At 60.1% G+C, this 114,564-nt stretch carries 105 protein-coding genes, 1 tRNA gene and 2 pseudogenes (1 of these 108 running past the window's edge); 56 read left to right on the top strand and 52 right to left on the bottom strand.

All coding sequences use genetic code 11. The annotated features are described in order from the left end of the window. Positions 1 to 114 precede the first annotated feature (114 nt). On the top strand, positions 115 to 468 hold the full coding sequence (locus ACTU46_RS09400) for a RidA family protein (protein WP_443381221.1): 354 nt from the start codon (positions 115 to 117) through the stop codon (positions 466 to 468). Positions 469 to 590: 122 nt separating this feature from the next. Here ACTU46_RS09400 and ACTU46_RS09395 read toward each other — a convergent pair whose 3' ends face one another. Genes ACTU46_RS09395 through ACTU46_RS09380 form a run of 4 tightly spaced genes read right to left on the bottom strand, consistent with a single transcriptional unit; the run spans position 591 to position 4,803 of the window. Continuing rightward, complete coding sequence (locus ACTU46_RS09395; RefSeq protein ID WP_443381218.1) at positions 591 to 2,003, bottom strand: MFS transporter; 1,413 nt, start codon at positions 2,001 to 2,003, stop codon at positions 591 to 593. A 15-nt stretch (positions 2,004 to 2,018) separates the two neighbouring features. Further along, positions 2,019 to 2,828 carry a citryl-CoA lyase gene (locus ACTU46_RS09390; RefSeq protein ID WP_443381215.1) on the bottom strand — a complete coding sequence of 270 codons (810 nt, stop codon included), beginning with the start codon at positions 2,826 to 2,828 and terminating at the stop codon, positions 2,019 to 2,021. Continuing rightward, positions 2,828 to 4,054 carry a CaiB/BaiF CoA transferase family protein gene (locus ACTU46_RS09385; protein WP_443381290.1) on the bottom strand — a complete coding sequence of 409 codons (1,227 nt, stop codon included), beginning with the start codon at positions 4,052 to 4,054 and terminating at the stop codon, positions 2,828 to 2,830. Before ACTU46_RS09385 ends, ACTU46_RS09390 begins: the two co-directional genes overlap by 1 nt. Positions 4,055 to 4,056: 2 nt before the next feature. After that, positions 4,057 to 4,803, bottom strand: coding sequence for an IclR family transcriptional regulator (locus ACTU46_RS09380; RefSeq protein ID WP_443381213.1), 747 nt, complete (start codon positions 4,801 to 4,803; stop codon positions 4,057 to 4,059). 498 nt (positions 4,804 to 5,301) lie between these two features. On the opposite strand from ACTU46_RS09380, the gene ACTU46_RS09375 reads away from it, so the two are divergent. The 10 genes from ACTU46_RS09375 (at position 5,302) to ACTU46_RS09330 (ending at position 15,419) form a co-directional block, all read left to right on the top strand. Then, complete coding sequence (locus tag ACTU46_RS09375; RefSeq protein WP_443381210.1) at positions 5,302 to 6,126, top strand: dioxygenase family protein; 825 nt, start codon at positions 5,302 to 5,304, stop codon at positions 6,124 to 6,126. Further along, a complete protein-coding gene (locus ACTU46_RS09370; protein ID WP_443381207.1) occupies positions 6,123 to 6,626 on the top strand; it encodes a hypothetical protein in 504 nt (167 codons plus the stop codon). The genes ACTU46_RS09375 and ACTU46_RS09370 overlap by 4 nt, the downstream gene beginning before the upstream one ends. Positions 6,627 to 6,671: 45 nt before the next feature. Next, positions 6,672 to 7,448 carry an enoyl-CoA hydratase/isomerase family protein gene (locus ACTU46_RS09365; RefSeq protein ID WP_443381205.1) on the top strand — a complete coding sequence of 259 codons (777 nt, stop codon included), beginning with the start codon at positions 6,672 to 6,674 and terminating at the stop codon, positions 7,446 to 7,448. After that, complete coding sequence (locus ACTU46_RS09360; RefSeq protein ID WP_443381202.1) at positions 7,445 to 7,849, top strand: acyl-CoA thioesterase; 405 nt, start codon at positions 7,445 to 7,447, stop codon at positions 7,847 to 7,849. Before ACTU46_RS09365 ends, ACTU46_RS09360 begins: the two co-directional genes overlap by 4 nt. 91 nt (positions 7,850 to 7,940) lie before the next feature. Next, a complete protein-coding gene (locus ACTU46_RS09355; protein ID WP_443381200.1) occupies positions 7,941 to 9,137 on the top strand; it encodes a CaiB/BaiF CoA transferase family protein in 1,197 nt (398 codons plus the stop codon). After that, positions 9,134 to 9,916 (top strand): citryl-CoA lyase, encoded by a 783-nt coding sequence (locus ACTU46_RS09350; protein ID WP_443381198.1) that lies wholly within the window; start codon positions 9,134 to 9,136, stop codon positions 9,914 to 9,916. The genes ACTU46_RS09355 and ACTU46_RS09350 overlap by 4 nt, the downstream gene beginning before the upstream one ends. Further along, on the top strand, positions 9,916 to 11,493 hold the full coding sequence (locus tag ACTU46_RS09345; protein WP_443381195.1) for a class I adenylate-forming enzyme family protein: 1,578 nt from the start codon (positions 9,916 to 9,918) through the stop codon (positions 11,491 to 11,493). The genes ACTU46_RS09350 and ACTU46_RS09345 overlap by 1 nt, the downstream gene beginning before the upstream one ends. A 68-nt stretch (positions 11,494 to 11,561) precedes the next feature. Further along, positions 11,562 to 12,812, top strand: a complete 1,251-nt coding sequence (locus ACTU46_RS09340; RefSeq protein WP_443381193.1) for an acyl-CoA dehydrogenase family protein — start codon at positions 11,562 to 11,564, stop codon at positions 12,810 to 12,812. A gap of 7 nt (positions 12,813 to 12,819) precedes the next feature. Further along, positions 12,820 to 14,007, top strand: a complete 1,188-nt coding sequence (locus ACTU46_RS09335) for a flavin reductase family protein (protein ID WP_443381190.1) — start codon at positions 12,820 to 12,822, stop codon at positions 14,005 to 14,007. Beyond that, entirely contained in the window at positions 14,004 to 15,419 is a 1,416-nt protein-coding gene (locus ACTU46_RS09330; protein ID WP_443381187.1) for an MmgE/PrpD family protein, read from the top strand. The genes ACTU46_RS09335 and ACTU46_RS09330 overlap by 4 nt, the downstream gene beginning before the upstream one ends. 251 nt (positions 15,420 to 15,670) lie before the next feature. Here ACTU46_RS09330 and ACTU46_RS09325 read toward each other — a convergent pair whose 3' ends face one another. Then, positions 15,671 to 17,578, bottom strand: a complete 1,908-nt coding sequence (locus ACTU46_RS09325; protein ID WP_443381185.1) for an FAD-dependent monooxygenase — start codon at positions 17,576 to 17,578, stop codon at positions 15,671 to 15,673. A gap of 693 nt (positions 17,579 to 18,271) precedes the next feature. On the opposite strand from ACTU46_RS09325, the gene ACTU46_RS09320 reads away from it, so the two are divergent. The 4 genes from ACTU46_RS09320 to ACTU46_RS09305 all read left to right on the top strand — a co-directional run bounded on the left by ACTU46_RS09320 (position 18,272) and on the right by ACTU46_RS09305 (position 22,163). Next, the gene (locus ACTU46_RS09320; protein WP_443381183.1) at positions 18,272 to 19,672 is read left to right on the top strand and encodes an MFS transporter; all 1,401 of its coding nucleotides are present in this window, start codon (positions 18,272 to 18,274) and stop codon (positions 19,670 to 19,672) included. Positions 19,673 to 20,088: 416 nt separating this feature from the next. Further along, on the top strand, positions 20,089 to 20,535 hold the full coding sequence (locus ACTU46_RS09315) for an RDD family protein (RefSeq protein ID WP_443381181.1): 447 nt from the start codon (positions 20,089 to 20,091) through the stop codon (positions 20,533 to 20,535). Between the two features lie 221 nt (positions 20,536 to 20,756). Continuing rightward, entirely contained in the window at positions 20,757 to 21,221 is a 465-nt protein-coding gene (locus tag ACTU46_RS09310; RefSeq protein WP_443381179.1) for a hypothetical protein, read from the top strand. A gap of 141 nt (positions 21,222 to 21,362) precedes the next feature. Beyond that, positions 21,363 to 22,163: a metal-dependent hydrolase gene (locus tag ACTU46_RS09305; protein ID WP_443381176.1), complete on the top strand. Its 801-nt coding sequence runs from the start codon at positions 21,363 to 21,365 to the stop codon at positions 22,161 to 22,163. 146 nt (positions 22,164 to 22,309) lie between these two features. On the opposite strand, the gene ACTU46_RS09300 is transcribed toward ACTU46_RS09305, so the two are convergent. Then, positions 22,310 to 24,259 carry a heavy metal translocating P-type ATPase gene (locus tag ACTU46_RS09300; RefSeq protein ID WP_443381173.1) on the bottom strand — a complete coding sequence of 650 codons (1,950 nt, stop codon included), beginning with the start codon at positions 24,257 to 24,259 and terminating at the stop codon, positions 22,310 to 22,312. Between the two features lie 6 nt (positions 24,260 to 24,265). Here ACTU46_RS09300 and ACTU46_RS09295 point away from each other — a divergent pair, with 6 nt between their 5' ends. Next, positions 24,266 to 24,553, top strand: coding sequence for a hypothetical protein (locus tag ACTU46_RS09295; protein ID WP_443381170.1), 288 nt, complete (start codon positions 24,266 to 24,268; stop codon positions 24,551 to 24,553). Positions 24,554 to 24,782: 229 nt separating this feature from the next. Continuing rightward, positions 24,783 to 26,111, top strand: coding sequence for a M20/M25/M40 family metallo-hydrolase (locus ACTU46_RS09290; protein WP_443381167.1), 1,329 nt, complete (start codon positions 24,783 to 24,785; stop codon positions 26,109 to 26,111). Between the two features lie 39 nt (positions 26,112 to 26,150). On the opposite strand, the gene ACTU46_RS09285 is transcribed toward ACTU46_RS09290, so the two are convergent. From ACTU46_RS09285 to ACTU46_RS09275, 3 genes are all read right to left on the bottom strand, one after another. Continuing rightward, positions 26,151 to 27,014, bottom strand: coding sequence for a sigma factor-like helix-turn-helix DNA-binding protein (locus ACTU46_RS09285; RefSeq protein WP_443381165.1), 864 nt, complete (start codon positions 27,012 to 27,014; stop codon positions 26,151 to 26,153). 7 nt (positions 27,015 to 27,021) lie between these two features. Next, entirely contained in the window at positions 27,022 to 27,441 is a 420-nt protein-coding gene (locus tag ACTU46_RS09280; protein ID WP_443381162.1) for a carboxymuconolactone decarboxylase family protein, read from the bottom strand. A gap of 105 nt (positions 27,442 to 27,546) precedes the next feature. Continuing rightward, complete coding sequence (locus ACTU46_RS09275) at positions 27,547 to 28,557, bottom strand: NADP-dependent oxidoreductase (protein WP_443381159.1); 1,011 nt, start codon at positions 28,555 to 28,557, stop codon at positions 27,547 to 27,549. A 342-nt stretch (positions 28,558 to 28,899) separates the two neighbouring features. On the opposite strand from ACTU46_RS09275, the gene ACTU46_RS09270 reads away from it, so the two are divergent. The 4 genes from ACTU46_RS09270 to ACTU46_RS09255 are packed head-to-tail and all read left to right on the top strand — an operon-like array spanning position 28,900 to position 33,821. After that, complete coding sequence (locus ACTU46_RS09270; RefSeq protein ID WP_443381156.1) at positions 28,900 to 29,961, top strand: ABC transporter substrate-binding protein; 1,062 nt, start codon at positions 28,900 to 28,902, stop codon at positions 29,959 to 29,961. Positions 29,962 to 29,964: 3 nt separating this feature from the next. Continuing rightward, positions 29,965 to 31,626, top strand: coding sequence for an ABC transporter permease (locus ACTU46_RS09265; RefSeq protein WP_443381154.1), 1,662 nt, complete (start codon positions 29,965 to 29,967; stop codon positions 31,624 to 31,626). A 3-nt stretch (positions 31,627 to 31,629) separates the two neighbouring features. Then, positions 31,630 to 32,694 (top strand): ABC transporter ATP-binding protein, encoded by a 1,065-nt coding sequence (locus ACTU46_RS09260; RefSeq protein ID WP_443381152.1) that lies wholly within the window; start codon positions 31,630 to 31,632, stop codon positions 32,692 to 32,694. A 44-nt stretch (positions 32,695 to 32,738) separates the two neighbouring features. Beyond that, positions 32,739 to 33,821: an App1 family protein gene (locus ACTU46_RS09255; protein ID WP_443381149.1), complete on the top strand. Its 1,083-nt coding sequence runs from the start codon at positions 32,739 to 32,741 to the stop codon at positions 33,819 to 33,821. Between the two features lie 232 nt (positions 33,822 to 34,053). Here ACTU46_RS09255 and ACTU46_RS09250 read toward each other — a convergent pair whose 3' ends face one another. Together ACTU46_RS09250 and ACTU46_RS09245 are read right to left on the bottom strand one after the other, a co-directional pair. Continuing rightward, positions 34,054 to 34,212: a DUF3322 domain-containing protein gene (locus tag ACTU46_RS09250; RefSeq protein WP_443381148.1), complete on the bottom strand. Its 159-nt coding sequence runs from the start codon at positions 34,210 to 34,212 to the stop codon at positions 34,054 to 34,056. Beyond that, a complete protein-coding gene (locus tag ACTU46_RS09245) occupies positions 34,196 to 34,975 on the bottom strand; it encodes a TetR/AcrR family transcriptional regulator (RefSeq protein ID WP_443381146.1) in 780 nt (259 codons plus the stop codon). The genes ACTU46_RS09250 and ACTU46_RS09245 overlap by 17 nt, the downstream gene beginning before the upstream one ends. A 74-nt stretch (positions 34,976 to 35,049) precedes the next feature. Between ACTU46_RS09245 and ACTU46_RS09240 the strand changes: the two genes are divergently transcribed. Then, positions 35,050 to 36,009, top strand: coding sequence for an ATP-binding cassette domain-containing protein (locus ACTU46_RS09240; RefSeq protein WP_443381144.1), 960 nt, complete (start codon positions 35,050 to 35,052; stop codon positions 36,007 to 36,009). Next, positions 36,006 to 36,788: an ABC transporter permease gene (locus ACTU46_RS09235; RefSeq protein WP_443381142.1), complete on the top strand. Its 783-nt coding sequence runs from the start codon at positions 36,006 to 36,008 to the stop codon at positions 36,786 to 36,788. Before ACTU46_RS09240 ends, ACTU46_RS09235 begins: the two co-directional genes overlap by 4 nt. Positions 36,789 to 37,110: 322 nt before the next feature. Here ACTU46_RS09235 and ACTU46_RS09230 read toward each other — a convergent pair whose 3' ends face one another. Continuing rightward, positions 37,111 to 37,524 carry a hypothetical protein gene (locus ACTU46_RS09230; protein WP_443381140.1) on the bottom strand — a complete coding sequence of 138 codons (414 nt, stop codon included), beginning with the start codon at positions 37,522 to 37,524 and terminating at the stop codon, positions 37,111 to 37,113. A 295-nt stretch (positions 37,525 to 37,819) separates the two neighbouring features. Between ACTU46_RS09230 and ACTU46_RS09225 the strand changes: the two genes are divergently transcribed. Next, complete coding sequence (locus tag ACTU46_RS09225) at positions 37,820 to 38,395, top strand: hypothetical protein (RefSeq protein WP_443381138.1); 576 nt, start codon at positions 37,820 to 37,822, stop codon at positions 38,393 to 38,395. A 10-nt stretch (positions 38,396 to 38,405) separates the two neighbouring features. On the opposite strand, the gene ACTU46_RS09220 is transcribed toward ACTU46_RS09225, so the two are convergent. Next, complete coding sequence (locus ACTU46_RS09220) at positions 38,406 to 38,729, bottom strand: CHY zinc finger protein (protein WP_443381135.1); 324 nt, start codon at positions 38,727 to 38,729, stop codon at positions 38,406 to 38,408. A 7-nt stretch (positions 38,730 to 38,736) separates the two neighbouring features. Further along, a complete protein-coding gene (locus tag ACTU46_RS09215) occupies positions 38,737 to 39,720 on the bottom strand; it encodes an MDR family oxidoreductase (RefSeq protein ID WP_443381134.1) in 984 nt (327 codons plus the stop codon). Positions 39,721 to 39,909: 189 nt separating this feature from the next. On the opposite strand from ACTU46_RS09215, the gene ACTU46_RS09210 reads away from it, so the two are divergent. Further along, on the top strand, positions 39,910 to 41,001 hold the full coding sequence (locus ACTU46_RS09210; protein ID WP_443381132.1) for a type I restriction enzyme HsdR N-terminal domain-containing protein: 1,092 nt from the start codon (positions 39,910 to 39,912) through the stop codon (positions 40,999 to 41,001). Positions 41,002 to 41,238: 237 nt separating this feature from the next. On the opposite strand, the gene ACTU46_RS09205 is transcribed toward ACTU46_RS09210, so the two are convergent. Next, entirely contained in the window at positions 41,239 to 41,931 is a 693-nt protein-coding gene (locus ACTU46_RS09205) for a glycosyltransferase family 2 protein (RefSeq protein ID WP_443381129.1), read from the bottom strand. A gap of 238 nt (positions 41,932 to 42,169) precedes the next feature. On the opposite strand from ACTU46_RS09205, the gene ACTU46_RS09200 reads away from it, so the two are divergent. Both ACTU46_RS09200 and ACTU46_RS09195 read left to right on the top strand, forming a co-directional pair. Further along, positions 42,170 to 42,706, top strand: coding sequence for a GyrI-like domain-containing protein (locus tag ACTU46_RS09200; RefSeq protein WP_443381127.1), 537 nt, complete (start codon positions 42,170 to 42,172; stop codon positions 42,704 to 42,706). 100 nt (positions 42,707 to 42,806) lie between these two features. Further along, complete coding sequence (locus ACTU46_RS09195; RefSeq protein ID WP_443381125.1) at positions 42,807 to 43,340, top strand: GyrI-like domain-containing protein; 534 nt, start codon at positions 42,807 to 42,809, stop codon at positions 43,338 to 43,340. Positions 43,341 to 43,421: 81 nt separating this feature from the next. On the opposite strand, the gene ACTU46_RS09190 is transcribed toward ACTU46_RS09195, so the two are convergent. After that, positions 43,422 to 44,630: a CynX/NimT family MFS transporter gene (locus tag ACTU46_RS09190; protein WP_443381122.1), complete on the bottom strand. Its 1,209-nt coding sequence runs from the start codon at positions 44,628 to 44,630 to the stop codon at positions 43,422 to 43,424. Between the two features lie 161 nt (positions 44,631 to 44,791). Between ACTU46_RS09190 and ACTU46_RS09185 the strand changes: the two genes are divergently transcribed. Together ACTU46_RS09185 and ACTU46_RS09180 are read left to right on the top strand one after the other, a co-directional pair. Further along, positions 44,792 to 44,974, top strand: a complete 183-nt coding sequence (locus ACTU46_RS09185) for a tautomerase family protein (protein WP_443381120.1) — start codon at positions 44,792 to 44,794, stop codon at positions 44,972 to 44,974. A 136-nt stretch (positions 44,975 to 45,110) separates the two neighbouring features. Further along, complete coding sequence (locus ACTU46_RS09180; protein ID WP_443381117.1) at positions 45,111 to 46,880, top strand: penicillin-binding transpeptidase domain-containing protein; 1,770 nt, start codon at positions 45,111 to 45,113, stop codon at positions 46,878 to 46,880. 70 nt (positions 46,881 to 46,950) lie between these two features. Here ACTU46_RS09180 and ACTU46_RS09175 read toward each other — a convergent pair whose 3' ends face one another. From ACTU46_RS09175 to ACTU46_RS09165, 3 genes are read right to left on the bottom strand one after another with little or no spacing between them, the layout of a single operon-like run. Beyond that, entirely contained in the window at positions 46,951 to 47,637 is a 687-nt protein-coding gene (locus tag ACTU46_RS09175) for an NAD(P)H-binding protein (protein WP_443381115.1), read from the bottom strand. Positions 47,638 to 47,697: 60 nt separating this feature from the next. Beyond that, complete coding sequence (locus tag ACTU46_RS09170; RefSeq protein WP_443381112.1) at positions 47,698 to 48,351, bottom strand: response regulator; 654 nt, start codon at positions 48,349 to 48,351, stop codon at positions 47,698 to 47,700. Further along, positions 48,351 to 50,015: an ATP-binding protein gene (locus tag ACTU46_RS09165; protein WP_443381109.1), complete on the bottom strand. Its 1,665-nt coding sequence runs from the start codon at positions 50,013 to 50,015 to the stop codon at positions 48,351 to 48,353. Before ACTU46_RS09165 ends, ACTU46_RS09170 begins: the two co-directional genes overlap by 1 nt. 369 nt (positions 50,016 to 50,384) lie before the next feature. Here ACTU46_RS09165 and ACTU46_RS09160 point away from each other — a divergent pair, with 369 nt between their 5' ends. Together ACTU46_RS09160 and ACTU46_RS09155 are read left to right on the top strand one after the other, a co-directional pair. Next, a complete protein-coding gene (locus ACTU46_RS09160; RefSeq protein ID WP_443381107.1) occupies positions 50,385 to 51,929 on the top strand; it encodes a CitMHS family transporter in 1,545 nt (514 codons plus the stop codon). Positions 51,930 to 52,131: 202 nt separating this feature from the next. Continuing rightward, positions 52,132 to 53,136: an NADP-dependent oxidoreductase gene (locus tag ACTU46_RS09155; RefSeq protein WP_443381104.1), complete on the top strand. Its 1,005-nt coding sequence runs from the start codon at positions 52,132 to 52,134 to the stop codon at positions 53,134 to 53,136. Here ACTU46_RS09155 and ACTU46_RS09150 read toward each other — a convergent pair. The 5 genes from ACTU46_RS09150 to ACTU46_RS09130 form a co-directional block, all read right to left on the bottom strand. Beyond that, positions 53,133 to 55,025 carry a heavy metal translocating P-type ATPase gene (locus tag ACTU46_RS09150; protein ID WP_443381101.1) on the bottom strand — a complete coding sequence of 631 codons (1,893 nt, stop codon included), beginning with the start codon at positions 55,023 to 55,025 and terminating at the stop codon, positions 53,133 to 53,135. The two genes, ACTU46_RS09155 and ACTU46_RS09150, sit on opposite strands and share 4 nt — an antisense overlap. A 212-nt stretch (positions 55,026 to 55,237) precedes the next feature. Next, a complete protein-coding gene (locus ACTU46_RS09145) occupies positions 55,238 to 55,474 on the bottom strand; it encodes a heavy-metal-associated domain-containing protein (protein ID WP_443381098.1) in 237 nt (78 codons plus the stop codon). Positions 55,475 to 55,582: 108 nt separating this feature from the next. Further along, positions 55,583 to 56,251, bottom strand: coding sequence for a Crp/Fnr family transcriptional regulator (locus ACTU46_RS09140; RefSeq protein ID WP_443381288.1), 669 nt, complete (start codon positions 56,249 to 56,251; stop codon positions 55,583 to 55,585). 136 nt (positions 56,252 to 56,387) lie between these two features. Then, on the bottom strand, positions 56,388 to 59,213 hold the full coding sequence (locus tag ACTU46_RS09135) for an FAD/NAD(P)-binding protein (RefSeq protein ID WP_443381096.1): 2,826 nt from the start codon (positions 59,211 to 59,213) through the stop codon (positions 56,388 to 56,390). Beyond that, positions 59,210 to 60,220, bottom strand: a complete 1,011-nt coding sequence (locus ACTU46_RS09130) for a pyridoxal-phosphate dependent enzyme (protein WP_443381094.1) — start codon at positions 60,218 to 60,220, stop codon at positions 59,210 to 59,212. Before ACTU46_RS09130 ends, ACTU46_RS09135 begins: the two co-directional genes overlap by 4 nt. A 244-nt stretch (positions 60,221 to 60,464) precedes the next feature. Here ACTU46_RS09130 and ACTU46_RS09125 point away from each other — a divergent pair, with 244 nt between their 5' ends. The 3 genes from ACTU46_RS09125 to ACTU46_RS09115 all read left to right on the top strand — a co-directional run bounded on the left by ACTU46_RS09125 (position 60,465) and on the right by ACTU46_RS09115 (position 63,611). Beyond that, a complete protein-coding gene (locus ACTU46_RS09125) occupies positions 60,465 to 61,601 on the top strand; it encodes an FUSC family protein (RefSeq protein ID WP_443381091.1) in 1,137 nt (378 codons plus the stop codon). Between the two features lie 532 nt (positions 61,602 to 62,133). Beyond that, on the top strand, positions 62,134 to 62,622 hold the full coding sequence (locus ACTU46_RS09120) for a transporter substrate-binding domain-containing protein (protein WP_443381089.1): 489 nt from the start codon (positions 62,134 to 62,136) through the stop codon (positions 62,620 to 62,622). Then, positions 62,619 to 63,611, top strand: a complete 993-nt coding sequence (locus ACTU46_RS09115; RefSeq protein WP_443381286.1) for a cation diffusion facilitator family transporter — start codon at positions 62,619 to 62,621, stop codon at positions 63,609 to 63,611. Before ACTU46_RS09120 ends, ACTU46_RS09115 begins: the two co-directional genes overlap by 4 nt. A 32-nt stretch (positions 63,612 to 63,643) precedes the next feature. Here the strand turns inward: ACTU46_RS09115 and ACTU46_RS09110 are convergent. Then, positions 63,644 to 64,538: pseudogene (locus ACTU46_RS09110) on the bottom strand (SDR family oxidoreductase). 836 nt (positions 64,539 to 65,374) lie between these two features. Here ACTU46_RS09110 and ACTU46_RS09105 point away from each other — a divergent pair. Continuing rightward, positions 65,375 to 66,571, top strand: coding sequence for a N(5)-(carboxyethyl)ornithine synthase (locus ACTU46_RS09105; protein WP_443381086.1), 1,197 nt, complete (start codon positions 65,375 to 65,377; stop codon positions 66,569 to 66,571). Positions 66,572 to 67,030: 459 nt separating this feature from the next. Here ACTU46_RS09105 and ACTU46_RS09100 read toward each other — a convergent pair whose 3' ends face one another. The 3 genes from ACTU46_RS09100 to ACTU46_RS09090 all read right to left on the bottom strand — a co-directional run bounded on the left by ACTU46_RS09100 (position 67,031) and on the right by ACTU46_RS09090 (position 70,406). Further along, entirely contained in the window at positions 67,031 to 68,794 is a 1,764-nt protein-coding gene (locus ACTU46_RS09100; RefSeq protein ID WP_443381083.1) for a hypothetical protein, read from the bottom strand. Then, complete coding sequence (locus ACTU46_RS09095; protein ID WP_443381284.1) at positions 68,791 to 69,858, bottom strand: hypothetical protein; 1,068 nt, start codon at positions 69,856 to 69,858, stop codon at positions 68,791 to 68,793. The genes ACTU46_RS09100 and ACTU46_RS09095 overlap by 4 nt, the downstream gene beginning before the upstream one ends. Positions 69,859 to 70,169: 311 nt before the next feature. Then, complete coding sequence (locus ACTU46_RS09090) at positions 70,170 to 70,406, bottom strand: hypothetical protein (protein WP_443381080.1); 237 nt, start codon at positions 70,404 to 70,406, stop codon at positions 70,170 to 70,172. A 694-nt stretch (positions 70,407 to 71,100) separates the two neighbouring features. Here ACTU46_RS09090 and ACTU46_RS09085 point away from each other — a divergent pair. The 4 genes from ACTU46_RS09085 (at position 71,101) to ACTU46_RS09070 (ending at position 73,387) form a co-directional block, all read left to right on the top strand. Further along, positions 71,101 to 71,508 carry a hypothetical protein gene (locus ACTU46_RS09085; RefSeq protein WP_443381078.1) on the top strand — a complete coding sequence of 136 codons (408 nt, stop codon included), beginning with the start codon at positions 71,101 to 71,103 and terminating at the stop codon, positions 71,506 to 71,508. Between the two features lie 40 nt (positions 71,509 to 71,548). Continuing rightward, the gene (locus tag ACTU46_RS09080) at positions 71,549 to 71,722 is read left to right on the top strand and encodes a hypothetical protein (protein ID WP_443381075.1); all 174 of its coding nucleotides are present in this window, start codon (positions 71,549 to 71,551) and stop codon (positions 71,720 to 71,722) included. A 96-nt stretch (positions 71,723 to 71,818) separates the two neighbouring features. Then, entirely contained in the window at positions 71,819 to 72,475 is a 657-nt protein-coding gene (locus ACTU46_RS09075; protein ID WP_443381073.1) for a hypothetical protein, read from the top strand. A gap of 189 nt (positions 72,476 to 72,664) precedes the next feature. Beyond that, on the top strand, positions 72,665 to 73,387 hold the full coding sequence (locus ACTU46_RS09070; RefSeq protein WP_443381071.1) for a heme peroxidase: 723 nt from the start codon (positions 72,665 to 72,667) through the stop codon (positions 73,385 to 73,387). Positions 73,388 to 73,503: 116 nt separating this feature from the next. Here ACTU46_RS09070 and ACTU46_RS09065 read toward each other — a convergent pair whose 3' ends face one another. Both ACTU46_RS09065 and ACTU46_RS09060 read right to left on the bottom strand, forming a co-directional pair. Beyond that, on the bottom strand, positions 73,504 to 74,997 hold the full coding sequence (locus ACTU46_RS09065; RefSeq protein ID WP_443381069.1) for a hypothetical protein: 1,494 nt from the start codon (positions 74,995 to 74,997) through the stop codon (positions 73,504 to 73,506). Between the two features lie 668 nt (positions 74,998 to 75,665). Beyond that, complete coding sequence (locus ACTU46_RS09060; protein ID WP_443381066.1) at positions 75,666 to 75,842, bottom strand: hypothetical protein; 177 nt, start codon at positions 75,840 to 75,842, stop codon at positions 75,666 to 75,668. Positions 75,843 to 76,469: 627 nt separating this feature from the next. Here ACTU46_RS09060 and ACTU46_RS09055 point away from each other — a divergent pair. Next, positions 76,470 to 76,643: a hypothetical protein gene (locus ACTU46_RS09055; RefSeq protein WP_443381064.1), complete on the top strand. Its 174-nt coding sequence runs from the start codon at positions 76,470 to 76,472 to the stop codon at positions 76,641 to 76,643. 454 nt (positions 76,644 to 77,097) lie between these two features. Here the strand turns inward: ACTU46_RS09055 and ACTU46_RS09050 are convergent, their stop codons facing one another. Then, the gene (locus tag ACTU46_RS09050; RefSeq protein WP_443381063.1) at positions 77,098 to 77,595 is read right to left on the bottom strand and encodes a hypothetical protein; all 498 of its coding nucleotides are present in this window, start codon (positions 77,593 to 77,595) and stop codon (positions 77,098 to 77,100) included. Between the two features lie 221 nt (positions 77,596 to 77,816). Here ACTU46_RS09050 and ACTU46_RS09045 point away from each other — a divergent pair, with 221 nt between their 5' ends. Continuing rightward, entirely contained in the window at positions 77,817 to 78,176 is a 360-nt protein-coding gene (locus ACTU46_RS09045; protein WP_443381062.1) for a WhiB family transcriptional regulator, read from the top strand. Between the two features lie 13 nt (positions 78,177 to 78,189). Here ACTU46_RS09045 and ACTU46_RS09040 read toward each other — a convergent pair whose 3' ends face one another. The 4 genes from ACTU46_RS09040 to ACTU46_RS09025 form a co-directional block, all read right to left on the bottom strand. Further along, positions 78,190 to 78,855 carry a hypothetical protein gene (locus ACTU46_RS09040; protein WP_443381060.1) on the bottom strand — a complete coding sequence of 222 codons (666 nt, stop codon included), beginning with the start codon at positions 78,853 to 78,855 and terminating at the stop codon, positions 78,190 to 78,192. A gap of 419 nt (positions 78,856 to 79,274) precedes the next feature. Then, a complete protein-coding gene (locus tag ACTU46_RS09035) occupies positions 79,275 to 79,763 on the bottom strand; it encodes a hypothetical protein (protein WP_443381058.1) in 489 nt (162 codons plus the stop codon). Positions 79,764 to 79,832: 69 nt separating this feature from the next. Then, complete coding sequence (locus tag ACTU46_RS09030) at positions 79,833 to 80,948, bottom strand: recombinase family protein (protein WP_443381056.1); 1,116 nt, start codon at positions 80,946 to 80,948, stop codon at positions 79,833 to 79,835. 219 nt (positions 80,949 to 81,167) lie between these two features. Continuing rightward, a complete protein-coding gene (locus tag ACTU46_RS09025; protein ID WP_443381054.1) occupies positions 81,168 to 82,355 on the bottom strand; it encodes a hypothetical protein in 1,188 nt (395 codons plus the stop codon). A 28-nt stretch (positions 82,356 to 82,383) separates the two neighbouring features. On the opposite strand from ACTU46_RS09025, the gene ACTU46_RS09020 reads away from it, so the two are divergent. Continuing rightward, positions 82,384 to 82,683: a hypothetical protein gene (locus tag ACTU46_RS09020; RefSeq protein ID WP_443381053.1), complete on the top strand. Its 300-nt coding sequence runs from the start codon at positions 82,384 to 82,386 to the stop codon at positions 82,681 to 82,683. A gap of 2 nt (positions 82,684 to 82,685) precedes the next feature. Further along, a complete protein-coding gene (locus tag ACTU46_RS09015) occupies positions 82,686 to 83,141 on the top strand; it encodes a hypothetical protein (RefSeq protein WP_443381052.1) in 456 nt (151 codons plus the stop codon). Positions 83,142 to 83,310: 169 nt separating this feature from the next. Here the strand turns inward: ACTU46_RS09015 and ACTU46_RS09010 are convergent, their stop codons facing one another. The 3 genes from ACTU46_RS09010 to ACTU46_RS09000 form a co-directional block, all read right to left on the bottom strand. Further along, complete coding sequence (locus tag ACTU46_RS09010; RefSeq protein ID WP_443381282.1) at positions 83,311 to 83,487, bottom strand: type II toxin-antitoxin system RelE family toxin; 177 nt, start codon at positions 83,485 to 83,487, stop codon at positions 83,311 to 83,313. Between the two features lie 107 nt (positions 83,488 to 83,594). Continuing rightward, complete coding sequence (locus ACTU46_RS09005; protein WP_443381050.1) at positions 83,595 to 83,846, bottom strand: type II toxin-antitoxin system Phd/YefM family antitoxin; 252 nt, start codon at positions 83,844 to 83,846, stop codon at positions 83,595 to 83,597. Between the two features lie 354 nt (positions 83,847 to 84,200). Further along, positions 84,201 to 84,800: a hypothetical protein gene (locus ACTU46_RS09000; protein WP_443381049.1), complete on the bottom strand. Its 600-nt coding sequence runs from the start codon at positions 84,798 to 84,800 to the stop codon at positions 84,201 to 84,203. A 581-nt stretch (positions 84,801 to 85,381) separates the two neighbouring features. On the opposite strand from ACTU46_RS09000, the gene ACTU46_RS08995 reads away from it, so the two are divergent. Beyond that, a complete protein-coding gene (locus tag ACTU46_RS08995) occupies positions 85,382 to 86,167 on the top strand; it encodes a hypothetical protein (protein WP_443381047.1) in 786 nt (261 codons plus the stop codon). A 112-nt stretch (positions 86,168 to 86,279) separates the two neighbouring features. On the opposite strand, the gene ACTU46_RS08990 is transcribed toward ACTU46_RS08995, so the two are convergent. Continuing rightward, a complete protein-coding gene (locus ACTU46_RS08990) occupies positions 86,280 to 86,519 on the bottom strand; it encodes an SUMF1/EgtB/PvdO family nonheme iron enzyme (RefSeq protein ID WP_443381045.1) in 240 nt (79 codons plus the stop codon). A gap of 226 nt (positions 86,520 to 86,745) precedes the next feature. On the opposite strand from ACTU46_RS08990, the gene istA reads away from it, so the two are divergent. The 3 genes from istA to ACTU46_RS08975 are packed head-to-tail and all read left to right on the top strand — an operon-like array spanning position 86,746 to position 89,262. Further along, the gene (gene istA, locus ACTU46_RS08985; protein ID WP_443381043.1) at positions 86,746 to 88,236 is read left to right on the top strand and encodes an IS21 family transposase; all 1,491 of its coding nucleotides are present in this window, start codon (positions 86,746 to 86,748) and stop codon (positions 88,234 to 88,236) included. After that, on the top strand, positions 88,233 to 88,967 hold the full coding sequence (gene istB, locus ACTU46_RS08980) for an IS21-like element helper ATPase IstB (protein ID WP_443381041.1): 735 nt from the start codon (positions 88,233 to 88,235) through the stop codon (positions 88,965 to 88,967). The genes istA and istB overlap by 4 nt, the downstream gene beginning before the upstream one ends. Positions 88,968 to 88,980: 13 nt before the next feature. Continuing rightward, a complete protein-coding gene (locus tag ACTU46_RS08975) occupies positions 88,981 to 89,262 on the top strand; it encodes a hypothetical protein (protein WP_443381039.1) in 282 nt (93 codons plus the stop codon). Here the strand turns inward: ACTU46_RS08975 and ACTU46_RS08970 are convergent. The 4 genes from ACTU46_RS08970 to ACTU46_RS08955 all read right to left on the bottom strand — a co-directional run bounded on the left by ACTU46_RS08970 (position 89,235) and on the right by ACTU46_RS08955 (position 94,081). Further along, positions 89,235 to 90,050 carry a formylglycine-generating enzyme family protein gene (locus ACTU46_RS08970; protein WP_443381038.1) on the bottom strand — a complete coding sequence of 272 codons (816 nt, stop codon included), beginning with the start codon at positions 90,048 to 90,050 and terminating at the stop codon, positions 89,235 to 89,237. The two genes, ACTU46_RS08975 and ACTU46_RS08970, sit on opposite strands and share 28 nt — an antisense overlap. A 127-nt stretch (positions 90,051 to 90,177) precedes the next feature. Further along, on the bottom strand, positions 90,178 to 91,833 hold the full coding sequence (locus ACTU46_RS08965) for a sulfatase-like hydrolase/transferase (RefSeq protein WP_443381280.1): 1,656 nt from the start codon (positions 91,831 to 91,833) through the stop codon (positions 90,178 to 90,180). 325 nt (positions 91,834 to 92,158) lie between these two features. Continuing rightward, complete coding sequence (locus ACTU46_RS08960; RefSeq protein ID WP_443381037.1) at positions 92,159 to 92,527, bottom strand: hypothetical protein; 369 nt, start codon at positions 92,525 to 92,527, stop codon at positions 92,159 to 92,161. Positions 92,528 to 92,641: 114 nt separating this feature from the next. After that, a complete protein-coding gene (locus ACTU46_RS08955) occupies positions 92,642 to 94,081 on the bottom strand; it encodes an aldehyde dehydrogenase (RefSeq protein ID WP_443381036.1) in 1,440 nt (479 codons plus the stop codon). Positions 94,082 to 94,218: 137 nt separating this feature from the next. On the opposite strand from ACTU46_RS08955, the gene ACTU46_RS08950 reads away from it, so the two are divergent. After that, entirely contained in the window at positions 94,219 to 95,127 is a 909-nt protein-coding gene (locus ACTU46_RS08950; protein WP_443381035.1) for a helix-turn-helix domain-containing protein, read from the top strand. Positions 95,128 to 95,635: 508 nt separating this feature from the next. Here the strand turns inward: ACTU46_RS08950 and ACTU46_RS08945 are convergent. Further along, positions 95,636 to 95,974: a thiamine pyrophosphate-dependent enzyme gene (locus ACTU46_RS08945; protein ID WP_443381278.1), complete on the bottom strand. Its 339-nt coding sequence runs from the start codon at positions 95,972 to 95,974 to the stop codon at positions 95,636 to 95,638. A gap of 294 nt (positions 95,975 to 96,268) precedes the next feature. Between ACTU46_RS08945 and ACTU46_RS08940 the strand changes: the two genes are divergently transcribed. Beyond that, positions 96,269 to 97,201, top strand: a complete 933-nt coding sequence (locus ACTU46_RS08940; protein ID WP_443381033.1) for a recombinase family protein — start codon at positions 96,269 to 96,271, stop codon at positions 97,199 to 97,201. Positions 97,202 to 97,322: 121 nt separating this feature from the next. On the opposite strand, the gene ACTU46_RS08935 is transcribed toward ACTU46_RS08940, so the two are convergent. Further along, entirely contained in the window at positions 97,323 to 98,708 is a 1,386-nt protein-coding gene (locus ACTU46_RS08935) for an ApeA N-terminal domain 1-containing protein (protein WP_443381030.1), read from the bottom strand. 212 nt (positions 98,709 to 98,920) lie between these two features. On the opposite strand from ACTU46_RS08935, the gene ACTU46_RS08930 reads away from it, so the two are divergent. Continuing rightward, positions 98,921 to 99,088: a hypothetical protein gene (locus ACTU46_RS08930; protein ID WP_443381028.1), complete on the top strand. Its 168-nt coding sequence runs from the start codon at positions 98,921 to 98,923 to the stop codon at positions 99,086 to 99,088. Here the strand turns inward: ACTU46_RS08930 and ACTU46_RS08925 are convergent. The 5 genes and pseudogenes from ACTU46_RS08925 to ACTU46_RS08905 all read right to left on the bottom strand — a co-directional run bounded on the left by ACTU46_RS08925 (position 99,085) and on the right by ACTU46_RS08905 (position 108,319). Continuing rightward, positions 99,085 to 100,530: pseudogene (locus ACTU46_RS08925) on the bottom strand (IS1634 family transposase). The gene ACTU46_RS08930 and the pseudogene ACTU46_RS08925 sit on opposite strands and share 4 nt — an antisense overlap. 328 nt (positions 100,531 to 100,858) lie before the next feature. Then, complete coding sequence (locus tag ACTU46_RS08920; protein ID WP_443381026.1) at positions 100,859 to 101,428, bottom strand: recombinase family protein; 570 nt, start codon at positions 101,426 to 101,428, stop codon at positions 100,859 to 100,861. Next, positions 101,428 to 104,580 carry a type I restriction endonuclease subunit R, EcoR124 family gene (locus ACTU46_RS08915; protein WP_443381024.1) on the bottom strand — a complete coding sequence of 1,051 codons (3,153 nt, stop codon included), beginning with the start codon at positions 104,578 to 104,580 and terminating at the stop codon, positions 101,428 to 101,430. Before ACTU46_RS08915 ends, ACTU46_RS08920 begins: the two co-directional genes overlap by 1 nt. A gap of 12 nt (positions 104,581 to 104,592) precedes the next feature. Then, positions 104,593 to 105,756 (bottom strand): restriction endonuclease subunit S, encoded by a 1,164-nt coding sequence (locus ACTU46_RS08910; protein ID WP_443381021.1) that lies wholly within the window; start codon positions 105,754 to 105,756, stop codon positions 104,593 to 104,595. Then, positions 105,749 to 108,319, bottom strand: a complete 2,571-nt coding sequence (locus ACTU46_RS08905) for a type I restriction-modification system subunit M (RefSeq protein WP_443381018.1) — start codon at positions 108,317 to 108,319, stop codon at positions 105,749 to 105,751. The genes ACTU46_RS08910 and ACTU46_RS08905 overlap by 8 nt, the downstream gene beginning before the upstream one ends. Before the next feature lie 272 nt (positions 108,320 to 108,591). Here ACTU46_RS08905 and ACTU46_RS08900 point away from each other — a divergent pair, with 272 nt between their 5' ends. Continuing rightward, positions 108,592 to 108,696 (top strand): nucleotide-binding protein, encoded by a 105-nt coding sequence (locus ACTU46_RS08900; protein WP_443381016.1) that lies wholly within the window; start codon positions 108,592 to 108,594, stop codon positions 108,694 to 108,696. 227 nt (positions 108,697 to 108,923) lie between these two features. Further along, complete coding sequence (locus tag ACTU46_RS08895; protein WP_443381015.1) at positions 108,924 to 109,262, top strand: hypothetical protein; 339 nt, start codon at positions 108,924 to 108,926, stop codon at positions 109,260 to 109,262. Positions 109,263 to 109,356: 94 nt separating this feature from the next. Here the strand turns inward: ACTU46_RS08895 and ACTU46_RS08890 are convergent, their stop codons facing one another. Next, the gene (locus tag ACTU46_RS08890; protein WP_443381013.1) at positions 109,357 to 109,599 is read right to left on the bottom strand and encodes a hypothetical protein; all 243 of its coding nucleotides are present in this window, start codon (positions 109,597 to 109,599) and stop codon (positions 109,357 to 109,359) included. A gap of 490 nt (positions 109,600 to 110,089) precedes the next feature. Beyond that, positions 110,090 to 110,172: transfer RNA gene (locus ACTU46_RS08885), tRNA-Leu, on the bottom strand. Between the two features lie 456 nt (positions 110,173 to 110,628). Here ACTU46_RS08885 and ACTU46_RS08880 point away from each other — a divergent pair. The 4 genes in view from ACTU46_RS08880 to ACTU46_RS08865 are tightly spaced (at most 39 nt apart) and all read left to right on the top strand, a layout consistent with a single transcriptional unit that may run on beyond the window. Continuing rightward, positions 110,629 to 111,675, top strand: a complete 1,047-nt coding sequence (locus ACTU46_RS08880; protein WP_443381012.1) for an FhaA domain-containing protein — start codon at positions 110,629 to 110,631, stop codon at positions 111,673 to 111,675. Between the two features lie 39 nt (positions 111,676 to 111,714). Beyond that, positions 111,715 to 112,218 carry an FHA domain-containing protein FhaB/FipA gene (locus ACTU46_RS08875; RefSeq protein WP_443381009.1) on the top strand — a complete coding sequence of 168 codons (504 nt, stop codon included), beginning with the start codon at positions 111,715 to 111,717 and terminating at the stop codon, positions 112,216 to 112,218. Continuing rightward, positions 112,215 to 113,675 (top strand): PP2C family protein-serine/threonine phosphatase, encoded by a 1,461-nt coding sequence (locus ACTU46_RS08870; protein ID WP_443381007.1) that lies wholly within the window; start codon positions 112,215 to 112,217, stop codon positions 113,673 to 113,675. Before ACTU46_RS08875 ends, ACTU46_RS08870 begins: the two co-directional genes overlap by 4 nt. Beyond that, a protein-coding gene (locus ACTU46_RS08865) for an FtsW/RodA/SpoVE family cell cycle protein (protein ID WP_443381005.1) crosses the window boundary here: on the top strand, positions 113,676 to 114,564 show its 5' portion. 542 nt of this gene lie beyond the right edge of the window; only the first 889 of its 1,431 coding nucleotides appear in the window; its start codon is at positions 113,676 to 113,678; the stop codon falls past the right edge of the window.

The raw sequence follows: 114,564 nt of genomic DNA, 5'->3' as shown, positions 1-114,564 counted from the left end.
CCACAGGTGGGCAAAAGGTGACCGTGGTTGAGGACCCGGGGGAATATGCCTAACTTGGGGTTTGGTCGGTGGAACTCCCCTGATCAACGAACCTGCCTTGAAAGCGAGCCCGCCATGTCTGAGAACACCGCGCACCCTTACTCCCCGGCCAAGCGCGTGGGAAACCACATCTATGTTTCCGGCGCCCTTTCCGTTGACCGGGACTATCAGCCTGTCGACGGACGCCGCGAAGCCCTCGATGCCGCTCTGGAGCGGATGACTGAACGTCTGGCCACCGCCGGTGGTGAGCTCAAGGACCTGGTGAAGCTGACCTATTTCGTCACCGATCTCTCCCTGCGGGAGGAAGCCAACCAGCAGTTCCTTGATCATTTCCTGGACGCCCGTCCGGCACGTACCTTCCTGGAGGCCTCGGCGCTGCCCTATGGCGCGAGTGTGGAGATTGACGCCATTGCGGTGGTTCAGGAGTAGCACGGGCGTGCCAGTAGGGAAGGCTGAATCCGCCCGGCAGCACAGACGGCTGTGCTACCGGGCGGAGCTCTTGAAGAGACCTAACTCAGCCTGCTCAACCAGACTTTTTAGGGACAGCTATCTTAACCGACGCTGACAAGCTCCTCCTTGGTGGTGGGCAGCGGAACGTTGTCGCGACGCTTGATCGTGGCCACCGAGATGATGCCGATCACCGACACCAGGATCACCCAGCCCGCCGGAGCCACGGAGCTGCCGGTGGACTCGACCAGGTAGGTGGCCACCAGCGGAGCGGTACCACCGGCAACGATAGTGCCGATGTTGTAGCCCAGGGCGATGCCGGTGTATCGGACCTTCACCGGGAACAACTCCGCAGCCAGGGCCCAGGTGGGCACCTGGGAAGCACCACTGAACACCATGAAAAGACAATAGAAAATGCCCACCACCAGGAAACTGGAGGTCGTGGACATGATGTAGAAGGTGGGGATGGCCAACAACGCAAATCCGATGTAGCCACCCAGCAACACCGCACGGCGACCGAACCTGTCCGAGAGCGAGCCGATGAACGGGTAGAACAGTGTTGCCGCGGCAATAGCGGCGGCGGCCACCCAGGACACACCGGTGGCGTTGAAGCCCTCCTTCTGCAGGTAGATGACGAAATAGGTCAAGCCGATGTAGACGGTGCCGTTCAGCGCGATAGAGAGACCGGCCAAGCGCAGCAGCTGCCGCGGGTGCGACTTGATCACTGCGATGATCGGGCTCTTCTCAACTTCACCGGACTTTTCTTCGAGCTTCTTGAAGTCAGTGGACTCCTCGATACGCATCCGGCCCCAGATAGCGATCAGGGAGAGGACGACCGAAAGCAGGAAGGGGATGCGCCAGCCAAAGGCGATCATCTGTTCATCAGTCAGCGCCAGCTGAGTGACACCGACGGCAGCTGAGGCAACCGCAAATCCCAGGGTGGCACCGATGGCGGTAGCGGAACCGTACTTGCCGCGTTTGCCGGGAGGGGCAGTCTCAGCGATATAGGTGGCCGAACCACCGATCTCACCGCCGGCCGCAAAGCCCTGTGCCAGGCGCAGGGCAATGATCGCGAAGGTCGCGAAGACACCGATCTGGGCGAAGGTGGGCAGGAGACCCATCAGGGCACAGGCCAGACACATCAGACCAACTGAACCCAGCAGGGCTGCCTTGCGTCCGTATTTGTCGCCGATATGCCCGAAGAACCAGCCGCCGATGGGCCGCATCAGATAGGAGGAGGCGAAGACCCCGAGCGCGGCGATGGTGCTCACCGCAGGATTTTCAGAGGGGAAGAACAGGGGGCCGATAATCAGCGCCAGGAAAGCGTAGACACTGAGCTCGTAATACTCGATCAAGGTGCCCACACCACCGGCGATGGTGGCTTTTCGGGCGAGAGATTTATCGTGGGATCCACCGCTACCTGCTGATAGAGTGGGCGTTGCACCGTACTTCTGAGAGTCCAGGACAGCCGTTGCAGCGGCATCGTCATGGTGAACCTCTCGGGAATTATCGTGCATTGCGATTCCTTTCGGTTAAGGGACGTCCCTCGGGGTCGCCCCTTGATAGTTGGGAAGGACTGTGCGGTTCTCGGGGCCCTTGTTACGCATCTGGGACTGGAATTCTTCATTTGCGTGGGCAAGGGCACCGATGGACCGGGAAAGTACGAACAGGCCGCGCCCGAGCATCGGGCTGAAACCCAGTTCTGCATAGATGACGGCTGTTGCACCGTCAATGTTCATCGGAATGGGACGAGTACGTCCCGCATTGATCTGCCGTTCGATTTCCAGGGTTGCCTCGAGGGCACTGCCTTCGATCTCGCCCGCCTCCTGCGCTTGTTCGAGCAGCCGGATCAGCGGGTCACGGCGGGGATCTTGGGGATGGAATCGATGGCCGAAGCCTGGGATGTGTTCCTTCTGTTCGCGGAATTCCTGTAGCTTCTCCGCCACCACCTCCGTCACGGGTCGGTCATCGGCGGTGATCTCCAGTAGCAGCTCCATGAGCTGCTGACCGGCACCACCATGGACGTCGCCAAGCACATTGATCGCCGAGGCCATCGCATTGTTGATGTCGACCCCGCAGGTCATGGCCATGCGGGCAATGGCGATCGAGGGGGCCTGTGGACCGTGGTCGACGGCCGCGATCATGGCACGTTCCAGCAGGTCCGCTTGCCGCCGGGAGGGTAACTCGCCGCGGGTCATCAACCAGATCATGGATCCGATGCTCAGGCCCGGCGCAGCGATCAGCTGTTCCACGGGGTAACCGTGATAACGGATCACACCCGGCGAAATATCTGAGATCTCGGTGTTCCACCAATCTGATTTCTGCCATTCCGATTTCTGCATCAGACGATGTCCTTTCGCTGTAGTTCCGTAATTTCTTCCCCGGTGAACCCGAGCTGTTCCAGGACCTCTTCAGTGTGTTCCCCGAGCAGGGGTGGCCGGACCCTGGGCACCACCGCGGTTCCATTGATATGCACCGGGGAACCCAGCAGATTAATGGTTCCCGCCGCACCGAGCCGGGCATCCGGCACTGGGGTCACGTCATCGAGCTCGATGGTGGCCACCAGCTTCCGGAAGGCCACCTGCTCGGACTCCAGGGCTTCCGCCATATCCATCACCGGGGCAGCTGGCACCCCGGCTGAGGGAAGCGTGGCGCTCCAATGGTGTTTTGACTGCTTTCTCAGTTCCGCATCCAGTTCCACCTTTAGCTCGGCCCGGTTCAGTTTCCGGGTCTCGCGCTCCGCGAAGCGGGGATCAACGATCAGATCCGATCGGTCGATCGCCTGGCACAGGGACTCGAACTGTTCCTGCTTATTTGCCGCGATGTTCAACCCACCATCAGAGGTCTCGAAGGTGCCGGAAGGTGCTGCCGTGCGATTTTCATTGCCCATCGGGACCGGAAGTCGGCCACCGACCAGGTAATCAGAGGCCACCCACCCCATGGCGACCAAGGTCGCATCCAACATGGAGACATCAAGGTGGACTCCTTCCCCGGTGCGTGCCTGATTCACCAGGGCGGCGGAGATGGCGAAAGCGGCGGCGAAACCACCGATGGTGTCACTGATGGGGGCTCCGACCCGCAAAGGTGAGGTCTGCTGATCACCGGTGATTGCCATCAGACCGGACATCCCCTGGATGATCTGATCATAAGCCGGGTTCTGCCGCAGTGGCCCTTCCTGACCAAATCCGGAGACCGAGCAGTAGACGATACCGCGGTTGATCTTCCGGAGCTCCTCCCAATTGAACCCGAGGCGCTCCATCACCCCGGGCCGGAAGTTCTCCAGGATAACGTCATGGGACGCGACCAGCCTGGTGAACACCTGCTTCCCCTCCTCGGATTTCAGGTTCAGCGTCATCGAACGCTTCTCACTGTTCTGCGCGAGGAAGGAAATGCCCATCAGCTGCTCGCTCAGACCGGCGGAGGCACCGAGTTTGCGGGCCAGGTCGCCGTGGGGCAGGGCCTCAATCTTGAGGACTTCCGCGCCCATCAGAGCCAGCTGATAGCCCGCGAACGGGCCCGAGAGCACGTTGGTGAGGTCCAGAACCTTGACACCGTCCAAGAGTTTCATATTCACAAAAGTCCTCCTACTGGACCAATTCCGTTGGTGCTGAGTATTTTGCTGGCGTCGGTCATCCGCGCCAGCGCCTTTTCCCGGACCCCGCTGCCGAAGCGGCTGATCGGCCCGGAGATCGACAGCGCGGCGATCACCCGACCGTCCTGGTTTCGGACCGGGACGGCGATGGAGGCCGCATCTGCCTCGCGTTCGCCCTGGGATTCGCAGTAGCCGAGTTCCGCGACCTGCTCGGCCCTCCGCCGTAGCTGCTCCTCATCGAAGTCCTCCCCGTCTCCCTGTCGTGCCGAAGCCTTGAGGGAATCGATCAGGTTGAGGTTGCCGGAGAGCAGTGCCATGGCGGAAGCACCACGAGTCAGCGGGAGCAGTTCACCTAGCTTGACCACATTGCGGATGGCGTGGGTGCCGTCCACTGAGGCAATGGCTGTTCGTGATCCCCCCTGGCGGACATAGAGGGTGGCGGTTTCACCGAGATCCCGAACCAGACTCTCGAGGATCTCCATGGTTTCCTCATCCACATGCCACATGTCCTGGGCCAGTTGGGTCCACCGGAGAAAGGCTGGCCCGATGGAATAGAACCCCTTGCTGTTCAGGGAGAGCATTCCCCGGTTCACCAGGTCCGTGGCCAGCCGCAACACGGTGGACTTGGGCAGCCCAGAGGCCTCGATCAGTTCCCGCAGATCCCGGGAAGGGTTGAGGTGGTCAAACTGCTCGATGAGGTCAGCGACTCGGCTTACGGTTCGCATCGGAGCTTGGGTCATTGCTCCTCCTTCTTCTGTGTCTCTACTCGGCTTCGACAATGTTGAGGGCAACAATGCCTGCGTTGAAAATATCCGCCTCAAGAATGCGCCCTGGGGCGTCCTGGTTGGGGCTACCAAGTTTAATGATGCCAATCCGAGTCCAATCATTTCACTGAATGGTCTGGCAGGTCCATCTAGTGATTTTATGTTGTGTGGATCACTATAGGTCTCGCAATGTGAGTTGGCCAGTCCTTTTCAAAACTTTCCCCGAAAAAAGATTCTCGCCCACCAGGCGGGCGAACATATTTGCAGATCAGCGATGTGCAGCCAGTGATGTCCCCGAATAATCTACCCAGTGGACCTTGCAGACCACGGGGTGGTTCGCTAGTGTTGCCTCCATCACACCAATCAGCACTTGTGACATGGGTGGAAAATCGGAAGCTTGCTGGGCCACCCAGGTGGACCACACCCACAACTGCAGCACCACCACGGGGAAGGAAGAAAATGACGATCACACAGACATCCCGAAGAACCGAGATCATGGACCCGCCGCTCGCCGACTCCAACTCGGCAATGAGCGCGCTCCGGGTTCCGGTCAAGGCACCGCTCCACCTGCCCCAAGGTTGGTTCCACACCCTTGAAGGCCCGGTATTCGGTATCGACCACACTAAGCCCCTGGATCAAGACCTCACCTCCCACGGCATCTCAGATCCGATCGGAACCCGCATCAAGGTCTTCGGCACAGTCACCGACAGCACCGGCAAGCCGGTGCGCAATGCTCTGGTGGAGGTCTGGCAGGCCAACGCCGCCGGCGGCTACCGCGACTCCCAGGATCACTCCGGTTTCGCCCTGGACCCCAACTTCTGGGGTTCTGGCCGCTGCCTCACCGATGACCACGGCAACTACAACTTCATCACGATCCAACCCGGCGCGTATCCGGCACAGTTCAAGGACGGCAACCGGGTCTGGCGGGCAGCACATATCCACCTCTCGGTCTACGGCCGCGAGATCGGCCACCGCCTGGTCACCCAGCTCTATTTCGAGGGGGATCCGCTGATCGCCTATGACCGAATGATCAACGCCATTCCGGATCCTCGTGGCCAGGACAGGTTGATCGCCAAGCTCGACATGGACGAATCCGTCTCGGAAACGCTGGGCCCACCCCGTCATTTCTCCACCCTGGATGGTTCCGGGAAGATGGTGCCGCCGCCGGTGCGCACTGATCCCAATGCACTGCTCCCCCGCAACCCTTCCCTGCTGGCCTATCGGTTCAACATCGTGCTCCGCGGTGCCAGCGCCACTCCCTTCGAAGCGAGGAGCCGAACATGATCATCACCCCGGCCCAGACCTGCGGCCCGCTCTTCGGGTTCGCCATGACACCCAGCGAGGTGGTCAGCAGCGCCCGGGTAGCTGACCCCGATGCCGTGATCATCGAAGGCACGGTCTTCGACGGTGCCGGCCAGGATCTCGGCTACGGTGCCTTCATCGAGCTCTGGTCCGCAGAGCAGTCGGTGCGGGTCCGGGTTCTTGAGGGCACCTTCCGGACCGTGATGCGCCGCCCCCGGGCGGTGGCGGTCAACTATGGCGAACAGCTGGCCCCCCACCTGGATATCCGCATTGTCATGCGCGGTCTGACGATGCCGCTGATCACCAAGATGTACTTCCCCGATGAGAGCGCCGCCAATGATCAGGACCCGGCGCTGAGCCTGGTCCCCGAGGAACTCCGAGACCGGCTCATTGCCCGAGCGAGTGGTGCTGACAGGCACTTCCGCTTTGACATTCACCTGCAGGGGCCGCAGGAATCCATCTTCCTCGCCGCTGAATTCTAGAACTCCCCTACCTTTCACCACCCCTCAAGAGATAGAAGGAAAGACATGACCCCGAAACTCCTCGTCGAAAACTTCGACCAGGTCACCGTCCTCACCCTGAACCGCCCCGAGAAGCTCAATGCGATGGACAGCGAAACCTATGAGCTGATGATCGCCGCACTGCAGGAAGCCGCCGACAGTCCGGAGACCGAGGTGATCGTGGTCCGCGGTAACGGCCGGGCCTTCTGCACCGGTGCCGATGTCGGGGAGTTCGAGGAGCTCACCCCGGATCAGACGGAGCGCGTGGAGGCCCGGGCCGGCCTGACCTACCAGCTGCACAAAACCATCTCCGAACTGCATAAACCGATCATCGCCGCGGTCCACGGCTACGCGGTGGGTGGCGGCTGTGGCCTGGCCACCGCCTGCGACATCACCATCGCCGCTCCGGATGCCAAGATGGGGTACCCCGAGATCAAGCACGGTCTGGTCGCTGCGGTGGTCATGGCCAACTTGAGCAAGCAGATCGGCCGTAAGGCCGGGCTGGAGCTGGTCCTGACCGGTCGGCTTCTCGACGCCGTGGGGGCCGCCGACATCGGTCTGGTCACCCGGGTAGCCGAGGGTGAAGATGCCTTCGCCGAAGCCTTGGAGCTGGCACAGCAGCTCACCCAGCGTTCCGCCCAGGCTATCCAGGCCACCAAGAGCCTCTACATGGAGGTCGCCGATCAGCCGCTCGCCGAGGGGTTGATCGCCGGACGCCGGGCCAATGAGCGGATGCGGGCCTACCGTTCCGAAGCCCTGGGTTCCTACCGTTCCTCGGTCAAGGGCCTGGAGGTATCGGCATGACCGCCTCCACCAAGCTCGAGGCAACCATCTCCACTGACATTCGGGTCACCGATCTGGACTTCCAGAAGCATGTCGGCAACACCGCCTTCTATGAGATCTTCGCCGATGCCCGCTTCAAGTATCTCTCCGATGTCATCCGTCCGATCGTCGGTCAGGATGCGCTGATCGCCCTGGTCCATGTCGAGGTTGATTTCACCCGTCAGGTTCACTTCCCCGCCGCCCTGGACACCGTCACCAGGGTGACCAAGGTGGGGCGCACCTCCATCGGTCTGACCCAGGAGATGTTCAACGGTGAGCACCTCAGCGCGAAGTCCAGTGCTGTGCTGGTACTGACCGACCGGGAGAGCGGCACGGCCATTCCCTGGCCCGAAGACGTGGCACAGACCCTCAACCAGGGATAACCGACCCAGGGGAACCGGGGGCGACCCCGCACCTCCCCGCTATCTCAATCCGGGACATCACAGCCTTAGAACCACCACAAAGGACTTGATCATGAACTTCAACAACCACGACGGCCACCAGCTCGCCGCTCTCGGACAACTGACCGGCATTACCGTCATTGAAATGGGTCAGAACCTTGCGGCCCCCTATGCCTCGAGCATCCTCGCCGATCTCGGTGCCGAGGTGATCAAGGTGGAAAAACCCGGTGGTGATGACGCCCGCACCTGGGGCCCGCCCTTCATCAACGACATCGGAGTGAGCTTCCACCTGGTCAACCGCAACAAGAAGTCAGTGGAACTGGCACTGGATCAGCAAGCGGACTACGAGGCCTTCCTCCAGCTGATTCGTTCCGCCGATATCTTCATCCACAACCTGCGCCCAGGTGTCGAAGACAAACTCCGGGTCGATTCCGAGACCCTGCGCGAGGTGAACCCCGCCCTGATCTACTCCGGAATGTCCGCCTTCGGCCACGTTGGGCCGATGAAGCACCGCCCCGGCTACGAGCCGCTGCTCCAGGCCTTCTGTGGCATGGTCGCGACCAACGGTGACCCAGCTGGTCCCCCCTCCAGGGTCGGGCCCTCGGTGGTGGACCTGGGTACCGGGATGTGGGCGGTGATCGGGGTACTGACCGCCCTATTCAACCGCCAGCTGACTGGCCAGGGGTCCACGGTCAACACCTCGCTGCTGGAAACCGCAGTGAACTGGTCCGCCCGCCACTCCGCAGACTACGGTGCCTCGGGCAAGACTCCACCGCGGGTGGGAACCGGCCACAACTCGCTGACCCCCTACGGCGCCTATAACGCCAGCGATGGACCGATCGTGATCACCGCCGGAAACAACCGGCTCTTCGCCAAACTGGCGAATGCCATCGGTTGCCCGGAATGGCTCGAGGATCCCCGCTTTTCCACCAACAATGACCGCACCACCCACCGTGAGGTGCTCAATCCACTGCTTTCCTCGGTCATCGCCACCAAGACCATGCACGAATGGGATGAGCTTCTGCAGGCTGCCGGGGTGCCCTGTGCCCCGATCCACTCCGTGGCGGAAGTAGCGGAAAACCCTCAGGTCAAAGCAATGAACATGTTCCTCGACAGTGATCGACCCGAGATGAAGATGGTACGACTGCCCCTGTCGATCAACGGTGATGTCTGCCAGACCAGCGAAGAAGCCCCCGCCCTCGGTGCCCACCAGTACCTTGCCGAAGCCGCACTAGCTGCCGGCGCCCAGCCAGAAGAGGTTCTTTCATGACCACCACATTGACCGGGACCACCGGGCCCGTCACCCGCATCGCTAAGTCGGACGCCACCTCCATCACCATCGCCGGGCATGATCTCTGCGAGGAGCTGATGGGCAAGCGCACCTTCACCGAGATGACCTACTTCTTCGCCACCGGTAGATTCCCCGACCCGGCGGAACAGATCATGCTCGACGCCTGCCTGGTGTCTCTGATGGAACACGGCTGGACCCTGACCTCCATCATCACCCGACTCACCGCAGCCTCGGTGCCTGGCGAAACCCAGGCCGCGCTGGCAGCCGGTCTCCTCTCGGTCGGACCAAAGTACGCCGGCACCATGGAAGGCTGCGCGGCATTATTGCTCGCAGGGGAAGCCAGCGGCCAGCCGCTGGTGGAATGGGCCACCGCCACCGCCACCGATTACCTGGACAACCAGAAGCCACTGCCGGGGTTCGGCCACCGGGTGCACAAGCCGGTGGATCCCCGGGCACAGCGGCTGCTGGAGATCGCCCAGGAGCAGCACATCACCGGCCCCTACTTGCAGCGCCTGCTCGCCTTGGAAGCGGCCGTCGAGAAGCACCGTGGCAAGCCGCTGCCGGTCAACGCCACCGGTGTCATCGGTGCCCTCTTCCTGGAGATCGGCATCCCGCTGAGCGCCAGCCGGGCCTTGGCAACGGTCTCCCGGGCCGGCGGACTGGTCTCCCACCTGGTGGAGGAGGAGCGTGACCCGGCAGCACAGACCATCTGGAAGCTGGTACGCGAGCACATTCCCTACTCCGATGAGGAACTGTGATGAGCACCCAACCCACCCTGGAGCAACTCAGCCCGGAAGCGGTGCTGGCCGCCTTCCCCACACACGCCCGGACTCTCAACGGACTGGTCAGCAGTCGTGCCACGAGAGATCCCGCCCGCACCATGTTCATCGACTCCCAACGGCAGTGGACCTGGGCGGAATGTCTGGCGGAATCCGCCCAGCTCGCCGGCTTCCTGCGGGAGTCCGGCATCCGACGAGGTGACCGCGTCGGACTGATCGCGCCGAACAACGGCTGGCATGTGCTCACCCTGCTGGCAGCCGCCCGGCTCGAGGCCATCTTCGTGCCGATGAACCCGGAGCTGACCGCCCCGGAGCTCAACTACATGATCCAGCTGGCAAACCCGCGGGTGCTGCTCCACTCCGCAGACCGCGCCGAGCTCGCCACCGCCGCCAGTCCGAAAGCTGACATCCTCCACGTACTCGGCGAGCAGCTGCTCAACGCCACCCCGATCACCGAAGATGAAAGCTACCCTGATGACGCCTGCATCATGATCTTCACCTCCGGCACCACCGGCTACCCCAAGGCCGTACTCCACAACCAGCAGACCCTGTTACTCGGTGGCGAAGGATTCATCAGCCGGGTCCAGCTCCAACCAGCTGACCGCTGCTTGGTCATGCTTCCGCTCTTCCACATCAATGCAGTCTTCTACTCCCTGGCCGGGGCTCTCAGCGCGGGTGCCACCCTCATCATCGAAGAAAAATTCTCCGCCTCCAGGTTCTGGTCGATCATCGATGACCATCAAATCACCCAGACCAACATGATCGAGGCCATCGGGTCCATCCTGCTCAAACGCCCCGCAGAGGAATACCGGGCAAACCACAGCTTGCGCAAGATCTACGGCATTCGGGAATCACTCGCCCACGACTTCCGGGCCCGCTTCGCGGTTCCGCACCTGGTCGGCGGTTATGGCATGACCGAGATCCCCGCAGTCCTAGCCACCGACTTTGACTCAGTCCCGCCGAAGGGCAGCATGGGACGACTACAGCCGCACCCCGGATCAGAGTCCGCCCTGGCGGAGTGCCGCATCGTCCAGGACGGCGAAGATGTCGCCCCCGGTAAAGTCGGCGAACTCTGGGTCCGCACCCCCACCGTGATGCTCAACTACTACCGGGATCATGAACACACCAACGCCGCCTTCTCCGGACAGTGGCTACGCACCGGCGACCTCGTCCGACAAGATGCCAAAGGCTGGTTCTACTTCGTCGCCCGCAAAAAGGACATCATCCGTCGTCGCGGGGAGAATATCTCCGGCGCGGAGCTGGATCGGGAGTTCAGCGCTCATCCGGACATCATCCTGGCAGCAGCCATCGGCGTCCCCTCAGACATGGGAGATGAAGAGATCCTGCTGGTCGTCGTCCCAAAGCCACAGGCACAACTTAGTGCAGCGGACATCAAAGTCTTTGCGGCGTCGACCCTGAGCCCGATGAAAGCACCCCGTTTCCTGGTGTTCCGGGATCAGCTCCCACTGACCGCCACCGGAAAAGTAGCCAAGCAACTCCTCAAACAGGACAAGAACCTGAGCGGTGAAAGCATCGACCTGGCGGGGCTGGCCTAGCTGCGAACAGGACGCAAAAAGCTCACACACCCCGACACGATCCAGCAGCTCGCTGAAAGGACACCACCATGAGCACCACAACCATCTTCCCCACCACCGTGAACGAGTCCCAGCTCCGGGAGTTCATCACCGGTGACTTCTCCTCCTCAGACATCGTCTGCCGCGCCCGGCAACTGGTCCCGAGACTCAAAGCCCGGGCCCCGGAACAGTCAAAGCATTCCAAGCTCCTGCCCGAGACGGTCGAGGATCTGAAGGCCGCCGGGCTCTTCCAAATGCTGCAGCCCAGTCGCCATGGTGGCCTGGAGACCACCCCGATCGAGTCCTTCGAGGCCACGACGATCCTGGCGGAAGGCGATGCCTCGGTAGGTTGGGTACACGGTGTAACCAGCATCCACCACTTCCATCTGGGGCTTTTCGACGACCGCGCTCAGCGGGAGGTATGGGGAACAGACACCCAGACGCTGGTGAGCTCGCCGTACATGCCGCAAATCGCGCGCCGGGTGGAGGGCGGTTATCTGATCTCCGGTACCTGGAAGTTCGCCTCCGGCACCGATTACTGCGATTGGGCGCTGCTGGGCGCCAATATCGCCGGTGAGCCGACTCCGCCACCGGGTCCCGCCGGTAGCCATGTTTTTCTCGTTCCGCGCAGTTCCTATGAGGTCATCGACAACTGGGATGTCTCCGGGCTGCGTGCCACCGGCAGCAATGACATCCTCCTCGAGGAGGTGTTTGTCCCGGAATACCGGACCCTGACCTGGAACCAGGTGCACCAGGGTGTTGCCCCGGGCTTGGATATCAATAGTGGACTGCTTTACCGACTGCCTTTCTTCCAGGTATTCTCCCGTGCCACCCAGGCCCCGACCTCACTCGGCGCACTCCAGGGTTTCACCGATGATCTGATCGAGTTCATGGTTCGGAAGCGGAAGAACCCGAAGGATCCGGCGGCGACCCTCGCCCTCGCGGAGGCACGTTCCTTCATCACCGAGGCCAAGACCACTCTCTACTCGAACTATGCGGCACTGATCACCGAGGCAGAGGGCGGCCCGAAGGTCTCCCCGGAACGGCTCAATGAGTTTCGCTTCCAGTCCGCGATCATCCCGGCCCGCGCCGCCCGTTACGGCACCGAGCTGTACCGGATCGCCGGTGCCGCCGGGGTCTACAACACTGAATCCTTCGGTCGCTACATGACCGATCTGCTCGCCTGCCAGACCCACGCCACCAATAACTTCCAGGCCCGTGCCGTTGACTGGATCGGCCCCGAGCTTGGCCTGGATGAAATCCCGCCACCGATGGGCGTTGTGCCCGCCAACCTGAAGTGAGGCCGCCATGACCAGCGTTCAGCATCTCGATCCCAGCCTCTTCCGTGAGGCACTCGGGCATCACCCCACCGGTGTCGCCGTCATCTCCAGCATTGATGCTGCGGGCCAGCCCATTGGACTGGTGGTGGGTACCTTCAATTCCATCTCCCTCGACCCCCCACTTGTCGGCTTCTTTCCGATGAAGGAATCCCGTAGTTGGGCCGCGGTTCAGGAAGCGGGCTTTTTCACCGTGAATATCCTCGCCCATGACCAGGAGGATCTCTGCCGGGCGCTGACCCGGCGCCAGCCCAACAAGTTCGAGGGACTAAACTGGTCCCCCTCCGCTAATGGTTCACCCGTCCTGGACAATGTTGTCCTCACCATCGACTGCACCCTGGACAAGGTGGCTCCGGCCGGAGACCACTTCTTCGTCACCGGACTGGTCGAGGATCTCAGTATCTGCCGACCGGTACCGCCACTGCTGTTCTTCCAGGGCGGCTACGGCGGGTTCGTACCCCGTTCCTTCGTGGCCCCCAGCGACGCCATCATCGCCGAGGCGGTGCAGCTGGTTCAGAGCATCCGCACCGACATGGAGGATCTGGCCAATGACACTGAGGGAGAGGTCGCCGCCTATGCCTTGGTTGAAGATCATGCCGTCGCCGTGGCGGTCGCCAAGGCGGCGGATCTGTCCGCCGCCACGGTCATCGGCTCAAAGATCCCGCTGAGCCCACCCTTCGGCGAGGTGTTCCTGAGCAATGCCCCGCAATCAGCCATCGACGCCTGGTTCGTGAAGGCCGACCGCTTGGGAGCGGAGATCACCCGTATCTCCCGCCAGCGCCTGGAACATCTGCAGGCTAACGGCTGGACGGGCTCCCACACCGGTCATTTCCGCGACAGTCGGCTCTTCCCTGCCCTGCTCAATTACGGCATCGAGGAAATCACCCCGGCGCGTGACCGGGAACTGAAGAACCTGCTGACAGAGGCTGCCGTTGATCTGCTGCCACCAGATGCCCGGAACACCGAAAGCCATCCGGGAGCCAGCCTGGTTGCCCCGATCCTCAGCGCTGATGGTCGTTGCAAACTCATGCTCCGCCTCTCGCACCTGCCGAGTCTGACGGTTCCAGAGGTCGAGGAGCGCGGTCGTCGTCTCCGCGAGATCGCCTCACGCGCACATACCAACCAGACTGGCATCAACGAAGCAGGGAGCCTCCGATGACAACAACACTCACCACAAATACCGGGATCATGACTCCGGAATACCAACTGGCGCAGTTCATCACGAACTTCGATGGTCAGGACACTCCCCCCAAGGTCCGTCAGGTGGTCCGCAATGTGGTCCGGACGATCGCCGGCACGATGATCGCCGGGGCATCCCAAGACGGCATCGCGGAGATCCGTGAGCATCTGTGCAGGCAGGGTGGGACCCCGGAAGCCCGCACCATCATCTTCGGTGACCGCCTGCCAGCAGTGAACGCGGCTCTCTTCAACGGGACCATGGCCCGGGCACTGGACTACTGCGATCTCATGGTGCCGGGTCTGCACCTGGGTTCCTCGGTGATCCCGGCGGCGCTGGCCGCGGCAGAGCTCAAGGGGCAGTGCACCGGCACCGAGTTTGAGACGGCCATACTGGTCGGGCTTGAGGCCGGTGCCAGCCTGAATCTCACCGAGGAACAATTCGACGGCTTCGACCCGACCGGGGTGGTCGGAGTCTTCGCCGCCGCCGCCGCCGCGGCCCGGCTGCTGGAGTGCAGCGTGGAACAAACGGTCAATGCCCTGGGCCTGGCTTTCAACCGGGCCGCCGGGAGCTTTCAATCCAACACCGACGCCAGCCTCGCGGTGCGGCTGATCCAGGGTTTCACGGCCGCCAATGCGATCCAGTGCGTCCAACTCGCACAGCTCGGTCTGACCGGTCCGGAGAACTTCCTCGCTGGCCGCTTCGGATACACCCACCTCTGGGGACGTGATGAGATCAAGGGCTCAGATCTGGTGGGCGAGCTCGGCACCGAGTGGAAGATCATCGACGATTTCTTCAAGAAGTACCCGTGCTGTGGCCTCACTCAGGGGCCGACCGACCTCGCCTTCCAGAGCGTCCGGGAACTCGGCATCACCGAATCAGAGATCGAATCCATCGACCTCTATCTTCCGGAGTTTGCCTTCAATCTCATCGGCAAGAAGTTCGAGGCAGGTTCCAACCCCCGGGTCAACGCCCAGTTCAGCGGCCAGTACTGCATTGTCAACGCCATCGTGCGGGGAGAGTCCAAGTTGGCGCACTTTGAGCCGACTGCCGTGACGGCGCTGCTGGACCACCCGCTACATGAACGGGTCCAGTTGCATCACGATCCAGCGATCACCGGGCATTCCGCGACCCGATTCCGCCTGCGCACCACCACCGGGCAGGTCTGGGAAAAGTTCCTCAGCATCGGTCCCGGCTACCCCGGCAACCCGCTCACCGAGCAGGAGCACGCAGGTGGCTTCCGGGACTGCCTGGACTACGCACCCTATGCTCTTGAGGTGGATCAGCAGATGGCGCTGGATGCCGCGATCTCAGACCTGCGAGAGGTCGCCGACATCAATGAGTTCATCGCAGCTTTGATCAGCAGGAACGCACCCCAACACGACCTCCCCTGAGGGGCCGAGAGATTCTTCCTTTTCTGGTCCACCTGCGGTGTTTCCTGCCGCAGCAGCCGCCCGCCGGGTGTTCTCACAACCTGGCGGGTGGCTGCTGTCTGCTGCGGTCGGTTTTCGCCCTCGGGATCCCTGGTGGATGAATATCTGTCCCACGGCACCGGTTGCCCCGTAATGACGCTTATCGACGACCGCGTGGGCCCCAGGTAGCCTGGCACCCACCGCAGCAATCGCGGCGTCGATAAGCAGAGGAACTACACCTTGAGGGTGTCGCGGGCTTGTGCCGGGAGCAGGTGTCGGGCGAAGAACTCCGCCAGTTCGGCGGTCGCGTGCAGCGGCAGCACATGAGCGACGTACTGATCGGGGCGGACCACCACAATCGCACCATGCCGGTCGATCTGACGGGCCTGAAAAATATCCTCCTCCGGCAGCACGCCATAGGCGCGCTCTAGGTCATGCACCTGATAGGGGCCGACCTCGGGTCGGAAGGCGCTGGGGACATCGGGAATGTTGATCTCGCTGTGCGGCTGCTGGAAGATCACATTCAGCTCGAAGAGCTCATTGAGATCCGCACCGGCCGGAGTGTAGCGCTGGAGCGGGGAATCCGGGGACCCGGCGAGCCAAGCCGCCAGATCATTGAACTCGGAGGGTTCCCCGACACTCGGCTGATCCGCGAAGACGTAGAGCCGCCACTTACCGTCGGCCTTGGCCTGATGGCCGAGGTGCAACGGGTTGCCATCGCAGACGCGGGCGGCCCGGGCGGACTTGAATCGCTTGCCCACGGGGAAACCGGCAGCCAGCTGCTGGTGGGTATCTTCCCCGGTGATCATTGAGGGCGTGTACTCGGTCATGAATCCGGCCGGGAATTCTGCGTTCTTGTAGACAAACTGCTCAAGCTCAGTGGAGTCCTCGAAGTCCTCCGGGCGCTTGGCCAGCAAGGTGGACCACTCACGGTCGAAGTTGATGAGGTTTTCAGCGACGACCTTGCGCTCAGCTGAGTAGGTCTGCAACAGGGACTCCGGGCTGCGGCCCGAGAGCACGTGCCCCAGCTTCCACCCGAGGTTGAAGCCATCGGCCATGGAGACGTTCATGCCCTGGGCAGCTTTGGCGCTGTGGGTGTGGCAGGCATCGCCGGCGATGAATACCCGAGGGTTCTCACCGTTGTCCTGACCGGCATCATCGAAGCTGTCAGTGATGCGGTGCCCCACCTCATAGACGCTGTTCCACACCACATTCCGGACCTCCACGGTGTACGGGTGGAGAATATCATTGGCTTTGGCGATGATGTCCGCAAGTGGGGTCATGCGGACTGCGCGGGACTGATCCGGACCGACCTCACCGAGATCCACATAGAGGCGGACCAGGTGCCCACCCTCACGAGGGATGACCAGGATACTGCCACCGGTGTTGGACTGGATGACCGAACGCAGTCGGATATCCGGGAAATCGGTGCGGACCAGCACATCCATGACCCCCCAGGCGTGGTTGGCCTGCCTGCCCTCGAGCTTGCGGCCGATGGCGGCACGGACGTTGCTGCGTGCCCCATCGGTACCGAGCACGTACTTGGCACGGATGGTGCGTTCCTCGCCTTCCCTGGGCCCTGCGGTATGACGGACCCGAACCTCCACTGGGTACTCACCCTGACCGGTGTTGTCGAGGCCGAGGAATTCCACACCGTAATTAGGCTGCATCCGGGTCGGTGAAAACGCCATGGATTCCGCGAAGAAGTCCAAGATCCGGGACTGGCTGATGGTCAGATGGGGAAACTCACTGATCGCCATCGGATCATCCGGGGTCAGCGCAGTGCGGATGATGTTCTCCGGCTGCTCTGGGTCCGGCTTCCAGACCGACATCTCAGTGATGTGATAAGCCTCATCGCTGAGCTGATTGGCGAATCCAAAGGCCTGGAAGGTCTCCATGCTGCGTGCCTGGACACCATCGGCATGGCCGAATTCCAGACGCTCCGCGCGGCGCTCGATCAACCGGGTATGCACCTGGCCATACTGCGCCAGCTGTGCTGCCGTGATCATGCCGGTGGGGCCGGCGCCGACAATCAGGACATCCATGTCATCAGGAAGGTCCGCCGACCAGCTCTCCCCGATCGCCGAGGCCGGCAGGCGGCGCGGATCAGTCGATACATAGCCGTTGTGATGGAACTGCATGATATTTCCTCCGTGAGATCGGGATGGCGGTGCACTTGGTGCCAGGGTGGAATCAGGGACGGTATCAGTGGTTGATTCTGGACACTCAGGATCAGGGATGCCGGTGGTTATTCCCGGTCACATTCATAGCCTGATCCACAGATCATGAAAGTTGGGTCCTTCCGGTCGGACCAAGGACGCTCTTGAGTGTTCTAAATCTCTCAGTGACATCTTTTGTGATCCCCACCACTGAAAGAATACCACCTGATGGGCGAATTGGTCCACAGGTCGAACTATTGACAGTGGAAAACGTGATGTGGTTCACTGTACGGGCCAAGACAACCACTCATCGGTAAATTTGCTCGGGATCATTCGAAAGATTCCAGCAATTGGGGAGGGGCAACCACCCACCATGCATTCCCCTACATCCCCCCCGACCGGAGCGAAAGTCAGGCTCAGTGAACACTGCGGCACCCAAGTTCCCACCCCCTATGGAGCGACAACCGCATTCCAACAAACCTCCCGGGACCACGAATGCGAGGCCATCCCTCACCGCCACCACCCCAGGCCGCGCTCCCCGCAACTCCCAATTCTCCGAATAAACGACTGGCCACATTCCGATCATCGGTGAGGGCAGCGTTGACAAATCCCGACCCTTCCGAAACGATCCGCTACCATCCCGGCACCTCAAGCCCTTCACCATTTGGAGGAAAGATGACCACCACCACTCTGCGCGAGAAAATCGACCAGCGCCCCATGAAAGCCAGCCAATGGATAATCATCGCTGTTGCAGTGCTTCTCATGATGACTGAAGGCTATGACGTCCAAGCCATGGCGTTCACCTCAAACGCCGTCACCGAGGACCTCGGCCTCACCGGCTCCCAACTCGGCTTACTGTTGAGCGCCGGCCTGATCGGCATGGCCATCGGCACCGCCGGCGTCGGGCCCTTCGCCGACCGCTACGGCCGACGCCCCGTTCTACTGGTCTCCATCGCCGTGAACCTGCTGGGGCTTTTCCTCACCGCCACGGCTGGCTCCATGGGAGAGATCCTCTCCTGGCGACTCCTCACCGGCCTCGGCATCGGTGGCATCATGACCTCCGGTATCGTTCTCGTCTCTGAATACGCCAACGCGAAATACCGGCCCCTGGCGCTGAGCGTCTACTCCGCAGGCTTCCCCATCGGCGCTACCTTCGGAGGCCTCGCCGCAGTCCCGGTAATCGAGAACTTCGGCTGGCAAGGCGTGTTCTACCTGGGCGGATTCATCACTCTGGCGATTCTTGCCACAGTGGCGGTATTCATTCCAGAATCTATCGACCATCTTGCGGCACGTCATCGGGCCGGCAGCGAGAAAGCTCAGGGCCATGCCCTAAAAATCGCCCAACGACTGGACATCGACGGCCCGGTCGAGCTCGGCACTGCTGCGACAAAGAGCACGCCACGCAGCGGCTACGGAGCCCTGCTCTCCCGCGAGAACATCCGCGGCACAGTACTGCTCTGGGTCATGTACTTCCTGGTCATGTCTTCCTTCTACTTTGCCAGCTCCTGGACTCCCCGCCTGCTGGTCGAGATCGGACTCACCGCAGAGCAGGGCATCTGGGGTGGCCTGGTGATCATGGCCGGCGGCCTGGTCGGAAATATCCTCTACGGTTTCTGTGCCGCCCGCTGGGATCCCCGCAAGGTGATGACAGCCTTCGCCCTTATCAGTGCCACCCTGATGGTCATCTTCGCCACCACCACCTCCACCTTGGTGCTAGCACTCGGAATTGGCCTGCTACTCGGCGTATTCATCAATGGCTGCATGGCTGCCCTGTACACCATCGCCCCAATGTCCTACACCTCTGACCTGCGCTCCACCGGCGTCGGCATGGCAATGGGAATCGGTCGGGTCGGATCCATCCTCGCCCCCATTCTGGTCGGTGGCCTGCTGGACATCGGCTGGGCCCCCATCGCCATGTACGTGATGTTCGCCGTCGTACTGGTCGTCGTCTCCGGTATCGCTCCCGCCCTGCCACGCCGCCAAGGTGTCAAAGAAAAACTCGCCCAGAAAACAGAGTTGAACTCTTCAACGGAAACTGTCGCACTGCAGAAGACCCCCTCATTGGCCACTGACTAAAAACCTGAAACTCTCCATTGGTGGCCCGAGCTCAAGCTCGGGCCACTTTTTGTTATTCCCGGCCGGAATTCCGGGGGCAGCCACAATCTCTCCGAAACAACCGCCGACTCCCGAATGATGATGCCACGGTCAAGGACGCAGCTTCTCCGGCAGAATCCTTCGGACACCCGGCAGGAAATTCATCCTGCCGGGTACTGCATCAGACGAGCCTGGGCAACGCTTATCGATGCCCACTTGCCCTTTCCCGCCACTACCCTCGCTGTCCGCGGCTAAGGTCAGGCGCATCTGATCAGGCTGCAGCGAAGGGAACGCCCATCCCCACCTCACAGAACCCCGATGTCCCCCGACTGGACAGCGACCTTCAATCCCACCCGGCTTCCCAGGCCGGGGATGGCAAAGGAGCCCACGCCAACACCTTGGCCCGAGGCTTCGCCTTCTGGGTCGACAAAATTCTGCTCGGCCTAATCCTCCTGCCACTCACCGGGACATTCCCGATGAATGAGCACCTGCACAATGAGCTGCTCACCACGGCAGCTTTCGGGGTGTACCGGGTGCTCTGCGAATTCTGCTGGGGCCGCAGCCCCGGCAAGGCCCTCATGAGTCTCCGGGTGTACTACTCCGATGCGCACGGGCAGGAACGCAGCGGCTGGAACCGCCTTCTTTTTGTTCTTCTGCGCAACAGTTGGCTCCTGGCCGCTGGCATCGTGTGGTTCTGGTCCTCGGAGGCAGAAGTCGGGGGAATTGCGTTCCTTCTTTTCCTGAGCATGTTCTTCACCCGTGATCGGGCCACTCTCATGGATATTTTGGCCAAGGCACGGGTGTGCGACACCAAGATCTCAAACACCAGGCGCAACGCGTTTTAGTCCCGCTTTAACCCTCTCTCGTCCTGCTACCCTCGCTCCCAACCAGCATTCATCTCAACGCTGAAGGGAACAGAAAGATCAGCAGGAATATCTCAGCACACCAGCCGGCCCGGAACATCCGGGGCCGGGACTTCCCGGTGAGGGGTGGAAGGTCGGCGGCTCCCGCTCCTCGGTGGCAGCGGGGCGGCACCCCGGTTTCCGGGAACCCGGAGCCCAGGTTTGTGCTCGAGCCCGCCCGGTTCCTGCACCGCGGCTACGCCTTCGGTTTAGATGCTCTGCTGCTGAGCCTTCTCTTCGCCCTCACCACCCTGGCGACTCCGCTGGAGCCCCTGGAAGATAACTTCATCTACCTCTTCCTTCTCGGCAGCTACCGGGTGGTCCTCGAGTTTTTCCTGGGCAGCACCATCGGCAAGGCTATGCTGCGCCTCCGGGTGTACTACTTCGACCGGCAAAAGCAACCACATAGGGCCGGAAAGAAGCTGGTCCTGGCGCTTCTCCGCAATTCTTGGCTACTCGTTATGGGGCTTTCCTGGTTCTGGTCCCCTGACTCAAATTTCCGCAGCCTTCTTGTCATTCTCGCGGTGGTCGTAGCCTTCCTCAGCTATCGTCTCCGGGTGGTCGCACGCAATCTCAATGCCGAGGTGCTCCATATCAAGCCCCTGAGCATCTGGGAAGACCTGGACTAGCATCCGGGGGCTGGGCATTTCCGGAAAGCCGGCGGCGGAAATCAGCGGTTTTCCACGGGCAACTCACTACACCCACTGGAACATTAGTTCGACGTAGTGACGTATCCTCAAACTCGATTAGTTACGAGTGTGAAGGAAGTGATGTCTGTGGTCATGGGCCCCACCCATGCGATGAGTGGCGCCGCCGTCGGACTGGCGGTCGCGCAACTCCTGCCCGAGCACTGGGGCGGGGTAAATACCGTGCAGGAGGCTTTCCTCTATGCCGGACTCACCGCAGGTGCCGCACTACTGCCGGACCTCGATTCGCCTTCCGCCACGGTCTCGCGCTCCTTTGGCCCCTTCACCCAGATGCTCTCCCATTCAGTGGAGAACACCGCCCAGGGATTCGTTAACCTGACCAGGGCGAAGAAGGATCCCAAATGCAATAATGGCCACCGGACGCTGACGCATACGATCTGGTTTGCCCTGGGCGCCGGCGCCGGTGCCACCGCACTGATCGGCGCCTTCGGGAAACCCGCAGTGATCGGCCTACTGTTCGTCTTCCTCGGCCTGGGCATCCGCGGTCTCTTCCCGGAATGGTCCAAGAAAACCGACTGGCTGCTGGTCACCGCGATCGCGGCGGCGCTGGCCTACGGTGCCTGGCACTTCATGCCGGACAGTTCTTTCGGGCTGGTGATGGGGTCTGCGATCACCGTCGGCTGCCTGGCCCATATGCTCGGCGACCTGGCCACCAAGCAGGGAATCCCGGTCTTCGCCCCGGTCCTGCAATTCGGCCGGAAGCGCTGGTGGAAGCTGAAACTCCCGGGATTCCTGAGCATCACCGCCAGCGGCCCCGGCGACAAGGTGCTACTGACCCTGTTCACCGCCTCAGTCCTGGTGCAGACCTACCTCGTGGCCACCGGAAACTACTCCACCCTGATGATGGCACTGCTCAACAAGTAACACGACTGTGCCAATAGAACACCGCTTATCGACGCCGCGATCCCCGCCCGGATCGCGGCGTTCGGCGTTTGCCGCAGACTCGGGACGAAGAGGCCACCTCGGAAAGATCTCCGAGGTGGCCACATCTCAGCGGTGACACACCCGTATCAGACGCTCGCTGCGAGCACCTCCGGACGCAGGTCCAGGCGTCGGAGGAGCTGGGCATTCAGTGCCACGATCACCGTGGACAGCGACATGAGGATCGCGCCGACCGACATCGGCATGACGAACCCGATTGAGGCGAGCACACCCGCTGCCAACGGCACCGAGATCAGGTTGTAGCCCGCCGCCCACCAGAGGTTCTGCACCATCTTGCGGTAGGCCGCGCCCGAAAGTTCCACCACCGAGAGAACTGCCCGGGGATCATCGGCAGCCAGCACCACACCGGCAGAGGCGATCGCCACATCGGTTCCGGCGCCAATCGCAATGCCCACATCAGCCTGCGCCAGCGCCGGGGCATCGTTGACACCGTCACCGACCATGGCCACCTTCTTGCCACGCTCCTGCAGCTGACGCACCTTCGAGGCCTTATCCTCAGGGCGAACCCCGGCGAAGTGATCATCAATCCCCAGATCCCGGGCCACGGAGGCCGCGACTGCCTCAGCATCACCGGTGATCATCACGACCTCGATCCCGCGCCGGTGCAGGGCCGCCACTGCACTCCGGGATTCGGGGCGTACCTCATCGTCCAGGCGCAGGGCACCGGCGACGCGGCCGTCGACAAGCACATGGAGGATGATCGCACCGTGTTCACGCCACTGATCCGCGATCGGCAGCTCCTCTGCCTCCTCCTGCGCAAGCAGGTGGGGCCCGCCGACCTGGATCACACGGTCGTCGACAAGCGCACGAACTCCAACAGCGGGGGCAGAGGAGAAGTCACGTGAACGGGGAATCTCCAGCTCGCGGCGGCGGGCGGCATCCACAATCGCCCGGGCCAGCGGATGTTCGGAGTCAGATTCGGCGGCTGCGGCCAAGGCCAGCAGTTCTTCTTCGGGAAGCTCCACCGACTCGATGCCGTCCACTGTGGGCATGCCCTTGGTCAGGGTGCCGGTCTTATCGAAAATGACGGTGTCCACGGTACGCATCGCCTCCAGGGCCAGGCGATCCTTGATCAGGACACCGGCCTTCGCGGCCCGCTCCGTCGAGGTGGAGACCACCAGCGGAATCGCCAGTCCCAGAGCGTGCGGACAGGCGATGACCAGCACCGTGATCACCCGGGCGACCGCCTGCTCCGGCGAACCGATCAGCGACCAGACGAGCGCAGTGAGTACACCGGCCCCCAGGGCGTACCAGAACAGCCAGCCAGAAGCCCGGTCGGCGATGCGCTGCGCCCGGGAGGTTGAGTTCTGCGCCTGATCAACCAGCTTGCGGATGCCCGCCAGCGCGGTATCCTCACCCATCGCAGTGATCCTGACCCGCACGCCGGAATCGGTGGACACTGTTCCAGCGACCACATGATCACCCTCGGCACGCCGGACGGTGCGGGATTCACCGGTGATCATGGATTCATCCATGCTGGCCGAACCCTCCACCACTTCCCCGTCCGCGGGCAAACTGCCACCGGGCCGGACGATCACGATGTCACCGACCTGCAGTTGATCCGGAGAAAGCTTCTCGACGCCGCCGTCCGCGGCAACGCGCTCCGCCTCATCCGGGAGCAGCGCAGCCAAGGAATCCAGGGCCGAACTGGTCTGCGCCAGCGAGCGCATCTCTACCCAGTGGCCCAGCAGCATGATCACCACCAGCAGCGCCAGCTCCCACCAGAACTCCAGCTCGGCACTGATGATCCCCAGCGTGGCGGCCAAAGAGGCGAAGTAGGCGACGCTGATACCGAGCGCAATCAGCAGCATCATGCCCGGTTGCCGCTGCTTAACCTCACTCCAACCACCACTCAGGAAGGGCCGACCACCCCAGAAGTACATGAGGGTGCCCAGCACCGGCGAGATCCAACGTGCCAGGCCGGAGACCTCATAGCCGAGGAGATGGCCGAACATCGGTGAGAAGGCCACGGTCGGGATGCCGAGGATGAGCATGATCCAGAACAGGCGGCGGAACATGGCGACATGATCGCCATGGCCGGCATGATCATGCCCTCCCGGAGGCTCGCTGTGCACGTCCCCCGCAGGGTGCATTTCCCCAGCCGTCTGTGTTACTTGTGCGGCCTGAACGCCGTGTTCATGATGGTGGTGTTCCTGGCCGTGATGTTCCTGCCCCTGATGTTGATGCTCAGCAGGGTCATGATTGTGCGATCGCGTCATAGTTCCCTTTCCTTCTCAAGTGACGTTTCCTTCGAAGCTGCCAAATGGGCCCTCGCGATGATGCTGGGAGATCAGAAAACTGCTGCGCGCTGAACAATCCGAACAGTTCTGCTGCCTGACTTTTCTGGCACCCACTCCCCCTCTCACCATACCCCTTAGGGGTATTGACTCAAGGGCTAAATCTGACTGCCGGGCACAATCCCGGAAAGTCACTCAGACATCAGGTCCAGAACCTTGTTTATCCGTGCGTCCTGGCACCTCACCCCACACACCCCTGACCTACAGTGGAGCCACTGACCGAACTAAAAGGCGAGGACCGCACATGACTCTCTACGATGACACTCTCGAACTACTCCAGACCATGGTGCGCAACGCCTGCGTCAACGATCTGACCGCCGATTCCGGCGAGGAGTACCGCAACGCGCTCACCCTCGAGGAATTCTTCGCCGGCACCGAGAACATCGAGGTCCAGAGCTTCGAACCGCACCCCGGCCGGGTCTCGGTCGCTTTCACCGTCCGCGGCACCGATGCGACCGCCGAGCCGCTGACCCTGCTCGGCCATACCGATGTCGTCCCCGTGGACCTCGACCGCTGGACCACAGATCCGCACGGGGCAGAGATTATCGACGGCCGCGTCTACGGCCGCGGCACCATGGACATGCTGTTCATCACCGCAACCATGGCCGCGGTGACCCGCGAGGTCGCCCGCAACGGCCGCCCCAAAGGCACGCTGACCTTTGTCGGTCTGGCCGATGAGGAAGCCCGCGGTGGCCTCGGGGCGAAGTGGATCTCCGAGAACAAGCCTGAAGCCTTCAGCTGGCGCAACTGCCTCTCGGAGACCGGTGGCTCCCACCTGCCCATCACCGATGGTTCTGATGCCCTCGTGGTCGTCGTCGGGGAAAAGGGTGCCGCCCAGCGCCGCCTGCACGTCACCGGCGATGCCGGCCACGCCTCCACCCCCTTCGGCCGGGAGTCCGCGGTGGTCAAGATTGCCGAAGTCGCCCGTCGCATCGCCGAGATCAAACCCCCGGTCAGTTCCGATGAACTCTGGCAGGGCTATGTCAAGGCCTTCCGTTTCGATGAGGCCACCGAAACCGCCCTGCTTGAGGGCACTGACCCGGCCGCCTATGAGAAGTTCGGCCGCCTGGCCGCCTACTCAGATGCCATGAGCCATCTGACCATCGCCGAGACCGTACTGCGTGCCGGCGGCGCCATCAATGTGCTGCCTTCAAAAGCCCACCTGGAGATGGACATCCGCCCCCTGCCCGGCACCACCGATGATGATGTGGATGCCATCCTCTTGGACGGCCTGGGTGACCTGGCCGATCAGGTCCGCATTGAGCGGCTGATCTCGGAACCGGCCACCGTCTCGCGTACCGACGGCCCCCTCTACGAGGCCATCGTGGATACCTTCGGCGAATTCTTCCCCGAGGTCCCCGTGGTACCGACGATCTCCGCCGGTGGCTCCGACCTGCGTTTCGCCCGGCACCTGGGCGGCGTGGGCTACGGCTTCGCGTTGCACTCCCGGGAGCGCACCCTGGCTGATGTTTTCGCCCAGCTGCACACCCACGATGAGCACCTCGACCTCGAGGACCTGGACCTGACGGTCAAGGCGTATCAGTCACTGGTGGCCACGTTCGTGGGGGCGTAACGGAACTGGGGTGAGGGGTCCCGTCGGGGTCTATTTTTGTCATGGGCCCACCATCCGCATCTTCCCCGGATGCTGCTGGATCTGCACCCCGGTGATGTGTCCTTCCTGTAATTCCAGGACGACCCACCGCACCATATCCGGGGAAACGGCCTTGAGCACCGCCCCGCCGACCGCCGATTCAACTGAGATCTCCGGCATCCCGTGCTTCACGATGATCCCGGTGAGGAAGCGGGAAACCTTGTCCGCCCCATAGATCGGGCGACGCGCAGCAGTGCTGAGACCGCCACTGTCGGTCCAGAGCACGCATCCATCGGAGAGTAGCTCGGTGAGCACGGCAAGATTCCCCTCCCTCAAAGCTGAGGTCAGTGCCTTTAATTCTGCGGCACTCGCAGCCGCGCCTGCGGCCCCTTCGCTCTCCGCCAGCGCTTTCCTCGCCCGTGAGGCCTTTTGGCGGCAGGCAGCCGGGGTATGGCCGACAACTCGGGATATCTCCTTGAAGCTCAGGGCGAAAACCTCTGCAAGCACCAGAATTACCCGGTCCACCGGCGAGAGGTTCTGATACAGCCGTACCAGGGCCAGATCCACTGATTCTTGTAGTTCCACCTGTGCGGCCGGGGCGGGGAAGCCGGATTCCAGGGCAGCCTCCCGGCGAAACACCGCAATCTCCGGCAACCAGGGACCCACGTAATCGGTTCGACTTCGTGCCGCAGCGGTGGCCATATCGAGGGCGATCCGGGAGGTGACCACGCTGAGCCAGGCGCGGGCGTCGTCCAGCGGGTCTGGCTCAGCGCGCCACCGCAACCAGGCCTCAGAGGCGGCATCCTCCGCATCGGCCCAGGTGCCGAGGATGTTGTAGGCGATGGCCAGCAACCGTGGCCGCTCGGAAACCCAGAGATCTGTCATCGGTTGGTCATTTCTGACAGAGCACTCCGATCCGGTTCCACATGTTGATGGTGGCGATCGCGCCGATCAGGTCCCCGGTGAACTTCTCACCGAACTCCGAGATCACGCGTTCCTGTAATTCAACCTCGAATCCCTCGATGAGTCGAGTGCCGGCGGTGGTGAACTCGAGAATGAGGTTCTCACGTCCATCAAATTCCCCCCGAGAAGTGGGCCACTGCGCAATGGCATCCACCCAGGCTTGGCTGAAGTCCAGCTTCAGGGCCTCCTTCGAATGCATGTTGATGCAGAAGTGGCAGTTGTTTTCGAAGGAAGCCCGCAGTTTGACCAGCAGCTTCTCCTTCTTCGGCAACCCTGCTCCCGCCAGCTCGAGGGCCCCGGCGGCGGCATAAAGTCGTTTGTGGGTCTTCAGCAGATTCAGCTCGGTCATGATCTCGCTCCTGCTAGGTAGGACAGTCGGCGGTTTCTCCGCCGGCTGGTACCCATGGGACGATTCAACCCCTGAATCTGTGACAAACCCCAGGTCAACGAGGCTTTATACCTTGACCACCATTTTGCCGATATTTCCGCCCTGCAACATATCGATGAAAGCCTGCGGGGCATGTTCCAGCCCCTCGACCACGGTCTCGTCATAGACGAGCTCGGCCGCCGTGAACCAAGCTTTCAGCGCCTCCTGTCCCGTTGCCGCCACCGCCGGATGATCACCGACGATGAAGCCCTGGAGCTTGAGCTTCTTCTTCACGATCTGCCCCAGGTTGTCCGGTCCAGGCTGCGGGGACTCGTCGTTGTATCCGCTGATCGCCCCACAGACAGCGACTCGGCCATGTGGTTTCATCACATCCAGCGCAGCTTCCAGGTGATCACCGCCGACATTGTCAAAGTAAAGATCCACGCCCTCAGATGCCACATGGGAAAGCTGCTGTCGGATCGGGCCCTTCTTATAATTCACCACCGCATCAAAGCCATACTTCTCTTTGAGCAGCGCGGCCTTCTCATCACTGCCGACGGAACCGATCACCCGCGTTGCGCCGAGCATCCGGGCGATCTGCCCCACTGCGCTACCCACGGCACCGGCAGCCCCGGACACGAAGACCGTGTCACCGGCCTTGATCCCGCCGATCTCCGTCAATCCCACATAGGCGGTCATTCCCGGCATGCCGAGCAGGCCCAGGTAGAGCGAATGCGGAATGTTCGCGTTATCTTCCCGGACTTGGAAGTCCGCAGCTGGCCCCTGCGCAATGTCACGCCAGCCCTGTGCGCTGATCACCAGGGTGCCCACCGGAAGTTCCTCGGCACGAGATTCAATCACCGTGCCCACCGCCCCGCCGGACATGGTTTCCCCCAGCTCGAAGGGGGCGACATAGCTCTTGGCCCCCGACATCCGACCCCGCATATAGGGATCGACGGTGATGAATTCATTAAGGACCCGGACTTCGCCGAGACCGAGCTCGGGAAGTTCCACCTGCACGGTTCGGAAATTCTCCGGGGAGGGCAGGCCCGAAGGCCTGGTTGCCAATTCAATCTGATTGCTGATCTGAGTGGACATGTGAGAACGCCTCCAATTTTGTTGTTCTCGTGGTGTGGGTGCAACGAACGAGACGACCAGATAATTCCCGGCCCCCTCTTCCCGGACCCTAACCTCGCTTATCGACGTCGCGCCCGCCCCAGTGCTGCCCATCCTCCTGCTCCTCCCCCCTCCGGGGGAGGATCACCCCAATACCGTGGCACAACGATTTTCCCTGGTTTAGCTGGTCTATTTCACCTGTGCCAGACGCCAGTCCCTCCCGCAGCACCGGAAGAAACTTTCCTTGCGCTGCGAATTCACCCGTTTCATGCCACCATACGGTTTCCACGTTAAGAACTTTCCTTATCGAAAGGGTTCAGCACCATGACCTCCCCTTCCCGCCACCTGTCCAAGCGAGCACTCTGCTCGATGGCAGCCCTCGGCACCTCGGCCGCACTTCTCACCGCCTGCGCCGAGCCCTCCGAGTCCGAGGACGCTACCACCACCAGCGCCGCCGACTCCGTGGAAACCACCACCCTGACCGTCTACACCTCCGAGCCGGAGGGCAAGGTCGACGAGATCAACGCAGCCTTCATGGAGGCCAACCCCGATATCGAGGTTGAGGTCTACCGCGCTGGTACCGGCGACCTGAATGCCCGGATCGCCGCCGAGAAGGAGTCCGGCGACATTGAGGCGGACATCCTCTGGGCCGCCGACGCCCCGACCTTCGAGACCTATGCCGCCGAGGGCGACCTGGCCGAGCTGCAGGACGTCGACACCGCCGATATCCTCGCCGAGGCAGTGGATGAGGAGGGTTTCTACGTGGGAACCCGCATCATCCCGACCGTGGTCGCCTATAACTCCGAGGTGGTCGAGGAGGCTGACCTGCCGCAGTCCTGGGCAGATCTGACTGACCCGAAGTTCGCCGGCCAGCTGGTCATGCCGGATCCGGCAGTCTCCGGTGCCGCTGCCTTCAACGCCTCCGTGTGGAAGAACAACGAGGAGCTGGGTGAAGACTGGATCAACGCCCTCGGCGCCAATGAACCGATGATCGCCCAGTCCAATGGTCCGACCTCCCAGGAGATCGCCGGAGGCGGCCACCCGATCGGCATTGTCGTGGACTACCTGGTCCGTGACCTCGCCGCCGAGGGATCCCCGATCGATCTGCTCTACCCGAGCGACGGGGTCCCCTACATCACCGAGCCGGCAGGTGTCTTCGAGGCTTCCGAGAACAAGGAGGCGGCTGAGCGTTACCTCAACTTCCTGCTCTCCGAGGAGGGCCAGAAGATCGCCGTCGAGCAGAACTACCTGCCGGTGCGCGAGGACGTCGGAACTCCGGCCGGCGCCCCGGACCTCGGCGATATCGCTCTGATGACCCCGGACCTGCAGGTTGTCACCGAGGACAAGGACAACGCCGTCGAGGTCTTCCAGAACGCAATGAACTGACACATGCGTTTTATTTCTTCACTGGCCACACTCCGGATCGGGGTGTGGCTCATTGTCATTGGTCTGTTCCTGGCACCGTTGTCTCTGGTGATCGGGCTGGCGCTGGGTGCCAACCAGATTCCCGTCCTCCTGGATGAGGAACTGGGCACCGTGGTGTGGAACTCGGTCTACACCACCTCCCTCTCTGCGGTGGGTGCGGTGGTCATCGGCACGCTCATTGCGCTGCTGCTCGATCGCACTGATGCCCGTGGCACGGGTGTACTAAGACTTTTTCTGCTGTCCCCGCTGCTGATTCCCCCCTTTGTGGGTGCGATCGCCTGGCTGCAGCTCTTCGGTCCGAACCAGGGACTGAACCGTTTCTTCGGTACCGAAATCTGGAACGTCTACGGCGCGGACGGGGTGACGGTGCTGATGACCCTGCATTCCTATCCGATCGTCTACGTCATCGTCGCTGCCGCACTACGCTCGATTCCGGCCGATCTGGAACAAGCAGCCCGGGTGGCCGGCGCCAACACCTTCACGGTGCTGCGCACGGTCACACTGCCGCTGCTGCGTCCGGCTCTGCTCAGTTCCTTCACCCTGACCGCGGTGTCCAATCTCGCGGACTTTGGGATTCCCGCGCTGCTGGGGTCCCCGGCGCGCTTTGAGACCCTGGCGACGATGATCTACCGTTTCATGAACTCCGGTACGATCGCCAACCCGTTGCAGGTGACCTCGACCATCGGTGTTCTGCTGCTCTTCCTGGGCATCGCCGCTGTGGTGGCGGATCACCTGGTCTCGCTCTATGCCGGGTCCAAGCTCCAGCACACCGGAAATGCGCTGCGCTTCCGCCTCGGTGCGGCCCGACTGCCCATCACCATCATCGCCTGGCTGGCGGGCCTGGCCATCACCCTGCTCCCCATCATGGGCTTGGCCTATCGTGCGCTGCTCCCAGCTCCTGGGGTGCCTTTTACCTGGGAGAACATCAGTCTGGGTAACTTCCAGGATGCGCTGGGTAATCCACGCACCATCGATGGCCTGAGCAATTCGCTCTTCCTGGCACTCGGTGCCGCCCTGATCTGTGGGGTGCTCGGCTGGCTGGTAGGCCTGCTGGTCACCCGCACCCGCTCTTGGAGTAACACGCCGCTGACACTGGTGGTGTTGCTGCCCACCGCGCTGCCGGGTCTGATCATCGGTGTGGGCTGGCTGATCTTCGGTCGCTACACCGGCAGCTACAACACCATCTGGGTGATCCTCGGTGCCTATGTCTGTGCCTTCACCGCTATGGTGCTCCAGGCGGTGCGCGCACCACTGCGCCAGACCCCACTCGCGGTGGAGGAGGCCGCCCGGATCAGCGGTGCCGGCCGGGTGCGCTCCCTGCTCGACACCACTGGCGCGATGGCGATTCCCGCCGCGATCTCCGGTGCCGTGCTGGTGGCGGTGACCGCGGTGCGCGAGCTCACCGTCTCGGTGCTGCTGATCGCCCCGGGTACCACCACGCTCGGGGTGCAGGTGTTCAACCTGCAGCAGGCCGGTGACTATAACCAGGCTTCGGCGCTGTCCCTGATGTTTGCCGCGGTGGGCGTGCTCGCCCTGGGATTGACGGTGCGCGGGGTCGCGGCGCCGGTCCCGCGGGCGTCGAAAAGCACCCGGCGACACATCCGTACTACTGCAGGAAAGATGTAATTCATGTCTGCCATCACTATCTCCGATCTGAGCGTGACCTTTCCCGACGGCACCACCGGGATTTCCGCGGTGAACCTCGATGTCGCGGAGCAGGAATTCCTCGCACTGATCGGCCCTTCGGGTTCCGGCAAGACCACGCTGCTGCGGACCATCGCAGGTTTCCTGCAGCCCAGCTCCGGCACGCTGCAGATCCAGGGCCGGGACATCACTGCAGTACCACCGGAGAAGCGACACATCGGCATGGTTTTCCAGCAGCACGCGGTGTGGCCGCACATGTCCGTCGAAGCCAATGTCGCCTATCCGCTCAAGCAGGCACCCAAGCAGAGGAAGGTCGCCCGATCGGAACGGAATCAGCGGGTCAAGGAAGCCCTGGAGCTGGTCGGCCTCGGTGGGTACGAGTCCCGCAAGCCCGCCAGTCTCTCCGGTGGTCAGCAGCAGCGGGTGGCGCTGGCCCGCGCGATCGTCGCAGATCCGCAGGTGCTGCTGTTGGATGAGGCGCTGTCTGCGCTGGATGAACCGCTGCGTGACAGCCTGCGCCGCGAACTGGTCTCCCTGACCAAGCGGCGGGGGCTGACCACCGTGCATGTCACCCATGATCGCACCGAGGCCCTGTCCATCGCGGACCGCGTGGTGGTGCTCATGGAGGGCGAGATCCAACAGATCGCCGATCCCGCCGAGCTGATTGCCCGACCCGCCACCGCCAAGGTCGCCGCCTTCATCGCCGATGCCACCGTGCTGGAAGCCACGCTTAATGACGCCCGCCTCACCTGCCCCGCGCTGGGGCAGAGCTGGGCCCGGGAAGAGGTGGAGTTCATCGGTGCCGCAGCGGCAACCCCGGGAGTAGTACAACTGGCGGCACTTCCGGCGGCCGTCGAGATGTTCCCACCCAGCACCCCAGGCGCGGTGCCCGCCCGGATCACCTCGGTGCTCTTCGCCGGCGAACACTTCAGTCTGACCCTGGAAACCAGCTCCGGTCACCGCTTCCGGGCCAGTGTCTCCGGCCCACGCCCCGCCGTGGATGATGCGGTTTCGATTCGACTGAACAAACCCTTGGTCTACCAGAATTAGCCGGCGCCGCGCGGCGGTGCCACAGGCTCGCTACTGTCTATGGCATGGCGATCTCAGACATTGTGCGCAAGCTCGAAAACGGCATCAACCGAGCTGGCATGAAGCGGAAAACCGAAGCCGGGTGGCAGCCCACCATCACTGGTTTCTCCGGATACGGCTCGCAGCGTCGGGTGCGGGTGCTGGCACGTGTTCTGATGGCCGATCAAGCGGTGGAACCGGCACCCACAGCCGCGCTGCCACACACGGCGCACCCGGTCCGTGACCTGCGGGACCTCAGCGATCAGGCGCAACGCGGATGGCGACAGTTCTTCACCATCCAGGTGGGTGCACTCCCCGTCACCGTCACCGTGGGCGATTCCACCGTGGAATCTACAACCGACGCCAACGGCTATATCGATGTCCTGGTCGAAGATCATGGCCTGGCACCCGGCTGGCACGGGGTGCGCATCACCGCGGAAGGTGGCCAGCCCGCCGAGGCACGGGTGCTCATCGTCGATTCCACCGCCCGGATCGGCCTGATCTCCGATATCGATGACACCGTCATGGTGACCTGGCTTCCCCGCGCCCTACTGGCGGCCTGGAACTCCTGGGTCCGGCACACCAATTCCCGCAAACCCGTGCCCGGCATGTCCACCTTCTACGCGGAGCTGCTGCGGGAGCATCCAGAAGCCCCGGTCTTCTACCTCTCCACCGGCGCGTGGAACACCTACGAGACCCTCGAGATCTTTCTGGCCAGACACCGACTACCTGCCGGCCCCCTGCTGCTGACCGACTGGGGACCCACACCCACCGGAATGTTCCGTTCCGGGCAGGAACACAAGAAAGTACAGCTTCGGAACCTCATCATCGAATACCCCGACATCCAGTGGATCCTGGTCGGCGATGATGGCCAGCATGATCCGCTGATCTACGGCGAGGCTGTCGCCGAGCACCCGGACCGCATCGCCGGCGTGGCGATCCGCCAGCTCACCCCCAGCGAGCACGTGCTCTCCCACGGCACCACTGCCGCGCTGGCCGAACCCGCTGACAGTAGCTGGCATGGGGTGCCCACCATCCTCGGCAAAGACGGGCATGAATTGCTCCAGCGATACCGGGAAAAGCCGTTTCCGCGGGTTGTTTCGGAGTGAAGGTTCCACCTCGCATCCCCTGGTGATGCCGCTGCTGACACCAGGCATCACACCGGGTAATTCAGTAGTTGTTTCAAACAACTCCCAAATTACTCAGCCCGCATAAGCACCCGAAGAATTGGTTAAATACCAGGTCAGCATAGTTGTTTGGAGTAAATTACCCAGGTAGATTACTAGCTCCTGCGGGCAAGCCCGCCAACAAACTCTCCACCAAGGCCCGGTGGTTCTCCAGTCACTTGGTGTGCACGCCTTCCACGGCCACGGCACGCGGCAGCACCCCGGATGCCGGGTGGGCCTCGAACCAGTCGAGTACCTCACCCCTCAGCCGCAGCTCCGCCATCGCCAACCCCCGGGGCGCGGCGCCGATCAGCGCCTCAGGAATCTGCCGCAAGCTGCTTTTCGACGCCCGCGAGAATGACGCCGAGCCCAAACTCGAAGATGGCGCGGTGACTGGTGATCGCCTGGTACTCCATGCCCACCGTCGAGCCCACCCGGCTTGAGATCGGGAAAGCGTGGGTCGGGGTGACCTGCTCCAATAGTGGGCCGTGAATATTCCACCAGTCCACATCCGAGATCCCCGACTCCGCCGCCAGATCTACCGCCTGAATATCATGCGCGGCATTGGCGGCGGTGTGGGTCTCGATGAGTGAAATCAGATGGTCCATGGCAATATCACCGAGCCCGGAACCTTCGACGGCCGCCAACTCCCACTCATAGCGGGCCGAGATCCCCGGCCCGATCCAGGGCCGATGTCGCTGCCCCTCGAGCAGCCAGGGATGCCGGTGGTATTCCTCCCAGAGCAGCTCCGCGATGGCACGGAGGCGGTCATTGAGGTCCCCCTCATGTGCCGGGACGCCGGCGCGGTCGACGACCTCATCGATCATCAGGCCGATCAGTTCTGAGCGACCGGGCACGTAGGTGTAGATCGAGGTCGCGGAGATGCCGAGTTGTTCGGCAACCCGGCGCATGGAGAAATTCCCCAGCCCTTCCCGGTCCGCCAGCATGATGCCGGCGTCAATGACCTGGTCGAGGCTGAACTTCTTACGCGGTCCGCGGGCGCCCTCCTCCTCCCCCAGTTGTCTGCGCCAGAGCAGGCGCAGCATGCGTGCGGGGTCAGGGGTTTCGCGTGCTTTATCTGAGGTACCGGAAGCCATATTGACAGCTTACTCCGATGGGCGTACGGTGTTTTCCACAAACTCCGAACACCGTTAATAGTTAGGTGTCAGACATGCACACCCCCATCCGGGAACCAGCCATCAAAGCCACCGATGTGGTGAAGAAGTACGGGGACACGTTCGCGCTCAACGGCTTCAACCTCGAAGTACCCCAAGGCAGTATCCATGGCCTGCTCGGCCCCAATGGTGCCGGCAAGTCCACCGCCGTCGCCATCCTGTCCACCCTGGTCCGACTCGATTCCGGACATGCCGAGGTGACCGGCATCGACGTCCGCCAGGGCGCGGAGGTCCGCCGCCGGATCGGCCTGGTCGGACAGAACGCGGCCGTCGATGAGATTTTGGGCGGCCGCCAGAATCTGATCATGTTCGGCCGACTCCTCGGCCTGAAAACCACCGCCGCCCGCACCCGAGCCGATGAACTACTCGAGATTTTCAATCTCACCGAAGCCGCCGACAAACCAGTGAGCAGCTACTCCGGCGGCATGCGTCGCCGCATCGACATCGCCGCCAGCCTCATCCTTGACCCAGCCGTCCTCTTCCTCGATGAACCCACCACCGGGCTCGATCCCCGCGGCCGCATCGACGTGTGGCAGCTGGTCTCCGAGATCGCCGCACGTGGCACGACCGTACTACTGACCACCCAGTACCTGGACGAAGCCGACCAGCTGGCCGACCGGATCTCCATCCTCAAGGAGGGGGCCGTCATCGCCGAGGGCACTCCCACCGCACTGAAGAAGCAACGCGGCGGAGAACGGGTGGAAATCACCGCACCAGCCAATGTCCCGGCCCCACAGCTCCTCGCAACACTGGGTGAATCCGCGACCCTCGCCGATGCGGAAGCCGGCATCCTCACCTACCCCGCCCCGCGCGGCACCGCCGATCTCATTGAGGTGATCCGCACCCTCGACGCCGCCGGCATCACCCCGGAAGACATCTCCCTGCGCCGCCCCACCCTGGATGAGGTCTTTCTGGCGGTCACCGATGAACCAACCAACACCCAGGAGAAGTCATGAACACCATCCGCAACGGGTGGATCCTCACCCAACGGGACCTCGCCCACTGGGTGCGCCAGCCCTGGACCCCGGTCTTCAACATGGCCTTCACCATCATGCTGCTGCTGATGTTCGCCTTCATCTTCGGCGGCTCCATCCAGCTGCCCGGCGGCGGCGACTACATCGACTACCTGTTACCCGGCATGATGGCCCTGGCCATGATGTTCGGCGTGGAGGGCACGATGACCACGATGGCCAATGACACGAAGAAGGGCATCACTGATCGTTTCCGCTCGATGCCCATCGGCGATACCGCCCCAGCACTGGGACGCATCGGCGCCGACATGATCACCTCCGCTGTTGAGCTGGCGGTGCTCTTCATCGGTGGCCTACTCCTCGGATGGCGCATGTCCGGATCCCTGGCGGGCGGACTGCTGGCCATCATCCTGCTGCTCTGGTTGCGCTTCGCCGTGCTGAGCATCGGCATCTTCCTGGCACTGACCATCGGCCGCAACGAAGGGGCCACCATGGCGGTCCAGGTGTTGGTCTGGCCCATCGGCTTCCTCTCCAATGCCTTTGTCTCCGCCGAGTTCATGCCCTCCTGGCTCGGGACTGTCGCCGCCTGGAACCCCATCTCCGCTACCGCCACCGCCGCCCGCGAGCTCTTCGGAAACCCCACCGGCCTCACGGATGGACTACTCGCAGATCATGCCGTGGCACTGGCCCTGATCTGGCCGGCCATACTAGTGGCGATTTTCCTGCCGCTCTCGGCCCGGGCCTACCGAAACCTGCGGAAGTAGGGGCTCAGAGACAGATCAGGGCTGCGCGGAAATCCAGTTCATCCAGGCCGTACCGGCCGGGGTGAAGGGTAGGTCTCGAGGATCAGGGGAATGACCCCGGAATACAGGTAATTCACTCGATTCTCGAGACCTACCCTTCACCCTTCCAAGTCGGCGACCAGTCCGACGCCGCCACTACCAGAACTACCAGAACACAAAAGTGCTGCCGCTGAGTTCACCATTGAACTCAGCGGCAGCACTTTTTGTCATTCAGGTCCCAGGCCCATTCAGACCCCAGGCCTCATTCAGACCGGCAAAGGGAGTCTTCCTCAGAACCGGAGAACTACTTGTTCTTCTTCTCCGAGGGGGCGGCGATCAGGGCTGCGGAGATAGCGGCCATGAACAGGTCCTTGGACAGCCCGGTGCCAGCCTCGGAAGGACGGATACCGTCAGCCTGGGTCATAGCTTCGTTGCGGAAGTAGATGGCCAGCAGGCCAGCGGTGAACGCACCCATGGCGGCACCGGCGATCTTGGTGGGGACGAAGGGGGTCAGCAGGGCAGCACCGATACCGACCTCGGAGTAGCTGAGGAATTTGCCGAAGGTGGCCGGGGACATCTTCTTCACGGCCGGGATACCGGTGGCGGCGAATTCCTGGACACCGGCGGCAGCCTCAGTCGGCATGCCCAGCTTGCCCACTCCGGACTGGAGGATATAAGCGCCAGAGATGCCACGGAGGATGGTGTTCGGAATGTTCATCTGTTTTCAATTCCCATTTCTTCTTGAGTTACTGAGAGATATTAGAGCTTCCCCGTTATATGCGTGGGGAAGAGCGCGGGCGTCCGACACTGGGGTCACAGGATCAGCCATTTCCCCGATCGGATCGCTACATTACCTACAATAGTGACACGTCAACCTATTTCCGACAAGGTTAGGTTCCTCACCACCCATTCGAATGGGAAATAGCGCCGGAGTCTGAGAATCAGGGAAACTCGAGCTCAATTTTCCGTGTCCTAGCTTTCAACCGCGTGATATCTATGGTTAATTAGGGGCCATGACCATCTTCTCTCGTAGCTCCTTCAAGACCGGTCTGGCTACCGCCGCCGTCGCCGCGTCTTTCGCTATTGTCGCCCCCGCCGCCGCCAACGCCGATGTCATCGATGATGCCCTGAACGCTCTGCCCTCCGGTGAGATCACCTGCGCGCAGGCAGAGGGCTATTGGACCAACTCCGCCGATTACAACGAAAAGGTTGCGTTGGCTCAGACTGTCGCCCGTTTCGATTCCCGTGGCGCCGAGATCAACGCTGCTCTGGCCCGTGTCGACGAGGCTGCCAACCGTTGTGGCCTGAAGGGTGGCGGCAACACCGCCCCCGCGCAGAACACCGCTCCGGTCAACAACACCCCCGCGCCCTCCAACAACAACGGTGGCAACACCGCCCCGGTGCAGAACAACACCGGTATTGAGGGTGCTCCGACCGTGAGCATCCCGGTCGCACCGGGCACCCCGACCATCACCGTCCCGGCTTTCAACGCCGTGAACTTTGTGATCCCGGACCTGCTCAAGATCGTCCAGGACTTCCTGGCACAGTGGGGCTTCAACATTGATCTGAGCCAGTTCGCCCCGCGCTAGACCCTAAGAACTAGAGCTCGAAATATAGCGGCGCGTGCGCTGAGCATCCCGGATTGAAGGGATGCCCGCACCCGCCGCATTTTTCTGCCCGCGAGTACTCGGCATAATCCATCTCGTGGCCGCAGACCCCACAGCGCGTGGCCTTGAGGCCGGGGGCGATAAGCATGCGCCCGAAGGGGTGAGCCGCGCCCTCCCGGTGGCATCGGAAGCACGCCCACCAATCCCCGCAGGTAGCGCAGCGGTTGGCGATGACATCACGCTCGGAATGGTAATGCGCACATCTTCCCTGCTTATCGACGCCCGTGCCACGGACCACCGCGTTCTCCTCATTCATGGCAGGTTCAGGGCTTGACGACGGCGCGGCCGTGACGCTTGCCCGCGAGCAGCTCCGCGCCCGCCGCGGCAACCTCCTCCAGGCTGAGTACCTCGGTGAAGCCTTCTAGCACAGCTGTATCAAGTTGCTCGGCCAGCAATGCCCAGGCAGCTTCACGTAGTTCCAGCGGCGCATCCACGGAGTTGATACCGATCAGCTGCACCCCACGGAGAATGAAAGGCAGCACGGTTCCCGACAGATCCGCTCCCTGAGCCAAGCCACAGGCGGTGGCCACCCCACCCCACTGAATCTGGGCGAGCGCGTTCACCAGCGTGTGGGAACCGACAGAATCGATGACCCCGGCCCAGCGTGTCTTCTGCAGCGGTTTACCCGGCTCACCAAGGGCGGCCCGATCCAGCACCTCGGTAGCGCCGAGACCACGCAGATAATCGCCGTGTTCCGCCACCCGGCCGGTCAGTGCGACCGGTGAATATCCCAGCTGATGCAGGAGATGAATCGAAATGGAACCAACTCCGCCGGTGGAACCGGTCACCAGGATCTCACCATCTTCCGGCTTCACCCCCTGACGCAGCAGCGCAGCCACCGAAAGTGCAGCGGTGAAACCAGCGGTACCGATGGCGGCCGCCTGCTCAGCATTGAAGGTCTCCGGCAGACGGATGGCCGAGTCAGCGCTGATACGAAGTTTCTGGGTGTATCCACCGTGACGGCTCTCCCCCAGCCCAGCGCCGTTGAGCACCACCTGATCACCGGCCTGAAAACGCTCGGAATCGGACTCGAGGACCGTACCCACAACATCAATGCCAGGGATGATCGGCAGGTTCCGGACAATACCGGGGTCAGCCGCCAGCGCCATCGCATCCTTGTAATTCAGGCTGGAATAGGAGACCTCAATGAGCAGGTCACCCTCCCCGAGAAACTCCTCGCCAACCTCCTTGACTTCAGTGCTGGCCTTGCCGGATTCATCCTTATTCACAATGAGTGCGTGTGTCATGCGTCCGAGTGTAGGTGGGTTCTGTGGCATTTACCGGTATGAGGATGCGCTCCCCGGGGAACGGAAACCGGGAGCCTCTCGAACAAGCAGTCTCATGCCTAACGCAGCTTGTCCTTATCTCAGGTTAATCTTCAGCCAAGCTCATACCTTTTCGAGCGCCGACAGTTAACCAAGACAGAGGAACCTGAAGTGTCCATCGAACAAGCCATCACCTCCTTATCCACTCGCATCCGCGAACTCAAGCCGTTGATTGAAACCGAGGAGGCTACCAAAACTGCGTTCATCATCCCGTTCATCAGTACGGTCCTCGGATATGACGTGACCGACCCTCGAGAGGTCATTCCGGAGTACACCGCCGACGTGGGAGTGAAGAAGGGTGAGAAAGTCGATTTCGCCATCAAATCCGGCACAGACTTCCACTTCCTGATCGAATGCAAGAAAATCGGCGAACCCCTCCATCTGGACCATGCCAATCAGCTGGTCAGGTACTTCAACGTCACCGACACTGAGTTCGCGATTCTGACCAACGGCGAGGTATATCAGTTCTATGCCCAGCTCGACGCCGCCAACCGCATGGACGAGAAACCCTTCATGACTCTCGACCTCGGCAACGTTGACCCTCGGCATTTCCCCCATCTGGAGATGTGCACCAGAAAGCACTTCAACCCAGAAGCGCTCGCAGCAAACGCGGAAGAGCTGAAGTACATCGCGGAGCTGAAGAAGATCATTGCGACCCAATTCCAGGAACCTGATGCCGACTGGGTCAAACTGCTTGCTGCCCAAGTCACCGCCAAGAGAATGACCGCAGCAAACATGGAATACTTCACCCGACTGGTGGGCACCGCCGCATCGCAGTACCTCAAGGACGAAGCCAACCGGAGACTGAAGTCCGCCCAAGACTTCGACGAGCCCAGCATCCCGGCACTAACCGCACCGGCACCCCAGGAGAATGAAGAACTTCCCGAGGAGGAAGCCCCGGTCAGCGACATCAACACCACCGAAGAAGAAATCCACGGTCACACCATCGTCCGGGCCATAGGTTGTTCCGAGGTTCCGGCCACTGAAATCTCCATGCGGGATGCAAAATCTTATTGCGCGATCTTGTACCAGGACAATAACCGAAAGCCTATTGCCCGCTTCTACTTCGACCGCAAGGTGCCCCGCATCGGGATCTTCGATGAGGATCGTCAGGAGCTCTTTTTCGATCTCGCCGAAATCGAGGATATCTATCAGCATTCAGAGCTGCTACGTACCCGGATTCGGTCATTACGGGACAACTGACCCAAATACCCCTGCAACGCGATTCCGCCGCTGCCCTATATACAGAGACCAGTGTCCGCCCGATCAAGCTGATGGCGTTGCATTCACACTGGCCGGGACGGATGGAAACCAAGCCTTCGCCTGCTGATTGCGAAGCAGGTCCCTCCGGCCCGGAACCTGCGCACACATCGCGCAGGCTCCCAGGATTAAAGCTCTCCACCTTCACCCTCAGGCCAACACGTCCCGGAATCCCCTGGCTCAGTCACCCTGATTCACCTTGACCGTCCCCAGCGCCAACCGGCCTTGCCTCAGCCAGCGACGCGGGGAACTGAGCGCCCGCCAGGACACCCGCACCACACTGCCACCGTCAATGAGTATCCGCTCCCCTGGCCGGAGCCTGAAACTCAGATCAAAGTCATCATGGACCGTTGCGCTCAGGTGCACCCTCCCGGAAACTTGCTCCCACCAGCTTCGACGCATCGCCATATTGGACCCCCACAGTGCTGCATGCCCCAGCGCAGCCCCGGCACAGCCGCGGTAGAGGGCGATGTAGCCAAAGCCAGCCAGCTTGCCGATCCATCCGGAGTGATAGCCGAAGTGCGGGACCCCAGAGACGGCGACTACCTTTCCCCCGGCAATCCTCAGGGCTTCAAGGTGCCCCTCAATCCAATTCATCGGGAGGAGACTGTCCGCATCGCAGCGCAAGATCACCTCGCCCCGGGCAGCGCCATAGCCCGTGGCAGCCGCAAAGGGAATACCTTTCCGCACTTCCTGAATCAATGTGATGGGCAGCCCCGGGTGTGCAGCGAGAACCTCACGCAGGCCATCGACGGAGCCATTATCCACGACAACAACCTCACCAGGCAATAAAGAGCCCGCCTCAAGAGAATCGAGACAGGCATCAAGCAGTAGCGCATCGTTCAGAACCGGAATAACCACACTACAATACATCTGGAAAATACCTCTCCTACCAGCCCCTTTGAAAAAGTATCCAGGAAAATCCCCTGGAACTGCCCATCAAAATCAGGCCCCGGAACAGCAGAGACGGCCCGGACATTCCGCAGGAAACTTCCGATGTTTCACGTGAAACATTGCCTCTTCGATAGGTAATACGAATAAGGTAGCAATAAAATTATAACAAGGGTAATATGACGCAGAACACATTGTTAAGTGATTTAAGGATCCCACAATGGCCACATCGATCGACCCCCACTATCTGAGCGCCGAACCCGCCTTCCAGGTCGAGTTCTTCGACGCCCCCAAGGTCCCGACCATCGTCCAGAAGTTCAAGGACTTCCCGATGGCCGAGATGACCGCCGCCTTCGACAGCACTCTAGAAGCGCTCTTCCCCCACCTGAAAGCTGAGGGCATTTCCCGCACCGGACCAGTGTTCGCACTGCACCACAGAATACCTGGCGAGACCGCGAATTTCGAGATCGGTGTGCCGGTTGATAAACCCCTCAAGAGAAATGTGAAAACGGACTCCGGAGTCACGCTGAAACACTCTTTTCTGCCGGGTGGCCGAGCAGCCCGCATCTCTGTTCTCGGCGGATACGACGGCCTGAGCAGCGCTTGGGACACCTTCGTTAAGGCTGTGATCCGCGAAGGGAAAATGGCGGATCTCCCACTCTGGGAAGTCTATGTGGCTGTCTCATCCCCAGATAGCAAAACAGGCAACCTACGGACCGACCTCTATACGAGTATCTCCCACGATCACCGTCACTAACCCAGGCGGCCACTGGGAAACCATCTGCAGACTCATCCAACCCATCCAAAAGGTAGCGTGGCGAAGGTCAGATATTCTCCCCTATTTTAAGGATCCCGACATGGCTGAATCCGCTCGATCTCCTAAGTCCACTTACCTCCAGGCAGAAGCAACTTCCCAGGTCGAGTTCTTCGAGGCTGAAGAGATCTTGACCGTGGTTCAGAAGTTCGACAACCTCCCGCTGTCTGAAATGGGTGGCGCTTTTGACAGCACCTTCGGTGCCCTCTTCCCTTTCCTGGCAGCCCAAGGAATCACGCCCACCGGCCCCGCGTTCTCTCTCCACCATGAGATGCCCAGGGAGAACGCCACCTTCGAGGTGGGGATCCCGGTCAATCAGCCGCTGCGTGAAGCCATAATCACTGAGTCCGGCGCCACCCTTGAATCCTCAACCCTGCCCACTGGCCGAATTGCCCGCGTCTCCAGCATCGGAAGCTACGACAATCTGGGCGAATCCTGGGGTGCCTTCATGAAAGCGATCGGCGATGCCGGCGAGCATCCCGAGCTCCCCTTCTGGGAGGTCTACGTCACCGAACCCGCCCCGGAGACTGACCCCGACACGCTCCGGACCGATCTGTATTGCCCGGTTTCCCACTAGACGGTTTCCCACTAAAATTCCCCGGATTCCCCGCTCCGCATGATGCTGGAGCTGGAGAGTGGAGCGGATCTGGTGTGGGTGTCAGTTCACCGCATCGTCGACGTATACCGAGCGTCCGGCGAAAACTCCCGCCACCGCCTGGACCGCCACGATCCCGATGATCACCCAGATCACCACGTCCCAGCCGCCGGTGAGGTCCCGGAGCGCACCAGCGCCGACCGGTCCGAGCGCGGACATCGTGTATCCGGCAGTCTGTGACATTGCGCCCAGTGCGGCGGTGCCTTCAGCGGTGCGGGTGCGCAGCATCGCCAGGGAGAACCCCACCCCGGTGGCGGTACCATGCCCGATGCCGAAACAGATCGCCCAAACCACCCAGGTCGATTCTGGGGCGAAGAGGATCCCGGCCAGTCCGATACCGAGAAAGAGCGAACCGCTGAGAGTCGCCCACACCTGGGTATGAGTTCGCGCCACCAGAATGGACACCACCAGTGCAAAAGGAATAGCGGCGAAGTTGACCACGGTGAGCACGTTTCCGCCGAGGTCACCGGAAGATCCACGGTCCTGCAGCATCGTCGGCAACCAGCCGTTGACGGTGTAGAAAAGCACGGAGAGCACGGCGAAGTAGATGGTCACGGACCATGCCAGCGGGTTGCTCCACAGCTTCGACAGGGCTGCGGTGGGTGGGGAGACGCCCGCCGAAGTTTTCGCCGGCACGCCACGCAGGTGTGGCAACCACAGGGGCACCGCCACTAAAAGCAGGATCGCCCAGCTCAGCAACGCCACCTGCCAGGAACCGGTGGCCCGGGCGATCGGCAAGGTGCCGGCCGCCGCCAGCGCCGGCCCCAGGTACAGGGAGACGGTGTAGATACCCATCAGCGGTCCGGCACGATCTGGATAGCGCGACTTGATATAGGCCGGGAGCAGCACATTTCCGATGGCTATCGCCAGGCCGATCACCGCCATCCCGAGGAACAGCACCGCAGCAACCGGTACCAGCCGGATGGCGAAACCGATCCCCAACAGGATCATGGAGAAGAGGATCAGCCTGCCCGTCCCGAATCTTCGTCCCCAGCGCGGCACCTGCATGGAAAAGCAGACAAAGGCCAGCAAGGGCACGGTCGTCAGTAGCCCAGCGGCGGTGGCCCCGAGTGTGAAATCGGAGCGGATCTGCGGCAGCACGAAGGCCACGGAGGTGATCGCGGCACGGAGATTCAGTCCCACGAAGAACACCCCGAGCAGGGCAAGCAGCATGCTGGGGCGGTGTGGGGTGCCGGTCGTCCGGTCAGTCATGGGCCACCTCAGGTGCGGATCAGGTCAATGGGGTCATCGACACCCTACTCAGCTTCGCTGGGGTTCACATGCCTTATCGACGCCCGTCTCACCCGGCGCCGGTCATGACCTGTCCGGGATTAGGCTCGGGAGGAGAACGCCGATCCCTAAGGAGCCATCACATGCCCATCATTCAGGTCACCCTCGTCGAAGGCCGCGAAGACGCTGTCGTGGAGAACTTCATCCGTGAAGTCGCCCAGACCGCCTCCCGTGCCCTCGATGCCCCGCTCTCCTCGGTGCGCGTCATGGTCACCACCGTCAAACCGAATCACTTTGCGGTGGGAGACACGCTCAAGAGCGAGTAGGACAGCGGTGTCTGGCACAGCTGTGCCAGACCGCGGCGTCGATAAGCGCCCCAGCTTGCTGAGCAGTGTATTTATCCTCACTGATAGTTAACCCGAACGGTGGCCCCGTGGCGGCGGGGAACCTATCTTGGAGAGCATGATCGCAGCTGCCAGACTCCGCCTCCCCGCCACCCTCGCCGTAGCCGGACTGGTCCTGAGCGGCTGCACGCTGCCCTGGTCCTCGGATCCGGTTGATGAGTTCATCGCAGCCTTCAATGCCGGCGATGATGCCAGCGCCGCCGCGCTTTCCGATGACCCCGATCTGGCCACCGAGGATCTCACAGCGCTGCGCGCCGGCATCGGTGCTACCCAGATCCAGCTGGCCGCAGGTGAGGAGACCGAGGGGATCACCGCTATCAACGCCACCTGGACCGTCCCCAATGGCGATCAGGCGGAAACCTCCGGTCAGGCACTGGTCTCGGAGCAGGATTCCTCGCTCATCGACTGGAGCAAACAGGTCTTCGCCACCGAACTCACCGCAGACAGCACCGTCTCCTACTCCGATGACCGTGACTTCACGGTGCCGGTGACTGATCGCAATGGCACCGATATCCTCGCCTGGACCCCGGTCACCGTGGTCTCCGCAGGCCCGGAACAGATTCCCCTGGCCCCGGAGATCGCCGCTGCGGTCCAACCGGTGGTGCCGCAGGCCACCGCTGAATCCATCACCGCCGCCCTTGAGGCGGGTGAAGGCGAAACGGTGGGCCTGTTCACCCTGCGGGAGGAAGACTTTGAGCAAGTCAGCGGGGCGCTTGAAGCACTCGGGGAATTGTCCTTCCGGGAGGACGGCCAATTGCTCAGCCCCAATCGCGATGCGGCCTCACAATTGGACGGCGGGCTGCGTGAGTACTGGTCCGAGAAGATCACCGCTGATGCCGGCTGGACCTTGAGCGCTGGTTCACCCTCAGCTGAATTCATCCTCGGCCAAGCTGAACCAGCCACGACAGCGCCGATCCGCACCACCATGGATCTGGGGGTACAGACCGCGGCGAAACGGGCTCTGGAATCGGTGGAGCAACCTGCCACCATCGTGGCGATGAGTACCTCAACCGGCGGGGTGATCGCCGTGGCGCAGAATGGGGCTGCCGATGAGCTCGGTCCAATCTCGTTGACCGGGCTCTACCCGCCGGGTTCGACCTTCAAGACGGTGACCACCGCCGCGGCCCTCGGCCGGGGCATCGTGACCCCCGAATCGCAGGTGCAGTGCCCCGCCAGCGCGGAAATCGATGGCCGGGTGATCCCGAATGACAGTGACTTCGAGCTCGGCGAGGTTTCCATGACCGAGGCCTTCGCCCAGTCCTGCAACACCACCCAGGGTTTCATCTCCCAGGACCTGGCACCGGCCGATATGAAGAATACCGCCCTCAGTCTCGGCCTGGGCGTGGATTTCACCGCACCCGGAATGACCACGGTCACCGGTTCCATCCCGGAGACCGAACCCGGTGCCGCCCGCGTGGAGGCCGCCATCGGTCAGGGCGAGGTCCTGGCTTCCCCCTTCGGGCTGGCCGTCATGGAGGCCTCACTGGGCAACAACGGCCAGATGGTCTTCCCGAATCTCATCCAGGGCGAGAAGACGGAAGCTGATCAGCAACCCGCCCCCCTGGATCCGACGGTGGTGGCGCAGCTGCGCGCCATGATGGCGGAGACCGTGAACTCCGGCACCGCCAGCAGCCTCTCCGATATTGCCGGCCTGGGCGGCAAGACCGGCACCGCGGAAACCAGCAGCGGTCCGGCACACGGGTGGTTCGTCGGCATTCTCGGTGACCTGGCCTTTGCCACCTTCATTGAGGGGGCTGATTCCTCGACCCCGGCGGTAGAGGTCAGCGGTACTTTCCTGCGGGACTCGACAATGCGGGAATGGCGTTAGGCAGCACGCTTATCGACGCCGCGCGGATCGCGGCTGCCGGCCGCGGTGGGCGTCGATAAGCGCAGGTGTATTAGAGCTGGCTGACCGCGGTGTCGCCGTCCCGGAAGGCCAGGAGCTTCTTCTTAGGCAGCTGCTCACGGCCGGCCATCTCGACGAGGACATCGGCAACCAGCTCACGGGAGGTGTAGTCCTCGGAGGGTGTGCTGGGGTTATCGTCGATGACCTCTGCCCCGCGGGCGGGATCCTCGGACAGGATGCAGGGGCCGAGAATGAGGTAGTCCAGGCCCTCGGTGGCCAGCAACTGTTCATCCACCGCCTTCTTCGCGGCACCGTAGACGCTCATGCTGTCCCCGGGAAATTCGATGGACCGGGAACCGACGAAGGAGACCATCAGGTAGCGCGGTGCCTTCTTGCCGGCACTCTCCCCCAACCGGACCGCCGAGTCCACCGAGGCGCTGGCGGCATCGCGGTCCACCGCAATGGTGACCTCGGGGCCGGCCTTGCCGCCGTTGCCGGCGGACCAGATCACGACGTCGAAGGGGGCCTGCAGGACATCCCACTGTGCTGGGCTGAGTGTGGTGACATCAGCCACCAGCGGGGTTGCACCCAAGGCTTCAATGTCAGCGCTCTGGTTCGGGTTGCGGATCAATGAGGTGACCGCGTGCCCCGCCGCCACGAGCTTCGGGGCGGCGAGCACAGCGATCTTGCCGTGCCCACCAATGATCAGAACTTTCTTTTTCAGAGCAGAGTGTGTCATGGCCCCACCCTAATGACCTTCCCGCCGCCTCGCAGCAGCGGCGCCCGGCCAGAACGGGACTCAGGCCAGTTTGGAGTAGAGATGCTCCGGCCGGCCAGAGCTGCCATAACGCAGCCGCACCTGCACCACACCTTGACTGGCCATCGAAGCCAGTCGTCGCTGTGCCGTCGCCCGGGACACCCCGGTGCGCTCCGCCACTTCAGCAGCCGACAGCTCACCCTCACCCAAAGCCTCGAGCATCAGCTGTTCCGTCGCCGAACTGGCGGCCACCATACTGCCGCTCTGGCCGTGGAGGATCGACATCGCCTGATCAATCTTTTCCTGGCGCAGACCACGCTTGCCGGCCAACACATGGCGGAAACGCGCGTAGCGGTCCAGCCGATCAGCCAACAGCTGCCGCTGGAAAGGCTTGACCAGATAGCCCAACGCACCGGCGTGCAGAGCACGGCGGATGGTGGCAGCCTCATCGGAGGCACTGAGCACGAAGGCGTCCACCCCAAAGGCGCGGATGAGTTCGATGCCGTCCCCATCAGGGAGATAGAGATCGACCAGCAGCAGATCCGGCAGGTTCGCGGTCATCATCTCGTGTGCCTCGGCAACACTCCGGGCAGTGCCGTGCACGGTGAAACCGGGTGCCGACTCAACAATCTCGGCGTGGATCCCGGCGACGCGGAAATCATCGTCGACTACCAGCACTGACCAACTCCGGTCCATCAGTTCTCCTCTGCTTGATAATTTTCTCCGGCTACCGCCTCATCAACGGCAGCCATGACACCGGGCAGTTTCGCCCCAAAGACCGCACCCCGGCCATTGTGTTCACCACCGGGATCGATCACCCAGAGCTCCCCGCCGCGGCGGCGCACCAGGTCCCGGGACAAGGCCAGTCCCACACCGAGACCGTGAATCCGATCTTCTAATTCAACTGTGTCAGACGCTGCGGCGGAGCTGAAAACATCCACACCCACAGCGATACCCGGGCCGGAGTCAGCCACCACCAGCACCAGATCCATTCCCTCATCCATCGCGGTAACCTCCACCAGATGAGGCTCGGGGGACTTGAGCGCTGCGGTGATGGCGTTGTCCACCAGATTCCCCAGCACGGTCGCGGTGTCCTCCACACCCTCAATCTCACCGAGCACCAGGGTCTCATCGCGGATCTGCAGGATCACCCCACGTTCACTGGCCTCAATGGACTTCGCCCCGAGGAAGGAGTGTAGGAAGGGCTCCGCGAGGAACTCGCCGCCTTCCAGGGGGTAGTCCACCGGGCCACGGTCACGCATGGTGTGCAGGAAGTCCGTGGCCTCTTCCATTCGGCCAGCTTCCACCAGGCCAGCGGCCACGTGCATCCGGTTGGCGAATTCATGGCGTTGCACCCGCAGTGCCGAGGTCAGCGCCCGGATCGAGTCAAGGCGTTCACTCAGGGCCATGATGTCGGTGCGATCCCGGGCAATGATCACCGAACCCAGACGGTGACCTCGATGCTCCACCGATCGGGCATCAAGGTAGAGCACCCGACCCCTCACCACCACCCCGTCCCGGGCCCGACCATTGCGGAGGTCGGTGACCACATCCGCCGAGAGTTCCAGCTCGTCCAAGGGCGTTCCCTCCGCATGTACCAGTCCGAACATCCGTTCAGCTTCACCATTGGCCACCCGGATCACGCCCTCCTCGTCCAGGGCGATGACTCCTTCGCCGACGCCATTGAGCACCGCAGCCTGGTTCTGCACCATGCTCACCAGCTCTTCCGGTTGCACTCCGAGGGTGAGCTGTTCCCAGCGGCGTTTCAGCAGTAGCGCCGCCCCGGTGCCGATCAGCAGGGCGAGCACCGCGGTGGCGGCGATGGCAAAGAGCATGCCGGGCAGATCATCGAAGACCCCGGCGCGCTCAAAACCGACGCTGACCTCGCCGACCGGCTCCTGGGTATCAGGTGCGAAGATCGGTACCTTTGCCCGCGCGGAGGCCCCCAGCGTGCCGGACTCCCAGGCGGTGGTCTCTCGACCTGCCAGAGCTTCGGCATAGCTGGTGCTCACCAGTTCGTCCAGGCGATCCTCCTCCGGGTGTGCCAGACGAGTTCCCTCCGAGTCGACAATGACCACGAAGAGCGCCCCGGTACTTTCGGTGGCACTGAGGGCGAACTCCTGGAGGTATCCCTCAGCCAGTACCTGTGCGGTAGGGTTCGTCGGCGCGGTAGCTTCCTTGGCCACCTCTGTCCGGACCACCGGTTCGGCGGCGACGGTGCGTGCGATCGACAACGCTGCCGATTCCGCCTCCTGTCGGAGCTGCAGGACCGCCAGTCCGGCGTACACCGCGGTGCTGACTGCGACGACGGCGACGACGGTGAGCAGTTGCAGCAGAAGTACCCGGGTGGCAAAGCGCATGATCGAGGCCTGGTCCTTTCTGAGGGGCGGAGCTGAGCAGATTCTGGCTTGACTGCGCGGTGTTCAAGGAGTGCGGAAGCCGCTCCGGCCATCACCCTTCCAACTGCGGAAAGTTATTGTCTCGGAAAGCGTCAGCGGCATCAGTTCAGCACAACCCGTCACCCGGGACAAGCTCACTGCGCTAAATGAGCAGAAGTGCGTAAATGCACAGTAGGTGAGGGAACGCACTGAACGCTAGGACAGTGACAAGCACCACTTTAGACTGACCCCAGCCTTTCGGAACACTCACCAGAGCTGCTCCACCACAGGAATCCCCCAGCGGAATCCACCACAGGCAGCTCAACCGAAGCTTTGAACCAAGGAGTCAGGATGCAACCGCCCACCACCGCGCTACTCGCCGCCGAGTACGCATTGAGCCACACCCCCTCAGACGGCATTCTCGTCGCTCTGGGATTCGCCATGATCCTCACCTTCATGACCTTGATCATGATCGGTCGCATCACCCCGCTGGTCGCCCTGATCCTGGTGCCCACCATCTTCGGCCTGATCGCCGGCGCCGGCCTGGGTATGGGCGATATGGTCATGGACGCGATCAAGGAGATGGCACCCACCGCCGCACTCCTGATGTTCGCCATCATGTTCTTCGGCATCATGATCGATGTCGGCCTCTTCGATCCGTTGATCCGCAGAATCACCCGCACCCTGGGCAATGACCCCGCCAAGGTCGTGCTTGCCACCGCCGTGCTGGCTGGTGTGGTCTCCCTCGATGGTGATGGTTCCACCACCTTCATCATCACCACCTCCGCTATGCTGCCGATCTACCTGCGCCTGGGCATGAGCCCGGTGGTGTTGACCGTGGTCGCCGGCCTGATCAACGGCACCATGAACATTGTTCCCTGGGGTGGCCCGACGGTTCGTGCCGCCGCAGCACTTGGTGTGGATCCCTCCGATATCTTCGTGCCGATGCTACCCTCCCTGGCAGTGGGCATCGTGGTGGTCTTCATCTTCGCCTGGTTCCTGGGTCTGGCCGAGCGCAAGCGCCTCGGCGGCTCCGTTGACGCCTCCCGCTTCGGTGGCGAGACCGGTGGCGAGACTGGTGGCGCCGGCACCACCCCGCGCGGCCCCCGTGGCTCCAAGCGCGGCAACTCCGATGATGTCACCCCGGGTGGCGGCGGCGTGCTTATCGACGACCGCGAGGCCGCCAAGGCCGTGGACCTCGAGCACATCTCCCTCAACGAGGACACTGAGTCCGCCATGACGGACACCATGCTGGACCCGCACCGTGCCACCCTGCGCCCGAAGCTGATCTGGTTCAACCTGGCACTGACCATCGCCGTGATGATTCTGCTGGTCGCCGATATCTTCCCGCTGGCCTTCGTCTTCATGGCCGGTTCCGGCATCGCCCTGGCAGTGAACTTCCCGAAGATCAAGGACCAGGCCACCGAGATGCTGGCCCACTCCTCCTCCATCGTCGGTGTGGTCTCGATGGTGCTGGCTGCCGGCGTGCTGGTCGGCATCCTCAACGGCACCGGCATGGTTGATGCGATGGCTTCCTGGATCACCCAGATCATCCCGAACTCCATGGGTTCCTACCTCGCGGTGATCACGGGTCTGCTGTCCATCCCGATGACCTTCTTCATGTCCAATGACGCCTTCTACTTCGGTATCCTGCCGGTACTCTCCGAAAGCGCCGCCACCTTCGGCATCGAGCCGGTGGAGATGGCCCGCGCCTCGATCACGGGCCAGCCGGTCCACATGCAGTCTCCGCTGGTGCCGGCAATCCTGCTGCTGGTCTCCCTGGCACATGTGAACCTCGGCGACCACCACAAGAAGGTGCTCTGGCGTGCCGTCCTCGTCTCCCTGGTGATGCTGGTTGTCGGCGTCCTGGTGGGCTCCATTCCCTTCGCTGGTTAACACATCCGGCTGATCTCACCCCCTCCTATGAGGGACATTCGCCGGGCGCTGCAGTTACTGCAGCGTCCGGCGAATTTTTGTGATCCCCGAGGTACTTGCGGTAGCTCACGGGACTCCATATGCTCAACTTCAAGGACCTTAAAAATTACCTCTCACCTGCGGAATCATTGATTCTGCTGAGGGGTTCCCAAGGAGTCACACCATGAAGGCCTTCGCTTTCCAGCATTACGGCTCAGAATTACAGGAAGTTGATCTCCCTGAGCCGGTGATCCAGCCCCATGAAGTACTGATCAGGGTCACCGCCGCCAGCGTGAACCACGTCGATGAGAAGATCCGCCGTGGTGATCTCAAACAGGTGGAGAAGTTCACCCTCCCCCTGGTGCTGGGGGCGGAATTTTCCGGCGAGGTGGTGTCCACCGGTGCTCAGGTCGCCCGCTTCACACCGGGCATGCAGGTCTTCGCACTTGCCGATCTACGCAGGATCGGTGGCTTCTCCGAATACGCGGTCATTGATCATCGCCTGCTCGCCGAAGTCCCGGACTCCCTGGACACGCTCTCAGCCGCCGCCCTGCCGCTGGCCGGATTAACCGCCTGGCAGGCGCTGGTGGAGATGGGCGGGCTTCGCCCGGGGCAGAAGGTGCTGATCCACGGTGGTACCGGCGGCGTGGGCTCGGTAGCCATCCAGCTAGCCAAGCATCTGGGCGCCCGGGTGACCACCACGGTCAGTTCCAAGAACATCAACTTCGCCCGGGAATTGGGGGCGGACAATGTGATCAACTACAGCAGTGAGGATTTCGTCTCCCAGCTGACCGGGATAGATCTGGTGCTGGATACCCAGGGCGGGATCACTCTGAAGAAGTCCCTGCAGGTGGTGCGGCAGGGAGGGCTCATCATCGGCCTGGTTTCCCCGCCGGATCCGGCCTATGCCTCCCAGGTCGGTGCCAATGTCGCCACCAAACTGGCGATCCGTGCCATGAGCTCCCGGGTCCGGCGACAGGCCCGGCACGCAGGTGCTGATTACCGCTTCCTGTTCACCCGGCCTGAGGGACAGCAGCTGCAATCCATCGCCAAGCTGGTGGATCAGGGCGTGCTGCGGCCCATCGTGGACCGCGTGCTCCCCTTCGAACAAACCCCGGAAGCACTGCAGGCCCTGCTCCACGGTGGTTTCCGGGGAAAAATCGTGGTGAGCCACGGGGATCGGCCTTAAACTCCGGCCGGCGTCTTCGCCACAGGTTCGCTACCTGTGCTTATCGACGCCGCGTCCACCAGCGTGGGCCGCAACAGCAGCATGGCGATCCCGATCACCAGCAGAACACTGGCCTCGTGGACGAGCATGCCGATCGACATGGTCACCCCGCCGAAGAGCACGCCGGCCAACAGCACCGCCACCGTCGCCAGCGCGATGGCGATGTTCACGCGCATGGTGCGCACCGTACGGCGGGCCAGGCCCAGCGCATAGGGCAGGCGCGGCAAGCGGTCCGCCATCAGGGCGATATCCGCGGTCTCGATCGCGGCGGGGGAACCAGCGGCTCCCATCGCCACCCCGATATCAGCCTGTGCCAGCGCCGGGGTGTCATTGACACCGTCCCCGACCATGGCCACGGTCAGTCCCTGGGACTGCAGTGTCCTGACCAGTTCCAGCTTGCCCTCGGGCATCATCTCGGCGTGCACTTCATCCAGGCCGAGCTCGGCGGCGACAGTACGCGCGACCCGCTCGGCATCGCCGGTGGCCATGATGACCTTGATGCCCTTCTCCTGCAGTGCCTTGATAGCGGCGGGGGCATCGGCACGAATGGTGTCGGCTACTGCGATGATGCCAATCGCCCGTCCGTCCACGCCGACATACATGGCGGTCTTTCCTTGTTCATTCAACGCCAGGAGCTGCTCGGGGGCGGGGTCGTGCGCAAGCAGCTCGGCGGAACCAACCACAACCACCGCATCATTCACCCGGGCCCGGATACCCTTGCCCACCACAGGTTCGGCGTGTTCCACCAGCTCCACCACCAGCCCGCGCTCCTGCGCGCCCTTGATGATGGCTTCTGCCAGCGGGTGTTCGGAGGCGGTCTCGGCGCGGGCGGCGAGCTGCAGCACCTCGTCCTCGCGCCAGACGGGGTCGAGCACCAGGACGTCGCTCAGCACCGGGCGGCCATTGGTCAGGGTGCCGGTTTTATCCACCACCACGGCATCTACCTTGGCGGCGGTCTCGAGGTACTCGCCACCCTTGATGAGGACGCCATCCTTGGCAGAACGGCCGATACCCGCGACGATCGAGACCGGGATCGAGATGACCAGCGCGCCAGGGCAACCGATGACCAGAAGGGTCAGCGCCAGTTCCACATCGCGGCTGAGCAGACCAACCAGCAGGGCCGCAACCATCACGCCGGGGGTGTACCAACGGGAGAATTTCTCCAGGAAGGTCTGGGTTTTTGCCTTGTCATCCTGGGCGTCCTCGACGCGGTGGATGATCTTGGCCAAGGTGGAATCCGCACCGATACCCACCGCCTCTACGCGGAGCATTCCCGAGCGCAGCCAGGTGCCGGCGAAGACCTCGGAGCCCTCGGACTTCTCCGCAGGAAGAGACTCACCGGTGATGCTGGCCTCATCCACCCCACCATGACCGGCGATCACCCGACCATCCACCGGGACCTGTTCGCCATTGCGCACCAGGACAAGGTCACCGGGCACCAGCTCCCAGATCTCCACAGTTTCCGGCTCCCCCTCACGGAGCACGGTAGCGGTTTCGGGCGCGGAATCCACTAGATCACTGAGTGCCTTGCGGGTACGGTTCATGGTTGCCTTCTCCAATGCCTTACCCAGGGCGAAGAGGAAGGTGACGGCCGCAGATTCCCAGAAGTTGGCCAGGAAGAGCGCCCCGACGGCGGCGACCACGACCAGCAGGTCAATCGAGACCATCCTGATGCGCAGCGCCTGCCAGGCGGAGATGGCGATCGGGTAGCCGGCGATGACTGCGGCGGTGATCATGAAGAGATCTGCCGCGGCACCGGCGTACTGGACGTCGAATGCGCCGACGATCCAGGAGGCGATGATGAGCACTCCGGAGACGGCCACCACGCCCCAGGTTCTCCAGGTTTTCATGGTTCTTCCTCTTTCTTGTGATTCTCACATTGTGGTTCAGTGCTGCTTTCAACTGACACCTCTGAATTTAAGCTGGATCCCGCTGAGGTTCCTTGACCCCGATCAAAGACCGCTGAGCTGTACTGATACAGGCGTTATAGAGACAAATCAGCCTGCCTCCGTAGGGCTGATACGGAGGCAGGCTGGGCGCTGATGGAGTTAACTGACAAGAATCAGAAGGCCGAGGGCTTGGCGGTGTAGCCGACCTCCGCCACCGCATCAACCAGGTCACGGATGCTGACCTTGGCCGGGTCATGGGAGACCAGGATGCGGCTGGAAGAGAACTTCACCTCCGCAGCTTCCACACCATCCATGCCATTGAGCTTGTTCTCAATCTTGGCTACACAGCTCGGGCAGGAAAAACCTTCCGCCCGGAGGGTGGTCTGTTTCAGGGTAATGGGAGAGCTCATGATGCTCAGATCCTTTCAAGGAGGGTGCTGCTTTTCGCTGACACCTCTGACCCTAAGCCGGTGTTCGCCTCCCTTCCTTGACCTGGATCAAAGAGCCCTGAACAGGTGCTACTCCTCGGTTGAGAGCGCTTCGAGCGCTCCCGGGTCCAGGACCGACACCCACTCCCGGCCGGAGTCGATCAACCCGTTCCGCTTCATCCTCGACATGGTCCGGGAGGTGGATTCCAACGTGGTGCCGGCCATCCCCGCGATATCATCGCGCCGCAGCCGCACCTGCAGCAGGATGGCCCCATCGGCCTGCCGCTGCCCGAGCTTCAACGCCAGCTTCTGGAGAACCGCAGCCACCCGCTGCTCCACGGTTCGGGTGCTTTGCCTGATCTCCCGCTCCCGGGCCTGCGCGAGTCTGCCCTGCTGCATCCGCAACATCGCCAGTGCCACGGGCGGATAGTTCTCCACCACCTCTGCCAGCGCATCCGCCGGCAGGAAGAGGGCGCAGGTGGTCTCCATCGCCCAGGCGGAATCCACCGCCTGTACTACTTCAGTGTGCACCGGCCCAATGATGTCGCCCGGCGCGGCGATATCGACGGTGATCTCGCGACCGTCGGCAGTGTCTCGGGTGATTCGGGCCCGCCCGGAGGCCACCAGATAGCTACCGGTCGATTCCTCCCCGGCTAGCAGGATCGGATCTGCTTCCGCCCAAGCCCAGGCGCTGAGGTGGCCATCGAGGTCAAGGTGCTGTTCCGGCGTGAGATCCCTGGTGAGGGCGGAGCGTGCCAGCACCTTCATGCGAACCTCCATCGAACACTGATGCGGGTGCGCACAATTGGGACGAACCGGATTCTGGGACATAATCCCATGTTATCCGGTATTTTTCAGGAAGCATACCGAAATCCCACAGCCCCCAGACCCCTCCTCAGCGGTCAATATCATCCGGCACCACACGTTCCGCCGCAGCCCCTGCGAGCACCACATTCCGGGCCAGCGGAATCTGGTGGGAGGCGCTTTCCAGGATGTGCATGAAGTAGCCCGCGGTATTCGGAATCGCCACGATGTCACCGGGCGCGATCCCCTGCGGAAAGCGCATCCGACGGCGCACGATGACCTCATCCTCGATGCAGTAGGCCCCCACCAGGAAGCCTTCTGCGCCGGGACCCCAACCCGGTTCAGTTGCCGGTTCCGGGAGGCGCACCAGCACCGGGTCCACGAGGATGTCATCGGAGGTGGTGCGGCACTGGGTGCGGTTCATCGCCAGGCCCACCAGCGGCACGCCATCACTCCGGGTCTTGAGGAAGGCTACCTGCGCCAGAATCACCCCACAGCCGTCGAGCACTGACCGCCCGGGTTCCAGGTGCAGCCGCAGTCCGCGCCGGAGGAACTCCCTCGCAATGCTCGGCCCGCCCGGGGTCGCCGACCCGGCCAGCAGTTCCCGCAGCCAGGCTCCCCGGGTGGGTGCCTGGTGGAAGGGATAGGTGTTGGACAGCGGATCCGCCTTCCAGGTGAAGGGCTCGATCTCCCCCTCGATCATGGCCCGGCGCGCCTCCTGGAAAGCCTGCCATTGTGCGGCGTCGTCAAGGTAGCTCATCGGTACCCCACCGCCGAGGTCGATGTACTCGGGGTGCTGCCCGGCGGCGGTCGCGGCGTCGATAAGCGCGAAGGCCTCGCGCAGGGCGGTCTGCCGGTCGGCGGCCGCATAGCCGTGCAGGTGAAGGTGCACACCCTTGATCGCCACCGCAGCTGAGAGTCGGGACAGCGCCGCGCACCACACCGGGAGTCTTTCGCCGAAGCGGGTCGGCGGCAGGTGTGCGGGATCCGGTGCCAGGCGCGGGGCGAGGTGGGCGATCCGCCCCTGGTGCGCAGCGATCCGCTCGATCCGGTGCAGTTCCGTCACCGAGTCCACCGAGATGCTCACCTCATGGCGCACCGCCAGCTCCAGGAGCGCATCCGGCTTCACTGCCGCGCTGAGAATGATGCGCTCCCCCGGCATCCCGCGATCCAGCACCTGCCGCAGCTCACGTTCGCTGGCCACATCCACGGAGTGCCCGGCATCGCGCACCGTGTCGACGAAGGTCAGGGCCTTGTTTGCCTTGCGCGCGAAGAAGACCCGCGTCTCCACCCCGGCATCGCGCCCGGCGCTCACCAGCTCCTCAATATTGCGCAGCATCGGGGCCGGGCGCAACACGTTGACCGGGGAACCGAACTCCGCGATCAGATCACGGCATCGCTGCGGATCCGCCAGCAACGTCACCGCCCAGGGTTCCAGCCGCCCGGTCAACGGCACGGTCCCGTGCATCCCGGTTCCAGCCGCCTGTGCTACTACTCGCATCGCCCACCTCGGAATCACCTCATGAAGAGTCCGGGACAAGGTATCCGGACCTAAAACCACATCTTCGCTGTCTCTGCCGGCCACGGCCAGGTGCCGCTGGCCCACCACGGTCCCGTTCCGCTCGACCGCGATCCCGCGGCCCGGCCCCTGCCGCGCTAAGCCGCAGCGCACCAGGGCATCGCTCAGCGTGCCGGGGATGATGCCCGGCGGTGCCAGGACCGCATCAATCAGGATATCGACGCCCGCTGCGTCCCCGCCCGAGCTCATCCGGCTCAGGTCCACCAGGCCGGCATCGATAAGCCGGAGCAGATGCGTGGCGTTGACCACCGGCGGGCCGAAGCCCACCCGCTCCAACCGCGCCGCCAGCTCCCCGAAGCCCGGCAGGTCCGCGCGGCCACCGAAGGAGGTCCGCGCCACGATCGCCGGATAGAGCCGCCGCCAGGCCTCCCCCACCGCCCACTGCGCCCCCGGCTCCGCGATCCCGGCGGCGATATCACGGGAACTGCGCAGCTCAGCGAGCGGATCACCGCTGTCATCTGTGCCCGCCAACACTGCGCGGATGTCCCTCTCCTCGGCAACCCCCGCTTGACGACGCCCCTCCCACGCGACGCCGAGCAGCTGCCCGGCCGTCGCGGCGAGCACCTCGAGCAGCTCCGCCAGATCACGGGCCAACCTGATCCGGGCTTGCCCCGCCGTCACGATCCCGGCCAGATCCAACTGTGCCAATCGGCCCTGCGGATCCGGTTTGACCTCCATGAACCTGCCGCGCCGACTCAACGGGAAGATCACCTGGGGTTCACGCCCACTGGGACGGTAGCCGGATTCGCTCATCACCCCGCCGCGACCCAGGCTCAGTTCCAGAACGGCATCAATGAAGGTCAATGCCGTGCCCCGGATCGCGACGGTGGCACCGGGTGGAACCGCGGCCAGCTCAGCGGCGGGATAGACGCCGACCACGGTCTCACCACGGGTCAGCGCGCCGGGCCACTCGGCGGCATGCCCGGTGACCAGGAGTACCTCCTCATAGGTCTGCCCCTCGATCCGCCAGTGCTCCCCGACAGGTTCCAAGGATTCCACCCGGCGCGGAATGTGGCGGAACTGCGGCCTAAGGTTCTGCCAGGACTCGGCGAAGAAGGTACCCACCAGGGAGCGCGGCGGGAAGGGCTCGAGTGGTAGTTCTTCGCCCCGTTCAATGCGCCAACGATCGAAGCTCATCGTCTTGGTCCGGATGATCTTCGAGGCCACATTCAGCCGCCAATGATCAGGCTGATCGGTGGCATAAGCCGAGCCGGCGCCAAGCTCGCCAGGCTCCCAGACATCAATTTCCAGATCGACCAGATGGGCGGCTGCCTGCGCGAGCAGTTCCTCCACCGCCCACAGGCCGCGTGGGCCACCACCGACAATGGCGATTCTCATGTGAGTTCCCGCTCTCTTCGGGCCAGCTCTGCGGGATCCGCGTGCAGGGTCTCCCGGACCCAGTCATCGTCATAGACCGTCTCCACATAGGCCGCCCCAGAATCATGAAGGATGAGGACCACCTCGGCACCCGCCGGAAGAGTATTGATCCGCCCCATGAGCGCAGCGATCACCGCCCCACCGGAAGCCCCGGCCAAAATCCCCTCACGGTGGACCAGCAGCCTGGCACCGACCACCGAATCAACATCCGCGACCCGGATGATCTCATCAGGTTTGACGTCCCGCTCCAGAGCCGGGGACACACCCGCCCCGAACCCCGGCAAGTTACGGGCGCCTCGGCTGCCACCAAAAAGAACTGAACCCTCGGCGTCCACGCCGAGAACCTGGGTCGGGGCGTTCTCGGCTTTCAGTCGCTTGATGCACCCACCGAGCGTGCCAGTGGTGCTCATCGCCACAAACAGCAGATCCGGAGCATGCCCGAGCGATGCGAGGATCTCCCGCATGGTCCCCTCGGAGTGGGCCCGGAAGGCCGCGCGGTTGGAATACTGATCCAGCGTGACCGAACCCGGGAGTTCAGTGAGCAGTTCCCGCACCCGGTTCCGGCGGGCCGCGAGCCAGTCACCGGTGGCCGGATCCGGCTCTTCAACGAGATGGACCGTGGCGCCGAAGGCCTGCATGATGGCGACCGTGCGGACATTCGCCCGGGGATCGACGACACAGTGAAAGGGCCAGTGGTGCAGGAGACACTCACGGGCCAGGGCGATACCCAGGTTCCCGGAGCTGGACTCCACGACGCTAACCCCATCTGTGAGCAGCCCCGACTGGATCCCGGCATCCACCAGGGCGGCCGCAGTGCGGTCCTTGGCGCTGCTACCCGGATTGAACTCCTCCAGCTTCGCCCACACCTTGATATCCTCACGCGCCGTGAGTCGCTCGAGCTGCACCAGCGGGGTGTTCCCAATCGTGCCGCGGATACCAGCGGTTGAAGCTCCATCAGGTGCCTTCATGCGCCCAAGAGTAACCGTTTTGGGCCGGCCCCGGTGCCGGTGTTCTTATATTCTTCGGTTCACTCAGCCAGGGTGTTTCCGGGGTTCCGAGGCAGGAGGAGGACGAGCCAGGGATGACACAGTATTGCGCCAGCTTCGACTCAGAGAAAGCTCATTCCCGCTGATTAGAATGCGGCTTCAGTGAATCCCGCCGGACCGCCCCATCTCTGGCTCCAATTCGGTAACCCAATTTGAGGAGCCACTCGTGTCACCCGCCGATAATATCGAGAAACCCGCACCTGGCCAGCGACTTCGTGCCGTAGTAGATGAGCGGATGAGTCGACCGGAGTTCCAGACCTCCCTGATCCAGGTGGCCAAGACCATCTTCGCGACCACCCTGGCCTGGTGGATCTCCATCACATTCCTGGACACCTCCTTCCCCTTCCTCGCCCCCTGGACCGCACTGCTGACCATTCAGGCGACGGCCTACCGCACGCTCTCCCGCGGGGTGCAGTCCACCATCGCCTCGGTGCTCGGCATTGTGGTCACCTTCCTCGTCGGCCAGTATCTCGGGGTAAGTCTGTGGACCTATGCGCTGGCGCTGTTGATCGGGTTGTTCATCGCCCACATCAGGTGGATCCGGGAGGAGGGGATCACCGTGGCCACCACTGCGATCTTCCTGCTCAGTGACGGCTTCACCGAACAGTCACGGGACTTCGGTGAACGCATGCTTGAGATCCTCGTGGGAGTCTCCATCGGTGTCCTCGTCAACATGTTGGTCCTGCCGCCGCTGCGTGACAGACAGGCCTCCAATTACATCAACAGCGTTACGCGTCGCATGGGCGTGGTCCTGGAGAACATGGGAACCGAGATTGCCTCATCATGGGATACCGAATGCGCCGAGGAGTGGATCAAGGAGATCGAGTCCCTCGACTCCGAACTCAGCTCCGCTTGGTCAGCGGTCCGCTTCGCCCGGGAAAGCCGTCGCATCAACCCCCGCAGACGTATCCCCCTGCGCCGAAATTCCCGGATTCCCGATCCCGCGGACGGACCCAGCTGGGAGGAGGTCTTGGAGCAGATCAAGGAAGGTCTCTCATATCTTCGGGCCATCACCCACATCCTGCATGACGCGACCTACGCGGACGGTTCCTGGGACACCCGCTTCCGTGCCCAGTGGTCCGCCATCGCCCGGGACGCCGGACAGACGATCGCCGACCCGGACACCACAACCGACTCTGATCGCCTTCGTGAACGCCTCGATGACCTCGCCCACGAAATGTCGCGGGACGAGGACCTCCCCAGGAAGCTGTGGCCGATCTACGGCTCCCTGCTCACCGGGTTGCGGCACATCGTCTCGCTTGTCGACGAAGTGCATGCCGTCCGCCGCGCGGAAGCACGGTGAGGCGAGGCTGGCGGGGGCGTCGACAAGCGCTGGGCCGCTGCTCGTTGCCTCAGCGGCTGTGATCGGCCGGATCGGAGTCTTCCGATGACAGCGCCCGAAGACAATCGACATCCTCAGCATGGATGTCGGAGTTCTTGTCCAGCGTCAGTACGAGTGCCGGCTGCCCCTCCTCATTTTATTGTGTTCAGTACTCATGAGGTTCTTTATCTCCTGAGGTGAGCAGGATGAGCTGCACACTCACAGCCCTGCGGAGCAGCTGATGAATCGCAGATACTGGCGAAGCACCATCCCAATTCACCCAAAACCAGCCCTGAACTGCCCAATTGAGCCGCCGGAGAGGTACCTGACAGAGCCCGGCCTCCCGGCGGCTTTCTCACCACCGAGACCAGAATCACGACCTGCCGGGCCACCCACTTTCAGCCTAGGATGGGTTGTATCGACTCCCCGCTTCCCATCGGAAAGCGACAGCGACGTGATTGCTCTCCCCCTCAACTTTGTGTCTCTTATCCTCCGGACACCCGAGGAGCTGGTTATGATCCGCAAGGTCCCACCCCGAAAGTCCGGGGTCTCACTGACTGCAGCTGCTCTATGTACCCTCCCCCTCCTGCTGACTGCCTGCACCACCATTCCCGCAGATTCCATCGGCACCCTGGACCGCGCCCGTCAGGGGACCCTGGTGGTCGGGGTATCCGAGCACCACCCATGGACTAACGTCTCCGAAACCGGCGAATATTCTGGCTCGGAGATAGATCTGATCGAAAGCTTCGCGGACAGTATCGACGCCACCATCGAGTGGCACCACGCCCCGGAATCGGTGCTGGCGGGCAAAATCAAAAACAACCAGCTCGACATCGTGATCGGTGGCCTGACCACCTCCTCCCCCTGGGCCACACACATGGCTATGACCCGCTCCTACGCAAAGGCGGGCGGCGAGGACATGGTGATGGGACTGCGGATGGGGGAAAATGAACTACAGGTGGCACTGGAACGACACCTCGCTGAGGAGCACGGGGAAATCTGATGAGCAGAAAAGAACCCGCCCTCGGCTCGGGCCTCGGACAACTCCCCGCAGAACAACGCGATGCCCTGCGCAAGGCAATCCGTCTGGAATGGATCACCATCGGCTGGGTGCTCCTGACCATTGTGCTGGTCGGCCTGGTCGCCGGGCAATCACAGGCAATGCGCAGCGCCTGGTTCGAAGACATGATATCCCTGGTCCCCCCGATCGCATTTCTCCTGGCAGCACGCATCATCCGGGCAGCCCCCAGCCGTAAACATCCCTATGGCCCACACCGGGCGATCGCTGTCGCACACCAGGTCGCCGGGCTAGCACTCTTCGCGATGGGTGCTTTCCTGGTCTATGAGTCCCTCTCAGCCCTGATCAAAATGGAGAAACCACCGATCGGGTTAGTGGTGCTCTTCGGCCAGGACATCTGGTCTGGATGGCTGATGATCACCGTCATGCTGATCACCTCGATCCCGATGGTCTTCATCGGCCGATACAAACTCAAACTCGCCCAACCACTCCATGACAAGGTGCTCTACGCCGATGCCGACATGGCCAAGGCGGACTGGGGTACGGCGGCCGCGACGATTGTGGGTGTCCTGGGAATCGGCATCGGCCTGTGGTGGGCGGATGCCGTAGCCGCGCTGGTGATCTCGGTGTCAATCCTCAAAGACGGCATCACCAACATCAACGCGGCGGTCTCCGGGCTCAGCGATGCCCGGGCCACCCGCTTCGACAATGACGGCCCGCACCCCCTGACCGATGAGGTCGAGGAGCTGGTCCGTGCAGTCGACTGGGTGGCACAGGCCCGCGCCCGGGTCCGCGACCAGGGACACCTCTTCCACACCGAAATGTTCGTGGTGCCGACTACCGGTCATCTGCCCACGCTGACAGAACTTGATGAGCTGAAACACAAGATCGAGGCACTCGACTGGAAATTGCAAGATGTGGTGATCGTGGTCGTCGCCGCGATCGATCCACAGCAGGTACCACCGGCGCCCTGAGTTCCCGGGAGTGCTGTCAGGGGTGAGCGTTCTTAGGGGGTGGGAGTTCCGCCCGTCACCCCGAGCGTTTCTCCCGCCACATAACTGGCCTCATCAGAAGCCAAAAACACATAGGCACCAGCCAATTCCACCGGATGCCCGGCCCGACCCAACGGAGACTGATTGCCGAAGCCCGCCACCTTTTCCTGTGGTTGGCCATGACTGGGCTGCAACGGCGTCCAGAACGGACCCGGAGCCACCGAATTGACCCGAATCCCCTGACTGATCAGACTGCCGGCCAAACCCTTGGACAGGTTATTCATCGCGGCCTTGGTCATCGCGTAGTCAAGCAGCGTCGGCGAAGGCTCATACGCCTGAATCGAGGAGGTGAAGATGATTGAGGCACCCGGCTTCAAATGCGGCAGCGCAGCCTTGGTCACCCGGAAACTTCCGTAGAGGTTCACCTGCATGGTCTGGTCAAAATCATCATCACTGATCTCGGCCAGCCCATCCGCCCAGATCTGGCGTGAAGCATTGTTGACCAGGATGTCTAAACCTCCCAGCGCTTCCACCGTCTTGGACACCAACTCACGGCAGTAGTCAGCATCCTTGAGATCACCGGGGAAAGCGAAGGCCCGCTGCCCCGCCGCTTCAATCGCCTGAATGACTCTGTCCGCATCCGGTTGTTCCTCGGGGAGATAGGCGATGGCGACATCGGCTCCCTCGCGGGCATAGGCGATCGCCACGGCCGCTCCGATACCGGAATCACCACCGGTGATCAGTGCTTTCCGTCCTTTGAGTCGACCATGACCGCGGTAGCTTTCCAGGCCGATGTCTGCCTGGGGGATCAAGTTTCAGGTCAAGGCCCGGTTCCGGCTGGATCTGCTTCGGCGGGTCAACCTTGGGATACATCGTGCGGGGATCATTGGTGTGGGAATCCGGGGCCATTGCTACACCTTTCATCTTTCATCGCAAGAATCTACGTGTGAGGTCCACGATAAATGGAAGTCCCGATCCTGTCGATGGCGCTGGACGGAAAGCTAACTTTCCCCAGATGTCCCTTAATTCCAACTTTGGACAAAGAAACTAGAAAACCAGCGTTCCAATATGAGGGACTCTCAACACCAGGTCAGTCCATTAAACCGGCAAGCACGTTTCACGCCTGATTCAGATTAAGTCCCTGATATTTCCGGGCTGGAATTAATGATTACGAGAAGCCCCAAAAACCTGTTCGGCAAAGCCCACGGGAGAACTACATTTCCACTTTGGGGCTTAATTTCGGGCTTAAAAAGCCTCGTGGTTCCAGATTTCTCACACACACTATAAATGAGAAGCTACCCGAGAACCATCGAATAGTTCAGGAAGTTTCCTGGGCAGATATCCCCACTCCTTCGGAGTGAAAACACTGCAAGAAGAGTTACCACAAAAGGAAAACATCATGGAATCTACTACTGGGAGCCTGGTGGTGATGCTCCTATTTTCAGTAACTCTTATGACTGTAATCTGCATCGCTATGACCTGAATGGCCGCCAATGGTGGATTGGACCGCATCTCCTTCTGCTGATCCGGCACGTCGATGAGCTTTCCGGGCTTAGTGCCCACCCCACGAGCCCGAATACCGAAGGCAACTACCTCGGAATCTTCGAACTCCGCTCTCGGCTCCGCCAGGACCTGCGTGGGTGAAAGTAGGGAAGGAGCATCATCGATGAAAGATAGTTCTCGCAGGAGATCGGCGTACAGTCAGCTCAGGAGCTGACTTTGGTTCCCCAATGATGGGAATTCCGATGTCCGACGCCCCCTTCTCCACCACTGCTGTCCCGACTAAGTCGGTGAACACCTCTTTGCTCACCCTCGGGATCCTCGCAGGATCCTCGATGGAACACGAGCGACGACTACCGATACATCCTCATCATCTGGACCAGATCGACCCGGATCTGCGTGCGCAGATGATCGTTGAGCGTGGCTACGGCGCTGACTTCCAACTGGAACCCGGTTACCTTGAGTCGCGCGTAGGTAGGGTCGCGGAGCGCTCCGAGGTACTCGAATCGGCTGACGTGCTGCTTCTGCCCAAACCGCAGGCAGCGGACGTGGCAACGATTCCCGAGAGCCGCGTTCTGTGGGGGTGGCCACACTGCGTGCAGGATGTCAGCATGACACAGACAGCGATTGATCGTCATCTCACGCTCATCGCCTTTGAGGCAATGAACCACTGGACCCACCGGGGTGATTTCGGCCTACACGTATTCCACAAGAACAACGAGCTTGCCGGCTATTGCTCCGTGCTGCACGCCTTGAGTTTGATCGGATCAACCGGGGACTACGGACCACGACTCAGCGCGGTCGTCATCGGCTTCGGCGCAACTGCGCGAGGTGCCGTGACCGCGCTCAAGGCGCACGGGATCCACGACATTCAGGTCCTCACACAGCGTGGTGTCGCGGCGGTCGGCTCGCCGATCCACTCCGCACATATCGCTCAGCTCAACACCGATTCCGGCGCGACCCACCTCAGCACGGTTCTCACACCGGATGGCGACGTCCTACTACCAAAGTTTCTGGCATCTCACGACATCGTCGTCAACTGCACACTCCAGGACGTCGCCGCACCATTGACCTATTTGAGGACCGAGGATCTAGAATATTTTGCCTCGGGAAGCCTCATCATCGACGTTTCATGCGATCAGGGGATGGGTTTCGAATGGGCGAGGCCCACCACGTTTGACGAACCAATGTTCACTGTCGGCCAAGGGGTGGACTACTACTCCGTCGATCACAGCCCCTCATACCTGTGGAACTCGGCGACCTGGGAAATCAGCGAGGCGATTCTGCCGTTCCTGCGCGCGGTCATGGAAGGACCATCTTCGTGGGCGGAAAATCTCACGGTCTCCCGAGCGATCGAAATCCACGACGGCGTGATCCAGAACCAGAGCATCTTGAGTTTTCAAGGTCGCGAGTCCGCCTACCCTCATACTCGGACCGCCTAGATGATTGATTCCTGGGGTGAACTGGGAATTCCCCCGATCCCCAACTCCCCCTCCCCCACATTTCCCGTCACCCCACCCCGAAATGACGAAAAACCGGAGGTCACAAACCCTTTCGGGTTTGTGACCTCCGGTCATTGCAGTTCGAGAACCGCTCGTTGTGTGCGGACGTCGAACCCTGCTCAGATAATGATTCTGAGAGATGATTCCCGAGATTAACAGTGCGAACTCCCGATATTTTTCATGGCCACGGGAGTAGGTTTTTCCTCCGCCGAGATCACGCCAGAATCCCCCACCCGGCACTGCGGGGCCGAGAATATACTTCGCCTCCGGTCCCGGATGCGGACGCATCCACGACTCTCCCCTGTGAAATCGACGCTAAACTCCCGAGACTTTCCTGGTCAAAACGCATGCGTGGGCCAGGTGCGACCATTGGCAGCACCCGGCCCAGTTCCCGAATGACTATGTCCGAGGTGGAATCTTCACCGGGGCGCGTCCTATATCCTCGGCGATCTGCCGCATCCGCACCCGAATTGATGATTCAAGCTTGGTTCCGGACGCAGATTTGTTCTGAATCCAACGATTGGTCCTAGCCACCCACAACGCAATCAGCAAATTGATGGCCGGCTCGCGTCTGGCAGACCATTTTAGATCCGAGAACCCATTCGTATGCTGGGATTTCATCAGCGAAAACCGTTGCTCCGTCAGGGACCTAGCCGCTTCAAAGTAGGTGGCATGCTCCCACGAACCGGGCGTCAGCCCCCAGGTGGCCATGCGCCACTGATCCTCGGAGTACGGCACCGTCACCTGAGATTTTGCACAGCACCGATAGCGCTCAGCACTCCATGACGGCGATACTGTTGGAGCCATACCATGCTCATTGAGCATTGATGCTGGCTTCAGCGGGCACCGGACCCGTCCCTGGACTGCAGGACACACCAGATCAATCCGCACGCCCAGATCGTTTGCCTGGTCTCCCTGTCGCGGGCGCCCTCGCTTCCGCGCCCGGTACGGCCTGGAATTCGTGCCCATCAGCAGCGGTAGAAGCCGCTCCAACCGCCGGTCATGCTGGTCAAACCCATCGTCATCAGAGAGCATGTCCACGGTTTTCCGCACCAATTTGTCACGGCCGCTAAATTCCGCAGCGACGGGGCAATAAAAATCTCCGGCGATCTGCACCGGCCCCGCGGCCTGGCCATCGAGGGTGTGCTCGGAGCCGGCGCTGGCCCACAGTAGACGCCACGACCTGGGGTAACGCACGACGGGTGAGTACCCGAGTTCCAGACAGGCATCCGAGAAATCCCTCTTCTGGTTGTAGCCCATATCCACGGTGAGATACGGCATCCGGGCACGCCCACCGCGACGCTGATCGAGGCCGTTGGACTGGTGGGCCTCAAGAGCCCGCCGCATCCCGCTGATCGAGGCTGAGGTCGGCTGGTGAATCGCAATCGCGGTAATCACCGGAGGGATGGCATACAGATCAGCTGTGGGGCCGACGCGGGTCACCGCGGTGACGCCAATACCGAACCCTGTCTTTTTGACACTGCGTACCGAACCGCCGTCGGTGACTATCCCATTGTCCACCCGGTCACGCAGGTAGTACGCTCCCGCATACGCTGCGGCACGGAATTTGTTGTCCTTCGAGCCGAGCCCGTCAGACTGTCCCGCCAGGTCAATGATCGTTTCGTCGACGACAACATCACCCTGACCACCGGGAGGATCCTTCTCGTCGATTGAAGCGGCGACGATCAGATTGACCACGGTGTGCAGTCGCTCAGCTGCTAGCGCGCACGCCGCCGCAGTCTCGGGCGAGCGCGACGCAAGGTGCCGTCGGTGCTCACTATTGGTTACCCGACATGCCGGCAGGTCGAACCCCGGGTCAAGCGGAGCCCGACGGCTGGTCACCCACCGCGCGAACGAGCCGTAGGTCGCCGATCGTGCAGCTGGGGTCATCCCGAGACGCCGCAACTGACTGTCGCTGAGCTCACGGATCATCCGCCAGGTCTCTGAGTCGGACGGGACCCGCCCAATGGTGATCAGCGCCGCCTGCAGGGCGAGAACGCCGAGCATGGAAAACCGGCGCTCGGCCGTCCGCCCACCCTGCCCTCGAGACTCTTCGTAATAGCCCTCGATCAGCGTCAGTGCCCCGGAGGCCTCCAGGAAACTGGCACACTCCTCCAGCAGCTCATGCTTGATCGTGTACCCCAGAGATTTTTTACTGATCATGCTGCTCCCTCCTCGGCGTCACTGAGCATCTCGGCGAGCTGCTCCGGGCTATATTTCGGCAGCTGATCCGCCTGGTCAGCCAGTACACGTAGGTCACCAACTCCGGCGAGCCGGAGGACGGCCGCGGTCGGGATTCCCGGCGTAGTGGCCATGTCCATGATCCACCTGTTGCGCAGGCCGACGGCGTCGAGACCGGAAAACCCATACTCGCGCAACCTGTCATTAAGCTTATTCACAGCATTTCTGCTCACCGCCCCGTTGATCGTTAGCGGGTAGAGCGTGCCGGTGCCGACCTCGGCGGCCCGGACCTGGAGGCGATGGCCCCGGCGGGGACAGATCACCGGGACCACCCGATCGACTTTTCCGCGGCGTCGCACCCGGACCAGGACGATCTCGCGGCCACATTCCAGGCGGGTGGCGGTGATGTCGGTGCCGGTGACCTCGCGAATCTCCTGGGAGCGCAGCCCGGCCCCGGTGAGCAGGTCAAGCACCAGGAGAAGGCGCGGTCGAAGGATGTCCGGGACCGCTACGGCGGTGGCATAGAGTTCGTCGGCGGTGCCGGAGGGGGCGGCTGGGGTGGCCCGGCCCCGCGGGCCGTTGACGACACGGCGGGCCGGGAACTCTCTCGGGTACAGGGTACGCCCAGCCTCATAGAGGGCGTGGCTGTACGTTTTTCTGCTAGTCCGCGAAAAAGAATTGTCCTTGAGTAACCAACGGTCCACGTTGGCCCTGGTCAGAGCCCGTTGCTCGTCGACCTGACCGTCGGTGACGGCCTCCTCGTAAAGGAAACGGGCGATAATCCGAGCGATTTTCGCATCGGAAACCTCCCCCAGAGGCGGGGTGTGGGCCTGGACCCGGGCGGCGCGCTCGATAGCCTGGGAGCGCAGCGGTCCCGCAGGTTTAGCAATCGACAGGGTTTTGAGTCGCGCGTAGCGGCCCTTATCGGGCAGGGTGGTCAGGGTGAGCCGGCGGATCCGGTCGGGAGCACTGACCATCTCCTCGCGGTCGTGCCGCTGGGGCTCCTCCGACGGCTCGGCCGGAGCCATTTTCGTGAAGCGCCCCATCACACCCACCTCCTTTCGAACGGGTGGGCGGTGTGGGGGTTGCCGATGGCGTGTGGGCATGTCAAGATAGACATGTCTCCTCCTAAAGGGCTGTGAAAGGTGTTTTATGAGGGAGTTACAGGTCAAATTCTTTGCCGGAATTTGAGCTGTCGGCGGGGCCGGATTTGTCGAGAATCCGGTCCCGCTTTTCTATGCGCGTTTTCGCGCCGATAATTATCGCTGTGTCGCGATATCCCCTTTCTTCACTTCCGCATCAGGGCTGGGGCCAGCTTGAGATAATGCTGGCGTCATCTTTGCCGACCGCTTTCCAGTCAGATATCGGGTCCGTCCCGGGCCCCATACCCATCCAGGCCATCACGGTCCCGACGGAAGTGTTCGACCAGGATCCGTTCCACGAGCCTGGTCCTGGGGAGGTCTGCCGCCTCCGCGCGCTGAGCGATTTTCTGCGCCAAGGGAGCGGGCAGGCGAAGCTCTAGGCGCACCACCGAGCCATCAGGGACTTGCCGGGCTCGGCCGGGGCCATATCGCCCAGCGGGTAGATCGATCATCGCTCACTCCTCGGGGCCAGCAGTGAGAGCCAACGGCGGTCGCCGACTCCTGGAGTGTCAGACGGTCCAACACTCCGTTACAACTCGCATCAACTCCCCGAGTGGGCTCCCTCCATTTGGCAACTTAGGCGTTCACCAGAGGGATGTGATGTACTGCACATGATCATACCGGGATCTGCCGGAATCACAAGGGTGGGATTCGCGGATTCTTGCTGGCCTCTGCGATTTTCCCTTCAATAGAAACCGTGTTCTAGATAACTTATAGAGAATGAGTCTTCAGATACCTCATTGAAATGCATGATCTTCTACGACACCTCAGCATTCCCGTATCGCACACCCTTTCACCTGCTGAGCCCGACAGAATCACAAAGAAATCGGACCTACGCCACCACCCTCATGCGCAAAGCTACGCGACGCGAACATAGTCTTTCGTCGATGTGGAGACAAGATGCCGGATAAGTCCTAAAAGTATTATTCGAAACGGCCTACCTATATCTGTGGCGTTTCCTACACTCAGGTAATGAAACGGATCCTCCCTCTGGTGGTAGCAGCTGCTCTACTGCTCACCGGTTGCACCTCCTCGCCAACCCCATCAGAAGATGAGACATCGTCATCTAGCGCCACTACCTCAACCACTAAGTCTTCGACTAAGAACTCGACACCATCGCCGTCCCCGACGACCGAGGAGAGCGGGTTGCAGAGCACCAGTGTGATTCCGATTAAAGAGCCAGTTGTTCCACCAGCACCGTCGACTCCTGCGCCTAATTCTGCAGTTCCAGCAGTTATCCCCGCTCCTACTGCAGTGCTGGGCAACTACTGCCAGCCCTATGGCGGGACAGGAACCGCAGCAGATGGCAGCACCCTCTACTGCGCCAACCTTAATCTCACTGACGCCCTCTTCTGGCACACATCCCCCGGCATTGTTCCCAACCCTGAGATCGAAGCCCAAATGGCCGAACAAATGGCTCTTACGGTGCAACCTGGTCAGCTCTGCTACGACGAGACCTCCACCATTACAATCGTGGACGGCACTCCGCTCTACTGCAATCCCACCGTTAACGGCCGCAACGCAGGAAACCTGGTGTGGCAGCTGACCCCTTAGACCACGCAAGGCCCACCCGTTATCACTGGAGGCGCTCAGAATGGTGAGTCACAGTACGCATAACGCCGCTGCCAGGACGCACTCTCTTCTTGACATCCTGCTCACACGCCTGCCGGAAGAACCAGCCATCGACCACCTCGAAGAGATTGCTGCGGCGTGCCTGGGGTGTTATGACACCGACGACATCATCATCCGCGAAATTCTCGAAGGTTAGAACCGTGATCCCAGCTTGTGCGAAAGCTGCGCTTCTCTCGAGGGCACCCTCCTTCGTCGGCCCGATATTCTGGAGGCGACTCCTTAAACCTTCGAAATGAGTTCTATGACCCAGCCACCTCAGTCCGCTCAAGAAGCCCAATCTCCCGATAACACGCTCGCCTACGCCAAGCTTCAAGAATGGTGGATGAACGAGATTTCTGACGAGAACCGTTCACGCATACTTGACCGAGTACGCCCATTTGGACTGGACCCCGAACATGGATTCCTACCTATTGAAGGATCACACCTGAGCCCAGGCCCCTCGGCTGCCAGAGTGCTTAGGAGTTTGGACTCTTGGTTTACTGGTCCGGATCATCGAGACCTGGGCCGAAAAATTGCTGAGAAAACGCTCGAACTCGCAGCTTACAGCCCAGATCCGCTGGATAAGCACTTTGCTCTTAGCTCCCTCATAACCTTGTACTACCGTGACCGAGGCCGTGAAGACTTCTATTCAAAAGCACTTGCCACTTGTCGAGAGCAGATTGCCATGCAAGAGCAGGCAAAGGGAGCTTTCCTGGAAGAGTTTCCCGGAACGGGACTGCCAGGGCACGTTGGTTACAGGCAACTTGCCGTCGTGCTTGAAAAGGAAAAGAAGTTTCAGGAAGCACTTGACCTCGTCCGAGAAGCACAAGAAAATGGCTGGACTTCCGACTGGGATAAACGGACCGCACGATTAGAGCAAAAGCTAGCAAAGCAAGCTTCCTCTCCTTAGAACAAGCAGATTTCCTCGATGGGTCCGGTGGATGCTCTACCCAGAGTCAGAACGAGCAACCGGCACAGACTCCTTCGACAACTACCATCGGCACCACTTTAGCGACGAGTTCGACCACAACTTCTGGTGAACACATCTGTGGCAGATTTTCCCCCATCGAGCCATCAACCAGCAAAGAACGGAAATCTGTTGACTACTAACGAAGACACTCAAAAGCTCCTGACCCACATCACAACCCAGTTTGGCACGGACCCTAACCGATGGTTCAGACCCGACGGCTACCAAAGCGTCGCACTGGCGATTCTCGACTCCATTTATTCGACCAGTAACCGGTATGCAGGGGTAATCAACCTAGTCAATCGGTACCGGCACCTTCGAACTGCCGAAGGAGCCGATCCCGAGGTTGATACCGCCACTGATCTCATCGAAACATTCCACCGATGGGGAGGAGTCGATACATTCGTGGAGCGCACGAACAATCGATGGAGAACATCATCCCAGTTTCACGCACCCTACAAGGCATATGCAGCGTTGGAAGCAGCAAAGGTACTTGCATGGCACTCCATCGAAACCGTCAACGATGCCGTAATGAGGTTGGAGTCCCGGGAAAGTCGCGAGCGGTCAGATATCTCCAAGGAATGGCTGGCAATAACGGGACAAAAAAGTGCACTGACCTGGAATTACTTCCTCATGCTCAACGGAATCCCGGGAGTGAAAGCAGACCGAATGGTCGTCCGCTTCGTCACCCAATCACTCGGGCGTCAAAGAAAGATTTCCCCGAAGGATGCTTCAAGGTTGGTAGAGGAAGTCGCAGACATCATTGGGGCCAACTACAGTTATCTCGACCACACCATCTGGCGTTACCAGTCAGACCGCCCCTACCTTCAGCCAGATAAAACACGACTGGAGTAAGAACGAGCCGATCCCAAAGAGCCTGACAACGCAGAATACGATGTCACTCTCTGTGAGAAGACTCCATCGAGAATATTACGTTTCTTGAGCAAGTCGATCGTGCGTAGCGCAGGAATTTACTTCTCCATCGAATCCTGGGGCTTTTTGTTTTTCGCTATCAGTGGCTCTGTGCCTTTGAGAATGCTGACGATGCCGTCGTAGGCGTCTCGCTGTTCCGTGATCACGGACTTCCCGAATGTCAGATTGAAGGTGCGTTGACCGGTAGTCAAGGTCAGCGTTGGTGGGGAAACCATGGAATACCTGCTGGTTGAAATGGTCAAATCCTTGATTGGGATGGCGATGTCGAACCGCCCGTCGGACTGCAGGGTGGCGGTGGCCTCGAGATAAAGAGTCGTAGATGTGAGGACAAGCGTTGTGTCCAAAGGGCCGCGCTTTCTCGTCGCGACCTCACCGACGGCAAGCATGGTGTCGTCGCGGGGCAAAATAGCGTTGGCGATATTAATCGAACTAGGAACGGTCCAGGAATTAGCCGCGAGATACTTCGGGAAGGGAAAGGCCGGTTCCTGGTGCGGTACGCCCCCCATGGACGCTGCCCACTTGGTAAGTTGATAGATCGAGCTTGGGATGGAGCCTGTCGACTGTTTGGACACCGACGTGAAGATCCACGAGTAATGGTCAATGTCGTCCATCAGAGATGAAATCTCCGAAAGGCTCGTGGTTCTAGCCTCGGCGAGATCGGCAAGGAGTTCGGTAGTACGCGCGTCGTCACCCGTGGTGTACCTGACATTAGCGATACGCAGATAATTCCAACGCAACCAGGTTTCTTCGGCGAGCAGCATGCCGTGGACGTCAAAAATGATCTGCTGACCGTCCGTCTTGAAGTAAGCGACCGGGGCATCCTTCATATGCTTCAAGTGCTTCTGCACATTGGTCCGGTAGGTTTTGATCGCTTGCGCAATTTGCGGCAAAGAGTGGCGGACAGGGTAGAAGATGTCATTATCGACAGCACGCAATCGGTCGGCCTCGCGCCACAAGCCATTGATGGTGTCGGCGATCGCACTAATCTCGTCGTGCTTGATCTGGCGTTGCTCCTCCAGAAGGGAGTTGACGTCCTCGCTGAGCTGCGCGTTAATCTTCGAAAAGTCTCGAATTTGCATGTTGAGCGCAAACTGGCCGACCGCATCGCTGATCTCGGTGATCGGGTTGCTCTCCGGATTAACCGTGACCCGTGTGACCGCCATCCTCTCCGCGTAGCGGCCATTCGGGCCGCGCAGGCTCCCGTAGATCTCGCCGTTCTTCTCGGTTAGTGTCCTTCCCTCTTCAAGAAGTTTCGCCGTGGCATCGGTGAACTTAAGATAGCCGGTAGTCTTAAACGTGTTGTGCAGCGTGCCAACGACCTGGCCGATCACGGCGACTCCGCCGATCGCAGCGATAATGCCGCTGCCCGGGCCCTGCTGGATTTCCTCCATAAGTGCGCCGAGAGGTTGGAGACCTTCGCCCTCAAACGGGTCATTCGACAGCACCAGCAGGTGCTCATCATCAAGCCAGCGGTAGAAATTCCGCAGATTATCCGGTGTGCGTGCTGGCTGGTTCGTGGAGCTGGTAGTCATTTGTTCATCGTATGTCAGATTGATGGGGTGCTGTTGCCAGCAGTAATTTCCAATTACCTGCTATTTATTAGTGTGCAGCGCCGGATGGGTGACAGTTCCGTAAATTCGGTCTAAAACTTGATTTTGCAGTAGCATCGATTCGAGTGGGGACGGCAGTCTGAACCCGCTTTCCTGAAATCAGTCAGCCCTCTGCTCTCACCTAAACTGTGCGCGATCTGCCTTCTCGCATTGTTTGATTCGTGCGAGACCTCAACACCCCGAGGTCAATAGATACCAGAGCTCACATAGGCTGGTAAAGAGAATATCATTACGCACCATCTCGACGTGCTGCAACATCACCTAGAACCAATTTTTGACTACGGCGAGAACGCTGGTGACAACCTCCTAACCCAGGGTCGCTCCTAGCGAGTTGAGTCACAGTACGCATAACACCACTGCCAGAACGCACGCTCTAAACCTCTGATGCCAACTCCCCTAAATCGCCAAAACTTACATCTTTGCCGACAAGTCACCCGGGCATCGTCCCTGCGATGCCTTCCTCGTTCCAGCGAGGAATAGAAGCAACGCAGGGCAACCCTGCGACACCGCAGGCCCCCGCAAAAACCAGACGTAATCTACCCATCTCAAGAGTTGCTCATAACTCCCCCAACGCTCATCGGGTTAGGTTTTCAATCATTAGTCTGCACAACCACGACATCCAGAGGATCGATGCCCCACACGGCGGCCGCCAGATAGGCCAAGGTGCCATCGTCGGGGTCAGCATCCAAGTGAGCGATGAGCACGGAAGCCATTTCTACCCGTGAGCGGGCAAGAAAGTATTCCTCACCGGTATCAAGAAAGATCATGTCTTCTTAGACTGATCCTCCCGGCCTATCGGTTCCCGTGACCCCGGCCACTGAGAGGAAGGTATTTTCTCTGGTTAGCGCTTCCACATGGCGAAAGAGATCTTTCTGACATTTTCCCTGGCCAGCATTGGCCCCCATCAGCGATACTGACCATATGAACCCCCATGCAGACTCCTCCAGGGCTCCCAAAAAGAACGATCCCAGTCCGGAAGTCCGCCGTGCCGCGGCACGCACTGCCGTGAGCGCCAGTAAGAGAACAGGGGATACTCTCCCCCGTCTCGCTTATGAGCTGGCCGGCGTGCCTATCCCCAAACACGCCACCGACGAATTACAAAAAGCTTCAACCAGACGACGATGGAGAATTTTCCGCAAACGCTGCTAGTTCAGGCCCGCCCAGCAGCACCACGTAGACCCACGGACAGCGTGCTGGTTCGCCGCAGGACACCACTGATGACTAGGCCCAATGCTGAAGCTGTCTTCAATCACCATGACAGCGAATCGGGCGACCTGCGCCTTCGAACCGAGACACTATTTGCCCTTAGCCGAGACTCGGCATCGGGTGTCTGCACACCGCCGGTTCAACGGTGCCACACCTATAATTTAGGGAACCCGAGCAAGGTGGTACTGATGACAAACCCGCAGGACTACGCGCAACAAGACCCACGCGGCAAACAAGCCCGTTATGAAGCAGAGCGGAAACGACGCATGGCAGACCTGCGCCGCCGCAGCGCCCAGAAAACACTTGAGGTCATCGAACGGAAGTTCCCCAACCTCAAAAAAGACGGAACACAGGAAGCATGAAAGCATCACGAGACACTTACGGGAGAAGTAAACCCGCTATGCCATCACCCTAAAAGACGATTACCGATCAATTAGCGGTCACTAAGACCTATCTCAACCACGAACCAGTCCCCTGGGCAAAGTCTCCAACATAGTCAAAAAGATAGTCAACGATGTCGCACTGTCCGCGGACTCATCGGTCGTCGCCGCAGCGAAGATCATGGAATCGCAGCCATCTTCACCGGGATCATCTCCCACATCCCAGTGCGAGGCACCACCTTGCCGGCGCGGTTCACTCCAGCGCACTCCTGCTACCGGGTGTCCGGGAGCACTGTGGGCGGGGTGAGGTTCTTGAACAGGATCTGCAGCTTCCCCCTGTCGCTGCAGTATCTGCTCCGCCAACAGCATCTGGACAGGAAATCCCCCATCGAGCCATAGCACGACGTCCATCCTGCTACCGGGAGGTGCGGGGAGGCTAGCCGCTGGTGATATCGGCGATTAACTCATCGATGACCTCGTCACCGGGATGCAACTCCGGGCAAAACTGTTCCACCATCCCCGGAAGAAACCGTATCCCCGACTCCTCCCGATGCCAGATGTAGGTGATCCTCATCGATTCCTTCAGCGCCGCGGGGTCATAGAAAGCCTGGTCGGCGGGATTTGCCATCGCACACGATAACCGCGCAGCGATCACCACCTCCCCCACCGTCAAGCCACTGATACGGGTGCCGGAAAACTGTTCCAAGAGCGCCATCGCCGCCGCCTGCTCCCTATCGGTTACTGGTGCTGGTTCCGGGCCGGGTGGACCCCCTTCACGCGCCTCGGTGTCGCCAGCTACCGCGGAGGACGCCTGGCTGGGTGTGGATACCGAGAGGGAAGAGAGCACCGTCTCAGGCGGGCCCGTCCCACCACCGCACGCCGTGAGTACGCTGACCATGGCCACCGCACTTAAGGCAGCTCTTACCTTCTTCACGGTGTGATCGTACCTTTGACGGACACTTGAGGGCCGTACCCGGCCAAGGTGCCCCCATTTTTGGGGGCATTGAGCTGGAACTACCCCCCATTGTCGGGTATCCCGTGGGGGCATGGCCCCTTTACGGGCGCCCGCCTCGACATGAGATAAACCTGTGAATATGATTTGGTTTTTCAGGGAAAACAATAATGAGGGGCTGGCCCCGCGAAAGGATCAACCCGATGACCACGTCGCTGTACCTGGACCAACAGCGTACTTTTCCCGTCTGGCAGGAATCTGCCCGGGCGGGCAGCCAGGAAGCATTTTATGAACGAGACGAATGGATCCTCCAGGCGGCCTGCCGCCACGGTGACCCGGATCAGCTCTTTGTTCAGGGTGCGGAGCAACGCCGGGCGGCCGCAGCCTGCAGGCACTGCCCGGTACGCACCCAGTGCCTGGTGACCGCGTTGGATAACCGGGAGGAATTCGGGGTCTGGGGTGGGTTGACCGAGCGTCAGCGCCGCGCCCTCCTGCGCCACAACCCCCACATCGAGGACTGGGCAGAGCACCTCGCCGCCGGTGACACGCTGACCGACAGCTAGTAACTAGCATTCCCTAGCTATTCCTGCGGCTAGATACAGCTCTCTGGTGAAGCCAGATGGCATGATCAAAATGGTGAAGCTCAATGTGGGGGTAGGCCGCCACCTGTACGGCTTCCACGAGTCGCCGGGCAGCGTGGGCGTCCACAGGGGCCAGTCCCGCTTCGGCTAGAGCGGTGTCCACGAAGCGGCAGATCATGGTGTCGGCTTTGATGCCAGGTTGCCCTAGGAGCATCGTGAGGTACTCGTAGGTAACCCATCCCAGCCCCTTCACTGCGGTGTAGGCACGTTTGTGATCCGGATTGAGTGCCTCAAGGTGGCTCGCGGTCTGGACTGGTGGATCCAGCGCCAGAAAGTTCTCGGCAGCTTCGACAACGCACACACTCTTGTAACGGCCAGCACTCTTGCCGTTGCCCATGACTTCTCGAATCGCCTGCTCGCCTAGCGAGCAAAGCCGTTCAAGGTCATTGGCCACCTCTGGATACGCACTACGGAAAGCTCGCACCCTGTTCAGGACGCCCTTGGTCGGATCCTTTGCAAGGTAATCGGCCTGAATGGAATAAACCGCGTCTACCAGGGAGATTCCAATCTGATCTGGCCATCCATCCGGTGACGTTGCGAAATAGATTTCGTCAATGTTTTCGACTGCGTTCGTAACTGCTAGAACGGACTGCTGATCCATCACATTTCCCTTTCCATCAGCATAACGTTGCCCGATTCCACGATGCGGCACTGTATTCGGCAGCAGTATCACCACATAACAGCAGGTTGCTCTAAGAGGAGAAGACAACATCCCGCGGGCTATTCAACCCCGGGGTAAAAGCTCACAGCCAAGGATCTAAGAGGGGGGTCGGGCCCGTATCCGACGGGAAACTCAATTGCTATATCTAGTTCTGCCGCGAGTTTACAGTTTCATCCCTGGATCCAGCGGTGTGGTTTCCATACTCTTCGTAACCTAGAGGAATCACTTGTTTTGATGGTCTCTGGCACCGTCAGACCTTCTATTTTATCAAAAGGCAGATACGCCACTTACCAGGATTTGACCTTGTCACCCGCCGCCCGGCGGTAGGAACCGGGCACATTGATTCCCATCAGCAATCTTTATCGAGCGACTGCTTCGACGTAGTAGATGTAGTCAGCATCGGCTCCCGTTGCCACTCCCACTCGGTCGGCGGAAGTTGAGTCACTTCCCCTCTGCACAGCAGTCAGGTAGTTCTGCTCTTCCTTACTGATCCACGCTTCGATCACATCCCGGGGGATGCGCCACAAGCGGCCGCTCACGCCGTCCTGGGACTCCATGTACTCCCCATACGAGCTATATGCGTTATAGGTGTAGGTCAGCTCACCTGCCACAGCCCGGGCAACGAGAGACTCGGCGTACTCGCGGGCCTCATCATCGAGCACATACCCGGAGACGAGGAAGGTGTTCGTCCGGATCTCGAGCAGACGCTGTTCAGGTGACTGTTCAACCGGAGCGGCAGGACTGGAGCTGAGCGCAAAATTTGCGGAACCCGCAGGTTGCGAATGTGCGACGCTAATCCCGGGATAGGCCACCACAGCAGCAAGCAGGATTCCGGCTGCTTTACTCATAAAATTTTTCATGAGTAAAGAATGCCAGGCCAGCAGCTCAGACGTGCTGTTATCAGCAAGAAGGGCGCCTTACTGCTCGGCCAAGGCGCGGTAAAGGGTAGCTCGCCCGACGCCGAGATCCTTGGCAATAGCGACCTTAGACTCCCCGGCGGCTACCCGCCGGCGGGCTTTCTCCAGGTCCTCGGGGCTGATGGCGCGTTTGCGCCCCTTGTACTTGCCGGCCTTCTTCGCCAGGACAATGCCCTCGGCCTGGCGCTCGCGGATGATGGAGCGTTCGAACTCGGCGAACGAGCCGAGGATGCTGAGCATGAGGGTGTCGCGTGGGTCGGTGGATTCCTTCGAGAACGTCAGGTTCTCCTTGAGGAAGTGCACCGATGCTCCCTTGGCGGTGATCTGGTCAATGATGCCCCGTAGGTCGACCAGGGAGCGGGCGAGCCGGTCGATGGAGGCCACATACAGCTCGTCGTGGTCGCGCAGGTAGTCGATACAGTTGTCCAGGCCTGGCCGGTTAGCCCTCGAGCGGGCGGAGAGCTCGTCGATGAACTCCTTGTCGACTGCGCCGATCATGGCGCGTTGCCGGGCGAGGTTCTGGTCCGTGCTCGAGACCCGCAGGTAGGAAAACCGTTGTCCCTTCAGCGTCGGTACCAGTGCCGCAGGGGTGGGGACAGCCACCTCCGTGGTGGGGGTCGTGGCCGGCGCCACCGCGGGCTCGCTCTCCTGCTGCTTCTCCCCTACTTCTTCGGCCGGTTCCGAGGGGTGCCCGTCGGGCTTGTTGGTGGTGTCGGCGGGATGGTGCCAGGTGGGGATGGTCCAGCCGATGCCCGTACCACCGTCGAAGCAGATGTCCCTGGTGGGAAAGTCCTGGACATCAGACCAGGTGTTGTCCCCGAGGTAGACCTGGGCCTTGGTGATCACGGCGTAGACCCGCTGGATTCTCAACCGGTCCTGCGGTGTCCCGGCCAGGCCGAGATAGGTCGCATGCCCCGGGTTCTGGGCGTGCTGGTCGAAGCGGGCGCCGCCGTCGCCGAGGATCAGCTCGGTGGCCACGAACTCCTCAGCAGGTGACCAGGAGCGGCCGTTGTTGGTGGAGCGGCGGATGCGGGTGGTCTTCTTCGACTTGCGGATGATCTCGACCCGGTCCTCGGGCCGGCCGAAGGTGTCGAGCAGTGTGCCGATTCTGGCCATCCCCGCCTCCAATGTCTCACAGAGTTATTGACCTCATAGAGAAGTGTATCAGAACGGCCCCGTAGGACTTGGTGATACAGGCAATGTCCCGGCCGATCACCCGTCCCCCTGGGGTATACCTAATGAGACTGTCTGGGGGGGGATTGCGTGCGACTCGCGACTTCGTTCTTTCCCAGCTGTGCAAAAGTGGCCACCGGAAATACCTGGTCAAGGACCAGATTACGCTCCGTAGTTCAGATGAGCCTTGCACGAATCAGGTTGTCCTGAAACAGTGACGTCCGCGTCGATGACGATGGTCTTACCGGCTGGGGCGAGGCCGGGAAAAACCGCGCCTCCGCCGTTAATTTGCCCTGTTTCGTCGTAGCAGACGAGACCTCCCCGGAGGCCTGTGAGATCAGCGTCGGTCTCATTGGTGAATTCGAAAGACGCCGTGTGGGCTCCGTATTGATCCTGCGTGAGTTTGGTTGCCTCTAATACCGGCAATGGCGTGCTGCTGAATCCTCCCATGCCGTAGTCACTAATCGTGACTGACGGTTCGATGCTAGCGACAGTGGCGTCAGCCCCAGCGGTGGAGCCAAGCCAGACGGGGAGGACAAGTTCTTGTCCAGCCCATGCGAATGACTCGACCTGCTCCTCGGTCGCTAGGATCCCGCCCTCGGCGTCGAGGAAATTAACCGATGCAGTGACATACTCTCCGACAGCAGCTTCGCCGGGGGTGGTTACAATCACGATTCCTTGAGCGGAGCTCTCGTCCTGTCCGAAACCAGAGTCCACAATCTCCACGGCAGGCAGCTCTTCTTGACTGCTTAAGGAGGGGCTATCGTTTCCTGCAGACTGCTTCTCTAGTGCAATCGTCATGGTTATCCCCATTGCCGATTGGCTATAGCTGAGTTTCCCGTCGTCATAGGTGAATTCCTTGATGTCGTCCGACGAGGCCAACAGGGCCCTGTCCGTCTCCTCGACGTTGCGCTCTGAGACCACGTCTTGCGGCAATGCACCTTCTACCTTGGGGTCAAAAGTGCCAACCCAATACACCCCCCTGGTGTCCCCGCCGTCGGAAACCCAGTCAATTGAAATCGTTCCCTCAGTGATGACAGCTTCCATCCAGGCGTCTTCACTGTTCACGTTCTTATCTGACCACACGCCCGTCAGATCCGATACGGCCGATTCTTGCTCTGCGGATGATTGATCAGGCGAGCTGCCATCGGGGCCACTGCAACCGCCGACCAGTAGGGCGGTAGCGAGAACTCCAAGAGCTAAGCATTTTCTCATAAAATTATTAAAGCATAGGCCCGCCCAGTCGTAGACAGCCTGATCCGGTGGCTCCGCTCTATCCCAGTGAATGTCATTGTCAGAGATCGAAGCATCTTCAGAGGTATGCCCGTGCAGGCATAATGAAATCGACAAAATGGGCGCCAGTGCCTATTCTTATTCCATGAATAAGGTCAGCCTACGTAATTTTAATATGCTAGGTAAGGAAGCGTCGGTCTCTGTCGCCGATGTCCAGCGGGTGCGGCGTCAACGTCGGTTGGCCCAAACGGATCAGGAGCATGCCGATGTGCGGGCGCACATGCGCGACCTTTCCGGTGGCCTGAGGGCCAAGCCTCGGGCGAACACGAAACTTCTGAAGATTTCCGGAATCAGCGTCATCGTTCTCGGGTTGATTATCAGTGGCGTGCTCTTTTATGTCGCTGACCTGGTATGGCCAATGTGGCGTGCATTGATGGAGTCGTAATTATGAGTGAAAATAGTTCAAAAGAGAACAACAGCAAGGGCGGCCTCCTCGGCGTTGGCATATGGCTTGCCGGATTCGTGACTTTTTTCTTGTGGGGTCCTGCTCTGTGGGTCCTCGCTTTTGTGGTGACGTTCGGTTCCCTCATTGCCGGAGCCTTTTTGTTAATTCGTTCCCACTCTTCGGGTGACCAGGAACGCCAGGTGGTCAATGAGGAAATCGAAGCGATGGCCAGCGACGCTTCCTTTGATGTCAGCGAACAGATTATTTTTTGGGACAAGATCATGTTCACCAAGGGTGTTGGCACTCAACTGGAGGGGCGTGAGCAGGAGATCTCAGAAATTCACCGTCGCCTTGTGAATGTGCGGGGAGAAATCGCCGCTGCCGAGAGCCCGCAGCACCGTCTTGAGGCGGTGTTGGCGGCGGATGCGGTCCTGGCGACTGCCCGCTTGCTTCGTTAAGGGTCTTCAGCCGCGTCGCGACTCCGGCACTGCATCATGCTTGGTGCTGTTGCAAAGTTTAGATGGAGAGCCGAAAGCTTCAGTTTTTCATCGCCTGATGAGTGCTGGGCGCCGGCCGTTAGGGTCAGAAGGAATTTGCACAGATACCAAAAGGGTGCTGTTGCGAGAATCAAAGCTTCCGGTAGATGTCTTTGCGATGGCCGAGATGCAGGACCAGGATAATCAGCTCACCGTCGTTGATGTCGTAGATTACTCGGTAGGAGCCCACCCTCAAACGGTATTCCCCTTCACCGCCCTGCAGCTTTTTCACTCCGTCGGGGCGCAGCTGGTGAGCCAGATCGTCGATAGCGGTGATGATCGTCCGTTAATACTGGCGATCGAACTTGCGGAGGGCTTTCGCTGCCGAAGGCTTATAGGTAATCGAATAGCGCGGTTCAGGCATGGGCGGACAGATCAGCCCAGCCCGAGTTCAGTCTTGAGGGCCTCATGGGAGATCTCACCAGCTTCTTGGCGAGCATCTGCTGCGGCGCGGATGTCTTCAATATTCTCCAGCGCCTGGACCGCACGGTCATGGAAGTCTGGGGAGACAACTACTGCGCGGCGACGGGTCCCGCGACTGAGGATGGCAACGGGTTCGCGTTGGGCGGTGTCGAGGTAGCGGCTTTGTTCGCTACGGAACTCGCTGGGAGTCGCAGTGGTACTCATAAATCTTTACCGTACATCTTGTACAAGATGTAGGGTAAGAAGCCCCGCCAGATCCACCGCGGACACTCCCCAAAACCGCCTGGGTGCTGTTGTAAATAGGATTTTCTGTTTACTCACTATTGGTTAGCGTCCAGCGCACGATAGGTTGCAGCTCCACTAATTTGGTCCGAAAAGCGAGTTTGCAACAGCATCATGTAAGGTTTACTTTTCCAATTTCCTACCTTCCATTAAGTCCGGGGCGAACCACACCACTCCAGTGGACTTGCGTCACATCTGCGTATGACCGTATTAGTCAAGGCCAATCCAGCGGTTTCCCCACCGCAATCACAGAATTCATCAGACTCAGAAATGCAATCACCAGAAATCGCGGATGTAAAAATCAAGATAATCCCATGATTCAGTACTGGGACAGTAAGTCGATGAACCGCCCATCACACTGATAAATACAATCTCTTCCCGCGCGCTAGAAGCTTCGATGGACTCCTCACTTAGGCTTTCCCCTAAGACTGGGTGCCGTTCAACAGCTTGCTCTAACTTGCCACCTGTCTCCTCCACAAAGGGCACCAGCCATTCCAGATCCAGATCTTTTTCGCCCTTTTCTTCGGAGAGAAATTCAGTGAAGAACTTTGCTCGTTCCGCGTCTGGAACGACTCGGCAAGCCGTACCGCCAAGGTCACGAAACGCAGCGACATTTTCCGGCAGATCTTCAGACATCGTGAAAAAGCTGTCAGTCATCGCGAAAAGAAACTCTTCACGGAAAGACTCGTTCTCCTGCACGGCGGCGACTATCCCCCCTCTTATTTCTTCTGCCGTGGCCTCCCACACCTTGTCATAGTCGTCATGGTCGAACATCTCATCGCCGAACATCTCATCGCCGATTCGTTCGATTTGCGACTCATAAATGCGCTCATAATACTCCTCGCCGAAGCCATGGCGCTCCAGAGCTTCGTCCATCGACTCGGGAAACTCCTCGGGCGGAGTGTCTGAGTATCCCTCGTTCTTCGATGTCTGCCCTATGTTCGCCCCACAAGCGGTCAGCATGAGCGAGACTGCGACTATCAGTGAGCCGATCTTAAACTTGACCTGTGACCGCATCTATCTCCCTAGGAACGAACTCTTATCAAATTGTCAGGATAGCACAAATACTTGGACGGTCATGTGAACTTTAAAATGTTTACACTATTGGATATCAGCTTTCTGACGGTCTCCGGCAATCAGGCAATTCGGGAAATCACCTGCAATTCTCGGAAGATTACCGACTAGCCCGGATTCTTCACGGTGATCAGCTGACACGTGCTAAGGGGATGATCTTCGGCTCGATCGAGATCACCACTTCCAACGAGGAGATCGAGGTCGAGAAGGTCGCTGGCGACGAGGTCGATGCTTTCGTGGGTGTTGTTGCAAACTCGCGTTTTTGATGAAAACGACTCAGTCGGCCACCTGTGTTGCGCTGCACGCTATCAAATAGTTAGTAACCAGAAAATCCTCTTTGCAACAGCACCAGATTAATGAAGATCGGATATTAGGAGAGCACGATGAGCGATTCTGGAAAGAAGAAACCACACTCAGAACACATCATTCTGGGGCTATCGGAAGGGAATAATATTTCTTTAGGAGCAAACTGGAAGATTACCTCGAAGAAAAATGATTTTTATATCACGCCTGTTCATGAAGGTGATCCCCAGCCCATGCATGTATCACTGCACGGTCCGAATGACCAGTACCCCACGGAGAGATTTCACGTAAAAATAGACCGCAAGTCCGCGAAAAAGGCGGGACTGAAAATGGAGTCGCAGATCCCCAAGAAAGGAGCTTCTTTCTCGGGAAAACAGGTGGGGGAGAATGCCTTTCTCGTGGCGAGGTTGCGCTGGTCGTGGCACCTGCAACGAAATAGATTTAGGGAAATAACTCGAACAAGCTTCATTCCTCCTGTAGGGGAACATGACAGTGGATTAGTGATGCCACGAGTCTTACAGAAGAATCATGCATGGGACATCGACATAGTTATCTCCCGAGAAGCTCCCTTCTGGCCTTCCGAGGAAAGTATCTTTTTTCAGGGCCAACCAAGTAATGAATGGAGCCCCCATCTAGGGCCGCTCAGTAATGATTCCGGGTTATGGCTCACTGGAACCTCATACCATCGCGATCAGATTTTGAGCCCTACCCCGGAGAGTGTTGATCCGCCATTTCCAAAACTGGGGGAAAATCCTTGCAGAATTCTCTCAGCGGGCATCGGAGATGACGATGTCTACTGGATGCATGAAACCATTACCAGTGAAGAGTTTACAACTGAGATAAGTGAAAAACCTCAAACTGAATGAATCATTGGGGTATATCCCATCACGCAGACTGCAGGCCTCCCTTTCGGCGGAGGGAGGCTTGCAGTTAGTCAGAAGACTTCTAACGATCCCGGCCCTCGACTGCTGGGCTACCTCACCGAACTGACCGAAGGTCGGTCACCACCCGGAACCCGATGTTCCCGGAGGTGGATTCCGGGGTGTTGGAGTTGCGTGCCGCGACCCGGTAGCGGTTGCAGTAGGAGTCGTGGCACAGATACGACCCACCCCGCAGCATGTGTGTGATCAACTCTTTGTAGGCCGGTTGAGCAGCAAAACCCGGCCATCTCAGCGGCTGGTTTCCTGCCAAAAGAGCACGGAAAACCTGCCACGCCACCGCACATCCTCTGACTATCCGTCAGCAGCGAGTCGCGGTGCATGTTTCCCCAAGACAAGATCACACACATCTCAGGTGGCCGGCCGCAGACCCGACAGCCGACTTTGGCTCAAGCTAAAGGTCATGGGCCCGCCACCGTTAGATAGGTTCCTTCAAGGCGCTTCCCAACCCTTTTCACAAGTGGAGCGCCCAGAAGGAAGGAACCCGAAAGAAGATGGCGGTACCCATGACCGTTGTAGAAGATATCAGGAGACTCGACTCCCAGGGAGTCTCCGGCCGTGAAATCGCCCGACAACTCGGCATCAGCCGCGACTCGGTGGCGAAATACACCAGCATCGACGACTTCTCCCCAGCACCACCGACACCGGTTAAACGCCCCGGGGCTCAAGTTCTCGACGGACTCGAAGTCATCATTGACGGCTGGCTCGACGATGATATGAAACGTCCCCGCAAGCAACGCCACACCAGCCGACGTGTCTTCGACCGCCTCGTCACCGAATACGACTACCCCGGGTCCTATTCACCAGTCCAGCGCTACATCAAGGTCTGGCGCCAGGGTCACCGTCATCCCGGTGACGGCTATATCGAATTGACCTGGTCACCTGGCACTGCCCAGGTTGATTTCGGCGAAGCCGAGGCCCTGATCGCCGGGGAACGCCTGAGTCTTCATATCCTGATCGTGACGTTCCCATTTTCAAATATGCGCTTCATTCAGGCCTACCGCGGGGAAACCGCGGAATGTGTCTGTCACGGACTACGCACCATCTTCGAACACATCGGTGGTGTACCCCGGCAGCTGATCTTCGATAACGCCACCGGCGTCGGCCGACGCACCGGGGCCAAAATCATCGAGTCGAAGCTGTTTTCCGGGTTCAAGCTGCATTACCGAACCTCGACACGCTACTGCAATCCGTACTCGGGCAATGAGAAAGGAAACGTGGAAAACGCGGTCGGATTCCTCCGTCGCAACCTCATGGTCCCTGAACCCGTCGCCACTACCCTGACCGGGCTCAACACTACATTTTTGACCCAGTGCCAGGACTTGGCCTTGAAGCCACACTGGCGTAAACAACAACCCATCATCGAGCTGTTTTCAGAAGACATCGCCGCCTGTCTGGATCTTCCCGGGGTCGGTTTCGATCCGGTGCGCTATGAATCCCGCAAGGCCGATAAAACCGGCACGATCACCGTCGAGGACAATTTCTACCTCGCCGGCCCCTCTTTTCATGATCGGCTGCTCACCGTGGCAATCCGTCATGACGTTATCGAGATCCTGGATGAAACCTCACGCCCGATCGTCACTTTCCCCCGGTCCTATGATCACCAGGATACGACCGTGTTCACTCCCTCATCACTGCTTCCGGCGTTGATCACCAAGCCTGGGGCCTGGGCAAACTCACCGGTACGCCCGCTGATTCCTGATGTGGTCCGTGATGTACTGGATACAGCTGATGCCACGGACCGGTCCCGGATACTGGCTGGGATCAACCAGGCCAGTACCGCGACCTCATTTACCAGCGCTATTGCTGCTTGTGAGCATATGGTCGCGGTGGGCCAGGACCCGGCAGGTCCGGGATTGGGCATGCTTGCCCGGCGCATCGCCCAAGGCATGCAACCCTCAACATCTGAGGTAGATCTGTCGATCTATGATCTGCTGCCGGCGCACCGCCACACACACCACCACCACAATGATCAGGACGCGCAGGTGGGGGCATGATTGAACCGATCACCGCGGCAGATATCATCACCGCAGGTAAAGCCACCTCACTCACCGCCACGGTTCTAGCGGACTGGGCAGAAAAGGGCACCCCCAAACAACGCGAATACCTCCACGGACTCCTGATCGCTGAACAGCAGTCCCGTCATAGTGCCCGCAGTGCCAGGCTGCTACGCGCAGCAAAATTGCCGATGGCCAAGACCTTGGAGGGCTACGACTGGACCAGCATCAACTTCCCTGAAGGGTACGGCCGTGACCGTGTACGGTCCCTAGACTTTATGGACACCGGTGGTGACCTGGTCTTTTATGGTGATGTCGGTACCGGGAAAACGCACCTGGCCTGCGCTCTTGTCGCGCACGCCTGCCAGAGGGGCATCCCTGCGAGGTTTTTCACCACCGCATCACTGGTCGCGCATCTACGCCGGGCGAAGGAATCTGACCGGCTCGACAAGGAACTGGCCAGCCTGGGCAAGAATCGGCTGTTGGTCATCGATGAATTCGGCTATTTGCCCATCGATACCGAGGGCGCGCGACTGTTGTTCCAGGTCATCGCTGATGCCTACGAAAAACGCAGTTTGATCCTGACCACGAATCTGGCGTTTTCACAATGGGGTGCCGTCTTCGGTGACGATCATATGGCCGCTGCGGTGATTGATCGGATTGTTCACCACGGCAGGCTGCTGCACTTTCGCGGGGAGTCCTACCGGGTCAAACACGCCCTGATGAGCTAAATCCCCTCCACCCATGAAGATCGGAGATTTCAACATGATGACACCTATCCAGACCATCACCGAGGATCAACCGGATTCGTCCAGTAATGCCGAGGGCCTGCTCACCGAGGCCATGGACCTTTTGACGTGTATTGAGTCAACCCTGCGGATCGCTGATACCGATACCCAGATCGCGGTGGCGCGTCTTTCAGAGCTGTATCTTGGCGCCGATGATGGTGATCATTTCCCGAAAGTTCTGGACACGATCACCCAGCTACGAGACCGGATTTATGCCCATATTGACCAGCCCGACTGAGCCTGGTTTAGCGCCGCGCTCTTTTGGCGGGTTTTGCTGCTGAAGTGGCAGGTTTTTCCGCGCTCTTTTGGTAGGTAAAAAGTTGACAAAACACACCGCAGCACCCGCAGTGTCCCTGACTCCGGTCCCTGGGGGTCCGCAAGCGGGGCATGCAAGTAGTAGTCCGCGTCGAACCAGTCCTGGCACCATTCCCACACGTTGCCGGCCATCTGCCACAACCCATACCCGTTGGGTTGGTAGCTCTTCACAGGCGCGGTCGTCAGATGGCCATCCTCGGCGGAGTTCTCGTGCGGAAACCGGCCCTGCCAGATGTTGCAGTTCCACTCCCCACCCGGGGTCAGGTCATCTCCCCAGGCCAGACGCTTTCCACTCAGGCCACCCCGGGCGGAGTACTCCCACTCAGCCTCAGTGGGAAGGCGGGTGCCGGCCCAGGCGCAATAGGCCTGAGCATCATCCCAGGAGACGTGGACGACCGGGTGGTTGTCCAGCCCGACCAGATCCGAGGCGGGTCCGTTGGGATGTCTCCAGTCGGCACCCCGGACGGCTAACCACCAGGGAACATGGGTCACCTGGTTGAGAATGTCGGAGCGCTGCCCCTGGAAAGCGGCGTAGAAGACGGCCGACTCTCCGTACTGCTCGGCGGTGGTGCGATAACTGGTCGCCTGGACGAATTCGTCGAACTGGGCGTTGGTCACTGTGGTGGTCTGCATGCGGAACCCGGGCAGGTGTACCTGATGCAGAGGGGTTTCGCCGTCCTGTGGGTAACCTTCGCCGTGGTGATCGCCCATAGTGAAGTCGCCGGCGGGTATGTCTGCGAACTCACCGGGTGCTCGGTCAACGATGACACGGCGTGGGACGTCGATAAGTACGTTGGGTTCCTGGATTGGGATGTCGGTTCTCGATGGGGAGCAGCAGCTACTCATCTGCAGCTCGCTCCGGTGTACCTAGGTCTTCTGCCCAGTCGATGGAGAACCACCTTTCGGCAATACCTGGAGAAATTTCATTGACGGCCTCGAAGTCCACCACTGCCACCCCATTTTCCTCAGCGTAACGGTCCCACTTTTCGGAAATTTCTTCAGCGATTTCTGGATGCTCTGCGATAACATCCTTCGTTTCTCCCGGGTCCTCGGCTAGGTTATATAGCGCGTATTCGCCTGTTCCGCCCATCGCTTCCGGAACGAAAATCAGCTTCCAGTCACCTGAGCGATAAGCCCGGTGCCCAAAGTGCTCCCATCCAAATTCGTCGTCACCGATGGTATCTGAGGTGCCCTCCAACAACGGCTTGGCTGAGTCTCCCAGCAGATTTTCCGCTGATCCGAGATCAGCTCCTGCGTAATCAGCGAACGTGGGATAAAGATCAGTGATGTGGGCGAAAGTATCGACGATCCGATGGGTGTCAGCGGATCCCGAGACTGGAGTCTTAATAACGGATGGGACCCGGGTGCCGCCATCGAAAAGCGTGTTTTTGGCCTGGAAGTAAGGCCCCGAAGATACCTGTGCATTAGGGAGGGAAATTGTAGGGTATGAGCCTTCGTACCCGTACATTTCGGCTTCCCCCACCAATGGGAAGGCTTCGCTGTGCCATTCCACATCTCCAAGAGCTGCGGCCATGGGTGAAGTACTAGCGGAGGCTCCGTTATCGCTGGCCAACACGAAAAGGGTGTTGTCGTATTCTCCGGTTTCCTTGAGACGGTCGATTACTCGACCAACCTGCTCATCTGTTTCATGGAGGACTGCAGCGTAAACCGCCATTCGGTATGCCAGGTCATTCTGCTGCTCGGGGCTTAGCGAGTCCCACTCCGGGACTTGTTCCGGCCAGCGCGTGTCAACATTGCCATCGATGAGTCCGAGGTTTGCCATCCGCTGGATACGTTCAGAACGGGCTTCCTCGTAGTTGTAGTTGTCTAGGTAGATGTCAAGGTAATGGTCAATGAGCGCCTTGTCCTCGACATGGAGAGGATCATGCGGCGCGTTATACGCGAGATACCCGAAGAAGGGCTTGTCCGATTCCTCATTGCCGACCATATCGAGCATTTCATCAGTAAAAGCGCGAGTGGTGAAGAAATCTTTTGGCAAGGTGTTGTTATCGACTACTTCGCCGTCGCGTTCATAGACCACAGTATCCCCGGTTTCCTCTGAACCGAAGAGACGATGAGCGTCCGAGAAGTAGGAAGCTCCCGCATCGTAGAGGGTGAAGTTCCGGTCGAAGCCGAGATCTGCGGGGGTTTGTCCTTCATCGGCCCCCAGGTGCCATTTCCCGACCTGGTAGGTGTCGTATCCTTCTTCGCCAAGAACTTCGGCGATTCCGGTGAAGTCACCTTCCAGACTGCCTTTGTAGCCTGGGGTGGTCTCAGCGACGCCAGGAGGGGTCATGCCTTCCATCGAACCGAGTCCTACACGATGCCGGTCCTGGCCAGTCATGAGAGATGCCCGCGTGGGAGCGCAGAGAGGGGAAGTGTGAAAATCTGTAAATTGTGCGCTTTCTTGCGTAAGCGCGTCAATATTGGGGGTTTCTGCTTCTCCACCGTATGCCCCCAGGTCTGTGTACCCGAGATCATCTAGGAGAACCATCATAATATTTGGCGGTTCCTGGTTAGCGACGGCTGCCGACGTTTCTTCAGTTTCCGTAACTGGTGTACTGCTGCATCCGACGAGGGTTGTAGCGAGAGCAATTGAAGCTCCGAGAGATAATCCAGCTAACGCAGATCGAGAGGGGCGGTTTTTAGGCATATATTTCATTGGTGATCACCTATTGATGTCTTATAGGAGAGGGGGAGTTGTTGCCTGAACAGACTAATCACTGCGGTGGCCCTCGAATGTGAACCTATTTTCGGGAGGGAAAGGTGGGAAAGGCAGGGCCAGGGTGGTGTCTGGATAACCTACCCATGGCGTTATGCTATCCGGACATGACGCGGTGACAGTGATCCATCAAGTGGTCGTAGTCCTCTGAAGAAGAAATTTCGAGGTATTCCGTGTCAGTCACGGCTTCCAGGTTGTGGCCCTTCTGCCAGTAGTAGACAGAACCGGCGGGGAAATCCGTGGCTCCCTCTTCGGTATGCACCCGCATTGTTCCCTTGATGACGTATCCCCAATGTGGCCATTGGCACCGGTCCTCGGGGAGACCCTTAAATAGAGGGTCCGTCCGCATTCCGTTATCAAGGCGGATGAGGCATTGAGCGAGTCCGTCGGCATCGAAACGACGGATTTCAACTCCTGGTCCTTTGAGTACGGTTTCCATTTCTTCCCAGGTCTTACTCTGAGTCATGATTGATCCTTTCGGGGTGTGTCCATGGTTTGCGCAGCGATGTGAAGCTTTAAAGAGGGGTGGGTCAACGGTTCGACAGGTGTGATCGTCATATCTTTAGTGGCAATCGGGCCTTCATAGGTAGATGGTCTGGGTCTGTTGGTAGGAGGTGAGTCCTTCTGGTCCGAGTTCCCGGCCCAAGCCGCTGTTCTTAACACCGCCGAAGGGCGCGGCGGGATCAGGAATGTAGCGGTTTACGCCGATGGTTCCGGTTTCCACACGGCGGGCCAGCGCAGCACCCCGGGCAGGGTCACTAGTCCAGATGGTGCCGCCGAGGCCAAATTCCGAGTCATTGGCAATTTGGATGGCCTGGTCCTCGTCGTTGTAGGGAATGACGCTGAGAACTGGGCCGAAGATCTCCTCGCGAGCGATCACGGCGTTGTTGTCGACGTCGGCGAACACCGTCGGTTCCACGAAGAATCCCACGTCGAGGTGTTCCGGTCGGCCCCCACCCACGGTGATGCGTCCCCCGGCGTTTCGACCCTGTTCAATGTAAGATTGAACCTTATCTCGCTGCCGAGCTGTGGCTAGTGGACCGATTTGGGTATCGGGCGAGGAAGCCGAGCCTACTTTGAGACTTCCGGCGAAGGCGGTGAACGCGTCCACTACTTCTTCGTAACGTGATTTCGGCGCGAGGACGCGGGTCCCGATGAAACAAGTTTGCCCGTTGTTAAGCAGCGTGGAAGTGAACAGGCCCTCACCGATCTCGTTTAGATCCAGTTCGGCGTCGTCGAGAACGATGGCAGCTGACTTTCCACCCAGTTCAAGAGTCACCGGACGGAGCAAGCGCCCGCAGACTTCACCGATTTTCTTACCAGCAGCGGTCGACCCAGTGAAAGCAACCTTGTCAACCTTTGGGTGGGAAACCAGGTAGGAGCCAGCCTCGCGGCCGCCCGGGACGATGTTGACCACACCAGCCGGAACTCCGGCGGCTTCCACGGCCTCTGCAAGGAGGTAGGCATCCAGAACGGTTTCCGGAGAAGGTTTGATGACGATGGTGCATCCCGCCGCCAACGCAGGGGCAAGCTTGAACATGGTCAGGGCCTGGGGAAAGTTCCAGGGGACGATCGCAGCCACGACCCCGATGGGGTGTTTCCGAACCTCGATTTCACCCCCGAACATTCCCTGCCGTATCTGGCGGGTTTCAGTTTCACTGACCAGGTCAGCGTAGTAACGCAAGATCGCGCTTGGGTAACCCGTCTCGAGCTGGGCGGCCACCGCCACGGGCATCCCGTTCTGAGAACTGACCCGCTGCTGAAACTCCTCGGCACGGGCGTCGATCTCATCGGCGAGACGGCGCATTACTACAGACCGTTCACTAGGCTCCCAGCCGGACCACGTGCGGGGATCGTCGAAGGCTCGGCGTGCAGCTGTCACAGCCGCATCCATATCGGCTTCGACTGCCTCCGGGACCTGGCCAAGAGGTTGTTCTGTACTCGGGTCGATCGGAACAATGATGTCTGTACCTGCCGGCGAGACCCATGTGCCGTCGATAAAGAACCTGTCATAGAACATGTTTCTGTTGTCCTTACCGGGATAGTGAGGGATATGTCTTACACACCGACCAGTATTGTGGTTAGTGTCACGTCATAGTTGACTGATAGTGCCCGAGTTTTTGACGATCTGTGCCACACGAGAAGAGGTTGCAAGTAATGGCTGTCTCCCCGCCCTTTGCTTGGACACACCAGATGCGAGAGTCGTTCGGCCTGGAACTGCAGGGGAAACCGGACCAGGCACGCGGTGACGTGCGGAAAAAATCCCTGGGGAGCGTGTCTGCTTTCAAAATCAGCGGTAACCCTCAGTCGCTGCAGCGCACCTCCGGTGCCATCACGAACGCGGAAAACACACCATTGAAAGTGTGTGCCATCCGTTCTGGAACCATGGTCTTGATGCGCGGCGGCGAAGCCGACCTTCGCTTCCAGGCCGGTAGCATCGCGTTCTATGACACAGGACGCCCCTACCGGTTGAGATTTGAGGGGCAGTGGGACTGCACCGTCATGACGGTGGCACGCGAGGAGCTGACTGTGCCGGACAGAACACTTCGGAACGCCCTACGGCAGAAATTCTCCGACCCTGGCCCGGGCACGGTACTGACCCAGCTTCTCGATTTATCCATCCGAGAAGAGATGACCCGCGGCGGTTCCTCGGTGTTTCTGGGAAACGCGGCAATCGACCTGCTATCAGGACTGGCGTACGAAAAGGACACTCCTCATGTCCCAGAGGAAGCGCTCCGGGTAGCAATTCGCAGTTACATTCAAGACCATCTCGGCAATCCCGATCTCGACGTTGCCTGGGTGGCAGGCGTACATCGCATCTCGATTCGCACACTGCACCGAATCTTCCAGGACGAAGACTGGGGCGTGGCCGAAATGATCCGAAACTTACGGCTGGACGCGGTGAAAGGAGATCTTCTTAATCCCCGGCTACACAACCAGAGCATCATGACTGTTGGGGCACGGTGGGGTTTCCAAGATCAGTCCCATTTGACCAGGTTGTTTCGTACCCGGTTCGGAATCACTCCCGCAGCTTTTCGGCAGGAGCACACGGAAACCAGTTTTTAATCGTCTGAGCATATCCGCTGGCTCATCCACCATGTGAAAGCGTCTAATGTGCGGTAAGGCGCTTATACCTCAGGAGCCTTCACGGGACGTCGCACCCAGCCCCACGATGAGTTCGCCGCAGAGGAATGAACGATAATCAGATCGCTGTGCCCATCGATGGCACAGATGACTACACTGCTCACTGCCTATTCTGGACTCTCGGAGCACAGAGTTTTCGGTTCCCATACCACCACCGTGAGCGGTGATGGATAGCCCGTGGATCAGCGGCCGCGATCATTCCGGGACAGCTGATCAGGTTCATCACCAGCACCGCGGCATGGACCCAAGCCTAATTCATACCGAACTTCTCGTGCGGGAGTTTTCCCAGGCCACAGCCTTTAAGTCCCGGATTCGTTGCTCGCACCGGCCCCTCGCCCGATGGAGTTCAGCCAACCGTTGGGCATGTCCCTAACTGTTAGGGACGTGCGTTTAGTAGCAGGGGACACCCCCTGGCCCAATCTTTGGTGTGTTAAACAGTCACCACTTGCGCATCAATGAGTATCGGACCGGTTGCGGACATTGCCTCGCGGTAGGCTTCCTCGAATTCCTCGCGGTTCCCGGTGCGTCGCGCGGGGACACCATAGCCTTGTGCGAGGGAGACGAAGTCAATGTTTCCGAGTGTGAGACCAGGAACATCCGGGACACCCTTGCGCTCAGCGAAACCGGCGAGTGCGCCATAACCAGAGTTGTTGACGATGATGAAAATCGTGCGGGTCTGACGCTGTGCAGCGGGATACAGGGCAGTGATGCCGTAATTCGCGGAACCGTCGCCGATGGTGGCCACGATGGTCTTGTTCGGACCTCCTATTACCGCTCTCGCTTATCCCAGTATGGGTACTGCTGCAAACCCCGAGTGGCGAGAACACCGCCGCAAGGCGGCTCCACTCAATTCCTCCCCTCATCGAAATGTCCTCTGTTCAACACAGGGGCAACTGATCCCCAGGGGTCCGCTCCATTCAGAAAGCGCTTCTCTAGGGTATACCCGTTCACGCCAGTGAAATCCACTGAGAACAGCCCGTGAACTGGGTTGATTCACCTTAGATTCACTAACATAATGAAGTAGTGTTTAGAACCACTTCACGGTTTAGGGGGATGAACACGGATGGAACATGGTCAGATTTTGGGATATGCCCGAGTGAGCGCCATCGATCAGAACACCGACAGGCAGGCCGATGCGATCAAGGAATTTAGCGACCGCGAATGCGGCCGCTTGGATCGGCTCTATATCGATAAAGCCTCGGGCAAAAATCTCAAACGCCCTGAATTTTCCAAGCTGGACAGCTTTGCCCGCGCTGGCGATGTGATTATCATCCACTCCCCTGACCGCCTGGCGAGGTCACTGAAAGACCTGATCAATCAGTTGGACATCTGGCGAGAGCGCGGGGTTGAGGTGCGGTTCATTACCCAACTAACGTTCGATCAACGTGATGCCACCGGAACGATGGTGTTACAGATCTTGGGTGCCGTCGCAGAGTTTGAACGGACACTCACCGCTGAACGCCGGGACGAGGGCATCGCTTCGGCAGAGAAGCGAGGTGCCTACAAGCTGACGCGGAAAATTACACCAGAACAAGCCGCCGAGATCAGGATCAAAAGGGCAAACGGTGTAGGGTGTCTTCGACTGGCGGCGGACTACCAGGTCTCGGACTCAACGATCTACAACGTCGTCACGTTCCGCGGCCTCTACGGAACTCCGGAGTACCGGGCGCACTATGGCCTCGCGGGCATCGATGAAGATCGGTGGCTAATAGTCAGCATGAACCTCAATGCCGCTGGATGCCGAGGGCACTCATCAGATTCGGTGTATGTGAACGCTGTTGATAAGTATGCGGCAGCAAGAGACGGACGCAATCCTTTGGAGGAAGACGAAAATGGAAATGTTCCAGTTGTTTCAATCCTCTGCCACGACCTCACTATCCAAGACATCTTCGACAACGTCGTAGATGCCGAGATCAGCTTTCGGTTCAAAGGGATCAGCGAAAAGAACCTGAGATTATCAGGATTTGCCGACCGCCCGAATCAGATGGATAGCTAACCGGATCAAATTGCTGGTACAAAGGGCAGGTCAAGCATCTGGAGTGTTCTATGACCACTAGAATCTAGTCCGGGCAAACCCGAACTACATAGGTGGATCCAGGTTAAACAGCGCTGAATGGTTAAGTCGGGAAGGTCTCCTTGGCCACCTGAATGGAATGAGAGGCTCGTCTATTTGAAAGTAGGGAGTCCGCAAGCTTGTCAGGATCTACCCCCAATTTCAAGACGGTCCAACAAACTAAGACAGACTCGGTCACCTTGGCCACTCCGTAGAGCATTTCTGGGCCAACGTCAGCTTCTCCTGAATGACTGATTCCATTGCGTGCATCTTTAGCTTCTCGGACAAAGAATGTGGGGTTTGAGGTGATCAGTTGCCTGATGTTCTCCGGCAACTCCATCACCAACCCCCATAGCCGGTCTGCGAGCGTGATTTTTTTTAAGTCTTTCCTATTGGGTATCACCTCGTGGTTCTTGTCCACTAACTGATACTTTTTACTTAGGGCTTCCGCGGCGCTAACGAGGGCCGTAACTTGGCTCTCCAAGAAGTGGGAACCATTGTATCGAAAACCGAAAAGCACATTGAAAACAGATCCGACTTCTTTACGAAGCCGCACCCAGGTAGAAACCGCAACCTCGAAGTTGATATCACTGAAATCGAAAAGAAAAGTAGAACCGTGATCTCTCTTGGCATCAGGGTCAGCAGTACCTCTAGTTCGAAAAAACAGCGGGAATCCAGTGGATTGTTCCTGTGTCTCATCATAGGCCCGCGCGCTTAAAATACCCGGGTCTGAATTGGTAGCCAAGGCAATGAATTCCTGAAATAGCTTGACGGTGGACCTGCTTTTCTGCAGGTCAACAGGACCGGTAAAATCTACTCTGATAGAAGTACTAAGAGTCGAGGTAAACTGCACCCCTCCTTTGAGCCGAACGGGATACGGTTCGTTAGCTCCTGCTGTAAGCGTGACCGTGCCGAACTCGGTGGCGCAGATTCTTGTTTTAGCCGGAAGAATCCTCAAAATCGTGCCCTCACGTGCCCGTTCTTCTGGGTCTACTTTAGTTTCCAGCTGAACCCCGGATGCGCCGAACCATGGTGTTAGATCTTCAAATGACGTGTAGAGGGTGGTGAAGGCATCTTCTCGATCCGAGGAGATGAATTTACCGACGACGATTTGCTGGATCGTGAATAGTTGCTCGTCGGCCCCTTCCGTAAATGAGAATAGATTTGAGTGTTCTCGCTTAATCTGACACCCGAGCAAGGTCACCGAGCGGTTTTCGATCACCCCGTGTATCACGTCCCAATTGCCGTCCTGCATTGCGTCCATGGATATTCCTGGTCCATGTGGCACACGCTTACCTCGGGGAAATCCCGGCCCGATTTGAAGTTGGCTGAAGTCTGCGGGGGAATACGTCAGCGGACCGGATTTTTTGTTATCAATGTTGTCAGGGAGCCACCATTGGCCCCACCATTTATGTTCACTGAATAAGTATTGAGTAGAAGCGAAGCTCATGATTACAAGATTACGGGCGTCGGAGAGGAATTGTTTCCCAAGACCTGTCCTGCAAAGTAAATACTTGAGTAATCGTAGTCTCCGGTGACCCCGAAGTCCCTGTGGTGACCGAACCGTTGATGGTTACCCGTTCTGATCCGCTGTATGTGCCATTTGTGGCACAGACTTTTCCGGTGCTGTCCCATCCGGTCGCGAATTAGCTCGCTGACAAGGTGCGTGCCATGTATGAGGTCTACGGGGCACGTGCATCCATCCGGTACCGCGATCTCTATGACATCGACCTGATCGCCCTGGAGCTTGAGGTCGACGCCGAGAAATTATTCACCGCGCTGCAGAAACAGCAACAGATCCGCAATGTAGCCCGACTTGGCTCAATTTAGTGCACACCCCGACCAGGCAACATTAGATTCTTGATCAAAACAGCGACATCCTCCGGGAACGGTGATGCCGCGTGCACCGTGTGCCCGGCAACCTGGACTTCAAAGGTTCGGTATTTCTTCAACGTCCGCACCAGACGTTTGAGTGACAATCCGGACTTCTGCTCCAAAAAGTGGCCCACCGCCATCGCCGCCATCACCACCGCCAGGTGCGCATCAATCGAGTCGCGCTTCCTGTGATAGATCGGCCAGGCCTTGAGATCCGATTTCGACATCCGGAATGATTTCCCAATCTTGAGCAACTGCCGATAAGCATGAATCACCTGTACCGGGGGCAATTCAACCCGGTTCGTCTCATACCCCTTGATCCCGGCCAACACTTTATTGTGCTCGACTAATTCCCAGTTGACCTGCTTGCCCTCGGCGGTCATCTTCTGTAAACCGATTGCGTTTAACCGGAATCTTGCCCGCCACGGCTTTCTCGGCTTTGCCGACCTGTTCCTCAATCCCGCGAAGCGTGCGACGAACCCGATCCCAGGAATACTGCTAATAAATCACGTTGTACGGCACACCGTCGGAGCCCCGCCCTCGACGATCTGCCTCCACCCAGATCTAACCATCGGCATAGTTTTGACCCGGGTGATCGCTACGCCACTTGCCGATCTTGTAAGGCACATCCCTCAACCGGGTGCCGATGATATAACCCAGACCAGCATCAACAATCGCCTTTTTGTTGCCCTGAAGAAAACATGCCAGCATCCGCGACAATCGTGACATCGCCCAAGGTCATAGGCCTCCTGGAACCGGCGAATCATCGGCAGCATCGTCCGGGTTTCGGCCATGTTCCCCTCGAACGCACCGACCGACAACGGGAACCCAGTGGCATCAGCTAAAAGACCAACGATGATCTGTGGCTCCAGGCGTCGTTCCTTGGAGAACCCGGGCTTACGGAACTCGTCAGCCTCGTCGGTCTCGAAGTACAAGGTCGTGACATCGTAGAGCACCAATACCCCGGGGCCGATCCCGGAATGGACAGCACACGCCTTGGTCAGCTCATCCCGGAACTCGGTGGCGGCATAGGTCGGGAGGGGCCGTTTGATGGTGGAGTAGCTGGCTGATGCTAGCCCGATTTCCGCGAGGGTTTCGATGGAACCGAGTTGTGATCCCGGGTGGACGATCCTCGCGATGACCAGGTCTTTGAAGACTCGATCGACTGCGGTGGCTTGGTTGAAACCCAGCTCGGCGTAGGCACCATGGATCGCATCGATGAGGTGGCCGGCTTTCTCACTGGTGACCAGGACCGGGGAGGACTTCGCCCCGCTGCCGGCAGGGATGATGTCGATCCCTAGATCCAAGGTGTGTTGGTCACCGTCGATCAGCTGTTGTGCCTGCAGCTTCAGGGCTACAAGGTCGTCCTGATTATGTGCAGATCCGAGGTGTTCCATGCTTTTGGCACCGCGTTTGTTCGAGTACACGACCTAGACTGCGGTGGCCCCGGAGGCGGTTTTCACGATCCGGATGTACGGGCTCATAAAAGATCAATCTACCGATTGACCCCAGCTCACACCCCCTTGAGTCGCACAAAAAATAGCACCTGGAGGACTGAAGTAGCTGTTCTACGTGTCAATAGGAAATATGTCACTCTCATTTGAGCCAACTCGGGTTAGGGGCCCCGTTGGTTAATGCACGGCCGGCTCGGGCGGAGTGCGCGGAAATGATAGTAACGGATAATGCGGGACACCGCTGGGGTGGTTGCTGCGCCATGAAACGCGATTACTCTGCGTCCACTCGTTTAAGGGCACGATAGATCGTTTGCCGCGAGACCTCGAAGCTGCGGGCAACTGCCGCGATAGATTCCCCACCAGCTACCAGTGTCTTCGCCTGTCTCGCCTGTTCGTCTGAAATCTTAGGCTTAGGTCCCGCTATTCGACCCTGTGCCCTGGCGTGGGCAACACCCTCACGGGTGCGCTGGACAAGCAGGTCGCGCTCCCATTCGGCGAGACTGGCCATGACATTGACAACCACCTTGTCGGCCGGTCGGGACGTGTCCAACGCAGGCTCTAGGACCTTGACGTTGATGCCCCGGTCTGCGAGGTCGCTGATGGTGGTGACCGTCTCGACGAGGTTTCGTCCGAGACGGTCCAGGCGGGTAACAACCAGGGTGTCGTCGGCTCGCATGTACGACAGGGCAGCATCGAGGCAGGGACGCTGCCACTTGGTGCCACTGATGGTGTCCGAGTAGATGCGGTCAGTGTCACACCCCGCGGCGACTAGCGCTTCCCTCTGGGTGTCGAGCGACTGTCCCTGCCGAGCGGTGCTCACACGGGCGTAGCCGATGTACATCAGTTCTCCTCGTCATCGATCTCATCCGCGACATGCAGGTCGGCAGGTAGTTGACCCGTGAGGATGTAGTGGCGGAGGAGGGAGTCTAGAGATCGTCGAATGATGAACTTGGGCACCGGTTTTCCACTCGCCGAGTCGTAGTAGGCCTTGGCACGAGCGAGATCGGTAGCGTCCTTGAGGTCGTCAAATCGCCCGTATTCGTTGAGCGTCTGCTCGGTGACGTGAGCATCGAGAATCCGACGCAGCCTGTCCCCGTCTACGCCTACGTATTCAGTTAAGCGGGTGATCTCGCGGTCGCGTTGTGTGAGCCTGTAGACATTGATGTAGTCCTGGACGGACTTGCCGGGCTCCAGCTCGACATCACCGGCGTGGAGGTCGTGGAGCCAGCGATTCGCATACTTCTGGTCATCACGCGACAGGCGTGCGAAGGATGCGTGAAGCTCTTCGAGAAGCTCGTTGAGTTCTTTAGCAGGCAGGCCTTCCGCGAGTGCTCGAAGGTATTTGGTGAACTTTCCGTTGAGGTAGTCCGAGTCAATGCGGTCCGTGTCGATGTGGGTGATGTGGACGTCGATATCGAACGGCACTTCCTCTTCCCCCTCGTTGCTCTCTCCGCCATCGGGTTGTCCGTCGTCAAGTTCCTTATATCGGGCAACCAGGGCGATGAACTGGGGTTCGGCGATCTCGACGATGATTGTCTGTCCATCGACGTGGTAGGTGTCGTTATCCCAGGTGAAACCCTGAACCTGGGCGGCTAGCAACTCGCGGTAGAACTCGCTGAAGATCTTGGCGAACTCCCCGCGGTCTTCCGGGGCGGTTGGCAGCGTCGAGAAGTCGGGCGAGTTAGAAAAGAGCTGCTCGATGGCCTCGAAACACTCGTTCATTTTCCGAAGGTGCTGGTCAAGATGGTCAACGAAGAGTCCGAACGGCTTGTCGCCTGAGTAGAGTTTGACGGCTCGCTCGACGTTGGTCTGCATCGTGTAGGGCCGACGGCAGTAGCGGATGGAGCCAAAAGGCTTCGTCGGACCGAAGATACGGTTGGTGCGCGAGAACGCCTGGATGATGCTCTCGTACTCGATCACCTTGTCCAGGTAGAGGGTGTTCAGCCATTTCGAGTCGAACCCGGTGAGCATCTGATCGACGACGATCAGCAGGTCGATCTGCTGGTCGTGGGTGAAGGAGCGCGTGTTGTAGGGCTTCTTGTGCGACAGTCGTGCAGAGACGTCCTTCTTGAACTCGGAGTGAGACGAGAAGGTAAACGACTGCCGGAAACGCTTGTTGTAGTCGTCGAGGATCTCGACGAGACCGTCTTCCTTGAAAAGCTGTTTATCTCCGGTGTTGTCGATGTTGGGATCGAACAGCGCTGTGACGGTGAGCTGTGGGTATTCATCGCGGAAGATGCGGTAGTACTCGATGGCCTCGGGGATGGAGCTGGTCGCCAGAATCGCGTGGAAGGCGCTGTTGCAGCTGAGATGGACCCAGTGATTCGCGATGTCGCTAGCAACGGCGCGGCGGTGGTCATCGTTGTCGTATTGCGACAAGGGCAGGTAGTCCTCGATGCCCTTCGTGCGGACATCGTTGTCGTCCCACGTTGATGCCATCGGGACTTGTCCTTTGTCCATGAACTTGGTGTACACAGCGGTCTTCTGTGGATCCGAGTAGACCTCGTCGACGTTGGTGGCGTGCGCTTCCCTCAGGGCGACGTACTCGCGGATATGGTCCGCCCGGTAGGTTTCTACCATAACCGGATCGAATCCGAGGACGTTTTTATCTCGGATACCGTCGGCAATGGAGTAACGATGCAGCTCATCGCCAAAAACGGTGGCGGTGGTGGAGTCCTTCTTCTGGTTCTCAGCATGGATGGGCGTACCAGTGAATCCGAAGAACAGGGCCTGTGGCAGTGTGCGCTTGATGGTCGACAGCATCTCGCCGAAGGTGGAGCGGTGGGCCTCATCAATAATGAAGGCGATGCGCTTGTCACGAACACGGCCCAGGTCGGCCAGTCCGGTTGATTCTGGATTGATGAGCCGCATCTTCTGGATGGACGTGACCATGAGGACGGTGTGATCGTCCTTCAGCAGCGTGAGAAGGTTGTCTGCATCAGAGGTGTCTTCCACGTTAATGCTCTCGCCGCCGTAGCTGCGGTAGTTGGCAAGCGACTGTGTGCCCAATTCAATGCGGTCGAGAAGGAATATCACCTTGTCGGCATTGCGCGAGTCTGCTATCAGCTGCGCGGTCTTGAAACTGGTGATAGTCTTGCCCGAACCTGTGGTGTGCCAGATATAGCCACCTCGCTGGTCTTTCATGCTCCAGTCGTGGGATTCCACCTTGTCGGCGATGCGTGAGGCTGCGTAGTACTGGTAGGAACGCATCACCATGAGGGTGCCAGCTGCGCGGTCAGCGACGGTGTAGAAGCCGATGAGCTGGTGCGCCATCGGAATTGACAGCAGCATCCTGATGACCCTGTTCCACTCATTGACGGGCTCGTTATTGAAGTCGGCCCAGTGGAAGTAGAAGTCAGGGTTGAAGGTGCCATGGGGGCCTGGGTTGGCGAAGTAGAGCGTCTCACCAGGTGTCATGCCCATGAAGATCTGCACCAGGGAGAACAGACCCGTGTAGACACCTTCGTGGGCGTACTTGGCGATCTGGTTGCAGGCCTGGGATACCGGCACACCGCTGCGCTTGAGTTCCAGGTGGAACAGCGGCATGCCGTTGATGAGCAGCATGAGATCACCGCGGCGTGAGGGCAGGAGATGGCTTGCCGTGGTGGCGAACTTCGGCTGGCGGGCGATCTGGTAGCGCGACTGTCCACCGGCGATCTCGCGGCGGTCGTAGATGTTGAGGCTGATCTCCTTGCCGACATTGGGTGCGCCCGGGTGATCGCGGGTAATGCCGACGGTGCGACCGTTGATGAACTCGTTGAGGCGCAGTGGTGTCTGCAGCTCGGTGATCTGCTCGGTGATCTGGGCCATCTCGGTATCGGTGAGCGGGAGATCGCCCAGCCGGTCACGGGAGCGGTTGTTCTCAAAGAGGATCTTCGCCCAGTTGGCTATGAGATCTTGCTCAGTGGGGTTGTCCAGTACTTCTTCCCACCCGTGACGGCTGAGTAGATCAACTACAGCATCTTCAAACTCACGTTCGTCTGTGAATGTCATGGTGTCCAGTCCTTACACGAACATCTTCTGCAACAGCGCAGTCTTGGTCTGGGTGAGCTTGTCGATGTACTGGGCTTCGGCACTGATGAGCGAGTCAAGCTTGCTGAATACAGCACCGATGGCTTGCTGTTCTTCGAGGGTGGGTGGAATCGGGACCTCAACCTCATTCAGCACTTCGCGCGTTAGTTGCGGCTGAGCTCCACCAGTAACGAATTTCTTGAGAGACATCGCGCACAGGTCAGCATAAAGAAAGCGTTTGTCTATATTTGTAGAATCCACGTTGACAACCATAGAATTACCGGTAATCCACGCTGGTCCAGGAACATAACTGGGTGTCCCGGTCTTCTCGCCTCTCGCTGAAATTGTGACCTGATCATTTTGGTGATTCGCAGAATGATAGAACCCAATGAAGCCATTGGCTCCAAAAACAGGAATGCCGCTCGGCTGAAGCTCTCCACCAGAAATTGTTTGGGGTTGGTACATGTGAGCTATTGAGCCTAGCTTTACCATTGCCCACTCCCCCTCGAAACCATCGAGATGAAGATCAGGCTCCGTCTGGCCGTCCTGTGGGAACATACGCTGAAGGAGTGAGGTCTTGGTCTGCTTGAGCAGGTCCAGCTTCTTTTTATGGCTGGCTATGGTTGTGTCGATGCGGCGGAAGAAATTGCCGGTGGCCTGTTGTTCAGGAAGCGAAGGACGCTTAACCAGAACGGTTCCATATTCTTCGAATGAAATGTTAAGCAGGCCATCCATTCGAGCACCGGACGAAACCAATCGACCGAGCTGAACCTCCATAGACTTATCATTTAATTGATATTCCATAAAGGTTGGATCGTCATTTGGAACAGTGAAGCAATGATAAACAAATGGGACAAGTGCAACAGGTTCCTGCAGAGCAAAGCAGGAACCAAATCTACGGAGTTTTGAAGCTCCGTGATTATAGGCAAGTTCGCCTTCTCTCAGCTCAATGTATTTTTGGCGACTCTTTCCGGCGTTATCAAACCCATAGCGCGAGGATTGTTCGACGAAACCGTCGCGAGCTGTAATCATCGTCACAGGTGCGGATGATCCAGGATCGATCCGCTTAACTTCGCGTGTGATCGTACTCAGTCGCACCTGGTCCCATTCACCTTCGAACCCATCCATGCGCAGCTCAGGCACGTTCTGCTTACTCATCACTGCCTCCCAGAAGTTGCTGGAGCATTGTCACTGCTTGCATGTCAGCCTCTGACCCAGTCAGCGAACCAATGAGTTCACCCAATTCACGCTCATTGTCGTGAATAGTGGTGTCTAACTCTGCCAATGACACTGCGTACTTGTTATGCAGCGCTTCCACGCGAGTAGCTAGACGAGTCAACGCCAGCGTAGGCATGGTGGCAAGGTCATCAACGAGAGCAGTGATCCATTTATGTGTCAACACCTCGTCGATCTGCTCGTCGGTTAGTCCATTGATGGTGGCGATCGTCTTCTTTTCGAGTTGAGCTTTCGCCTCCTTCAACGCCTTCTTCACGTTGGTTTGATCGGCAAGCAGCTGCTTCGCTCGAAGCTGGATCTCCTCGATGCTGCCTTCGGGCCAGGTCGCACCCTTGGGCAGGAGCTTGACTAGCGCGTTTAGCTCAGTCTTCTTGAACGCATCCTGCTTCTCGTTGAGCACACCATCAAGGTCGAGCTTGTCCTCCTCGGTCAGTGACTCGATCATCTCCGTCAGCTCAGTGGCGATGTCGGCCTCTTGCTGCGCCACATCGGCCACGTCGGCAGCAAGTTCTGGCAGATAGAGAGACTCTATGAGTGCAAATGGTGCAACGCGGCCCTCCGAGCCGACCTGGACGTAGACCTTCTTCTGGCCCCTGGTCTTCCACTCCATCACCGGGTCAACACGGCGCACGGCCTCCATGCCCTCGGTCTGGATGATCTCAAGGTCGTTGGTCGTGGTGGTCCAGCGCTCGTGCAAGAGTTGGTAGCCCTCGTAAGGATCCACGAGAGGCACGGGTGTGAGGCGTGAGAATAGATCGGTCCTGAGAGCGTCCTCGGTGGTAGTCACCGTCACTGTGGCCGCACCCTCGATGAGCAGCGTATGGAGCTTCTCGGGGAGTCCATCGAGAGTCTCGTTCATCTTCTCGGTGAGTGCCGCAGCAGCACTGTGGTTCACAATGACATCGCGGATGTTCAGGTCTCGCAGTTGGGCGTAGCCCTGCGCGTTCTCATCGAAGAGCGCTTCACGCAGACCCGGTAGAGCACCCCAATACTCAGCAAGCTCATCGAGTTCACTCGCAGGGATGCCTCCGTGCATAGCGGCGAAGAGGTCAACCGGCTCGGGTGGCAGGGTGGCGCTGACATAACGCGGAATGTTGAGGTTGTAGTCGTTGTCACGGATCTCGTCACGGGAGACCACCCGGGAGAAGTGCTCGACGTCCCCACGCTCTAGCACGGTGTCGACAACGCGCTGGATGTCACGGGCACGGAGGTGGTTGAACTTGCCGGCCTTCTCAAAGCCCTGGGATGCGTCGACGAAGAGGATGTCTTCACGGTCACGGCGCTGCTTGAGGACCATGATGATGGTCGAAATGCCGGTGCCGTAGAAGATGTTGGAGGGCAGGCTGATGATGGTGTCGATGTGGTTGTGCTCGATGAGGCTGCGCCGGATATCAGCCTCGGATCCGCCGCGGAACAGGACACCGTGGGGCAGGACGATGGTGAGGATACCGTCAGGCTTGACATGGAAGAGCTCATGCAGCAAGAAGGCGTAGTCGGCCTTGGTCTTAGGAGCTAGCCCGAAGCGTGCGAATCGCGGGTCAGTGTCGTTGCCGTCCGGCTCCCAGCTCTGTGAGTAGGGAGGGTTGGAGACCACAGCATCGACGTACAGCGGATCGTACGTGCTCTCTGGGTCGCTCTCGTCGAACATGGGCCAGTCGTGCGCAAGGCTGTCAGCACAACGGGTGAGGATATTGTCGGCCTTCACGCCACGCATCACAAGGTTCATGCGCGTGAGGTTGTAGGTGTTCTCCTTGAGCTCCTGCGCGAAGTACTTGATACGGTCCGGGTCGCCCATGTGCTTGGCGACTGCCTGGCCGATGTTAAGCAGCAGTGAGCCTGACCCGGAGGTGGGGTCGTAGATCTGGATCTCCGAGCGCCCCTTGAGGTGGTCAGCGATGATGCGGCTCATAAGTAGGGAGACTTCGTGGGGAGTGTAGAACTCGCCCGCCTTCTTGCCGGCGTTGGCGGCGAACTTCTCGATCAGGTACTCGTAGATGAAACCGAGGATGTCGTAGCCCTGCTTGCCGTCGGTGGGGATGTCGGTGATCAGGTCCAGCAGCTTGCGGATGGCGTTGGTCTGGGTTGTGGCGTTGTCGCCCAGTTTGGACAGTCCCGTCTCAAGAGTCTTGAAGATACCGTCGAAGACGTGCTTGCGGGTCGGGTGGACGAGGCGGGCGAAGGCGGCCAGGCCGTCTCGGACGTTGGCAACGTTGAAGTCTTGCCCCTTGTCACGCCAGGTGGAGTAGAGGTTGTCGTACGCGATGAAGTAGCCCAGGTTGTTGCGGACGAAGTCGACGGTCTCACGATCGTCTTCGACGAGAAGCTCCTCCAGTTCATTCGACTCCGCACCGTTGGTGAACATCAGCTGCTCTACCTGATCAGAGAGGAACTTATAGAAGATGAAGCCCAGAATGTAGTCTTTGTACTCGTTGGCTTCAATCTTTGAACGCATGGTGTTGGCTGATTCCCAAATGCGATTCGCCACTTGCTACTTATCCACGTATGCCTACCTGTTCCTAAATCGGTCGATCTCGGACACGGTGCGACCGGGGGTCAGCGAGACGCTGGAAGTCGCAGTCGGGGTGTCCGAGATCCCTGTCCATTACGACTAATGTACCACAATTGTGACATTAGGGATTACGGACACTTTTGTCCGCAACCGCGGACGCGAGCAGTGGCCTGGTTCGCCCCCGCTCGGGCCAAATGTCACTAAAATCGAGGGTCACACACTGAAAATTCACCCCACAGAAGGCAAACATGATTCTAACCGTAGCCAATTTCAAAGGCGGTTCCGGCAGGACTACCACATCACCGATGCTGGCGCAGGTGGCCAGTGAGCACGGAACAAGGGTCCGGGTGTAGATGCCGACCCCCTAGGCAGTGCCGCGACAGCGGCCAACTATGCAGTCGCGGAGGGTGACCCGCTCCCGTTCCCTGTAGACTCCATTCTGATCTACGAGAACCACGCTAAGAAGTGCGCACTAATCGATCGAATTCTGGATTCCTCTAGCGACTACGATTTGACGGTTATTGACACATCGTCATACAGCCCCGCTACCACTCGAAGTCTCTCTACGGTCTCAGATTTCGTGGTTGCACCAGCATTCCCAAGCGGTCCAGATCTCATCCCTACGCTGGCCACCGTGGAATCAGTGGTGGGGCCCTATGCAGTACTACTCAATCGCATAGGACGGGCGATTACACTCGAAGCTGAATTTCTCTTCCACCTCAAGGAAAAGAACGCCAATATCTTCGATACGGCAATCCCGGACGTAGAAACATTCAGGAAAGCATTCGAGGGGCGCATGAAAGGCAATTTTCACGGGTATGAACTGGTCTTCGAAGAAATTCAGGAAATGTTCCGAAGTAGGATCGACGTGGCGTGGGGAACGACTCACAAGCCTAAAAGCACCACGGTCCCAAGCTAATGATCTTGCCAAATAGTGCCGCTCCGAATGCGCACCGCCGTACCGTATTGATTATCGACATGGTTCTGGAACGAAGGCATCAACCTGCTGCAAGCTAGATCAGACCGAGCATACGAAGACCCGCCTGCTCGGCCTCCAGCGTCTCTGAAGCGACTGCCCCCACCAGATCCCCTAGTGCCTGCTGCTGGTCAGCATCCAGGGCATCAAGGTCCGCTGCCAGCGCCTGTACGACCCGCACCAGCGCGACCTCACTGCCAGAAAGCGTGCCATCCTCCGAGTCCCACTTGAGTGCCGGTGCCAGGAGCGGATTGTCGTTAATGCGTTGGCGAACGTCCATGATTAGTGCCTTTCAAGAAGTCGGTCTGCTGGCGGGGTGTGCTTCGGGGTGATGTTGTCTCGCCAATTTAGTTAGCGTTGCAGCAGTTCAGGGGACCCCGAGCCCTACCTATGAGACACCTCTGCTATCAACTATCACCCAGCGAAAGTAATGATCGTTACTACGCAAAGGATTCAGAGTGAGGACGCACCCAGGACAAGACTCGGCCCAATTTAGCCCAGTGCTTTCACAGAAACTCCACGTTTCCGTTGAGTTGGGGGCAACTAAATTTTCGCGCGAAGAAACTACCAAACTTTCCGTTGGCCCCTTTTGCCCCTTAGCCGAATCTCTGCCACGTAGCTGATCTCAGCCCCAAAACAAGGACTTGCTCCCGCAACTCCCCCTCACCCAAACTTTCCGACACTTCGCCCCGAAATGACGAAAAACCGGAGGTCACAAACCCTTTCGAGTTTGTGACCTCCGGTCGTTGCGGTTCGAGAACCGCTCGTTGTGCCCGGGGGGGGACTTGAACCCCCACGCCCTTGCGGACACTGGCACCTGAAGCCAGCGCGTCTGCCATTCCGCCACCCGGGCGGGTGGTGTAATCTTCACGGCTCCCGCCGTTCGACTTCATAAAGATAGCATGCACCACCATGGCTTCTACAAATCCGCAGGTGGCGCCGGAAAAATCATACTTCCCTGCACCTGGTGTCCCGAAACTTCCCTCTGGTGGACTCTACGAATTTGGGGGCATTCCCCCCTATACTGATGGTGATCGTATGACCAGCCGTCGGCGTCTTCTTTTCCCATCGAAAGGAACTGGGAGACATTATGGTGGACGTGCGGCATTATTAACCGCAGGCAGGGGCTTCGGAGTCTTTCATCCGTGGCATCTGATTTACCTGAAATTGAAAGTTTCCATTATCCGTATCAGACTGCGGCAGCGACCTAACCTGGATGCTGTCTGTAGTCGGGCTGGTACCGGAATCCGGACCCAGAAGGTCCGGTCGGTGCCGGTTGGATTGTTCCCGTCAGAGGAGGAGGTCGCGAATGTCTATGTTGGGTCGTTTTGCCAAGCTTGATAGCGCTCTACAGCGCGGCCTCGATAATAGCTTCGCGCTGGTCTTTGGTGGCCGTGTCGTACCGGCTGAGATCGATGAGCTGCTCAAGCAGGAGGCCGAGGACAACATCTTCCACAATGAAGATGATCTGTTTGAGGCTCCCAATGTTTATAGCGTGAGTGTGAGCGAGAAAGATTTCCATAATCTCTCCGAGCTCAATCCGGAGTTGCCGGAGTCTTTCGCCGATCAGATGTCCCGTTATTGCCGTAACCACGGTTGGGTGTTGGTTGGCCCGGTGGTGGTCACCATCAGTGCTGATTCCGGTATGCGTACCGGACAGTTGAAGGCTTCTTCCACTTCCTCGCCGCAGCCGGCTTCCCAGAGTGGTTTCGATAAGACTGAGCTTGATAAAACCGAGCTCGACAAGATCGATTCCCCGGACTCCGGATCCGATGAGCCGCCAACATCCGATGAGAACCTCGCCGGTCGGCGGGGCGAAGGCCACCAAGGTAACACTCCCCAGGTGTCGGCTCCCCCGGCTTTTCCCGGTGCCGCCGTAGGTTCGGCATTCCCGGTATCACCGGGTACCGTCGGTCCGTCTGTTGGTACTGGTGCGGGACAATCCCCCGAAGAAAGTGAGAGCATGAGCTTTTCCGGCAATCAGGAAGCACGTAGCAACGCCAATACCGAACATATGGAGGCGCAGTCCGCCGGGGTGAACCCAGCGACTTCCGCAGGTCCGGGCCCGAAGGTCAGCCTGCTGCTGCAGGATGGGTCCAGCCGGACCTATCTGGTCCATGAGGGTTCCAATATCCTCGGTCGCAGCAATGACGTCGACTTCCGGCTGCCGGATACCGGGGTTTCACGGCAGCACGCCGAGGTCACCTGGGATGGTCGCGATGCGGTGCTGGTTGATCTGCAGTCCACCAACGGCACCACTGTCAATGACACTCCGGTGGAGAATTGGCTGTTGGCTGATGGCGATGTGATCACCATGGGTCACTCCCACATCGAAGTTCGCATCACCGGGCTCTGATTCCCGCGTCCGCTGACCCCAATCGAGGAGGAACGCCACATGGATTCTCTTGTGCTGCTGTCATTCCGGATCGCGCTGCTCGTGCTGCTGTGGTTCTTCATTTTCATGGCCATGCGTGCAATGCGCCGGGACACCAATGCCGCAGCCGGGGTTCCGGCACAGGGCCGTGGCCGGCCCAAGGGCAAGAAGGGCGCCGGTGGTGCAGCTGCCGCTGTTCCTTTGGCCGCGCCGCCGCGTAAGCGTGGCGAGCCGGCACGCTCCCTGTCCATCGTGGAAGGCCCGTTGAAGGGCTCTCACATGGAAGTGTCCACCCTTGATGATGTGGTGATGGGTCGCAGTCCGGACTGCACCTTTGTACTGGGTGATGATTATGCCTCCGGGCGTCATGCCCGGTTGTTCCGCCGGGGCAATGACTGGTTCGTGGAGGATCTGGATTCCCGGAACGGGACCTTTGTCGGTGGCAATCGCATTGACCAGCCGGAGCGTGTCGAGGTTGGCAGTGACATCAAGCTCGGAAGAACGACTGTGAGGCTGGTCTCGTGACCCTGCGTCTTGATTACGTCGCTGCTTCAGACCGTGGTCTGGTGCGCGGAAACAACGAGGATTCGGCTTATGCCGGTCCTCATCTGCTGGCCCTGGCGGATGGCATGGGTGGTCACGCCGCCGGCGAGATCGCCTCACAGCTGATGATCACTCATCTGCAGAAGCTGGATGCGGATCCCGGTGACAATGACATGCTCGCGCTGATGGGCGGAGCGGCCGATGATGCGAACCTGTCCATTGCCGAGCATGTTCGGCAGCACCCCGAGACCGAGGGCATGGGCACCACGCTCTCGGCCTTGATGTTCAACGGTACGTCACTGGCACTGTGCAATGTCGGTGATTCCCGGGGCTACCGTTTGCGCGATGGCGTACTAGAGCAGCTCACGGTGGATGACACCTTCGTGCAGTCGCTAGTCGCCGAGGGCAAGCTCGACCCGGAGGATGTGTCCACTCACCCGCAGCGTTCGCTGATACTGAAGGCCTACACCGGTCGCCCGGTGGAGCCGACCCTGATAGCCCTGGAACCTCGTCTGGGTGATCGCCTCCTGCTGTGCTCGGACGGGCTCTCTGATCCGGTCACCCATTCCACCATCGAGAGCACCCTGGGCACCGGTACCCCGACTGAGGCTGCCACCCGACTGGTGGAACTCGCGCTGCGTTCGGGTGGTCCGGACAATGTCACCGTGATCATCGCCGATGTTGTCGATGATGCCGATGGCAATGTTGCTCATGTCTTAGCTGCCAAACCGATGACCGTCGGGGCGCTCAACGGCGAACAACCGGATGATCCGCGCCCGAACACCGCAGCTGGGCGGGCGGCGGCGATCGCCCGCCGCCCGCAGACTGTTTCCCCGGGGGGTCAGTCCCAGCCGCAGTCGCTGGGTGGGACCCCGGAACCACCGGAAGCCGCCGATGAAGAGGAGGATCACCCACCACGGGCGTCCTCCTCTTTCGGCCGGAAACTGCTCACCCTGATTATTGCCCTGGTGGTGCTGCTCGCGGTGGTCGGCGCTGGTTGGTGGGCCACCAATCGGGTGCAGGAGAACTATTATGTGAACACCACCGCCGAATCCCGAATCGGGATCTGGCAGGGGGTGGACTTTTCCGTCTTCGGCCGGGAACTCAATGAGGAGTATCAGCTCGCCTGCATCAATGAGCGAGGTGTACTACAGATGACCTCACCCACTGATCAGAGCAACTGTGAGCCCTTCACCATGGATGATCTGCCGGAGGCCACCCGCAACTCGGTGACGGGGCTGCCCAGTGGCTCCTATGACGAAGTGCTGCAGCAGATGCAGCGTCTCGCAAGTTCAGCGCTGCCGGTCTGTGTCACCCGTGAAGGTGCCGGGGCCGCCCCCGCGGAAGAACCTGTCGCACCGATGGCCCAAACCAATAACGCCCAAGCCAATAACGGGGATCGAAACACCCCCGGAGTCGACTGCCGGGAGGTGGGTTAGATGAGTGTTTTGAAGAAGATCTCCATGCGGCGCACTGAGTTACTGCTGCTGATTCTGGCTGCGATCATTGTCGCGGCTGCGCTGGTCAATCTGGAACTGTCCCAGGGTAATTCGCTGACCACCGAAATTCTCTGGCTGATCGGTGGCTTCATCCTGGTGTTCACCATCGCCCACCTGGCTTTGTGTCTGACCGCCCACCATGCGGACCAGATCATCCTGCCGGTGGTGGCGCTGCTCAATGGTCTGGGCCTGGTGATGGTTTATCGGCTGGATCTGGCCACGGGCAACTCGATGGCCAACCGTCAGGTGATGTGGACCCTGGTGGCGGTGGTGCTGCTGATTGCGGTGCTGACGTTGGTCCGTGATCACACTGTTCTCAGCCGCTACAGCTATCTGCTGGGCCTCATCGGTCTGGTGCTGCTGGCGCTGCCGCTGGTCTGGCCCACCCAGATGAATGCCGATGCCCGCATCTGGATCTCCATCGGCCCCTTCAGTGTGCAGCCCGGCGAGTTCTCCAAGATCCTGCTGCTGCTCTTCTTCGCACAGTTGCTGGTGACTAAGCGCGCCCTGTTCACGGTCGCCGGTTACCGCTTTTTAGGACTGGAGTTCCCGCGGCTGCGCGACCTCGCCCCGATCCTGGCGGTCTGGGCGGTGGCCATCCTGATCATGGCCATCTCCAATGACTTCGGCCCGGCGCTGCTGCTGTTCAGCACCGTCCTGGGCATGCTCTATCTTTCCACTGGCCGGGCTTCCTGGCTGTTGATCGGTTCGGTGCTGGTCGCCGTCGGTGCGGTCGGTATCTACATGATCTCCGGCAAGATCCAGGAGCGGGTGAACAACTTCCTGGACCCGATCGCCCACTATGACACCACCGGTTTCCAGCTGAGTC

It is taken from the genome of Corynebacterium sp. A21, assembly GCF_052266655.1.
Lineage (GTDB): Bacteria > Actinomycetota > Actinomycetes > Mycobacteriales > Mycobacteriaceae > Corynebacterium.
The sequence above is the reverse complement of the archived record's forward strand: the minus strand, read 5'-3'. Positions and strand labels throughout refer to the sequence as shown.

Coding starts and splice junctions, on each gene's coding strand:
- ACTU46_RS08970 (WP_443381038.1), bottom strand. CDS start 90,050: ATGGGCGATCACCACGGCGAAGGTTACCCACAGGACGGCGAAACCCCT.
- ACTU46_RS08915 (WP_443381024.1), bottom strand. CDS start 104,580: ATGACATTCACAGACGAACGTGAGTTTGAAGATGCTGTAGTTGATCTA.
- ACTU46_RS09290 (WP_443381167.1), top strand. CDS start 24,783: ATGACTCTCTACGATGACACTCTCGAACTACTCCAGACCATGGTGCGC.
- ACTU46_RS09160 (WP_443381107.1), top strand. CDS start 50,385: ATGCAACCGCCCACCACCGCGCTACTCGCCGCCGAGTACGCATTGAGC.
- ACTU46_RS09385 (WP_443381290.1), bottom strand. CDS start 4,054: ATGAAACTCTTGGACGGTGTCAAGGTTCTGGACCTCACCAACGTGCTC.
- ACTU46_RS09080 (WP_443381075.1), top strand. CDS start 71,549: ATGGTGAGTCACAGTACGCATAACGCCGCTGCCAGGACGCACTCTCTT.
- ACTU46_RS09325 (WP_443381185.1), bottom strand. CDS start 17,578: ATGCAGTTCCATCACAACGGCTATGTATCGACTGATCCGCGCCGCCTG.
- ACTU46_RS09335 (WP_443381190.1), top strand. CDS start 12,820: ATGACCAGCGTTCAGCATCTCGATCCCAGCCTCTTCCGTGAGGCACTC.
- ACTU46_RS09200 (WP_443381127.1), top strand. CDS start 42,170: ATGGCCACATCGATCGACCCCCACTATCTGAGCGCCGAACCCGCCTTC.
- ACTU46_RS09270 (WP_443381156.1), top strand. CDS start 28,900: ATGACCTCCCCTTCCCGCCACCTGTCCAAGCGAGCACTCTGCTCGATG.
- ACTU46_RS08955 (WP_443381036.1), bottom strand. CDS start 94,081: ATGTTCTATGACAGGTTCTTTATCGACGGCACATGGGTCTCGCCGGCA.
- ACTU46_RS09030 (WP_443381056.1), bottom strand. CDS start 80,948: ATGGCCAGAATCGGCACACTGCTCGACACCTTCGGCCGGCCCGAGGAC.
- ACTU46_RS09225 (WP_443381138.1), top strand. CDS start 37,820: ATGACCATCTTCTCTCGTAGCTCCTTCAAGACCGGTCTGGCTACCGCC.
- ACTU46_RS09275 (WP_443381159.1), bottom strand. CDS start 28,557: ATGTCCACTCAGATCAGCAATCAGATTGAATTGGCAACCAGGCCTTCG.
- istA (WP_443381043.1), top strand. CDS start 86,746: ATGACCGTTGTAGAAGATATCAGGAGACTCGACTCCCAGGGAGTCTCC.
- ACTU46_RS08975 (WP_443381039.1), top strand. CDS start 88,981: ATGAAGATCGGAGATTTCAACATGATGACACCTATCCAGACCATCACC.
- ACTU46_RS09120 (WP_443381089.1), top strand. CDS start 62,134: ATGATCCGCAAGGTCCCACCCCGAAAGTCCGGGGTCTCACTGACTGCA.
- ACTU46_RS09235 (WP_443381142.1), top strand. CDS start 36,006: ATGAACACCATCCGCAACGGGTGGATCCTCACCCAACGGGACCTCGCC.
- istB (WP_443381041.1), top strand. CDS start 88,233: ATGATTGAACCGATCACCGCGGCAGATATCATCACCGCAGGTAAAGCC.
- ACTU46_RS09205 (WP_443381129.1), bottom strand. CDS start 41,931: ATGTATTGTAGTGTGGTTATTCCGGTTCTGAACGATGCGCTACTGCTT.
- ACTU46_RS09305 (WP_443381176.1), top strand. CDS start 21,363: ATGTCTGTGGTCATGGGCCCCACCCATGCGATGAGTGGCGCCGCCGTC.
- ACTU46_RS09340 (WP_443381193.1), top strand. CDS start 11,562: ATGAGCACCACAACCATCTTCCCCACCACCGTGAACGAGTCCCAGCTC.
- ACTU46_RS09390 (WP_443381215.1), bottom strand. CDS start 2,828: ATGCAGAAATCGGAATGGCAGAAATCAGATTGGTGGAACACCGAGATC.
- ACTU46_RS09195 (WP_443381125.1), top strand. CDS start 42,807: ATGGCTGAATCCGCTCGATCTCCTAAGTCCACTTACCTCCAGGCAGAA.
- ACTU46_RS09135 (WP_443381096.1), bottom strand. CDS start 59,213: ATGAGAATCGCCATTGTCGGTGGTGGCCCACGCGGCCTGTGGGCGGTG.
- ACTU46_RS09230 (WP_443381140.1), bottom strand. CDS start 37,524: ATGAACATTCCGAACACCATCCTCCGTGGCATCTCTGGCGCTTATATC.
- ACTU46_RS09045 (WP_443381062.1), top strand. CDS start 77,817: ATGACCACGTCGCTGTACCTGGACCAACAGCGTACTTTTCCCGTCTGG.
- ACTU46_RS09130 (WP_443381094.1), bottom strand. CDS start 60,220: ATGAAGGCACCTGATGGAGCTTCAACCGCTGGTATCCGCGGCACGATT.
- ACTU46_RS09190 (WP_443381122.1), bottom strand. CDS start 44,630: ATGACTGACCGGACGACCGGCACCCCACACCGCCCCAGCATGCTGCTT.
- ACTU46_RS08910 (WP_443381021.1), bottom strand. CDS start 105,756: ATGAGTAAGCAGAACGTGCCTGAGCTGCGCATGGATGGGTTCGAAGGT.
- ACTU46_RS09370 (WP_443381207.1), top strand. CDS start 6,123: ATGATCATCACCCCGGCCCAGACCTGCGGCCCGCTCTTCGGGTTCGCC.
- ACTU46_RS09040 (WP_443381060.1), bottom strand. CDS start 78,855: ATGGATCAGCAGTCCGTTCTAGCAGTTACGAACGCAGTCGAAAACATT.
- ACTU46_RS09150 (WP_443381101.1), bottom strand. CDS start 55,025: ATGAAAACCTGGAGAACCTGGGGCGTGGTGGCCGTCTCCGGAGTGCTC.
- ACTU46_RS09105 (WP_443381086.1), top strand. CDS start 65,375: ATGTCCGACGCCCCCTTCTCCACCACTGCTGTCCCGACTAAGTCGGTG.
- ACTU46_RS09255 (WP_443381149.1), top strand. CDS start 32,739: ATGGCGATCTCAGACATTGTGCGCAAGCTCGAAAACGGCATCAACCGA.
- ACTU46_RS09055 (WP_443381064.1), top strand. CDS start 76,470: ATGACAAACCCGCAGGACTACGCGCAACAAGACCCACGCGGCAAACAA.
- ACTU46_RS09375 (WP_443381210.1), top strand. CDS start 5,302: ATGACGATCACACAGACATCCCGAAGAACCGAGATCATGGACCCGCCG.
- ACTU46_RS09285 (WP_443381165.1), bottom strand. CDS start 27,014: ATGACAGATCTCTGGGTTTCCGAGCGGCCACGGTTGCTGGCCATCGCC.
- ACTU46_RS09000 (WP_443381049.1), bottom strand. CDS start 84,800: ATGGACGAAGCTCTGGAGCGCCATGGCTTCGGCGAGGAGTATTATGAG.
- ACTU46_RS09220 (WP_443381135.1), bottom strand. CDS start 38,729: ATGAATGAGGAGAACGCGGTGGTCCGTGGCACGGGCGTCGATAAGCAG.
- ACTU46_RS08900 (WP_443381016.1), top strand. CDS start 108,592: ATGATTCTAACCGTAGCCAATTTCAAAGGCGGTTCCGGCAGGACTACC.
- ACTU46_RS09015 (WP_443381052.1), top strand. CDS start 82,686: ATGAGTGAAAATAGTTCAAAAGAGAACAACAGCAAGGGCGGCCTCCTC.
- ACTU46_RS09365 (WP_443381205.1), top strand. CDS start 6,672: ATGACCCCGAAACTCCTCGTCGAAAACTTCGACCAGGTCACCGTCCTC.
- ACTU46_RS08920 (WP_443381026.1), bottom strand. CDS start 101,428: ATGTACATCGGCTACGCCCGTGTGAGCACCGCTCGGCAGGGACAGTCG.
- ACTU46_RS09035 (WP_443381058.1), bottom strand. CDS start 79,763: ATGAGTAAAGCAGCCGGAATCCTGCTTGCTGCTGTGGTGGCCTATCCC.
- ACTU46_RS09075 (WP_443381073.1), top strand. CDS start 71,819: ATGAGTTCTATGACCCAGCCACCTCAGTCCGCTCAAGAAGCCCAATCT.
- ACTU46_RS09260 (WP_443381152.1), top strand. CDS start 31,630: ATGTCTGCCATCACTATCTCCGATCTGAGCGTGACCTTTCCCGACGGC.
- ACTU46_RS08880 (WP_443381012.1), top strand. CDS start 110,629: ATGTCTATGTTGGGTCGTTTTGCCAAGCTTGATAGCGCTCTACAGCGC.
- ACTU46_RS09090 (WP_443381080.1), bottom strand. CDS start 70,406: ATGATCGATCTACCCGCTGGGCGATATGGCCCCGGCCGAGCCCGGCAA.
- ACTU46_RS09320 (WP_443381183.1), top strand. CDS start 18,272: ATGACCACCACCACTCTGCGCGAGAAAATCGACCAGCGCCCCATGAAA.
- ACTU46_RS09100 (WP_443381083.1), bottom strand. CDS start 68,794: ATGATCAGTAAAAAATCTCTGGGGTACACGATCAAGCATGAGCTGCTG.
- ACTU46_RS09265 (WP_443381154.1), top strand. CDS start 29,965: ATGCGTTTTATTTCTTCACTGGCCACACTCCGGATCGGGGTGTGGCTC.
- ACTU46_RS09300 (WP_443381173.1), bottom strand. CDS start 24,259: ATGTTCCGCCGCCTGTTCTGGATCATGCTCATCCTCGGCATCCCGACC.
- ACTU46_RS09330 (WP_443381187.1), top strand. CDS start 14,004: ATGACAACAACACTCACCACAAATACCGGGATCATGACTCCGGAATAC.
- ACTU46_RS09155 (WP_443381104.1), top strand. CDS start 52,132: ATGAAGGCCTTCGCTTTCCAGCATTACGGCTCAGAATTACAGGAAGTT.
- ACTU46_RS09355 (WP_443381200.1), top strand. CDS start 7,941: ATGAACTTCAACAACCACGACGGCCACCAGCTCGCCGCTCTCGGACAA.
- ACTU46_RS09350 (WP_443381198.1), top strand. CDS start 9,134: ATGACCACCACATTGACCGGGACCACCGGGCCCGTCACCCGCATCGCT.
- ACTU46_RS08995 (WP_443381047.1), top strand. CDS start 85,382: ATGAGCGATTCTGGAAAGAAGAAACCACACTCAGAACACATCATTCTG.
- ACTU46_RS08965 (WP_443381280.1), bottom strand. CDS start 91,833: ATGGTTCTCCTAGATGATCTCGGGTACACAGACCTGGGGGCATACGGT.
- ACTU46_RS09245 (WP_443381146.1), bottom strand. CDS start 34,975: ATGGCTTCCGGTACCTCAGATAAAGCACGCGAAACCCCTGACCCCGCA.
- ACTU46_RS09020 (WP_443381053.1), top strand. CDS start 82,384: ATGAATAAGGTCAGCCTACGTAATTTTAATATGCTAGGTAAGGAAGCG.
- ACTU46_RS09400 (WP_443381221.1), top strand. CDS start 115: ATGTCTGAGAACACCGCGCACCCTTACTCCCCGGCCAAGCGCGTGGGA.
- ACTU46_RS09360 (WP_443381202.1), top strand. CDS start 7,445: ATGACCGCCTCCACCAAGCTCGAGGCAACCATCTCCACTGACATTCGG.
- ACTU46_RS08890 (WP_443381013.1), bottom strand. CDS start 109,599: ATGGACGTTCGCCAACGCATTAACGACAATCCGCTCCTGGCACCGGCA.
- ACTU46_RS09170 (WP_443381112.1), bottom strand. CDS start 48,351: ATGGACCGGAGTTGGTCAGTGCTGGTAGTCGACGATGATTTCCGCGTC.
- ACTU46_RS08935 (WP_443381030.1), bottom strand. CDS start 98,708: ATGAGCTTCGCTTCTACTCAATACTTATTCAGTGAACATAAATGGTGG.
- ACTU46_RS09215 (WP_443381134.1), bottom strand. CDS start 39,720: ATGACACACGCACTCATTGTGAATAAGGATGAATCCGGCAAGGCCAGC.
- ACTU46_RS09180 (WP_443381117.1), top strand. CDS start 45,111: ATGATCGCAGCTGCCAGACTCCGCCTCCCCGCCACCCTCGCCGTAGCC.
- ACTU46_RS08960 (WP_443381037.1), bottom strand. CDS start 92,527: ATGACTCAGAGTAAGACCTGGGAAGAAATGGAAACCGTACTCAAAGGA.
- ACTU46_RS08875 (WP_443381009.1), top strand. CDS start 111,715: ATGGATTCTCTTGTGCTGCTGTCATTCCGGATCGCGCTGCTCGTGCTG.
- ACTU46_RS09065 (WP_443381069.1), bottom strand. CDS start 74,997: ATGACTACCAGCTCCACGAACCAGCCAGCACGCACACCGGATAATCTG.
- ACTU46_RS09165 (WP_443381109.1), bottom strand. CDS start 50,015: ATGCGCTTTGCCACCCGGGTACTTCTGCTGCAACTGCTCACCGTCGTC.
- ACTU46_RS09345 (WP_443381195.1), top strand. CDS start 9,916: ATGAGCACCCAACCCACCCTGGAGCAACTCAGCCCGGAAGCGGTGCTG.
- ACTU46_RS09005 (WP_443381050.1), bottom strand. CDS start 83,846: ATGAGTACCACTGCGACTCCCAGCGAGTTCCGTAGCGAACAAAGCCGC.
- ACTU46_RS09175 (WP_443381115.1), bottom strand. CDS start 47,637: ATGACACACTCTGCTCTGAAAAAGAAAGTTCTGATCATTGGTGGGCAC.
- ACTU46_RS09280 (WP_443381162.1), bottom strand. CDS start 27,441: ATGACCGAGCTGAATCTGCTGAAGACCCACAAACGACTTTATGCCGCC.
- ACTU46_RS09060 (WP_443381066.1), bottom strand. CDS start 75,842: ATGATCTTTCTTGATACCGGTGAGGAATACTTTCTTGCCCGCTCACGG.
- ACTU46_RS09395 (WP_443381218.1), bottom strand. CDS start 2,003: ATGCACGATAATTCCCGAGAGGTTCACCATGACGATGCCGCTGCAACG.
- ACTU46_RS09295 (WP_443381170.1), top strand. CDS start 24,266: ATGATCGCCATGGCCGGCATGATCATGCCCTCCCGGAGGCTCGCTGTG.
- ACTU46_RS09240 (WP_443381144.1), top strand. CDS start 35,050: ATGCACACCCCCATCCGGGAACCAGCCATCAAAGCCACCGATGTGGTG.
- ACTU46_RS08950 (WP_443381035.1), top strand. CDS start 94,219: ATGGCTGTCTCCCCGCCCTTTGCTTGGACACACCAGATGCGAGAGTCG.
- ACTU46_RS08940 (WP_443381033.1), top strand. CDS start 96,269: ATGGAACATGGTCAGATTTTGGGATATGCCCGAGTGAGCGCCATCGAT.
- ACTU46_RS09145 (WP_443381098.1), bottom strand. CDS start 55,474: ATGAGCTCTCCCATTACCCTGAAACAGACCACCCTCCGGGCGGAAGGT.
- ACTU46_RS09095 (WP_443381284.1), bottom strand. CDS start 69,858: ATGGGGCGCTTCACGAAAATGGCTCCGGCCGAGCCGTCGGAGGAGCCC.
- ACTU46_RS09380 (WP_443381213.1), bottom strand. CDS start 4,803: ATGCGAACCGTAAGCCGAGTCGCTGACCTCATCGAGCAGTTTGACCAC.
- ACTU46_RS09185 (WP_443381120.1), top strand. CDS start 44,792: ATGCCCATCATTCAGGTCACCCTCGTCGAAGGCCGCGAAGACGCTGTC.